This is a genomic window from Curtobacterium sp. P97, from assembly GCF_023712445.1.
In the GTDB taxonomy this organism is placed as follows: Bacteria; Actinomycetota; Actinomycetes; order Actinomycetales; family Microbacteriaceae; genus Curtobacterium.
Genome location: NZ_JAMAYF010000004.1, coordinates 1 through 111,317 on the forward strand (window position 1 = coordinate 1; position 111,317 = coordinate 111,317).

At 72.6% G+C, this 111,317-nt stretch carries 112 protein-coding genes (1 of these 112 running past the window's edge); 45 read left to right on the plus strand and 67 right to left on the minus strand.

What is annotated here, in order from left to right:
- The first annotated feature begins 159 nt into the window (after positions 1-159).
- A complete protein-coding gene (locus M3677_RS04935; protein WP_251159925.1) occupies positions 160-1,119 on the plus strand; it encodes a helix-turn-helix domain-containing protein in 960 nt (319 codons plus the stop codon).
- 24 nt (positions 1,120-1,143) lie between these two features.
- On the opposite strand, the gene M3677_RS04940 is transcribed toward M3677_RS04935, so the two are convergent.
- From M3677_RS04940 to M3677_RS04955, 4 genes are read right to left on the minus strand one after another with little or no spacing between them, the layout of a single operon-like run.
- Positions 1,144-2,568 (minus strand): hypothetical protein, encoded by a 1,425-nt coding sequence (locus M3677_RS04940; protein WP_251159926.1) that lies wholly within the window; start codon positions 2,566-2,568, stop codon positions 1,144-1,146.
- Complete coding sequence (locus M3677_RS04945) at positions 2,568-3,467, minus strand: TIGR03943 family protein (RefSeq protein WP_251159927.1); 900 nt, start codon at positions 3,465-3,467, stop codon at positions 2,568-2,570. Before M3677_RS04945 ends, M3677_RS04940 begins: the two co-directional genes overlap by 1 nt.
- Positions 3,454-4,467, minus strand: a complete 1,014-nt coding sequence (locus tag M3677_RS04950; protein ID WP_251159928.1) for a permease — start codon at positions 4,465-4,467, stop codon at positions 3,454-3,456. Before M3677_RS04950 ends, M3677_RS04945 begins: the two co-directional genes overlap by 14 nt.
- Before the next feature lie 57 nt (positions 4,468-4,524).
- Complete coding sequence (locus tag M3677_RS04955) at positions 4,525-5,103, minus strand: TetR/AcrR family transcriptional regulator (protein ID WP_251159929.1); 579 nt, start codon at positions 5,101-5,103, stop codon at positions 4,525-4,527.
- A gap of 94 nt (positions 5,104-5,197) precedes the next feature.
- On the opposite strand from M3677_RS04955, the gene M3677_RS04960 reads away from it, so the two are divergent.
- Positions 5,198-5,512, plus strand: a complete 315-nt coding sequence (locus tag M3677_RS04960) for a multidrug efflux SMR transporter (protein WP_066651821.1) — start codon at positions 5,198-5,200, stop codon at positions 5,510-5,512.
- Position 5,513: 1 nt separating this feature from the next.
- Positions 5,514-5,894 carry a multidrug efflux SMR transporter gene (locus M3677_RS04965; RefSeq protein WP_066651819.1) on the plus strand — a complete coding sequence of 127 codons (381 nt, stop codon included), beginning with the start codon at positions 5,514-5,516 and terminating at the stop codon, positions 5,892-5,894.
- A gap of 94 nt (positions 5,895-5,988) precedes the next feature.
- Here M3677_RS04965 and M3677_RS04970 read toward each other — a convergent pair whose 3' ends face one another.
- Together M3677_RS04970 and M3677_RS04975 are read right to left on the minus strand one after the other, a co-directional pair.
- Entirely contained in the window at positions 5,989-7,128 is a 1,140-nt protein-coding gene (locus M3677_RS04970; RefSeq protein WP_251159930.1) for a CE1758 family FMN-dependent luciferase-like monooxygenase, read from the minus strand.
- Between the two features lie 243 nt (positions 7,129-7,371).
- Complete coding sequence (locus M3677_RS04975) at positions 7,372-8,169, minus strand: phosphatase PAP2 family protein (protein WP_251159931.1); 798 nt, start codon at positions 8,167-8,169, stop codon at positions 7,372-7,374.
- 337 nt (positions 8,170-8,506) lie between these two features.
- Here M3677_RS04975 and M3677_RS04980 point away from each other — a divergent pair, with 337 nt between their 5' ends.
- A complete protein-coding gene (locus M3677_RS04980) occupies positions 8,507-8,956 on the plus strand; it encodes a DUF4383 domain-containing protein (protein WP_158407721.1) in 450 nt (149 codons plus the stop codon).
- Between the two features lie 305 nt (positions 8,957-9,261).
- Here the strand turns inward: M3677_RS04980 and M3677_RS04985 are convergent, their stop codons facing one another.
- The 12 genes from M3677_RS04985 to M3677_RS05040 form a co-directional block, all read right to left on the minus strand.
- Positions 9,262-10,569, minus strand: coding sequence for an ATP-dependent RecD-like DNA helicase (locus tag M3677_RS04985; protein ID WP_209684228.1), 1,308 nt, complete (start codon positions 10,567-10,569; stop codon positions 9,262-9,264).
- Positions 10,566-12,530, minus strand: coding sequence for a cytochrome c oxidase assembly protein (locus M3677_RS04990; protein WP_251159932.1), 1,965 nt, complete (start codon positions 12,528-12,530; stop codon positions 10,566-10,568). The genes M3677_RS04985 and M3677_RS04990 overlap by 4 nt, the downstream gene beginning before the upstream one ends.
- A 177-nt stretch (positions 12,531-12,707) precedes the next feature.
- Positions 12,708-12,995, minus strand: coding sequence for an HU family DNA-binding protein (locus tag M3677_RS04995; protein ID WP_058727660.1), 288 nt, complete (start codon positions 12,993-12,995; stop codon positions 12,708-12,710).
- 291 nt (positions 12,996-13,286) lie between these two features.
- A complete protein-coding gene (gene rpsN, locus M3677_RS05000; protein ID WP_022903745.1) occupies positions 13,287-13,592 on the minus strand; it encodes a 30S ribosomal protein S14 in 306 nt (101 codons plus the stop codon).
- A gap of 2 nt (positions 13,593-13,594) precedes the next feature.
- Entirely contained in the window at positions 13,595-13,765 is a 171-nt protein-coding gene (gene rpmG, locus M3677_RS05005) for a 50S ribosomal protein L33 (RefSeq protein WP_022908193.1), read from the minus strand.
- The gene (gene rpmB, locus M3677_RS05010; protein ID WP_022903747.1) at positions 13,765-14,001 is read right to left on the minus strand and encodes a 50S ribosomal protein L28; all 237 of its coding nucleotides are present in this window, start codon (positions 13,999-14,001) and stop codon (positions 13,765-13,767) included. Before rpmB ends, rpmG begins: the two co-directional genes overlap by 1 nt.
- Before the next feature lie 477 nt (positions 14,002-14,478).
- Positions 14,479-15,174, minus strand: a complete 696-nt coding sequence (locus M3677_RS05015; protein ID WP_251159933.1) for an alpha/beta fold hydrolase — start codon at positions 15,172-15,174, stop codon at positions 14,479-14,481.
- Positions 15,175-15,184: 10 nt separating this feature from the next.
- A complete protein-coding gene (locus tag M3677_RS05020; protein WP_081984565.1) occupies positions 15,185-15,598 on the minus strand; it encodes a Fur family transcriptional regulator in 414 nt (137 codons plus the stop codon).
- Entirely contained in the window at positions 15,595-16,539 is a 945-nt protein-coding gene (locus M3677_RS05025; protein WP_066651805.1) for a metal ABC transporter permease, read from the minus strand. Before M3677_RS05025 ends, M3677_RS05020 begins: the two co-directional genes overlap by 4 nt.
- Complete coding sequence (locus M3677_RS05030) at positions 16,539-17,369, minus strand: metal ABC transporter ATP-binding protein (RefSeq protein ID WP_251159934.1); 831 nt, start codon at positions 17,367-17,369, stop codon at positions 16,539-16,541. The genes M3677_RS05025 and M3677_RS05030 overlap by 1 nt, the downstream gene beginning before the upstream one ends.
- A gap of 56 nt (positions 17,370-17,425) precedes the next feature.
- A complete protein-coding gene (locus M3677_RS05035) occupies positions 17,426-18,340 on the minus strand; it encodes a metal ABC transporter solute-binding protein, Zn/Mn family (protein ID WP_251159935.1) in 915 nt (304 codons plus the stop codon).
- A 113-nt stretch (positions 18,341-18,453) separates the two neighbouring features.
- The gene (locus M3677_RS05040; protein WP_251159936.1) at positions 18,454-19,719 is read right to left on the minus strand and encodes a PTS transporter subunit EIIC; all 1,266 of its coding nucleotides are present in this window, start codon (positions 19,717-19,719) and stop codon (positions 18,454-18,456) included.
- A 161-nt stretch (positions 19,720-19,880) separates the two neighbouring features.
- Between M3677_RS05040 and M3677_RS05045 the strand changes: the two genes are divergently transcribed.
- Positions 19,881-20,138, plus strand: a complete 258-nt coding sequence (locus tag M3677_RS05045; RefSeq protein WP_268746776.1) for a glucose PTS transporter subunit EIIB — start codon at positions 19,881-19,883, stop codon at positions 20,136-20,138.
- A complete protein-coding gene (locus M3677_RS05050) occupies positions 20,135-20,587 on the plus strand; it encodes a PTS glucose transporter subunit IIA (protein ID WP_209684238.1) in 453 nt (150 codons plus the stop codon). Before M3677_RS05045 ends, M3677_RS05050 begins: the two co-directional genes overlap by 4 nt.
- Positions 20,588-20,708: 121 nt before the next feature.
- On the opposite strand, the gene M3677_RS05055 is transcribed toward M3677_RS05050, so the two are convergent.
- Positions 20,709-21,443: a GntR family transcriptional regulator gene (locus M3677_RS05055; protein ID WP_066651794.1), complete on the minus strand. Its 735-nt coding sequence runs from the start codon at positions 21,441-21,443 to the stop codon at positions 20,709-20,711.
- A gap of 131 nt (positions 21,444-21,574) precedes the next feature.
- On the opposite strand from M3677_RS05055, the gene M3677_RS05060 reads away from it, so the two are divergent.
- The 7 genes from M3677_RS05060 to M3677_RS05090 all read left to right on the plus strand — a co-directional run bounded on the left by M3677_RS05060 (position 21,575) and on the right by M3677_RS05090 (position 30,043).
- Positions 21,575-22,201 carry a response regulator transcription factor gene (locus M3677_RS05060; protein ID WP_200884149.1) on the plus strand — a complete coding sequence of 209 codons (627 nt, stop codon included), beginning with the start codon at positions 21,575-21,577 and terminating at the stop codon, positions 22,199-22,201.
- A complete protein-coding gene (locus M3677_RS05065; RefSeq protein ID WP_066651791.1) occupies positions 22,194-23,399 on the plus strand; it encodes a histidine kinase in 1,206 nt (401 codons plus the stop codon). Before M3677_RS05060 ends, M3677_RS05065 begins: the two co-directional genes overlap by 8 nt.
- Positions 23,400-23,527: 128 nt before the next feature.
- Positions 23,528-25,561 (plus strand): DUF2156 domain-containing protein, encoded by a 2,034-nt coding sequence (locus M3677_RS18335; protein ID WP_251159937.1) that lies wholly within the window; start codon positions 23,528-23,530, stop codon positions 25,559-25,561.
- Positions 25,558-26,850: an esterase family protein gene (locus tag M3677_RS18340; RefSeq protein WP_251159938.1), complete on the plus strand. Its 1,293-nt coding sequence runs from the start codon at positions 25,558-25,560 to the stop codon at positions 26,848-26,850. The genes M3677_RS18335 and M3677_RS18340 overlap by 4 nt, the downstream gene beginning before the upstream one ends.
- Positions 26,851-26,933: 83 nt before the next feature.
- Positions 26,934-27,347, plus strand: coding sequence for a lactococcin 972 family bacteriocin (locus M3677_RS05080; protein ID WP_251159939.1), 414 nt, complete (start codon positions 26,934-26,936; stop codon positions 27,345-27,347).
- Positions 27,348-27,371: 24 nt separating this feature from the next.
- Positions 27,372-29,396: a hypothetical protein gene (locus M3677_RS05085; RefSeq protein WP_251159940.1), complete on the plus strand. Its 2,025-nt coding sequence runs from the start codon at positions 27,372-27,374 to the stop codon at positions 29,394-29,396.
- The gene (locus M3677_RS05090) at positions 29,393-30,043 is read left to right on the plus strand and encodes an ATP-binding cassette domain-containing protein (RefSeq protein ID WP_251159941.1); all 651 of its coding nucleotides are present in this window, start codon (positions 29,393-29,395) and stop codon (positions 30,041-30,043) included. The genes M3677_RS05085 and M3677_RS05090 overlap by 4 nt, the downstream gene beginning before the upstream one ends.
- A 30-nt stretch (positions 30,044-30,073) precedes the next feature.
- Here M3677_RS05090 and M3677_RS05095 read toward each other — a convergent pair whose 3' ends face one another.
- Positions 30,074-30,646, minus strand: coding sequence for a GNAT family N-acetyltransferase (locus M3677_RS05095; RefSeq protein ID WP_251154188.1), 573 nt, complete (start codon positions 30,644-30,646; stop codon positions 30,074-30,076).
- Positions 30,647-30,806: 160 nt separating this feature from the next.
- Here M3677_RS05095 and M3677_RS05100 point away from each other — a divergent pair, with 160 nt between their 5' ends.
- Both M3677_RS05100 and M3677_RS05105 read left to right on the plus strand, forming a co-directional pair.
- A complete protein-coding gene (locus tag M3677_RS05100) occupies positions 30,807-31,859 on the plus strand; it encodes a hypothetical protein (protein ID WP_251159942.1) in 1,053 nt (350 codons plus the stop codon).
- Positions 31,856-32,695, plus strand: coding sequence for a hypothetical protein (locus M3677_RS05105; protein ID WP_251159943.1), 840 nt, complete (start codon positions 31,856-31,858; stop codon positions 32,693-32,695). The genes M3677_RS05100 and M3677_RS05105 overlap by 4 nt, the downstream gene beginning before the upstream one ends.
- A 52-nt stretch (positions 32,696-32,747) precedes the next feature.
- Here M3677_RS05105 and M3677_RS05110 read toward each other — a convergent pair whose 3' ends face one another.
- The 4 genes from M3677_RS05110 to M3677_RS05125 all read right to left on the minus strand — a co-directional run bounded on the left by M3677_RS05110 (position 32,748) and on the right by M3677_RS05125 (position 37,685).
- On the minus strand, positions 32,748-34,367 hold the full coding sequence (locus M3677_RS05110; RefSeq protein WP_251159944.1) for a dihydrolipoamide acetyltransferase family protein: 1,620 nt from the start codon (positions 34,365-34,367) through the stop codon (positions 32,748-32,750).
- Positions 34,368-34,399: 32 nt separating this feature from the next.
- On the minus strand, positions 34,400-35,359 hold the full coding sequence (locus M3677_RS05115) for an alpha-ketoacid dehydrogenase subunit beta (RefSeq protein ID WP_066657646.1): 960 nt from the start codon (positions 35,357-35,359) through the stop codon (positions 34,400-34,402).
- 89 nt (positions 35,360-35,448) lie between these two features.
- Positions 35,449-36,582 carry a thiamine pyrophosphate-dependent enzyme gene (locus tag M3677_RS05120; protein WP_066651770.1) on the minus strand — a complete coding sequence of 378 codons (1,134 nt, stop codon included), beginning with the start codon at positions 36,580-36,582 and terminating at the stop codon, positions 35,449-35,451.
- Between the two features lie 23 nt (positions 36,583-36,605).
- A complete protein-coding gene (locus tag M3677_RS05125) occupies positions 36,606-37,685 on the minus strand; it encodes a histidinol-phosphate transaminase (RefSeq protein WP_066657644.1) in 1,080 nt (359 codons plus the stop codon).
- A gap of 50 nt (positions 37,686-37,735) precedes the next feature.
- On the opposite strand from M3677_RS05125, the gene M3677_RS05130 reads away from it, so the two are divergent.
- The 3 genes from M3677_RS05130 (at position 37,736) to purB (ending at position 40,145) form a co-directional block, all read left to right on the plus strand.
- Entirely contained in the window at positions 37,736-38,134 is a 399-nt protein-coding gene (locus M3677_RS05130) for a phage holin family protein (protein ID WP_066651768.1), read from the plus strand.
- Positions 38,135-38,250: 116 nt separating this feature from the next.
- Positions 38,251-38,763: a low molecular weight protein-tyrosine-phosphatase gene (locus M3677_RS05135; RefSeq protein ID WP_066657642.1), complete on the plus strand. Its 513-nt coding sequence runs from the start codon at positions 38,251-38,253 to the stop codon at positions 38,761-38,763.
- Positions 38,760-40,145, plus strand: coding sequence for an adenylosuccinate lyase (gene purB / locus M3677_RS05140; protein WP_251154191.1), 1,386 nt, complete (start codon positions 38,760-38,762; stop codon positions 40,143-40,145). Before M3677_RS05135 ends, purB begins: the two co-directional genes overlap by 4 nt.
- A gap of 146 nt (positions 40,146-40,291) precedes the next feature.
- Here the strand turns inward: purB and M3677_RS05145 are convergent, their stop codons facing one another.
- Positions 40,292-41,203, minus strand: coding sequence for a LysR family transcriptional regulator (locus tag M3677_RS05145; protein ID WP_251159945.1), 912 nt, complete (start codon positions 41,201-41,203; stop codon positions 40,292-40,294).
- A gap of 71 nt (positions 41,204-41,274) precedes the next feature.
- On the opposite strand from M3677_RS05145, the gene M3677_RS05150 reads away from it, so the two are divergent.
- Positions 41,275-42,210: an EamA family transporter gene (locus M3677_RS05150; protein ID WP_251159946.1), complete on the plus strand. Its 936-nt coding sequence runs from the start codon at positions 41,275-41,277 to the stop codon at positions 42,208-42,210.
- Here M3677_RS05150 and M3677_RS05155 read toward each other — a convergent pair.
- Both M3677_RS05155 and M3677_RS05160 read right to left on the minus strand, forming a co-directional pair.
- Complete coding sequence (locus M3677_RS05155) at positions 42,179-43,171, minus strand: epimerase (protein WP_251159947.1); 993 nt, start codon at positions 43,169-43,171, stop codon at positions 42,179-42,181. The genes M3677_RS05150 and M3677_RS05155 overlap by 32 nt on opposite strands.
- On the minus strand, positions 43,168-43,842 hold the full coding sequence (locus M3677_RS05160; protein ID WP_251159948.1) for a DUF4166 domain-containing protein: 675 nt from the start codon (positions 43,840-43,842) through the stop codon (positions 43,168-43,170). The genes M3677_RS05155 and M3677_RS05160 overlap by 4 nt, the downstream gene beginning before the upstream one ends.
- Positions 43,843-43,889: 47 nt before the next feature.
- On the opposite strand from M3677_RS05160, the gene M3677_RS05165 reads away from it, so the two are divergent.
- On the plus strand, positions 43,890-44,804 hold the full coding sequence (locus M3677_RS05165; RefSeq protein ID WP_251154196.1) for a cation diffusion facilitator family transporter: 915 nt from the start codon (positions 43,890-43,892) through the stop codon (positions 44,802-44,804).
- A gap of 61 nt (positions 44,805-44,865) precedes the next feature.
- On the opposite strand, the gene M3677_RS05170 is transcribed toward M3677_RS05165, so the two are convergent.
- Together M3677_RS05170 and M3677_RS05175 are read right to left on the minus strand one after the other, a co-directional pair.
- Positions 44,866-45,477, minus strand: a complete 612-nt coding sequence (locus tag M3677_RS05170) for a hypothetical protein (protein ID WP_209684257.1) — start codon at positions 45,475-45,477, stop codon at positions 44,866-44,868.
- Positions 45,478-45,543: 66 nt separating this feature from the next.
- Entirely contained in the window at positions 45,544-46,812 is a 1,269-nt protein-coding gene (locus tag M3677_RS05175; protein ID WP_251154197.1) for an MFS transporter, read from the minus strand.
- An 81-nt stretch (positions 46,813-46,893) separates the two neighbouring features.
- Here M3677_RS05175 and M3677_RS05180 point away from each other — a divergent pair, with 81 nt between their 5' ends.
- Positions 46,894-47,772, plus strand: coding sequence for a LysR family transcriptional regulator (locus M3677_RS05180; protein ID WP_251159949.1), 879 nt, complete (start codon positions 46,894-46,896; stop codon positions 47,770-47,772).
- A gap of 78 nt (positions 47,773-47,850) precedes the next feature.
- Here the strand turns inward: M3677_RS05180 and M3677_RS05185 are convergent, their stop codons facing one another.
- The 6 genes from M3677_RS05185 to M3677_RS05210 form a co-directional block, all read right to left on the minus strand.
- Positions 47,851-48,609 (minus strand): hypothetical protein, encoded by a 759-nt coding sequence (locus M3677_RS05185; protein ID WP_251159950.1) that lies wholly within the window; start codon positions 48,607-48,609, stop codon positions 47,851-47,853.
- A gap of 7 nt (positions 48,610-48,616) precedes the next feature.
- A complete protein-coding gene (locus tag M3677_RS05190; protein ID WP_251159951.1) occupies positions 48,617-49,156 on the minus strand; it encodes an RNA polymerase sigma factor in 540 nt (179 codons plus the stop codon).
- A gap of 110 nt (positions 49,157-49,266) precedes the next feature.
- Positions 49,267-49,533 carry a hypothetical protein gene (locus tag M3677_RS05195; RefSeq protein ID WP_251159952.1) on the minus strand — a complete coding sequence of 89 codons (267 nt, stop codon included), beginning with the start codon at positions 49,531-49,533 and terminating at the stop codon, positions 49,267-49,269.
- Complete coding sequence (locus M3677_RS05200; protein WP_251159953.1) at positions 49,530-50,171, minus strand: DUF308 domain-containing protein; 642 nt, start codon at positions 50,169-50,171, stop codon at positions 49,530-49,532. The genes M3677_RS05195 and M3677_RS05200 overlap by 4 nt, the downstream gene beginning before the upstream one ends.
- Before the next feature lie 139 nt (positions 50,172-50,310).
- On the minus strand, positions 50,311-52,293 hold the full coding sequence (locus tag M3677_RS05205; RefSeq protein ID WP_251159954.1) for a hypothetical protein: 1,983 nt from the start codon (positions 52,291-52,293) through the stop codon (positions 50,311-50,313).
- Between the two features lie 118 nt (positions 52,294-52,411).
- Positions 52,412-54,055, minus strand: a complete 1,644-nt coding sequence (locus M3677_RS05210) for a glycoside hydrolase family 13 protein (RefSeq protein WP_251154201.1) — start codon at positions 54,053-54,055, stop codon at positions 52,412-52,414.
- Positions 54,056-54,178: 123 nt separating this feature from the next.
- Here M3677_RS05210 and M3677_RS05215 point away from each other — a divergent pair, with 123 nt between their 5' ends.
- From M3677_RS05215 to M3677_RS05235, 5 genes are all read left to right on the plus strand, one after another.
- The gene (locus M3677_RS05215; protein WP_209684271.1) at positions 54,179-54,736 is read left to right on the plus strand and encodes an NADPH-dependent FMN reductase; all 558 of its coding nucleotides are present in this window, start codon (positions 54,179-54,181) and stop codon (positions 54,734-54,736) included.
- Positions 54,737-54,892: 156 nt separating this feature from the next.
- The gene (locus M3677_RS05220; protein ID WP_066651725.1) at positions 54,893-55,405 is read left to right on the plus strand and encodes a MarR family winged helix-turn-helix transcriptional regulator; all 513 of its coding nucleotides are present in this window, start codon (positions 54,893-54,895) and stop codon (positions 55,403-55,405) included.
- Positions 55,406-55,526: 121 nt separating this feature from the next.
- Positions 55,527-56,033, plus strand: a complete 507-nt coding sequence (locus tag M3677_RS05225) for a Dps family protein (RefSeq protein WP_126891959.1) — start codon at positions 55,527-55,529, stop codon at positions 56,031-56,033.
- A gap of 10 nt (positions 56,034-56,043) precedes the next feature.
- Complete coding sequence (locus tag M3677_RS05230; RefSeq protein ID WP_251154202.1) at positions 56,044-56,844, plus strand: SDR family oxidoreductase; 801 nt, start codon at positions 56,044-56,046, stop codon at positions 56,842-56,844.
- 7 nt (positions 56,845-56,851) lie between these two features.
- Positions 56,852-58,045, plus strand: a complete 1,194-nt coding sequence (locus M3677_RS05235) for an NAD(P)/FAD-dependent oxidoreductase (RefSeq protein WP_251154203.1) — start codon at positions 56,852-56,854, stop codon at positions 58,043-58,045.
- A 95-nt stretch (positions 58,046-58,140) separates the two neighbouring features.
- Here the strand turns inward: M3677_RS05235 and M3677_RS05240 are convergent, their stop codons facing one another.
- The 4 genes from M3677_RS05240 to M3677_RS05255 all read right to left on the minus strand — a co-directional run bounded on the left by M3677_RS05240 (position 58,141) and on the right by M3677_RS05255 (position 62,492).
- The gene (locus M3677_RS05240) at positions 58,141-59,238 is read right to left on the minus strand and encodes an alpha/beta fold hydrolase (protein ID WP_251159955.1); all 1,098 of its coding nucleotides are present in this window, start codon (positions 59,236-59,238) and stop codon (positions 58,141-58,143) included.
- Between the two features lie 41 nt (positions 59,239-59,279).
- Positions 59,280-60,155: an SMP-30/gluconolactonase/LRE family protein gene (locus tag M3677_RS05245; RefSeq protein ID WP_251159956.1), complete on the minus strand. Its 876-nt coding sequence runs from the start codon at positions 60,153-60,155 to the stop codon at positions 59,280-59,282.
- Between the two features lie 221 nt (positions 60,156-60,376).
- Entirely contained in the window at positions 60,377-61,210 is an 834-nt protein-coding gene (locus M3677_RS05250; protein WP_251159957.1) for a DUF1206 domain-containing protein, read from the minus strand.
- A 115-nt stretch (positions 61,211-61,325) separates the two neighbouring features.
- Entirely contained in the window at positions 61,326-62,492 is a 1,167-nt protein-coding gene (locus tag M3677_RS05255) for an RtcB family protein (protein WP_251159958.1), read from the minus strand.
- A gap of 530 nt (positions 62,493-63,022) precedes the next feature.
- Here M3677_RS05255 and M3677_RS05260 point away from each other — a divergent pair.
- Positions 63,023-64,840 (plus strand): glycoside hydrolase family 15 protein, encoded by a 1,818-nt coding sequence (locus M3677_RS05260; RefSeq protein WP_066651704.1) that lies wholly within the window; start codon positions 63,023-63,025, stop codon positions 64,838-64,840.
- Positions 64,841-64,904: 64 nt separating this feature from the next.
- Here M3677_RS05260 and M3677_RS05265 read toward each other — a convergent pair whose 3' ends face one another.
- Complete coding sequence (locus M3677_RS05265) at positions 64,905-65,966, minus strand: sodium:calcium antiporter (RefSeq protein WP_209684493.1); 1,062 nt, start codon at positions 65,964-65,966, stop codon at positions 64,905-64,907.
- A 127-nt stretch (positions 65,967-66,093) separates the two neighbouring features.
- Here M3677_RS05265 and M3677_RS05270 point away from each other — a divergent pair, with 127 nt between their 5' ends.
- Complete coding sequence (locus M3677_RS05270; RefSeq protein ID WP_209684288.1) at positions 66,094-66,696, plus strand: DUF1992 domain-containing protein; 603 nt, start codon at positions 66,094-66,096, stop codon at positions 66,694-66,696.
- Positions 66,697-66,901: 205 nt separating this feature from the next.
- Here M3677_RS05270 and M3677_RS05275 read toward each other — a convergent pair whose 3' ends face one another.
- Complete coding sequence (locus M3677_RS05275) at positions 66,902-67,588, minus strand: hypothetical protein (RefSeq protein ID WP_066651700.1); 687 nt, start codon at positions 67,586-67,588, stop codon at positions 66,902-66,904.
- Between the two features lie 206 nt (positions 67,589-67,794).
- Here M3677_RS05275 and M3677_RS05280 point away from each other — a divergent pair, with 206 nt between their 5' ends.
- From M3677_RS05280 to M3677_RS05295, 4 genes are all read left to right on the plus strand, one after another.
- A complete protein-coding gene (locus M3677_RS05280; RefSeq protein ID WP_251159959.1) occupies positions 67,795-70,266 on the plus strand; it encodes a phosphoketolase in 2,472 nt (823 codons plus the stop codon).
- Positions 70,267-70,642: 376 nt separating this feature from the next.
- Positions 70,643-71,326, plus strand: a complete 684-nt coding sequence (locus M3677_RS05285; protein WP_209684298.1) for a fumarylacetoacetate hydrolase family protein — start codon at positions 70,643-70,645, stop codon at positions 71,324-71,326.
- A gap of 178 nt (positions 71,327-71,504) precedes the next feature.
- Positions 71,505-72,470 carry a sugar phosphate isomerase/epimerase family protein gene (locus M3677_RS05290; RefSeq protein WP_209684300.1) on the plus strand — a complete coding sequence of 322 codons (966 nt, stop codon included), beginning with the start codon at positions 71,505-71,507 and terminating at the stop codon, positions 72,468-72,470.
- 10 nt (positions 72,471-72,480) lie between these two features.
- Positions 72,481-72,654, plus strand: a complete 174-nt coding sequence (locus tag M3677_RS05295; protein ID WP_158407720.1) for a hypothetical protein — start codon at positions 72,481-72,483, stop codon at positions 72,652-72,654.
- A gap of 306 nt (positions 72,655-72,960) precedes the next feature.
- Here the strand turns inward: M3677_RS05295 and M3677_RS05300 are convergent, their stop codons facing one another.
- The 3 genes from M3677_RS05300 to M3677_RS05310 form a co-directional block, all read right to left on the minus strand.
- Entirely contained in the window at positions 72,961-75,483 is a 2,523-nt protein-coding gene (locus M3677_RS05300; protein WP_251159960.1) for an ATP-dependent DNA ligase, read from the minus strand.
- Positions 75,480-76,370: an SDR family oxidoreductase gene (locus M3677_RS05305; protein ID WP_251159961.1), complete on the minus strand. Its 891-nt coding sequence runs from the start codon at positions 76,368-76,370 to the stop codon at positions 75,480-75,482. The genes M3677_RS05300 and M3677_RS05305 overlap by 4 nt, the downstream gene beginning before the upstream one ends.
- A gap of 99 nt (positions 76,371-76,469) precedes the next feature.
- Positions 76,470-77,024 carry a hypothetical protein gene (locus tag M3677_RS05310; RefSeq protein ID WP_251159962.1) on the minus strand — a complete coding sequence of 185 codons (555 nt, stop codon included), beginning with the start codon at positions 77,022-77,024 and terminating at the stop codon, positions 76,470-76,472.
- A gap of 92 nt (positions 77,025-77,116) precedes the next feature.
- On the opposite strand from M3677_RS05310, the gene M3677_RS05315 reads away from it, so the two are divergent.
- Positions 77,117-78,130, plus strand: coding sequence for a Ku protein (locus M3677_RS05315; protein WP_251159963.1), 1,014 nt, complete (start codon positions 77,117-77,119; stop codon positions 78,128-78,130).
- On the opposite strand, the gene M3677_RS05320 is transcribed toward M3677_RS05315, so the two are convergent.
- A complete protein-coding gene (locus tag M3677_RS05320) occupies positions 78,127-78,627 on the minus strand; it encodes a DUF6328 family protein (RefSeq protein ID WP_251159964.1) in 501 nt (166 codons plus the stop codon). The two genes, M3677_RS05315 and M3677_RS05320, sit on opposite strands and share 4 nt — an antisense overlap.
- A gap of 57 nt (positions 78,628-78,684) precedes the next feature.
- On the opposite strand from M3677_RS05320, the gene M3677_RS05325 reads away from it, so the two are divergent.
- Complete coding sequence (locus M3677_RS05325) at positions 78,685-79,299, plus strand: antibiotic biosynthesis monooxygenase (protein WP_251159965.1); 615 nt, start codon at positions 78,685-78,687, stop codon at positions 79,297-79,299.
- A 14-nt stretch (positions 79,300-79,313) separates the two neighbouring features.
- Here the strand turns inward: M3677_RS05325 and M3677_RS05330 are convergent, their stop codons facing one another.
- From M3677_RS05330 to M3677_RS05345, 4 genes are all read right to left on the minus strand, one after another.
- Positions 79,314-80,249: a Ppx/GppA phosphatase family protein gene (locus tag M3677_RS05330; protein WP_251159966.1), complete on the minus strand. Its 936-nt coding sequence runs from the start codon at positions 80,247-80,249 to the stop codon at positions 79,314-79,316.
- Positions 80,250-80,373: 124 nt separating this feature from the next.
- Positions 80,374-81,231 carry a ribokinase gene (locus M3677_RS05335; RefSeq protein WP_251159967.1) on the minus strand — a complete coding sequence of 286 codons (858 nt, stop codon included), beginning with the start codon at positions 81,229-81,231 and terminating at the stop codon, positions 80,374-80,376.
- Positions 81,228-82,646 carry an MFS transporter gene (locus tag M3677_RS05340; RefSeq protein ID WP_251160076.1) on the minus strand — a complete coding sequence of 473 codons (1,419 nt, stop codon included), beginning with the start codon at positions 82,644-82,646 and terminating at the stop codon, positions 81,228-81,230. The genes M3677_RS05335 and M3677_RS05340 overlap by 4 nt, the downstream gene beginning before the upstream one ends.
- Positions 82,643-83,671 carry a nucleoside hydrolase gene (locus tag M3677_RS05345; protein WP_066651673.1) on the minus strand — a complete coding sequence of 343 codons (1,029 nt, stop codon included), beginning with the start codon at positions 83,669-83,671 and terminating at the stop codon, positions 82,643-82,645. Before M3677_RS05345 ends, M3677_RS05340 begins: the two co-directional genes overlap by 4 nt.
- Positions 83,672-83,903: 232 nt before the next feature.
- Here M3677_RS05345 and M3677_RS05350 point away from each other — a divergent pair, with 232 nt between their 5' ends.
- Positions 83,904-84,911, plus strand: coding sequence for a LacI family DNA-binding transcriptional regulator (locus M3677_RS05350; protein WP_251159968.1), 1,008 nt, complete (start codon positions 83,904-83,906; stop codon positions 84,909-84,911).
- A gap of 377 nt (positions 84,912-85,288) precedes the next feature.
- On the opposite strand, the gene M3677_RS05355 is transcribed toward M3677_RS05350, so the two are convergent.
- The 9 genes from M3677_RS05355 to M3677_RS05395 form a co-directional block, all read right to left on the minus strand.
- Positions 85,289-86,998, minus strand: coding sequence for an MDR family MFS transporter (locus M3677_RS05355; protein WP_251159969.1), 1,710 nt, complete (start codon positions 86,996-86,998; stop codon positions 85,289-85,291).
- Positions 86,995-87,618, minus strand: a complete 624-nt coding sequence (locus M3677_RS05360) for a TetR/AcrR family transcriptional regulator (RefSeq protein WP_235426427.1) — start codon at positions 87,616-87,618, stop codon at positions 86,995-86,997. Before M3677_RS05360 ends, M3677_RS05355 begins: the two co-directional genes overlap by 4 nt.
- A gap of 47 nt (positions 87,619-87,665) precedes the next feature.
- Complete coding sequence (locus tag M3677_RS05365; RefSeq protein ID WP_235426426.1) at positions 87,666-88,148, minus strand: GNAT family N-acetyltransferase; 483 nt, start codon at positions 88,146-88,148, stop codon at positions 87,666-87,668.
- 33 nt (positions 88,149-88,181) lie between these two features.
- Positions 88,182-88,862 carry an HAD family hydrolase gene (locus M3677_RS05370; RefSeq protein WP_251159970.1) on the minus strand — a complete coding sequence of 227 codons (681 nt, stop codon included), beginning with the start codon at positions 88,860-88,862 and terminating at the stop codon, positions 88,182-88,184.
- Positions 88,863-88,910: 48 nt separating this feature from the next.
- Entirely contained in the window at positions 88,911-89,552 is a 642-nt protein-coding gene (locus M3677_RS05375) for an MBL fold metallo-hydrolase (protein ID WP_251159971.1), read from the minus strand.
- A gap of 54 nt (positions 89,553-89,606) precedes the next feature.
- Positions 89,607-90,032, minus strand: coding sequence for a MarR family winged helix-turn-helix transcriptional regulator (locus M3677_RS05380; protein WP_209684316.1), 426 nt, complete (start codon positions 90,030-90,032; stop codon positions 89,607-89,609).
- A gap of 79 nt (positions 90,033-90,111) precedes the next feature.
- Positions 90,112-90,684: a DUF3618 domain-containing protein gene (locus M3677_RS05385; RefSeq protein WP_251159972.1), complete on the minus strand. Its 573-nt coding sequence runs from the start codon at positions 90,682-90,684 to the stop codon at positions 90,112-90,114.
- Positions 90,681-91,124 (minus strand): phage holin family protein, encoded by a 444-nt coding sequence (locus tag M3677_RS05390; RefSeq protein WP_066651661.1) that lies wholly within the window; start codon positions 91,122-91,124, stop codon positions 90,681-90,683. Before M3677_RS05390 ends, M3677_RS05385 begins: the two co-directional genes overlap by 4 nt.
- A complete protein-coding gene (locus M3677_RS05395; RefSeq protein WP_251159973.1) occupies positions 91,121-92,008 on the minus strand; it encodes a hypothetical protein in 888 nt (295 codons plus the stop codon). The genes M3677_RS05390 and M3677_RS05395 overlap by 4 nt, the downstream gene beginning before the upstream one ends.
- Before the next feature lie 199 nt (positions 92,009-92,207).
- Between M3677_RS05395 and M3677_RS05400 the strand changes: the two genes are divergently transcribed.
- Together M3677_RS05400 and M3677_RS05405 are read left to right on the plus strand one after the other, a co-directional pair.
- Positions 92,208-92,972, plus strand: a complete 765-nt coding sequence (locus M3677_RS05400) for a glycosyltransferase family 2 protein (RefSeq protein ID WP_251159974.1) — start codon at positions 92,208-92,210, stop codon at positions 92,970-92,972.
- An 83-nt stretch (positions 92,973-93,055) separates the two neighbouring features.
- A complete protein-coding gene (locus M3677_RS05405) occupies positions 93,056-93,739 on the plus strand; it encodes a hypothetical protein (protein WP_251159975.1) in 684 nt (227 codons plus the stop codon).
- 3 nt (positions 93,740-93,742) lie between these two features.
- Here the strand turns inward: M3677_RS05405 and M3677_RS05410 are convergent, their stop codons facing one another.
- Entirely contained in the window at positions 93,743-94,351 is a 609-nt protein-coding gene (locus M3677_RS05410; RefSeq protein WP_066651653.1) for a helix-turn-helix domain-containing protein, read from the minus strand.
- 66 nt (positions 94,352-94,417) lie between these two features.
- Between M3677_RS05410 and M3677_RS05415 the strand changes: the two genes are divergently transcribed.
- On the plus strand, positions 94,418-95,407 hold the full coding sequence (locus tag M3677_RS05415) for an NAD(P)/FAD-dependent oxidoreductase (protein ID WP_251159976.1): 990 nt from the start codon (positions 94,418-94,420) through the stop codon (positions 95,405-95,407).
- Here the strand turns inward: M3677_RS05415 and M3677_RS05420 are convergent.
- The 5 genes from M3677_RS05420 to M3677_RS05440 all read right to left on the minus strand — a co-directional run bounded on the left by M3677_RS05420 (position 95,392) and on the right by M3677_RS05440 (position 99,309).
- Positions 95,392-96,060: a pentapeptide repeat-containing protein gene (locus M3677_RS05420; protein ID WP_066651649.1), complete on the minus strand. Its 669-nt coding sequence runs from the start codon at positions 96,058-96,060 to the stop codon at positions 95,392-95,394. The genes M3677_RS05415 and M3677_RS05420 overlap by 16 nt on opposite strands.
- 4 nt (positions 96,061-96,064) lie before the next feature.
- Entirely contained in the window at positions 96,065-96,499 is a 435-nt protein-coding gene (locus tag M3677_RS05425; protein WP_251159977.1) for a DUF6314 family protein, read from the minus strand.
- Positions 96,500-96,508: 9 nt separating this feature from the next.
- Positions 96,509-96,856: a hypothetical protein gene (locus tag M3677_RS05430; RefSeq protein WP_066651645.1), complete on the minus strand. Its 348-nt coding sequence runs from the start codon at positions 96,854-96,856 to the stop codon at positions 96,509-96,511.
- A gap of 175 nt (positions 96,857-97,031) precedes the next feature.
- Entirely contained in the window at positions 97,032-98,090 is a 1,059-nt protein-coding gene (locus tag M3677_RS05435; RefSeq protein ID WP_209684328.1) for an NAD-dependent epimerase/dehydratase family protein, read from the minus strand.
- A gap of 28 nt (positions 98,091-98,118) precedes the next feature.
- Positions 98,119-99,309: a zinc-dependent alcohol dehydrogenase gene (locus tag M3677_RS05440; protein ID WP_251159978.1), complete on the minus strand. Its 1,191-nt coding sequence runs from the start codon at positions 99,307-99,309 to the stop codon at positions 98,119-98,121.
- 221 nt (positions 99,310-99,530) lie between these two features.
- On the opposite strand from M3677_RS05440, the gene M3677_RS05445 reads away from it, so the two are divergent.
- On the plus strand, positions 99,531-100,349 hold the full coding sequence (locus tag M3677_RS05445) for a polysaccharide deacetylase family protein (protein WP_251159979.1): 819 nt from the start codon (positions 99,531-99,533) through the stop codon (positions 100,347-100,349).
- Between the two features lie 123 nt (positions 100,350-100,472).
- Here the strand turns inward: M3677_RS05445 and M3677_RS05450 are convergent, their stop codons facing one another.
- Positions 100,473-101,096 (minus strand): DNA alkylation repair protein, encoded by a 624-nt coding sequence (locus tag M3677_RS05450; protein WP_251159980.1) that lies wholly within the window; start codon positions 101,094-101,096, stop codon positions 100,473-100,475.
- A 31-nt stretch (positions 101,097-101,127) separates the two neighbouring features.
- Positions 101,128-102,285 (minus strand): peptidoglycan DD-metalloendopeptidase family protein, encoded by a 1,158-nt coding sequence (locus M3677_RS05455; RefSeq protein WP_209684333.1) that lies wholly within the window; start codon positions 102,283-102,285, stop codon positions 101,128-101,130.
- Between the two features lie 354 nt (positions 102,286-102,639).
- Between M3677_RS05455 and M3677_RS05460 the strand changes: the two genes are divergently transcribed.
- From M3677_RS05460 to M3677_RS05485, 6 genes are read left to right on the plus strand one after another with little or no spacing between them, the layout of a single operon-like run.
- Complete coding sequence (locus tag M3677_RS05460) at positions 102,640-104,256, plus strand: ABC transporter substrate-binding protein (protein ID WP_251159981.1); 1,617 nt, start codon at positions 102,640-102,642, stop codon at positions 104,254-104,256.
- Positions 104,253-105,206, plus strand: a complete 954-nt coding sequence (locus M3677_RS05465; RefSeq protein ID WP_066651635.1) for an ABC transporter permease — start codon at positions 104,253-104,255, stop codon at positions 105,204-105,206. Before M3677_RS05460 ends, M3677_RS05465 begins: the two co-directional genes overlap by 4 nt.
- On the plus strand, positions 105,203-106,078 hold the full coding sequence (locus tag M3677_RS05470) for an ABC transporter permease (RefSeq protein ID WP_066651633.1): 876 nt from the start codon (positions 105,203-105,205) through the stop codon (positions 106,076-106,078). The genes M3677_RS05465 and M3677_RS05470 overlap by 4 nt, the downstream gene beginning before the upstream one ends.
- 10 nt (positions 106,079-106,088) lie before the next feature.
- Positions 106,089-107,984, plus strand: coding sequence for a gamma-glutamyltransferase family protein (locus M3677_RS05475; RefSeq protein ID WP_251159982.1), 1,896 nt, complete (start codon positions 106,089-106,091; stop codon positions 107,982-107,984).
- Between the two features lie 10 nt (positions 107,985-107,994).
- A complete protein-coding gene (locus tag M3677_RS05480) occupies positions 107,995-109,644 on the plus strand; it encodes an ABC transporter ATP-binding protein (RefSeq protein ID WP_251159983.1) in 1,650 nt (549 codons plus the stop codon).
- A 46-nt stretch (positions 109,645-109,690) separates the two neighbouring features.
- On the plus strand, positions 109,691-110,392 hold the full coding sequence (locus M3677_RS05485) for a GntR family transcriptional regulator (RefSeq protein WP_251154236.1): 702 nt from the start codon (positions 109,691-109,693) through the stop codon (positions 110,390-110,392).
- 203 nt (positions 110,393-110,595) lie between these two features.
- Here M3677_RS05485 and M3677_RS05490 read toward each other — a convergent pair whose 3' ends face one another.
- Positions 110,596-111,317, minus strand: the 3' portion of a protein-coding gene (locus M3677_RS05490) for an NAD(P)-dependent alcohol dehydrogenase (protein WP_251159984.1). 322 nt of this gene lie beyond the right edge of the window; the window shows 722 of its 1,044 coding nt (coding positions 323-1,044); its start codon lies off the right edge, out of view — the gene reads right to left on this strand; the stop codon is at positions 110,596-110,598.

Genomic DNA, 111,317 nt, shown 5'->3' on the forward strand with positions numbered 1-111,317 from the left:
GGGGTCCCGGGAGGGGTGGGGGGGGGCGGGCGGCCCCCGCGCCTCCCGTCCGTCCGTCCATCCGGAGTGGCACCACCCTCCTTGTCCGCAGAACGCGAGACAGCAGTCCGGGCTGCGCGACGCGCCCGCTGCACCGACACGAGGAGGGAGGCTGGTTCGGTGGACGACACGACGAACGAGGGACTCCGCTCCCTGGTGTCGGTGTCCGGCAGTGACACCGACGGTGCGATCGCCGACCTCGCCGGCATGTACGCCGGCAAGGCCTGGCACTCGGCGCACGTCGACGACGACTACTGGTACCGCTACGTCGCCGTCGGCGACGAGCGCATGAGCATCCGCCGGTCGCAGATGCACGGCTCACTGCGCGGCGACGTCGCCGTCGAGGGCGAGGTCGTCGTCCAGTGGCTCGACTCCGGCACCGCGACCGTCGACACCGGCCGGAACGCCGTCCGCATGCAGCCGGGCGTCCCCGTGCTCTTCCCGATCGAGCAGCGCTTCGAGATGGAGTACCGCGACTGGGACCAACGACTGGTGCACCTCGACCGCGACCTCGTGCTCGACGTGGCCTCGGAGCGCCACCTCGTCGACGGCACGCTCGCCTTCGACCGGTTCACGCCACCCACGACGGCGGCCGTCGAGCGGTGGCGCGCGTCGGTCGCATCGGCGGTGCGGGCGCTGCGCGACGGGGGCGCGGGATCGCTCGTGTGGCACGAGTCCCAGCGCGAGGTCGTCCGCTCCCTGCTCGACCTGTACCGGTTCCACGGGGAGCCCGCTCCCGTCGGCTGGGGTGAGCACCGCAACGCCCGCGTCCGCTCCGCCGTCGAGACCGTCCACGCACGGGCCCACGAGCCGCTGACGGTGTCCGGCATCGCCATCGCTGCCGGTCTGAGCGTGCGCGGACTGCAGGAGTCCTTCCAGCGGACCCTCGACCGCACGCCGATGCAGTACCTGCGCGAGGTGCGGCTGCGTCGGGCGCACGACGACCTGCTCCGTGCCGAGCCCGGCTCCGTCGCCGTCGCCGCGATCGCGGCCCGCTGGGGCTTCACCCACATGGGGCGGTTCTCGGGCGAGTACCTGCGGCGGTTCGGGGAGTACCCGAAGCAGACGCTGCGGCGCTGACCCCGGGCCGCTGCTCGTCGCCGGTCAGCCGACCTCGTCGCCGGACGGCAGCGCGCCGCACCAGTCGACCGAGGACGCCTGCACGCTCGCCTCGAGGGCGCCGGAGGAGGCGTCCACGACGCTCACCAGGTTCCCCGACGCGGACCGCGTGGTGACCGCGAGGAACTGACTGTTCGGGGACGGGCAGACCGCGGCGACGCTCGCGTCCTCCGGCACCGTCACGGGCAGCCGGGAGGCGCGGCCCCCGTCCACGCGCACGATCCGCTGGGCGAGGGTGCCGTCGGCCCGCACCTCGCCCACCACGCGCACGTACGTGTCGTCCGTGAGCGGGGCGATCCGACCGAGGTACGGCGCATCGGTGCTGCCCCGCGGTGCCGGCAGCTCCTGGCGCTGCCCGTCGGTCAGGTCGAGCCGGACGATCCCCGTGCCGGTCTCGACGACCGCCGTGGTGCCGCTGCCGACGTAGCCGTGCAGGTACGTCGCGCTGCCGAGCCGGACCGGGTCGTTCCGCCCGCTCATGTCGACGAGCACCAGGTCGTCGGAGCCGGTCCGTACCAGGGCGCTCTCGGTGCGGGGCACGTACGCCCACTGCCCGACGGTCATCGGTTCGGCACCGGCGGTCGGCTTCCCGTCGGCCGCGATCGCCGTCGGCAGGTGCGTGCCGGTCATGTCGACCACGTACAGCCCGACGTCCCGCGACTGGCCGGTCGACGTGTCGGCGTACTCGAACCCGAAGGACGCCCCGTCGTCGGCGACGTGCAGCGCGGTCACCCGGCCCGCCGCGGTCGGGAGCGTCAGCCGCTCGACGGGGGTGCTGTCGTCCTGCACGCCGCCGGCCAGGGGCACGATCTCGACCGTCGAGCGACCGTCGGCACCGCGGACGACGACGAGCGAGCGGCCGAGGCGCGCGTACTCGGTGATGCCCGTGGACTCGAAGACCGTGGTGGCGCCGCCGGCGTCGAGGGAGCGCCGGACGATCCGGTCCTTCCCGCCGGACGGAGCGGGCACGAGGGCGAGCACGTCGGTGCTGCCCGTCGTGATCGTCGTGCGGAGCTCGGACGCGGCGGGCTGCCCCGGGGCGCGGACGTCGCGCACGGCGATCTCGTACGTGCGGTCGTAGGCGAGCGGCCCGGCGAACTCGACCGCGATGGTGTTGCCGCTCGAGGTGACGGTGTGCGGGGCGGACGGAGTCACGGTGACGGCGTCGGCCGGCACCTGCTGCAGGGCCTGGTTCGCGGTGAGGATGACGCGCTGCGCCGGCCGGGACACGAGACCGGTGGCGTCGTAGGTGACGTCACGGAGCCGGGGGCCCTGCTGCGAGCCGACGACCGCGGCGACGGCGCCGACGAGCACGAAGACCGTGATCGACGCCACCAGTCGGCGACGGAACCGGTCGCGCGGGCGGCGGCGGAGCGGTGCGGTGTCGTCGGTGTCGGTGCTCGTGCGCATCAGTACTCGTAGGGGTCCGTCGGCTGGTCGATGGCGCGGACCTCGGCGGCACGGATGACGATCCGTGCGTCGGCGGACTGGTCCGGGTTCGCCGCGAGCTTGCCCGTGACGCGCACCCACTGGTCGGCGTCGGGCACGGGGCCGTCGACGACCACACCGAGGCCGACCGGTTGGGCGTCGACGGCGCAGCAGCTGATCACGAAGCGCGTCAGCGTGAAGGACCCGTCCGCGCCCGGGACGACGAAGCCGGAGAGCTCGACCGGCTTGCCGACCAGCGCGCTCGTGTCCGTGGTCTGACGGATGAGCGCCGCCCAGTCCTTCACGCCGTACTCCGAGGTGTCGACGCCCTCGCTGCCCAGCAGGGCGACGTCCTGCGTGCCGGTGGCGTTCGACAGGGTCGTGGTGTCGACGCTCCGCTGCTGGGCGGTGCGGGCGGACAGGGTGGTCGGCGGGAGCACGAGCATGGCGACCGTGACCCCGACGGTGGCAGCGGCCGCGATGCCGCCGAGGACACCGCGGGTGACCCGTGCGGCTCCGGGAGCGCGGCGGCGGACCGCCCGGGCGGCGTCGGAGCCGTGCTCGTAGGCGGTCCCGTCGTCGGGAGTGCGCGCGTGGCCGCCACCGTGCGCGTGGCCGCCCCCGTCGGCGTGGGCGGCGTGGGCGGCGTGCGCGTGGTCGTGCTCGTCGTCGTGGGCGTGCCCGTGCCCGCGCGCCACCGCGACGAGCCCCGCCACCGAGGCCGGCACGGCGACCGCGGCGAGGATGATCGTGAACAGGTCGTACCGCGGGTTGATGTACAGGTCGAGGTGTCCGACCAGGGCGAGCCACAGCGTGCACAGCGCCACCGCGAGCACCGACCCGAGCCCGAGGTACGCGGGAGCCTTCTCAGACGAGGACATTCATCACCAACCCGACCGCCGCGGTGAACAGGACGCAGACGACGGCGAGCAGCACCAGGAAGCGCGCGCGGAACGTCGTCCGGAGCAGGGCGATCATCTTGACGTCGATGATCGGCCCGATGAGCAGGAACGCCGTGATCGACCCCGGCAGGAACGTCGAGGCGAACGACAGCGCGAAGAACGCGTCGACGTTCGAGCAGAGCGAGATCGTCATCGCCAGGAGCATCATCGCGGCGACCGACAGCACCGGGTTCGCGCCCACCGCGACGAGCGTCGACCGGGGCACCGCGACCTGGATCGCGGCCGCGAGCCCGGCACCGACGAAGAGCGCGGGCATCATCGTCGCGGTCTCGCCGCCGAACTGCGACGCGCTCTCGCGCCAGCGGTTGCGGGAGCGCGGTGCCCCGACGGCGGCACGGCACCGGGCCTCGAACGCGGGCAGGAGCAGCTCGGCCGGGCGACGGTGCGCGGCGACGATCCACCCGACCAGGTTCGCCAGCACGAACCCCCCGACGATGCGGACGACGAGGATCCACCCGGACCACCCGAACGCCTGCGCGGTGCTGATGATCACGAGCGGGTTGAGGATCGGCGCGGCCACCAGGAACGTGACGGCCTCGGCCGGGGTGAACCCGCGCATCATGAGCCCCCGGGCGAGCGGCACGTTCCCGCACTCGCACACCGGGAAGAGCATCCCGATGAGCGAGATGACCGCCCGTCGGGGCAGCGGCCGCTCGGGCAGGACCCGCTCGAGCACGCCCGCCGGCACCCAGACCTCGACGACGATCGAGAGCACGATGCCGAGCACGACGAACGGCAGCGACTCGACGACGACGCTGATGGCGAGCGTCAGGAAGTCCTGCACGACGTCGGGCAGCCCGGCCGTGCCCACGCTCGGCGACACCACGCGCACGCCGAGCAGCACCACGACGGCGCCGAGCACCAGGCCGGGGCCGGTGAGCGTGCGGGTGGGGGCGGGGCGAGTGGGAGCGCTCGTCACCGGGACAGGATAGGCGAGGAGCGCGCCGGCTCCCTCCGGGCCGCGCGGGGACGGGTGTCAGTCGGAGGGCAGGCCGGCCAGGTGTCGGTCGAGCAGGTCGACCGCCCACTCGGCGGACTCCCCCGGGGCGAGGCGTGTGACGTGCACCGCGAGACCGTCGACGAGCGCGTGGAGTCGGCACGCCTCGTCGGCCCGCTGGTCCTCCGGCACCCCGACGAGTGCGACGATCCGGTCGCACCACGTGCGCATCTCGGCGACCACCCGGTCCAGGGCCGGTCGGAGCGCAGCGTCGGTGAGCGCGGCGTTGCCGAGCGCCAGGTACACGTCGAGCTCGACCACCCGCTCGTCGTCCAGCGGCAGCAGCTCGAGCAGGATCCGGCGTGCGGTCTCGCGGTCGGGCAGCCCCTCGGGGATCGCGTCGATCCGTTCACGGGTCCGGTCGAACACGAGCGTGATGGTGTGCTCGCGCATCGCCGCCTGCGTCGGGAACACGTAGCGCACGGTGCTCGGCGGCAGCCCGGCCTCGGCGGCGACGCCGCGGACGCTCAGGGCGCCCAGTCCGTCACGGGCGAGGACGCGGCACGCGGCGTCGGACACGTCGAGACGGCGCTGTTCGAGGTCCTCGCGGGTGGTCACCAGCACATCGTCGCACGCTCGTACGACTCGTGCTAGCGTCGGTCCGGCAGGAGTCGCACAGTCGTGCGACTCGCGACGAGGAAGGGAGACCGCCATGGCATGGGTCGTGCTCGTCCTGTCCGGTGTGCTCGAAGCGGTGTGGGCCACCGCGCTGAGCGCGTCGAACGGGTTCAAGAAGGTGGTGCCGACGGTCGTGTTCGTGGCCGGCATGGTGCTCAGCATGGTGGGCCTCGCGTTCGCCATGAAGGCGATCCCGGTCGGCACGGCCTACGCCGTGTGGGTCGGCATCGGGGCGTCGCTGACGGTCGTGGTCGCGATCCTCCGCCGCCAGGAGGCCGCTTCCGTCGCCCGTGTCGCCCTCGTCCTCGGCCTGGTCGCCTGCGTGGTCGGCCTCAAGGTGGTGAGCTGACGTGGCATGGCTCGTCCTGTTCGTCAGCGCGGCGCTCGAGACCGTCTGGGCCACGGCCCTCGGCGCCAGCGACGGCTTCACCGTCCCCGGCCCGACCGCCCTCTTCGCGGTCACGATCGTCGTGAGCCTGGTCGCGTTCGGGTACGTGCTGCAGCACATCCCGATCAGCACCGCCTACGCGGTGTGGACGGGCACCGGTGCGGCCCTCACCGTCCTGTGGGGCATGGCGACCGGCGCCGAGCCCGTCACGTTCCTGCGCCTGCTCTTCATCGCCGGCATCGTCGGGTGCGTCGTCGGCCTCAAGCTGGTGCCGGCCCGCCCGGTGGCGCCGGCCCCGGAGCCCGGGGCCAGCACCGCTCCGCAGCAGTCGCCCCGCGCGTAAGAGAGAGTGCGATGGGTCGGAACGCCCGTGGCGACGGACGGGAGGCGCGGTGCCAGCCGGCACCGCGCCTCCCGGCCGTCAGGGGGTCACGCGATCAGACGGACGCACCCGTCCACTCGTCCTCGGCCGCGACGTGGTCGCTCGCCGCGGTCCCCGCGGCGAGCGCTGCGGCCACGCGGTCGGCGTGCGAGGGCGGGTCGGACGGCACGTGCGCCGGATGGTCCGCCTCGTTGATCCTCCGGAGCTCGGGGACGATGTCCTCGGCCAGGATGTCGATCTGCTCGAGCACCGTCTTGAGCGGCAGCCCGGCGTGGTCGATGAGGAACATCTGGCGCTGGTAGTGCCCGACGTGGTCCTTCATCGTGGCGTAGCGGTCGATGACCTGCTGCGGCGAGCCGACGGTGAGCGGGGTCTGGGCGGTGAAGTCCTCCATCGACGGGCCGTGGCCGTACACCGGGGCGTTGTCGAAGTAGGGGCGGAACTCGTCCCAGGCGTCCTGCGAGTTCTTCCGGGCGAAGAACTGCCCGCCGAGGCCGACGATCGCCTGGTCGGCCGTGCCGTGCCCGTAGTGCTCGAAGCGCTGGCGGTAGAGGCCCACCATCTGCTCGGTGTGCTGGATCGGCCAGAAGATGTTGTTGTGCAGGAACCCGTCGCCGTAGTACGCGGCCTGCTCGGCGATCTCCGGCGTGCGGATCGAGCCGTGCCAGACGAAGGGGGCGACGCCGTCGAGGGGACGCGGGGTCGAGGTGAAGCCCTGCAGCGGGGTGCGGAACTTCCCCTGCCAGTTCACGACGTCGTTCTCCCACAGCTGGCGGATGAGCGCGTAGTTCTCGATCGCCAGGTTCACGCCCTGGCGGATGTCCTGCCCGAACCACGGGTAGACCGGACCGGTGTTGCCGCGGCCCATCATGAGGTCCATGCGACCGTCGCTGATCACCTGGAGCATCGCGTACTCCTCGGCGATGCGGACCGGGTCGTTCGTCGTGACCAGGGTCGTGCTCGTCGACAGGGTGATGTGCTCCGTGCGACCGGCCAGGTACCCGAGCATCGTCGTCGGGCTCGACGCCACGAACGGCGGGTTGTGGTGCTCGCCGGTGGCGAAGACGTCGAGGCCGGCCTGGTCCGCGTGCTCGGCGATCGTCAGGATGTCCCGGACGCGCTGGGTGTCGTCCGGCGTGGTGCCGGTCGTGGGGTCCGTCGTGACGTCGCTGACGGTGAAGATCCCGAACTGCATGGTGCCCGCCTCCTGGTGCTGGCTGCTGGTACTACTGGTTCGATGCGTTTGCATCGACTTGCCGGGTACAACGTACCGCAGCCCCGGGCATTCCCGCCAGCGCCGAGTGCGTCCGGAGGCACACAGCGCAAGGTGGACCCGGAGGCGCTCAGCGCCGGGTGTGCCTGGAGGCGTTCAGCGGCGACGCCTCCCGGTCGTCGAGGCGTCCGCTCGTTCGGGGGGGCAGTCCGCCTGGACTGCAGCTCAGCGGCGGGGCGGCAGGGCGCGTTCGTCCGTCTGCGCGGCGTGGTGGAGCCCGTCCGCGAGCCACACGACCGTGACGACCGCCAGCACGCTCACGCTCGACGCCATGCGGCCCGCGACCAGGACCGCATCGTGCAGGTCGGCGACCCCGGCCAGGCCCGCGACCACGGCGACCACCCCGACGAGCAGACCGACGCCCGTCGCGACCAGGAGCAACGCGGTCACCAGGCGACGGGGGCCCCGACGTCCGTCCCGGTCACCGCGCTCCCCGCGGTCGACCCGCGGTCCGACGGCACGGACGAGCCCGAGCCAGAACAGGGCGATCGCGCAGGCCCCGACGATGTCGCTCACCCGGTGCCAGCCGTACACGACCGTCTGGTTCGCCACGAACACGGCGTAGGCAGCCCCCACGATCGTCACCACCGGTCGCCAGCGCCGGGGCGTCACGAGGAGCACGGCGAACAGTGCCGCGAGCGCGATCGTCGCGTGTCCGGAAGGGTACGAGTTGGGCGTCTCCGACTGGGCGATCTCCGGGCGCTCGGCGATACGCTTCACGAGAGTCGAGGTGACTGCCGACGCGAGCACCACGACGCCCGCTCCGAGTCCGACCGCGAGCCGGCGCCGGGCGAACGCGACGGCGGCGGTCACGACCACCAGCAACAGGATGACCGGCACCGAGATGACGTTCAGTGCAGTGTCCGACCCGAACAGGTCGGACTCCCGGACCCCGCCGAGCGCGGCGTCCTCGACCCGCTGCCCGACCGGCGTCAGCACGGCGACGGCGTAGACGAGAGGCACGATCACGAACCCCAGAGCCGCCAGCAGCCCCCACCGCAAGCGCCGCGAGACCAACGGTCCGCGCGACTCGGGCGCGGTGCGTTCGGGCGTGCGGGTCACCGGCGTGGTCCTCCTCGGTGTGGCGATCATCGGTCTCCTCGTCCGGCTGGTGCCGCGCGTGCGATTCGGACGGTCGGGGTCCGACACGATACCGTTGGTCCGCCGGTCCGCGCCTGTGAACCAGGGGTCAGCCACCTCAGGATCCGGCGGCCGCACCACCCGTGCACCGCGGGCAGGTGCTCCGGCTCCCGCCGCCGGTCCGTCCGGTGCGACCACCCTGTACCAGGAGGAGACCGAAGTGGCCATCAAGGAACCCAGCATCACGGCGTCGCCGAACCGGGGTCTCGCCCTGACGGTGGGGTCGCTCCTGGCGCTCTGGGGCTTCCTCGGCTTCTTCTTCGCCGCCGACGGCGACCCGGGCTTCTTCAGCCGCGAGGGCGGGATGCTCTGGAATGCCTTCGGCGTCAACCCGGCGATGTGCCTGCTCTGGATCCTGCTCGCCGTCGTGCTGCTCATCACGAGCCTCGGCACCACCATCGGTGCGCGGAACGGCAACCGTCTGGTCGGCGTCGTGCTCGTCGTCATGGCGGTGTACGGCTTCGCGCTCGGTGGCACCTCGGCGAACGTCTTCGCGCTGACCTTCGCGGACAACCTGTTCCACGCGATCATCGGCGTCGTCCTGCTCCTCACCGCCTTCGGTGCGGACCGCGAGAACGTCCGTGCGATCCGGGCGGCCCAGCGCGCCTGACGCGCCCGTCGCATGTCCTCGACGCCCCGTCCACCGGCTGGTGGGCGGGGCGTCGTCGTCGGGGCTCGGCCGGGCTCGTCGAGCGGGCAGGACCCACCACGGGTGCTCCACCGAGCGGGCAGGACCCACCACGGGTGCTCCACCGAGCGGGCAGGACACGCCAGGGTCGTCCGCCGAGCGGGCAGGACTCGTCGACGACTCCCGCCGACCGTGACGGATCCGGCCCGATCGGCGGGTGACGACCGTGACGGATCTGGCCCGATCGGCGGACGTCCGACACCGGGGGGGGCGGAGGGGCCGGCGCGTCAGTCGCCGTCGGGGTCGGGCGCTGCCTCGAGCTCGGTCGCCACGACCCGCGGCGCCTCCGACATGAAGCGTCGGACGTCGAGGTCCACGATGATGTCCTGCGGCCGCAGCGGACGGGTCAGGTAGAGCCCCTCGAGCGACGTCAGCCGCGACAGCGCCACGTACGTCTGCCCGGCGCTGAAGACCCGGTTGCCGAGGTCGACGACCGCGCGGTCGTACGTCGAGCCCTGGGACTTGTGGATCGTCACGGCCCAGGCCAGGCGCAGGGGGAACTGCTGGAACTCCCCCACGGTGTCCTTCTTCAGTTCCTTCTTGTCCGGGTCGTAGGAGTACTTGAACTTCTCCCACACGGACGGCTGGACCTCGAAGGACTCCCCGTCGACGTCGACCCACACGGTGTCCCGGATGGTGGTCACGACGCCGAGCGTGCCGTTCACCCAGCGCTGGTCGGGGTCGTTGCGGAGGAACATGACGTGCGCGCCGGGCTTCAGCTCGAGCGCCTCGTCCGCCGGGAAGTTCCGCCCGCCGAAGTCGCCGTTGACGTCGGCCCTGGCGGTCTTCACCGTGCCCGGCAGCCGGTCGAGGGCCGCCTTGTTGATCCGCGCGACCGTGTCGTTCCGGGTCGCCAGGGTGATGGCGTCGTCGGGCGCCGGCCGGGCTCCGGCCGTGTTGAGCTGTCCGGCGATGTCGGCCGTGACCCGACCGTGCCGCACCGCGGTGAGCATCGCCGCGAAGGCGTCGTCACGCTGCCGGTGCACGGTCGCGAGCTCGACGATGTGCAGCTCGGCCTCGAGCCAGACCTTCGCGTCGAAGAACCACATCGACCGGTAGTGGTCCGTGAAGTACGCCCGCTCGTCGCCGTCGCCCGGGACCGGCGGCAGCTGGTACGGGTCGCCGAACATGACGACCTGCACGCCGCCGAACGCCTCGAACTGCCGTCCGCGGGCCTTGCGGAGCGACCGGTCCATCGCGTCGAGCAGGTCGGCGTTCACCATCGAGACCTCGTCGATGACGAGGGTGTCGATCGTGTTGAGGAGCTTCCGGGTCTCCGGCCCCTGACGGAGCTCGGCGTCGGCGATGAGCCCGATCGGCAGCCGGAACAGCGAGTGGATCGTCTGCCCGCCGACGTTGAGCGCGGCGACGCCGGTCGGAGCACAGATGACGACCTGCTTCTCGGTGTTCCACGACAGGTGGTTGAGGAGCGTCGACTTGCCCGTGCCCGCGCGTCCGGTGATGAAGACGTGGTCGCGGGTGTGCTCGATGTACTCGAACACCGCCCGCTGTTCGGCGCTGAGCTCGACGCTCACCGCTCGGCCGTCCCGGACGCCGGTGCCGGGTCCGGTGCCGTGCTCGCCGACCCGGTGGCGGGCGCACGGTCGGGCGCGGATCGGTCGCCGCGCAGTCGGAGCACCGTGACGACGACGACCGTCACGAGCAGCGCGATCCCCGCGACGACGAGCACGACTCCGGCCCGGGCCTGGTCGTCGATCGGGGTCGGTCCCCACTCGCGGCCCATCGCGCCGAACCACGACGCCTGGAGCAGGCCGAGGGGCCCCTGCATCGCGATGCCGAGCGAGACGGTGCCCGCCGCCACGACGACCGCGCCCGCGATCCGCACGAGCGCCGCGCCGGTGCTCGCCGCCCGGGCACCAGCGGCCACCGGGGTGAGGAGCGTTGGCACGGCGGACAGCCCGACGAGCAGCAGCCCGACGTCGACCAGGGTGCGGCCGGACGGGTCGCTCACCGACCAGCGCAGGACCTGGGTGGCGTAGAGCCCCCACCAGACCGCGGCCAGGAGCACGAAGGACGGGAACGGCTGCGCCAGGTACCGCACCACGCCGTTGTCGACGAGCAGGCCCGTCCACTCGCGGACGCCCGTCGAGCCGTCGTCGCGCGGGTGCACGGCGGACCGGATGAGCTGCACGGGAGCGGCCGCCCAGAGGAGTGCGGGGACGACCAGGCCGAGCAGCACGTGCGCGCCGACGTTGGCGGACACCAGGAAGCGGTCGTAGGTGTGCAGCGATCCCGACGTCGCCAGGACCAGCGTGACGACCGCGATCGCGGCGGCGACGGAGCGGCGCACCGGCCAGGAGACACCACGACGCCGCAGTCGGACCACGCCGGCGGTGTACGCGGCAGCGGCGAGCACGGCGGCCAGCAGCCAGAACAGGTCGATGTTCCAGGCGGTGAGCCAACCCCACGACCCCGGCGCCGCGGGGAGCGGGTCGTCGGTCAGCAGCTCGGCCGGGGTCGGGTTCGTCGTCTTGCTGAGGGCGACCTCGCCGGCCGGTGTCGCGGTCCGTCCGAGCGCTGCGGCGAACCCGCTCGCGATGCCCATCACGGCGAGTTCGACGAGCACGAGGGTCCAGAACGCACCGCGGCGCTCCGGGGCGTCGGTGAGCGACCGGATCGCACGACGACGTTGCACCGCGCCGAGCACGCCGATGCCGACGAGCGCGGCGGTCTTCACGAGCACGAGCACGCCGTACGGGCTGGCGAGGTTCGCCGGGGAGCCGATCCGGATGATCGCCGACGCCGTCCCCGACACCGCGACGAGCACGAAGCAGCCGAGCGCGATGCTCGAGTACCGCGCGACGACGAGCGGCAACCGGTCACCGGGCAGCACGTTCCGCAGGAGCACGACGAGCAGCAGGCCACCGACCCACAGGGCCGCGCCGACCAGGTGCAGTCCGAGCGCGGTCACCGCCGAGTCGTGGCTCGCGGTGCCCGCGGCGTGCCCCTGCTGCGCGAGCGGCACGAGCCCGACCATCGCGACGCCGGCGGTGAGCGCGACCATGCCCCGCCCGCGGACGGCGAAGCAGAGCACCGTCACGGCGGCGGCGATGAGCACGGAGACCAGCCACGCGGTGCCGAGGTCGGTGCCGGTGAGGAAGACCCCCATCGACTGGCCGAACTGCTCGTCGAGGCTGAGGGCCGACCCGGCGACGGACAGGAACGTGAAGAAGGTCGTGGCGGCGGCGGCGACGGTCCAGACCCCGGCGGCACCGGCGGCGACGTCGATCGCGCGGTTCCACTCGGGGCGGGTGCGGGAGAGTCCGACGACGGTGAGCGCGAGCCCGCCGATGGTCGCTGCCGCGGACAGGTCGACGACGAGCCGGGCGATCGGCAGCCCGAAGCGCACGACCGCGCCCGGGTCGGCGATGAGTGCGCGATCCGCCCCGCCGCCGATCACGAGGGCGACGAGGAGGGAGACGAACCCGACGAGCAGCAGCACGGCGGGGCCGGCGATGCGTGCGATCCGGTCCACCCGACAAGCCTAGGCGGTGCCCGACCGACCACGGCACGCCGGGCGGGCCGACCTGTGGGCGTTGGGCCGCGCCTCCAGGCCGTGCAGGACAGGCCTGGGCGCCGCGGACACGGGAGCCGCCCGGGAACGACGGAAGGGACGGCCGGAGCCGTCCCTTCCCGGTGGTGCTGAGCGGTCCTACTTGACGGCAGCCTTGAGCTTCGAGCCGGCGCTGACCTTGACCGAGTCGCTCGCGGCGATCTCGATGGCGTCACCCGTCTGCGGGTTGCGGCCGGTGCGCGCGGCGCGGTGGGTCTTCTCGAAGGCGATCCAGCCCGGGATCGTGACCTTGGTGCCGTCGGCGACCGACGACGAGACGACGCTGAACAGCGCGTCGACGACGCCGTTGACGGTGGCCTGGCTCTGGCCGGACTCCTGCGCGACGGCAGCGACGAGCTCGGTGCGGTTCAGTGACTTGTCAGCCATGGATGTCCTCCTCGGACTTCTTGCAGTGTCGGTGGGACGTCCGGGACGCCCGCCCGCCCGGAGCGGGGTGCCCTGGACGTGGTGGCCCCGCGGACGAGCACGCCCGGCGGAACCGTCAGCGAACCTACCAGCCGAGCGGGGTCCGGACGACCGACTCGCCCGGATTTCCGGGGTTGTGGAGGGTCTGGAGGGGTCCGAGTGACGGATGTGGCGACCGTGTACCCCGCACAGGCCGGGAACGACGAACGCCCCGTCCCTCTGCAGGGACGGGGCGTTCGGTGGTGCTGGTGCTTACCAGGAGCTCTTCGTGATGCCCGGCAGCTCGCCACGGTGGGCCATGTCGCGGAAGCGGACACGGCTGATGCCGTACTCACCGAGGTGGCCACGGGGGCGACCGTCGATGGCGTCGCGGTTGCGGTAGCGGACCGGCGACGCGTCGCGCGGGAGCTTCTGCAGGCCGACGCGGGCGGCCTCACGCGACTCGTCGGTGCCGTTCGGGTCCACGAGGGCCTTCTTCAGCTCGAGACGACGCTCGGCGTAGCGCGCGATGACCTCGGCGCGCTGGTTGTTCTTCGCGATCTTGCTCTTCTTCGCCATGCTTAGCGCTCCTCACGGAAGTCGACGTGCTTGCGGATCACCGGGTCGTACTTCTTGAGCACGAGGCGGTCCGGGTTGTTGCGACGGTTCTTCTTGGTCACGTAGGTGAACCCGGTCCCCGCGGTGGAGCGGAGCTTGATGATCGGACGGACGTCCTGACCCTTCTTGGCCATCAGATCTTCTCCCCACGGGCGAGGAGATCCTTGACGACGGACTCGATGCCGCGTGCGTCGATCACCTTGATGCCCTTAGCGCTGAGCGTGAGCGTGACGTTACGACGAAGCGAGGGCACGTAGTACGTCTTCTTCTGCACGTTCGGGTCGAAGCGACGCTTCGTCCGGCGGTGCGAGTGCGAGATGTTGTGTCCGAAGCCGGGGGTGGCTCCGGTCACCTGGCACACTGCTGCCATGGTTTCCTCCTGAGGTACCGAGCGACCGGACGGCCGCTCCCAAGGTCACTTGCCTGGCACGCACGCGCTCGTCACCGTGAGGTGACCGCAGCGAGGGGGTTGTGCGCGCCGCCCAGGCCCGCTGACCCTGTCGAAGGACCCGCAGACACCGCGCGACCGCGGCGTACGCGACGGTCGGAGGGCTTGGAACAACTGGGTCTGCCACGCGGACGCGGCGGACCAGGGGTCAACGTTACGGGACGGCCGCGCGTGTCGCAAGCCGGGCCTCCCGTCCGGGTCGCACCGGTACCGGCCTGGAGGCGCGGCTCGGCCCCGTCACGCCGGTTCCGGTCCGGCCTGTCTCGGCACTCCCGGTCGCATGACGTGCCGTCGGGCGGCTCGGCAGACGGCATGTCGTGCGACCAGGACGGATGCGCGCGGCAAGTCGTGCGACGAGGACGGCCAGGAGGCCCGGACGCGCCTGGACGCGCCCGCGGCCTACGGTCCCGCGGTCGGCCGCGGCGCCAGCGCCTGCACCAGCAGCGCGCCGAGCTCCCGCGGAGCCGTGACCATCGGCCAGTGCCCGGTCTCGAGCCCCACGATCGTCAGGTCCTCGACGGCGACGAGCTCCGTCGTCCACGCATGGTGCTCCGCCACCATCGCCGCGAGGTCCGTCGCCGGGACCTCGCACGACACCACCGTCGCCGGTATCGCGTGCCGCGCGGGGTCGGTGTAGAGGAAGGGGTCGGACGCCACGGCCGCGGGCTCCGGGACCGCCCGGCGCTCGAGGTCCTCCCGCACCGCGGGCGTCACGTCACGCACGGTCGTGGGCTCCCAGACGTCCCACGACGGCAGCGGTACGACCCCGTCGACCACGGGCAGTTCGTCGTTGACGACGGCGCCGTCCGGCCCGGGGAACGTGTCGACGTAGAGCAGGTGCGCCACGAGCGACGGTCGTCGATCGGCGGCCATGAGCACCATCGGACCCGCACCCGAGTGCCCGGCGAGCGCGACGGGCTCGTCCGGCGTGGCCACGGCGTCGAGGACCGCCACGATCCCGGCGACCTGCTCGTCGAGCGTGTCGCCCGTCCGCGTGATCGCCTGGACGGAGTGCCCGGCCTCCTGCAGCACGGGCGCCACCTCGTCCCACGCGCTCGCGTCGAGCCAGAACCCGGGCACCAGGATGACGTGCATGCGCGGGAGGTTACTCGCCGGTGCGCGCCGCGGTGCAGACCGCGCACTCGCCGAAGATGTCGACGACGTGGCTGGCGTTCGTGAAGCCGTTCGCCGCCGCGACCTCCTGCGCCCACCGTTCGACCGGGTCCGCCTCGATCTCGACCGTGCGGCCGCAGTTCCGGCAGATCAGGTGGTGGTGGTGCGCGTCGGTCGTGCACGCGCGGTACAGCGACTCGCCGTCCTGCTGCAGCGAGTCGGCGTCGCCCTCGGTCGCCAGGTCGGCGAGCGCCCGGTACACGGTCGCCAGTCCGATCGTGGAACCACCGTCCCGGAGGTGCTGGTGGAGTGCCTGCGCACTGACGAACCCCTCGGTGCCGGAGAGCGCGCTGCGCACGGCCTCCCGCTGCCAGGTGTTCCGCTTCGGCTTCTGCACGGCGTTCACGCGGTGACTCCTTCCCTGCGGGTCGCGTCGGTCGACGCGTCGGTCCCGGTCGGGAGGCGCGGCACGCCTCCGTCGGTCTGCTCACGGTCCGCGATGCGGTCGCGTCCGCGTCTGTCCCTGCGGCTGCCGACGATCCGGCAGACCACCCAGATCACGAACGAGATCGTCGTGACGTAGGGGCTGATCGGCAGTCCGCCGCCGAGTGCGAGCAGGATGCCACCGACGACCGACACGACCGCGAACACCGTCGAGAGCACCGGGACGACCACGGGGTGCGAGGTCAGGCGGAGCGCGGCGGCAGCGGGGGTGACGAGCAGCGAGAGCACCAGCAGCGCGCCGACGATCTGCACCGACACCGCGGTCGCGAGCCCGAGCGCGAGCATGAACACGATCGCGAGGGTCCGCACGGGCACCCCGGCAGCGGCCGCGACGTCGGGATCGACCGACGAGAACATCAGCGGGCGCCAGATCACCAGGAGCGTCACGACGACGATCGCGGAGACGACGACCAGCGAGGTCAGCTGCGGGTTGTCGACCGAGACGATCTGCCCGGTCAGCAGCCCGAACTTGTTCGCCGCCCGGCCCTTGTACAGCGCGAGGCAGAGGATGCCGAGCCCGAGACCGAACGGCATGAGCACGGCGATGATCGAGTTGCGGTCGCGGGCCCGCGAGCCGAGCAGCCCGATGAGCAGCGCCGCGACGACGGAGCCGACGAGCGACCCGGTGACGACGTTGACGCCGAACAGCAGGGCGGCGCTGGCCCCGGCGAAGGACAGTTCCGAGATGCCGTGCACCGCGAAGGGCATGTTCCGCGCGACGACGAACGGGCCGATGAGCCCGCCGACGATGCCGAGCACGGCGCCGGCCCAGATCGAGTTCTGGACGAGGACCAGGAGCTCGCCGTAGTCCTGGAACGAGAAGACGGTCGACAGCACGTCCATCAGATGCGTCCTTCGTCCGGGGTGGTGGTGTGCGGGTCGGCATCGCAGTGGTGGTGCGCCCCGGTCTGGTCGTGGGCCTCGTTCGCGCCGACGATGACGATCCGTCCCATGGTGCGGACGACGTCGACCGGGGTGCCGTAGAGGTCGCTCAGCACGTCGGCACGCAGGACCTCGTCGGGGGCGCCGACGCGGAAGCGCCCGCCGGCGATGTAGAGGACCCGGTCGACGACGTCGAGGATCGGGTTGACGTCGTGGGTGACGAAGAGCACGGCGGCGTCCTGCTGCCGACGCTGCCGGTCGATGAGCTCGGTGACGCCCCGCTGGTGGCGGAGGTCGAGCGAGATGAGCGGCTCGTCGCAGAGGAGCAGTGCGGGGTCCGCGGCGATGGCCTGTCCGACGCGGGTGCGCTGCTGCTCACCGCCGGACAGCTCGGCCACCGGGGCGTCGGCGAACGCGGTCGCACCGACCTCGTCGAGGATGCGGTCGACCCGAGCGCGCTCGGCCCGGCTGGCGGGCAGGACACCCCACCGGGAGCCGGTCACCCCCTGGGCGATCATGTCCCGTGCGCGCAGGGGCGTGCCGGACTCCATGAGGCGCTGCTGCGGGATGTACCCGATCCTCCGGTGCCCGCGACGGACGGGCTGCCCGAGGAACGACATCGTCCCGCCCGTCAGGCGCTGCTGGCCGAGCACGGTGCGCAGGAGCGAGGTCTTGCCGGCGCCGTTCGGCCCGAGCACCGCGACGAACTCGCCCGGCACCAGGTCGAGGTCGAGGTGCGACCAGAGGGCCCGCGATCCGTACGAGAGCGCCGCGTCACGGAGGGCGAGCACGGCGGAACCGCCACGGCCGGGGGCCGCAGCGGTTCGCGAGGGGGTCTGGACCGCGGTCACTTCGCGAGCGCCCCCGTGATCTCGTCGATGTTCGCCTGCTGCCACGAGACGTAATCCTCCCCCTTCGGGAGCGTCTCCGTGACACCGACGACCGGGATGTCCGCCTGCTCGGCGGCCTTCTGGACCTGCTCGGTCTCGGGGCTGGAGGTCTGCTCGTTCACGGCGAGGAGCCGCACCTGCTTGCCGGTGAACAGCTTGAGGGTGTCGTTGAGCGCGGCCGGCGGGACGTCGTCGCCCTCCTCGATGGCCTCGGCGAAGGCTTCGGGCGTCACGTTGTCGAGCCCCATCGCGTCGAAGAGGTACCCGGGGACGGGCTCGGTGTACGACACCTCCTCACCGTCGGCCTTCTCCTTGGCCGCTGCGGTCTGCGACTCGAGGTCGTCGAGCTTCGTGGTGAGGGTCTTCGCGTTGCGCTCGAAGGTGTCGGCGTGCGCGGAGTCGAGCTTCGTCAGACGCTGTTCGAGGTCGGCCACGAGCTTCACCATCGTCGGGTAGTCGTAGAACACGTGCTCGTTGAACTCCGCGTCGCCGCCCTGGTCGAGCCCGGAGAGCTCCACGACGTTGATCGTGTCGGCCGTCGTGTTCGAGGCCTTCGCCAGGGTGGTCATGAAGTCGTCGTACCCGCCGCCGTTCTCGATGAGCAGGTCGGCCTTCGACACGGCGAGCTGCGTCTTCGCGCTCGACTCGAACGAGTGCGGGTCCTGCGACGGGTCGTCGAGGATGCTCGTGACCTCGACGTCGTCGCCGCCGATCTCCTGCGCGATCGAGCCGTAGACGTTCGTCGAGGCGACGATCCGGACGGTGCCGTCACCCGAGGCGTCACCGGAGGCGGAGGACGTGGCGCAGCCGCTCAGCGCGAGGGCTGCGGCGCCGGCGACGAGTGGCAGGGCGAGGAGGCGACGGTTCTGCATGGTGCGAGCGTACGGCTTGCTGATAACGGTTGTCAAAATCAGCCGACCGACGGACGGAAGGCGCGGTGCCAGCCGGTACCGCGCCTCCCGTCCGGAGCAGGATCAGCGAGCGATCAGGGCTTGGTGGCCGCGTCGATCGTGTTCTCGGCGATCGTGTCGTCCTCGCGGCCCGGTGTCCGCAGGTTCCACTTCTTGATCACGAACGAGAACAGGAAGTAGTAGACGACCGCGTACGCCAGACCGATCGGGATGAGCCAGATCGCCCCGTCGGCCTTGCCGAAGTTCAGCACGTAGTCGATCGCGCCGGCCGAGAACGAGAAGCCGTCCCGGATCCCGAGCGCGTTGACCAGCGCCAGCGAGGTCCCGGTGAGGACCGCGTGGATGACGTAGAGCGGGAACGCCACGAACATGAACGAGTACTCGAGCGGCTCGGTGATGCCCGTCACGAACGACGTGAGCGCGGCCGAGATCATGATGCCGCCGACGACCTTGCGGTTCTGCGGCTTGGCGTTCCGCCAGATCGCGAGCGCACCGGCGGGCAGCGCGAACATCATGATCGGGAAGAAGCCGGTCTGGAAGATGCCGGCGGTCGGGTCGCCGTGCAGGAAGCGCGCGATGTCGCCGTGCCAGATCGTGGTGCCGTCGTTGAAGCTGCCGAGCTGGAACCACGGGAAGAAGTTGAGCAGCTGGTGCAGGCCGATCGGGATGAGCATGCGGTTGACGAACCCGAAGACGCCACCACCGATGACCGCGTTGTCCGCGACGGCCTGGCCCGCTGCGGTCAGCGCGATGTCGAAGTAGCGGAAGACGAACGACATGAGCACCGCGATGACGAGGCCGGCGGCGGCGGTGATGATCGGCACGAGCCGTCGACCCGAGAAGAAGCCGAGGAAGTCCGGCATCTTCGTGCGGTGGAACTTCTGCCACAGCACGGCGGCGACCAGACCCATCACGATGCCGCCGAGGACGCCGTAGTCGATCATCTTCTGTCCGCCGTTGGCGTCCTTCACCCCGGCGAGGACGATCGGCGACATGACCTTCCAGACCTCGTACACGACCATGTAGCCGACGACCGCGGCGAGCGCCGTCGTCCCGTCGGACTTCTTCGCCCAGCCGATCGCGATGCCCACCGCGAAGAGCAGGGGCAGCCACGTGAAGATCGCACTGCCGGCCGCGCCGATGACCGACGCACCCTGCTCGAAGCCGGGGATCGCGCCGAGCATGTCGCTCTGGCCGAGGCGGTTGAGGATGCCCGCGGCCGGCATGACCGCGATCGGCAGGAGCAGGCTCCGACCGAGGCGCTGGGCGTTCGCGAACAGCCTGGACTGCTTCTTCGGGGTCTTCTTGTCCGGCACGTCCGTTGCAGCAGCGGTGCTCATCGGCGTTCCTCTCGTCATCGGGTGGAGCTGGGCGCAGGGGTGAGTTGAGTCATGCGAGGACCCCGGGTAGCCTCGGCGGTACCGCCGGGCCCGGTCCTGTCCGGTCATGACCAGTTCCGTAGTCTGAACCGGTGACCAGATGCGTGTCAACCCGGCACGGAATCCGCAACGAGGAGGAAACGATGGCCGACATCAAGGCAGCCGACATCATCGCCGCACTGGGTGGCGCGGACAACATCGACGAGGTCGAGGGCTGCATCACGCGCCTCCGCGTCGAGGTCGAGGACGGCGACCTCGTGGACAAGGCCGCCCTGCAGGCAGCGGGCGCGCAGGCCGTCGTCGGCGGCGGCACCGGGTGGCAGGTCATCGTCGGTCCGATCGCGGACAACCTGGCGCAGGACATCCAGGACGAACTGTGACCGCGGTCCGGACCCCGTTCGCGGGCCCGGTCGTCGCACTCGCCGACGTGCCCGACCCGGTGTTCGCCGGGCAGCTGGTCGGCGCGGGGGTCGCCGTCGACCCGACGGGTGTCGCGGGTCCGGTGACCGCGGTCGCCCCGGTGGACGGCACGATCGTCAAGCTCCACCCGCACGCCTTCGCCCTGCAGGGCTCCGCCGGGACGGACGTCCTGGTGCACGTCGGCATCGACACCGTGCAGCTGCGGGGCGAGGGCTTCGAACTGCTCGCGGCCGAGGGTGACACCGTGCACGCCGGGGACCCGGTCGTGCGGTTCACCCCGAGCGTGATCGAGGCCGCCGGCTACTCCCCGGTCTGCCCGGTCGTGGTGCTCGGCAGTGCGCCGGACTCGGTCGAGCAGCGCTCGGTCGGCACCACGGTGCCCGAGGGTGCCACGCTCTACACGGTCTGACCGCGGGGGAACCCCGCCGAGTCTCGGCCCCGCGGACGTCTTCGCAGGAGCACGACCGCGAACCTGTCCGCGGAGCCGAGACTCGGCTCCGGCCGCGGGGGCGGGGGCGTGGCAGCGCGCGCTACGCCCCCGGCCGTCGGGCGGTGACCTCCATCTGCACCCGGTAGCGGTCGGACCGGTACCAGGACCGGGCGTGCTCGACGGGTCGGTCCCCCGAGTACGACACCCGGTCGAACTCGAGCAGGGGTGCCCCGGTCCTGGTCCCGAGCAGCGTCGCGACGTCGTCGGCCGCGGGCTTCGCCGCCACCGTCTGCTGCGCCCGGTCGATCGGCACGCCGTACGTGTCCGCCGCGAGTGAGTACACCGACCCGGACAGGTCCTGGTCGAGCAGGCCCGGGTACGCCGTCGCCGAGAGCCAGGCGTCGTCGACGGACACCGGTGCGCCGTCCGCCATCCGCAGGCGCTTCAGGTGGTGGGCCGTGTCGCCCTCGTCGAGGCGCAGCGCGGCCGCGGTGTCGGCCGGCGGGACCCGCTCCTCGCGCACCAGCACGACGGTCGTCGGGACGTGGCCGAGCGCGCGCATCTCCTCGGTGAAGGACGCCAGGTGCAGTGTCGACTGCACGGGACGGTGCGCCACGAAGGTGCCCTTGCCGCGCACGCGCTCCAGGTAGCCCTCGTTGACGAGCTGTCCGAGGGCCTCGCGCACCGTGATCCGGGACACCCCGTACTCCGCGATGAGCTGCCGCTCCGAGGGGATCGCCGCGCCGGGCGCGAGTCGGGCGGTCGCGAGGTCGAGCAGGATCCGCCGCAGCTGCTGGTGCTTCGGCTCGGCCCCCTCGGTGATGCGGCTCGTCATGCGGTCCTCGTGCTCCGGTGCTCGTCGACTCCGGGCGGTCCTCGCCCAGCTGGTCCTGTGCGGACATGACCAGTTGTCCTCACAGTAGCGATCAGGATGCGAGAAGCCAACGCCGTGACAAGATGACGCCCGTGACCTCGGTGGTGATCGTGGACGACGAGACGCTCGTCCGGTACGGCTTCGAACTCATCCTCGGCGCAGCGGCGGACATCGACGTCGTCGCCACGAGCGGTGACGTCGACGCGGTCGAGACCGTGCGCCGGCACGCCCCCGACGTGGTCCTGCTCGACGTGCGCATGCCCCGGGTGAACGGGCTCGAGGTGCTCGCTGCACTCCGGCAGCTGCCCGAGCCGCCCGCCGTGGCGATGCTCACCACGTTCGACACCGACACGCAGGTGGTCACCCGGGCGATGGAGTCCGGCGCCGCCGGGTTCCTGCTCAAGGACACCGACCCGGAGTCGCTCGCCGAGTACGTCCGGGCGCTCGCCCGCGGCGGCATCGTCCTGGCACCGGGCGTGGACCGCACCCGCCTGTTCGCGCACCGGCCGTCGACGCCGGCGCCGGAGCTCTCCGACCGCGAGCACGCCGTGGTGCGGCTCGTCGCCGAGGGTGCCAGCAACCCCGAGATCGGTCAGCGCATCGGCGTCAGCACGGGCACCGTGAAGGAGGACGTCCGCGCCCTCCTCGCCGCGTTCGGCGTCACCACGCGCGTCCAGCTCGCGCTGCGCGCGGCTGAGGCCGGGCTGCTCGATGGCTGAGCCCGCTCCGTCCGGTCGCGTCCGACGACTGCTGGCGCGGACGGACGGGAGGCTCGACGCACTCGTCGACGTCGGCCTCCGTCGTGCGCGTGCCCACCCGGCCCCGTGGTGGCTGGTCGACGCGCTCTTCCTCGCGGCCGCCGTCGTCGACGCCGTGCTCGACATCGCGGGCGCCACGACGACCGAGATCACCCTGTCGCTCGTCGCGGCGGGTGCACTCGTCCTCCGTCGGCGGCTCCCCGTCCTGGCCTTCGCGCTCACGATGCCCGGGCTCTTCATCGGCTCCGGTGTCGTCGCGGCGAGCATCGCCCTCTTCACGCTCGGTGAGCGGACGGACCGCCGGTGGCTCATGCTGCTCGCCGCCGTCGTGCAGTTCGTCGGGTTCAGCGGCTTCGTCGTCGGCCCGCCGCAGCAGCTCGACGAGATCGTGGTGTCGATCGTGTACGCGCTCATCTTCGCGCTCGGCCCGCTCTCGATCGGCCTGCTCGTGCGGACCCGCGCGGACCTGGTCGACCGCATCGCCGAGCTCGGGGCCTCCCGTGCCGAGGAACGGCGTCGCGCCGCCGAGGTCGCCCTCTCCCGCGAACGCGCCCTGCTCGCGCGCGAGATGCACGACGTCGTCTCGCACCAGGTGACCCTCATCGCGGTGCAGGCCGGCGGCGTGCAGATGGCCGGGCGCGACGAGCAGGAGCGGGCGTTCGCGCGGACGATCCGGCAGCTGTGCGTCGTGACCCTGCAGGAGCTGCGCGAGATGGTCCAGGTGCTCCGGGCGTCCGGCGGCACCGACCGGGAGATCGCCCCGCAGCCCGTGCTCGCCGACCTGCCCCGGCTCGTCGCCGCGAGCGGGCTCGAGACCGACGCGGCCGTCGACCTGCCCGAGACCCTGCCCCTGCCCGTGCAGCGCGCGGTCTACCGCTTCGTGCAGGAGGGCCTGACGAACGTCCGGAAGCACGCCCCCGGCGCCGTGGTCCGGATCAGCGGTCGGCTGCACGGCGACCAGGTGCTCGTCGACCTCGTGAACGGGCCCGCACGTGCCGACCGGCTCGAACTGCCCGGGTCCGGCCTGGGGCTCATCGGGCTCGGCGAACGCGCGTCGCTCCTCGGCGGCCGCCTCGACTCGGGACCGCAGCCCGGCGACGGGTTCGCGCTGCACCTGCGCCTGCCCGTCGAGCACCGACCGAGCGTCCCCACCCCCTGACGGCCGGGCGAGCGAGCGGCGGACGACGGGTGACCAGCCCTCCGAGGGACGGTCGGTGGCCGATCGGCCACCCGTGTTCACGCCACCGCCCGATGCACCGACCCGGCAGGGTCGGCTGTGATGGCAGCGTGGTCCAGTCAGCGCTCGTCGTCAGCATCCGTCGACACCCCGTCTCCGTGGGCGTCGGCGTCGCCTCCGTCCTGCTCGCCGTCACGGCACGCGTCGCGCACGCCGAGCCGGACTTCCCGCACCACCCGCCGGTCGCCTGGGCAGCCCTCGCGGTCGTCGTGGCCGTCACGGTGCTCGCGGAACGCACGCTCGGGTCGCTGCGCACCGTCCTCGTCGGCGTGGGCGCCCCGCTCGCGGCCGTCGGCGTCACCTTCCTGGCGGTGACGGTCGGGTCGGCGATGGGCGAGGCCCACGCGGAGGCCGCCGCGGGTGAGCCGCTGTTCGCCCCGTCCGCCGTCGCGACCGCCCTGCTCGCCGCGGCCTCCGCCACGATGCCGCCGGCCCGCCGACGTCGTGTCCGGGCCGTCCTGTGGACGGTCGTGCTCACCCTGGTGCTGTTCGCCGGCCACGGCTCCGACACCGCGCGTGCCCTGGCGACCCTGTTCGGGACCGCCGCCGGAGCGCTCGTGGTGCGCCGCGCCTCCCGGCCGGCACCGACCGCGCCGCGCACCGACCGGACCGTCGTCACCCACCCGCGCTCGGTCGTCGTCGCGACGCTCGTCGCCCTCGGCGCGGGCACCCTGGTGACGCTCGTCGTGCCGGAGCCGGACGGCGTCCTGTCGCCGTTCGCCGATGCCATGAGCGACCGGGCGACCGTGCTCGTCGGGGTGCTCCTGGTCGGGGCCGCCTGGCTCGTCCAGCGCGGCCGTCGCACCGGGCTCGTCCTGGCGGCGGGCCTGCTGGTGACGCTGTCCGCCGTGCTCGCCGACGTGTTCCTCATCGAACCACTGCAGGACGGCTTCGTGCAGTGGCAGGGTCTGACGACCGACGAGGTCGAGTGGCAGGTCACGCTGCTCGGGGCCTGGGCCGTCCCCGCCGCCGTGCTCCTGGCGATCGTGGTGCTCCGCGGCCAGCTGGTGCGCGCTCGCTTCCGTGCGACGCCGACCTGCGGCGAGGACTACCTCGGCATGCTCCGCGAGGGGGACGCGGGCACGCTCGGGCACATGGGCACCTGGCGGGGCAACGCGACCTGGACGCACCCGGACGGACTCGGTGCCGTCGCCTACCGCGTGCACGGCGACGTCGCCCTGACCGTGTCGGACCCGGCGTGCGCCGCTGCGGACCGGGCCGAGGTGGTCGCCGCGTTCGCCCGCGCCTGCGAGCGGAACGGCTGGACCCCCGCGTTCACGAGCGTGCACGAGCCGGTGCGGGCGATCCTCGCGGCCGAGGGGTGGGCGTCCTTCCCCGTGGGCGTGGAGTCCGTGCTCGACGTGACGACGTTCGACCTGCGCGGCAAGAAGCGCCAGGACCTGCGCACCGCGTCCAACCGTGCCGACCGCGAAGGGCTCCGCGACGAGTGGACCACGCTCGCCGCCCTCGACGCCGACCAGCGCGCGCAGGTCGAGACGATCTGCACCCGCTGGGCAGCCGACCGTCGGCTGCCGGAGATGGGCTTCACGCTCGGTGGGTTCCGCGAGCTCGAGGACCCGGACGTCCGACTGCTGCTCGCCGTGACCGCCGAGGGTCGGGTGACCGCGGTGACGAGCTGGCTGCCCGTGTACGAGCACGGTGCCCTGACCGGGTACACGCTCGACGTCATGCGACGCGGCGAGGACGGGATGCCCGGGGTGATGGAGTTCCTGATCGCCCGGACCGCCCTGCGCGCCCGCGAGGCCGGCCTCACCACGATCAGCCTCTCCGGCACGCCGCTCGCACCGCACACCGACGCCGGGTCCTGGGTGGCCCGCGGGTCGGCGCTCCTCGCCCGGGCGCTCGAGCCCGTCTACGGCTTCCGGTCGCTGCAGCGCTTCAAGGAGAAGTTCGGCGCGCGCCACGAGCCGCTCTGGCTCGTCGTCCCGAGCGCGCTGCAGGCGCCCCGGGTGGCGCGAGCGCTCACCAGCGCGTACGTGCCCGGGCTCCGTCCCAAGCACCTGTGGGCGCTCCGCCAGGCGCACGTCGCCCCGGCGGCTGAGCAGCCGGCCGCCCGCTCGTGAGCCCCGTCGAGTGGCTGCTCGCGACGCAGCTGCAGGCACCGAACAAGCTCGTGCCGGCCGACCTGGCGTTCGCCGTGCTCGCGACCGCCGTCCTGCTGCCCGCCGTGCGGCAGTGGCGGTCGCGGCAGGCCTGGCGCCGAGCGGCCCTCCGCGCCGGCATCGCTGCCGCTGCCGCGCTCGTCGTGCTCGCCGCCTGCTGGTTCACCACGCAGGTCGTCGACCTGTTCGGCGTCGCGCTGAGCCCGATCACGCAGATGTGGAGCGCCTTCGCCGGCGCGGCACTCGCCCTCGCGGTCACCGGTCTGGTGCAGGGCGGCGGATGGCGTCGCGCGCTCGCGATCGTCCTGGTGCCGGCGGCGCTCGTCGTGCCCGCGCTCGGCATCAACGTCGAGTTCGCCAAGTACCCGACGCTCGGCACCGTCGTGCAGAGCGACCCGTGGCCCGCCTACGACCGTGACGCCGCTCCCCTCGACACGATGCCCACCGCCGGGATCGTCCGGACCGCGACCATCCCCGGCACGCGCTCGCACTTCGACGCGCGGCCGGCCGTCGTCTGGCTGCCGCCGGCGGCCCTGGTGCGGGACCCGCGACCACTGCCCGTCGTCATCGCCTTCTCGGGGCAGCCGGGTGCGCCCGGGGACCTGTTCACCGCCGGTCGTCTGGCGGAGTCCCTGGACGCCTACGCCCGCGCGCACGACGGTCGGGCGCCCATCGTCGTGAGCGTCGACCAGCTCTCCGCGCCGGGGAGGAACACGATGTGCGTCGACTCCCGGCTCGGGAACGTCGCGACCTACGTGACGCAGGACGTGCCGACCTGGATCCACGCGAACCTGCCCGCGACGACCGACCGGAAGGCCTGGGGGCTGACCGGGTTCTCGCAGGGCGGCACGTGCACGATGCAGTTCCTCACCGGGCACCCGTCCGCCTTCGGTGCGGCGCTGGCGGTGTCGAGCGAGCTCCAGCCGATCGACCAGGGCCCGCAGCACAGCGCCGACCAGGCGTTCGGCGGATCCGTGGCGGCCTGGCAGGCGGCGGCACCGATCGCACAGATGCGGGAGCACGGGCTGGACGGCCACGCCCTCTGGCTGACCGCCGGGTCGTCCGACCGGAAGTTCAGCGAGAACGCACGGGAGCTCGGTGCGGCCGCGCGGGAGGCAGGGGCCCGGGTCGAGGTCGGATCAGCGCCGGGCAGCGGTCACGACTGGAACACCGTGCAGTGGTCGTTCCGGACGTACGTCGGGCCGTTCGCGGATGCGTTGTCCGTGGCGGAACTTCGATCACAAAACTGAATATCGTACATCCGATGTTTGACGTCAGTACCGCCCCCGCGCAACGCTGTGGGGACACGTCAGACGAACGGAAGGACGACGAGATGGACCACAGGGCGACACAGAACACGGGGAAGCAGGTCCTGCTCGGGCTCGCCGTGACAATCGGTCTGGTCCTCGGCGGGACGGCGACAGCGGCGGTCGCCAGCCCGACCGAGGTCCTGGGGCACGGTCCCGAGGCGGGTGGGGTCGTCCTCCCGGACTCCGGCATCGGGACGACGGGCGAGCACCGGACCTCGGGCCAGCAGCGGAGTGACGGCGGGGGCGGGAGCTTCTGGCAGTGGGGCGTCAGCGGCGGGGACGTGTGGTCGAACTACTTCCGTGAGAAGCGGTGCCACGGCGCCACGGCGGTCGGCAAGAAGACGAAGCGCGTCACCGGTGTCGCAGGTGGTCGGTACGCCTACGCGGCGACGCCGAAGAAGCCCAGCGGGAACCAGGCGTACTACCACAACTGCTGATCCGGTCAGGCTCGAGAGGACGGCATGCGATCCCGCGTGCTGCGGCTCGCCTACGCGATCCCGCCGGTGCTCGCCTTCGTGCTCGCCTTCGTCGGACTGGCCGTGACGGACGAGTCCGGCGTGGTCGGCTCGACGTCGTCGGTCACCGTCTCCCTGGACGGCGCGGCGCAGTCGAACCGGGTCATCGCCGGAGCGATCGCCCGCGTCGCCCGAGAACACCACGCGACCGTCGTCCGGATGGTCGCCGACCGCGCTGACCCGATCGGACGCAGGACAGCACTCGTGACCGATGCTCCGGGGACGATCGGCGAGCAGTGGCTCCGTGACGGCTACCCGGACTTCTCCCGCACGATGTCGTCCCGGGTCCGGCCGATGTCCGACCTCGATCGCGTGGACCCGGCAGGGACGTACGAACTGTTCGGGGACGAGGCCGCCCGGCGCGACCTGGTCCGCGCCTTCGCCTCGGCCGGGTACGGAGCCCGGACCGAGTCGACCCCGCTCCTGGGCCGGCTCGGGATCGGCGCGACGGTCGACGGCGTCCCGGGCCTGGTCGGCGTCCTGGTGCTCGGAGCGACGACCGCGTGCCTGGTCGCGACGGTCGGCTCCCCACGGCGCTGCGCGGTCCGGCGACTGCACGGACACAGCACGGCGCGGATCCTGCGGCAGGAGCTCGGTGCACTGCGGACGAGCGCGACGGTCGCGCTCGTCGGCGCGCCACTCGCCGGCGTCGGCATCTGGATCATGAACGGCGCAGCGCAGTGGCCGGCACTCGTCGCTGCGACCGCGGTGCTCGGCGCCGCGCTGCTCACGCCGGTGGTGCTCGCGCACGCGACGGGCGTCCTCCTCGCCTGCCGACGGCCCCTGGTCGACGCGCTGCGTGGGGCACGGCCGCCGGGCGGTGTCGTCGGCCTCGCCCACGCCGCCCGTCTCGTGGCGACCCTGCTGCTCGTCTCCGCAGTGAGCGGTCTCGTCGGCGCCGAGATCGTGGCGAGGACGTCCGGCACCGAACGGGACCTCCGAGCGGCGGGGACGGCCGTGCAGCTGTGGATCACGCCGGACCCCCGACCGATCGAGTCGCAGGCGTACTGGGACCGGCTCGGCCGGTTCGCCGGTGGGGCGCTGCAGGACCACGACGCTCTGCTCAGCGCGGTCAAGGAGGTCTCGACCGGTTTGGGCAACGCCGGGGTGCCCGCGCTCTTCGTCGACGCCGAGTACCTCCGGCTCCAGGACGTCCGCGCGGCAGACGGCACCCGCATCCGCGCCGGGTCGAGACCGACCGTCTGGATCCCCGAGCACAGCTGGCTCGATCCGGACGCACTGGTCCGGTCGCTCACCGACTGGGACCTCCGCGATGCGCCCGATGCGGCCCGCAGGGACATCACCGTCGGGCGCCTCGGTACGCCGGAGCTCTGGACCTACCCGGACGGCGGCTCGGTGCGGGGCTGGCTCGACGACGCCGTCCTGGTGGTCGTCCCGACGCCGGCCACGATGTTCTCGGCGGACCAGCTCGGCTCGTGGCTGTCGACCGGCGACGTCGCGTTCCGCGACCGTGCGCGCGCGGAGCGGGCGATCCACGCTGCCGGGGTCGGCTCGGAGATCAGTGCCGTGGTGGACGTCGGACAGGCGGCAGCGGAGACCGCACGCGGTGCCCGACGGACGGTCGTCGCCCAGGCTGCTGCGGTCGTCAGCGCTGCCGTCGTGGCGGTCGTACTCGCCGCGCTCGCCACGTCGGCCCATCGTCGACGGCACGGCCGTGCCCGGTTCGCCAAGACCGTCGCGGGCGTCCACCCCGTCCGTGCCGACGGCGACCTGCTGACCGTCGAGGTCGTGTCGGTCGTCCTCGCAGCACTGGCAGCCGGAGTGGCGTGGTCCCGGCTCCGGCTGGGCGATGCGGGGCAGATCTCGGTGCTGGACCCACTGACGCAGGCCGCGAGCCCGTCGGCCCTGCTCGCGGTCACGGCCGCGGTGGTCGTGTCGATCCTGAGCACCTCCATCGTCCTCGGCACGGCGCGCGAGACCGACCGATCACGAGGAGACGAGGCGCGATGATCGAGGCACGAGGGGTCAGCAAGCAGCGGGGCGGTCACACGCTCTGGGAGGACCTCACCTTCTCGGTCGCCGCCGGCGAGGTCGTGGCGCTCACGGGCCCCAGCGGCTGCGGCAAGTCGACGCTGCTCGACTGCGTCGGCCACATCGACCGGGTCGACTCCGGGACGATCAGCATCGGCGGTGTGGACGCGGGACGGAGTGCACGCCGCGCGCGCCTGCTCCGACGGGACCACATCGGCTACCTGTTCCAGGACTTCGGGCTGGTCCACGATGCAACCGTGGGGGCGAACGTCGACCTCGCCCGACCGACCGGACGCGGCCGTCGTCGGGGCCTCTCGACCGCCGCGGCGCTCGAACAGGTCGGACTCGGCGGCCGCTCGACGGCGCGCGCCCATGAGTTGAGCGGCGGCGAGCAACAGCGCGTCGCGCTCGCGAGGCTCCTCGTCAAGCAGCCGTCCGTCATCCTCGCCGACGAGCCGACCAGCGCGCTGGATGCCGACAACGCTGCGCTGGTGCTCGACCGGCTCGAGTCGTTCGCGGCCGCAGGCGCCGCGGTCCTCATCGCGACGCACGCTCCGTCGGTCACACGGCGCGCGGCACGCGTGATCGCCCTCCGGGATGCACGGGACCATCGAGGCGGCCCCTGAGCAGGCCCGCTCCTCGGCGTCGTCCGCCCCTCAGGCGTTGCGGACGAGCCAGGCGAACTGGTCGTCGGTGAGTTCGCGGTCGGTCCACACCTGACCGAGCACGCCGTCCGGAGCAGCGACCGACGCCGGCCCCTGCCAGACGAGCGACAGCCCCACCTTCCGCAGCACAGCGGCCGACGCCGGGTTGTTGGTCAGCACCCGGCCCGTCACCGGCGCGCAGGGAGCTGCGCGGTGCGCTTCGGCCACGGCTGCGCGCGCGAGCTCGCCGGCGTACCCGTTCCCCCAGGCTGCGGGAGCCAACCGGTAGCCGAGGTTCCAGACCCCCGCCGTCGTCATGTCGACGCCGCCGACCCCGACGAACGCTCCGTCCGTCGTGCGGACCGTCCACGAGCCGAGGCCGTACCGGGCCCGACCGCCGATCTTGCGCTGCACCATGTCGATCGTCGTCGCACGGTCGGCGTGCCGCCCGGAGGGCAGGTGCTCCCAGGTCCGCGCGTCGGAGAACACCGTGTGCACGTCGTCGATGTCGGCGGGCGTGAGCGGTGTCAGCACCAGGCGATCCGTCCGGATCTCCTGCTGTGGGGTCAGGAGCTGGTGGGCCATGGTCCGATCATCACCCCGACCCCCGACAACTGGGTGGACACCACGCGACGTCCGCGCGATCCGGCCCCGGACTGCGGCTTCGCGCAGCCCGGGGCCGCCCAACGAGTACACAATCACCGATTTTTCAGCATGAAGGACGTTTTCACTGTACAGTGAAAACGTGCCGAACACTGAAGAGTTCGCGATCACCGCACTGGCGGAAGCGCTCCCGAACGGCTCGGTCGTCCTCTCACCGAGACGCGACGGGAGCTGGACGGCAACACTGCCCGACGGATCCCGTCGCCGCCTCGTCGTCTCCTGGGCCGGCTACGGCTACCCGAGGGACGTGCAACGAGCACTGATCGACCCGGAAGTGCGCGCAGCACGAGAGCACGGCGACCTCATCGTGATCGCTGCCCACACCGTGTCACCAGGAGCACGACAGCTGCTCCGCTCCGAGGGCGCGTCGTGGGTCGGGCGCGACGGATCCGCGGAGCTCCGTCTCGGTACCGTGTGGATCGACCGAGACCGCGCTTCGCCGTCCCGCCCTGCTGATCGTCCGCTGACATGGAGCCCTGCCCGGGCTGACGTCACGGAAGCACTGCTCGCCGTCCTGACGGAGCGGGACCCCGCAACGGCGGGAGCGAGCGACGTACCGGACGTCGAGATGGTTGCCCGTCTGAGCGGTCGATCCCTCGGGACCGTCGCCGGCACCTACGCGCTCCTCGACGCGCAGCAGTGGACGGCTCCGGGCTTCCGACCCCGGAGCCGAGTCGTCGCGAACGGGCCGGCGATGTTCGACTCGTGGTCACGGTGGGCGGGCGAGCAACGCCGACGCTTCGACGGCTTCCACTCGGTCCACCGGGACCCCGCTCGCATCGTGGAGCAGCTCGGCGAGGCGTTCGGCGACGAGCTCGTCCTGACCGGAGCCGCAGCGAGCGAGCTGTCCCGCCCCACGCTGACGGGCGGATGGGTCGTGACCGCCTACGTCGCGAGTCCGGACGCCTGGCGCGGGATCGACGAAGCGACCCGACGCGCCCGACTGATTCCCGCTTCCGTGCCGCGGATCAGACTCGCACCGACCACGCCCGTCATCGAGAGGACCGCCAGCATCGTCGATGGTCGCCGAGTCGCCGCGCCCGCTCGTGTCTACGCTGACCTCGCCGCGGGCACGGACCGCGAGCGTGAGGCAGCAGAGTCCTTCCGCGCCACGATGCTCCAGGTGCTCTCGTGAGCTCGGACCCATCGACGCGGAGCCGGGGCGCCCGAGCGCTCGCCGAGACGGCGTACGCGTCGTTGCTGCGCGCGGTGGGCGACCGCCGACGCGATCTGCTGCTCATCGGGGGCCTCGTGCCGGAGCACCTCGTGGAGTCGGACGAGCCCCACCAAGGCACGAACGACGTCGACGTCCTGATCGACATCGGCCTCGTGTACGACCGGGACGACCTCGACTTCGCGTGGCTGGAGCACGCACTCCTGGCCGCCGGGTTCGTCACGGCCACCCCGAACACCGGTTGGCGGTGGCTGCTCGACGTCGGGGGCTTCCCCGTCCTGGTCGAGTTCCTGGTGGACGTCCCGGACAACATCGACCAGGAGGTCGCGCTGCCGGGCTGCTCGGTGCTCGGCGCCAAGAACCTCCGGGGACCGGGGCCGGCGCTCCGCGACGTCCACGCGACGCAGATCGACGGGGAACAGGCGCCCATCACCGGACTCGGCGGGTACGTCGCCGCGAAGGGCGCGAGCGCCTACTGGCGTCGCGCGGACAAGGATCTCTACGACTTCGCCTGGGTCCTCGTGGCCGATCTCCGCTCCGGGAGCCCCCGTGCCGCCGACGCCGTGCTCACCGTCCTCGAGCCGGTCTCCGAGCGCGACCGGGCTGACGCGGTCGTCGCCGTCTGTGACCTCTTCACGAGCGCGGATGCGACCGGCGCGCGTGCGTACTCGGAACTCTCCACGGCCGCGGGCAGCGCGGAGCCTCCGGAGAGCCACGCACTCGACGCCGTCGTCGCAGTCTCCGCCTTCCGCGCTGCGGTCGCAGGGCACATCGACGAGCTGCGCTCGCGCGCCTGAGCGGCGCCGGCCCGGCGCTGCGGAACCCCACAGCACCGCCGGGACCCAGGCGTCAGTCGAGCAGCAGCGCCGGCTCCTCGAGCACCGAAGCGATGTCGTGCACGAAGCGCGAGGCCACGTCGCCGTCGACGACCCGGTGGTCGAACGAGGCACCGATCGTGGTCACCATGCGCGAGCGGACCTCGCCGTCGACGACCCACGGCTTCGGCTTGATCGTGCCCATCGCGACGATGGCGACCTCGCCCGGGTTGAGGATCGGGGTCCCGGTGTCCATGCCGAAGACACCGATGTTCGTGATCGTCACGGTGCCGTCCGCCATCTGCTGCGGCGTGGTCTTGCCGTCGCGGGCGGTGAGCGTCAGGTCCTCGAGCGCCTTCGCGAGCTCGAACAGGGACATGTCCTGCGCGTCCTTGATGTTCGGCACGATGAGCCCACGCGGGGTCGCCGCGGCGATGCCGAGGTTCACGAAGTGGTGGACGATGATCTCCTGGTCGGCCCAGGTCGAGTTCACCGACCGGTTCCGACGGACGGCCCAGATGACCGCCTTGGCGAAGACGAGCAGCGGCGAGACCTTGACACCGGCGAACGTCGGCGAGGACTTCAGGCGCTTGACGAACTCCATGGTGCGGGTCGCGTCGACGTCGACGAACAGGGACACGTGCGGCGCCGTGAACTTCGACGTGGTCATCGCCTTCGCGATGGCCTTCCGCACGCCCTTGACCGGGATGGTCTCGCGGCGGACGTCGCCCCACTCGGGCGTCTCGATGTTGCGGAAGACGCCGGCCTGCTTCGCGTGCCGGATGACGTCGTCGCGCGTGACCTCGCCGGCGAGACCCGTCGGCACGACCTCGGTCAGGTCGACGTCCAGGTCCTTCGCGAGCTTCCGGATCGGCGGCTTCGCCAGGACGATGCCCGACACGACGGCCTTGCGCGGTCGGGAGCCCTGCTCGCCGACGGCCTGCGAGATGCTGTCCTCGCCCGGGTCCGAGGCGGCCTCGGCCGCGGCGACGGCGTCCGCACTGGAGGCACGGCTCGCCTCGGCGGCGAGCGCTGCGGCCCGGCGGGCGCCCGGCTTCCGGCGGGACGGGGACGTGGTCGCGGAGCCGTACCCGACCAGGACGGCGCCGGACGACTCGTCGGAGCCGACGACGGTCGCGTGGTCAGCGACCGGCTGCGACGGAGCCGCGTGCCGCGGTTGCTGCGGAGCAGCAGCTGCCGGTGCGGCCGCTGCGGGTGCGGCCGGGGCGGCGGCCGGTGCCGGCGGGGTCTGCTGCGCGGAGGTCTGCTGCACGGGCGCCGGCGGCGTCGGCGCGACGGGAGCCGGAGCGGCCGCTGCGGCAGGCGGGGTGACGGCGACGTCCGGCGAGGCCGGGGCGCTGTCGGCGACGATGGACGGGCCTCCCGGCTGGGCGGACGTCGACGCGACCTGCACGTCCGAGTCGACCCGGATGATCGGCTTGCCGACCTCGACGGTGTCACCCTCGGAGACGAGCAGCCCGGTGACGGTCCCGGCGAACGGCGACGGCAGCTCGACGAGCGACTTCGCGGTCTCGATCTCGACCAGGACCTGGTCGACGGCGACCTCGTCCCCGATCGCGACGCGCCACTGCACGATCTCGGCCTCGGTCAGGCCTTCGCCCACGTCGGGCAGGGGGAATTCGGCGGCGGGCACTGCGGCTCCTTCGAACGTTCTGGTCGGCTCGGTCAGTATGCGAGGGCGCGGTCGACGGCCTCGAGGACACGGTCCGCGTCCGGCAGGTGGAGGTGTTCGAGCTTCGACACCGGGAAGGGGACGTCGAACCCGGAGACCCGGATCGGCGGCGCCTGCATCGTGTAGAAGCACTGCTCCGCGACGGTCGCGGCGATCTCGCTGCCGACGCTGACGAAGCCGGACGCCTCCTGCGCGATGACCACCCGGCCGGTCTTGCGGACCGAGGTCAGCAGCGGCTCCCAGTCGATCGGCGAGATGGAGCGGAGGTCGATGACCTCGCAGCTGGTGCCCTCGGCCTCGGCGATGTCCGCAGCCTGCATGAGGGTCGCCACCATCGCGCCGTGGCCGACGAGGGTGACCTCGGTGCCGGTCCGGGCGACGCGCGTGGTGTGCATCGGGACGTGGCCGTCGACGAGGTCGACCTCGCCCTTCGGCCAGTAGCGGGACTTCGGCTCGAGGAACACGACCGGGTCCTTGGAGGCGATCGCCTCCTGGATCATCCAGTACGCGTCGTTCGGCGTGCTCGGGCTGACCACGCGCAGGCCCGGGGTGTGCGCGAAGTACGCCTCGGGGGACTCCTGGTGGTGCTCCACGGCGCCGATGTGCCCGCCGTAGGGGATGCGGATGACGACCGGCAGCGACATGTGCTGCGGCAGGCGGTTCTGCATCTTGGCGAGCTGCGAGGTGATCTGGTCGAAGCCCGGCCAGACGAAGCCGTCGAACTGGATCTCGACCACCGGACGGTAGCCGCGCAGGGCCAGGCCGATCGCGGTGCCGATGATGCCGGCCTCGGCGAGCGGGGTGTCACGGACGCGCTCGGCGCCGAACCGCTCCTGCAGGCCCTCGGTGATGCGGAAGACGCCGCCCAGCTGGCCGATGTCCTCGCCCATGAGCAGGACCTTGTCGTCCGCGGCCATCGCGGCGGCGAGGCCGGCGTTGAGCGCCTTGGCCATCGGCAGGGTCTGCACGGGCTCGCTGGGGACCTCGCCCGCACCGGGGTGGGCGCGGAGCGTGTAGTCGAAGAGCTGCTCGGTCGTGCTCATCAGTGGGAGCCCCCTTCGTACCCGGCCTCGTACTGCTCGAGCCAGGCCTTCTGCGCGGTGGTGACCGGGTGCGGCTCGCGGTACACGTTGTCGAACATGACGTCCACCGACGGCGGGGTCAGGGCCACGGTCGCCCGTCGGACGTCGGCGGCGATGTCCTCGCCCTCCTCGTCGAAGCGCGCGAGCTGCTCGTCGGTGACCCCGCGGCTGCGCAGGTACGCGGCCGAACGGGCGATCGGGTCGCGCTCCACCCACGAGGTGAGCTCGTCGTCGAGGCGGTAGCGGGTCGGGTCGTCGGAGCTCGTGTGCGCACCGATGCGGTAGGTCTCGGCCTCGACGAACGCCGGCCCCTGCCCGGAGCGGGCGTGGTCGGTCGCGACGAGGGACGCCGTGTACGACGCCAGGACGTCGTTGCCGTCGACGCGGACGCTCGGGATCCCGAAGCCGCGCGGGCGGTCGACGAGCGGGGTCGGCGACTGCACCGACACCGGCACCGAGATCGCCCAGTGGTTGTTCTGCAGGAAGAAGACGACGGGGGCCTTCGTCGACGCGGCGAAGACGTACGCCTCGTTCACGTCGCCCTGGCTGGTCGCGCCGTCGCCGAAGTAGACGATGGTGCAGGCGTCGCGGTCGGGGTCACCGGTGCCCACGTCGCCGTCGAGCTGCTGACCGAGCGCGTAGCCCGTCGCGTGCAGCGTCTGCGACCCGATCACCAGCGTCGAGATGTGCGTGTTGCCGCGCTCGTCCGGGTCCCAGCCGCCGTGCGTCTGGCCGCGGTACATCGCGATGATCTCCATCGGCTCGACACCGCGGTGCATCGTGACGGCGTGCTCGCGGTACGACGGGAAGACGTGGTCCTGTGCGCGGAGGGCGAAGACGGAGCCGACCTGCGCGGCCTCCTGTCCGTGGCTCGGGACCCAGAGGCCGAGCTGACCGGTGCGCTGGAGGTTGTGGCCCGCGTGGTCGAACCGACGCGTGAGCACCATGCGGCGGTGCATCGCCAGCAGGGTCTCGTCCGGGATCGTCCGCGCGACGGCGGCGTACTCGGCGTTCTCGTCGGTCTCCACGAACCGGCCCTCGGGGTCGAGGATCCGGACGGTGGCCGTCGCGGGGGCCGCGGCGTGGAATGACATGTCGGTCAGCGTAACGCCAGGGCCTACCGGGCCGCCTGGAGGTCCCCCACAAGCGACCCCGCCGTTTCGAGGAGCGTTTCCACAGCCTCGTGCTCCCCGATCGACACCCGGATGCCCTCGTTCCCGAAGGCCCGCACGATGATGCCGGCGGCCTCGAAGCGCTCGGCCGCGTGGGCCGTCAGCTCCCCGGTCGGCAGCCACACGAAGTTGCCCTGGGCGTCCGGGACGTCCCAGCCCTGGCCGCGCAGCGCGGCGACGATGCGGTCACGGCTCGCCGCGAGCTCGGCGACGCGGTCGAGCAGCTCCGTCTCGCGCTCCAGGCTCGCGAGCGCCGCCGCCTGGCCCTGTGCCGTCACCGACAACGGGATCGCGCAGGCACGGACGGCGTCGAGCACGTACGCCGGACCGAACGCGTACCCGACGCGCAGGCCCGCGAGTCCGTACGCCTTGGAGAACGTGCGGAGGACGACGAGGTTCGGGTACCGCTCGAGCAGCGGCGTGCCACGGACCGCCGTGGGCTCGGTGACGAACTCGGCGTAGGCCTCGTCGAGCACGACGAGCACGGTCGACGGCACGCGCGCCATGAACGTCTCGAACTCAGCGCCCGTGACGACGGGACCGGTCGGGTTGTTGGGCGAGCAGACGATGACCATGCGGGTGCGGTCGGTCACGGCGTCGGCCATGGCGTCGAGGTCGTGGCCGCCGTCCGGGCGGTTCGGCACCTGCACGCTCGTGGCACCGGCGACCGTCACGACACCCGGGTAGGCCTCGAAGGAGCGCCACGCGTAGACGACCTCGTCGCCGGGGCCGCTCGTCGCCCGGGCCAGCTCGTGCAGGATCGCGACGCTGCCGGGCGCGACGTGGACCTCGTCGACGGTGAGTCCGGCGCGGTTCGCGAGCACGGCGCGGACGGCCAGGGCGGTGGCGTCCGGGTAGCGGTTGTAGGCCGTCTGCGCCTGCACGGCCTCGACGACGCCCGGCAGCGGCGGGAACGGGTTCTCGTTGCTCGACAGTTTGAAGGCGTCGGGCGCTGCCTGACGCCCCTGCTTGTACGCGGGGAGGACGGCCACCTCGGGCCGGATGTGCACGCGCTCGTCAGTCACGCGCTCAGGCTACCGGGGACCGTCCGGGGCGCGACGGGCATCATGAGGGCATGCGATTCCTCGTCCGCCTCGTCGTCAACGCCGTCGCGCTCTGGCTCACCACGCTCATCGTGAGCGGCGTCACCGTCACCCCGTTCGGCGACGGGGACACCACCGCCGTGGTGCTCACGTTCCTGCTCGTGGCGTTCGTGTTCGGGCTCGTGAACGCGGTCATCGGCACGATCATCCGGATCGTCGCGTTCCCGCTCTACGTCCTGACGCTCGGCCTGATCTCACTGATCGTGAACGCCGTGCTGCTGCTCATCGTCGCCGGGATCTCGGACGCGATCGGCTTCGGGCTCGAGGTCGAGTCCTTCGGCTGGGGCATCGTCGGTGCCTTCGTGCTCGCCGTGTTCTCGTGGCTGATCGGGCTGTTCGTGCGGCCGGTGCTGAACCGCCCGCGTCCGTGACCGCGGGCCGCACCGAGCCGGCCGCCCGCGCGACGCGTGCCGACGGCGAGGGCCGCGCCGTGCCTCCCGGTCGGACCGCCGTCGCGGACGTCACGTCCGTGCGCCATGATGTGCACATGAGCCCGGACGCCGACGCCCCGTTCCGCGTCTCGTTCGTCTGCAGCGGCAACATCTGCCGCTCCCCCATGGCCGGCATCGTCTTCGCACAGGTCGCCGCCGACGCCGGCATGGCCGACCGCTTCGTCGTCGAGTCGGCGGGCACCGGTGACTGGCACGTCGGCGAGCCCGCGGACGAGCGCACGATCGCGGCACTCGCAGCGCGCGGATACGATGGCAGCAGGCATCGCGCCCGCCAGTTCGACCCGGACCGGTTCCCGGACCTCGACCTGGTGGTCGCACTCGACCGCTCCCACGAACGCGTCCTGCGCTCGTGGGCACCGACCATGGACGACGCCGCCAAGGTGACGCTCCTGCTGCGGTACGACGACGCCTGGCCCCAGCAGGCCGACGTGCCGGACCCGTACTACGCGGACCGGCACGAGTTCGACCGAGTGCTCTCGACCGTCGAGCGTGCCTGCCGGGCGCTCTTCCGCCAACTCGAACCGGCAGTCCGTCAGGGAGCCCCATGACCCCCCTTCCCCCGCAGCCGATCAGCCCGCTCGACGGGCGGTACTACCCGGTCGTGCACACGGTGGGCGAGCACCTCTCCGAGGCCGGCCTCAACCGCGCACGCATCGTGGTCGAGGTCGAGTGGCTCATCTTCCTGACCGACCACGCGATGTTCACCACCTCGCCGCTGAGCATCGACGACAAGGCAGCGCTGCGCCGGGTCGTCGAGACCTTCGGCCACGACCAGATCGCGGAGCTCGCCGAGATCGAGGCCACGACGCGGCACGACGTCAAGGCCGTCGAGTACTTCGTCCGTCGCCGCCTGTCCGAGCTCGGGCTCGACGCCATCGCCGAGCTGACGCACTTCGCCTGCACCAGCGAGGACGTCAACAACCTGTCGTACGCACTGACGGTGCGGGACACCGTCGACCAGGTGTGGCTGCCCGCCTACCGCTCCGTCCTGGCGACGCTCCGCACGATGGCGGAGCAGCTCCGCGCCGTGCCGATGCTCTCGCACACGCACGGGCAGCCCGCGACGCCGACGACCCTCGGCAAGGAGCTCGCGGTGGTCGTCTACCGCCTCGAGCGCGTCCTGACGCAGATCGAGCACGGCGAGTACCTCGGCAAGTTCTCCGGCGCCACCGGGACCTTCTCGGCGCACCTCGCCGCCGACCCCGAGGCCGACTGGCCCGCGCTGTCGAAGGAGTTCGTCGAGGGCCTCGGCCTGACGTGGAACCCCCTGACGACGCAGATCGAGTCGCACGACTGGCAGGCCGAGCTGTACGACCGGGTGCGCCACGCGAACCGGATCCTGCACAATCTGGCGACCGATGTGTGGACCTACATCTCGATGGGCTACTTCACGCAGATCCCGGTGGCCGGTGCCACGGGGTCGTCGACGATGCCGCACAAGATCAACCCGATCCGGTTCGAGAACGCCGAGGCGAACCTCGAGATCTCGTCGGCGCTGTTCTCGACGCTGTCCGAGACCCTCGTGACGAGCCGCCTGCAGCGCGACCTGACCGACTCGACCACGCAGCGCAACATCGGCGTCGCGTTCGGGCACTCGCTGCTCGCGCTCGACAACCTGCGTCGCGGGCTCGGCGAGATCGCGGTGAACGAGACCCGGCTGGCCGAGGACCTCGACCACAACTGGGAGGTGCTCGGCGAGGCGATCCAGACGGTCATCCGCGCCGAGGTCACCGCCGGGCAGTCGAACATCGAGGACCCCTACGCGATGCTCAAGGAGCTCACGCGGGGCAAGCGCATCGGCCAGGACGAGCTCGTCGCGTTCGTGAACGGCCTCGACATCTCGTCGGGCGCCAAGGCACGACTGACGAACCTCACGCCCGGCACCTACACGGGCCTGGCCGACGAGCTCGTCGACCGCCTGGACGTCTAGTCCGACCCCTTCCGCAACACGCAACGACGGCGGTTCCTCGCAGCGGCACACCCCTGCGAGCAGCCGCCGTCGTTGCGTTCTGCGAGACCGCGAGCATGCGCACCGGACGGGAGGCGCGGGGCGGCCCCGCCGCGCACGTCACCACCTCAGGTGGTGACGGCCCGTGCCTCGGCGACCAACGCCTCCAGGACGGTGCGGACCGCGGGACGGACCGCGCGGTCCGGACGGGTGAGCGCCTCGATCCTCCGGCCCGCCCGCACGTCGGCGAGCGTCGCCAACCGGAACCGTCCCGCCGCACGCGTGCCCGACGTGTACCGGGGCACGAGCGCGATGCCGTGCCCGGCGGCCACCAGGTTCTCGATGACGGGCAGGTGGATCGTGCGGAACGCCACCGACGGCGGGGTGTCGGACGCCGCGGCCATCGCGATCAGCACGCGGTCGATCGGGTAGTCCTCGGGCACGCCGATCCAGGTCTCGTCGACGACGTCCTCGATGCCGACGCGCTCCCGGTCGGCGAGCGGGTGGTCGAGCGGCAGGGCGACGTCGAGCGGTTCCCGGAGCAGCGCGACCGTCTCGACGGCGCCGTCGGGGCGGCGGGCACCGTCCGGGCGGTGCCCGATGACGACGTCGTGGTCGGCGGTGAGCGGCGCGAACTCCCCCTCGCTGACGTCGACGTCCGAAAGCTCGAGGACGATGCCCGGGTGCTCGCGCATGCGGGTGAGGAGCCCCGGCAGCAGCAGCTCGGCCGCCGAGGGGAACACCGCGAGGTCGACCGTCCCGCTCACCCCCGCGAGGTGCTCCGACCACGCCGACTCCACCGTGGCGAGCGCGGTCGCGACACCGGTGGCCATGTCGGCGAGTGCCCGGCCGTCCGCGGTGAGGCGCACGCCGCGTCCGACGCGCTCGACCAGGGGCACGCCGGCCTGGCGCTGCAGCGTGCGGAGCTGTTGCGACACCGCGCTCGGGGTGCGGTGCGTGGCTGCTGCGACCGCGGTGACGCTCCCCCGTTCCGCGAGCTCGCGGAGGACCGGCAGCAGGGCGATGTCGAAGCCGACCATGCAGGGACCCTACAACGATGCTGTCGCACCGTGCGCTGGTGCTACCGCTTCTCGTGCGGGACGATCGATCCGTGCTCTTCCGCGACCGCATCCTGGCCCTCGTCGTCGCCGTGGCGTGGGGTCTGAACTTCCCGGCGACCGCGATCGCCCTCGACCACTGGCCCCCGTTCCTGCTCGCCGCCGTCCGGTTCAGCCTGCTGGCCGTCCCGACGATCGTGTTCGTCCCGCGGCCGAGGGTCCCGTTCCGGTGGATCGTGCTCGTCGGTGCGACGCTCGGCGTCCTGCAGTTCGCGTTCCTGTACCTCGGCATGGCGGCCGGGATGCCGACCGGGCTCGCGTCGCTGGTGATCCAGGCATCCGCGCCGTTCACGGTCGTGCTCGCCGGGGTCCTGCTGCGTGAGAAGCTCACCGCCCGTCAGGTCGTCGGGGTGTCCGTCGCGGTCGCGGCCCTCGGCGTCATCGCGGTGCACCGGGCGCAGACCGCGGCGCTGCTGCCGGTCGTGCTGGTGCTGTGCGGGGCGCTGGGCTGGGCGCTCGGCAACGTCGCGACGCGGCGGACCGGTCCGGTGAACCCGCTGCACCTGACCCTGTGGTGGGCCGTCGTGCCGCCGGTGCCGATGTTCGCACTGTCGCTGCTCGTCGAGGGGCCGGAACGGGTCGGTCGGGCGTTCGGCACGGCGTTCACCGCGTCGGCGTTACCGGCCGACCTCGGCCTGCTCTACATCGTCGTCGCGGGGAGCCTGGTCGGGTACGGGATCTGGTCGCGCCTGATGGGGAAGTACCCGTCGAGCACCGTCGCACCGTTCTCGATGCTCGTCCCCGTGATCGGGGTGCTCGCCTCGTGGGCGGCGTTCGGCGAGGTGCCGGACGTGGTCGAGGTCGTGGCCGGTGCCGTGGTGGTGGTCGCCGTGCTGTGGTCGTCGCGCACCGCGAGGGTGGTGCCGGCCGCGGCGGTGCCGGCGGTGGCGGTGCCGGTCAGCCCCGGTGCTGCCGGCGCTCGGCGATGATGCCGGCGAGCGCGCCGCGCAGGTGCGGGTACCGGAACTCGTAGCCCGCCTCGAGCAGTCGCGTCGGCACGACCCACCGACTCTTCAGCACGAGCTCGGTCTCCGTGCGGATCGCGAACGACCCGATCTCGAGCATCCACCGCCAGGTCGGCAGCCCGAAGCGCCGTCCGACCGCGTCGCGGATGGTGGCCATCACGGTCCGGTTGTCCGACGGCTCCGGGCTCGAGACGTTGACCGGGCCGTCGATGTCCTCGTGGTCGCGCACGAACCGGATCACCCCGAGGACGTCGTCGATGTGCACCCAGCTGAACCGCTGCCGCCCGTGCGTGTGCCGGTCGTGGTGGTACGTGCCCGCTCGGAGCCGGGCACGCGTCGGGAACCACGCCCCGTCGAACTGCGGCCCGCCGAGACCGGCCTGGGCCAGTCGGAGCAGCGGGACGAGGGCGCTCCCGTCGCCGAACACGATCGCCATCCGGAGCGCGACCCGGCGGGTGTACGGCAGGTCCGCGCTGAACAGGGCGTCCTCCCACGCCGTCGCGACCGAGACCGAGAAGCCCTCGCCGAGCTCACCCGTGGCCTCGTCCTGGGGTCGGTCGTCCGCGTGCCGGTAGATCGTCGCGGTGGAGGCGTTCAACCACAGCGGCGGCGGGTGCTCGGCGGTCCGGATCGCCTCGGCCAGCTCGAGCGTCGTGTCCACGCGGGAGCGCATGATCTCCGCTCGGTTCCGACGGCCGTAGCGGCAGTTCACGCTCTTGCCCGCCATGTTCACCACGATCGCGGCACCGTCGACGAGCTCACGGATCCGGAGCGTGTTGCCCCACACCGCGTCGCCCGTGCGACCGACCGTGACGACCTCGTACCCCTCGTCGCGGAAGGCACGCTGCAGGTACCGTCCGACGAAGCCGCCCGCTCCCGCGATCACGGCGCGGCCCCTCGGCGCGCGGGTGGTGTCGTCGCTCATGGTGTCCCCTGTCCGGTGTCGGGCTCGATCCGGTAGCGGAAGGCGCCCTCGTACCGGTACAGCGTGCCGATCAGCGGCGCCGAGAGCCGCAGGGACACGCGCTGCACGTCGGCATCGTCATCGAATCGTTCCACGAGCGTGACACGCGGAGCGGCGACGGCCGGGAGGCTCCGGGCACGTCCCAGCACACGGACCGTCACCCGGGTGGAGACCAGGCGCAGGGCGCCCGCGTCCGGCCCGTCCGCGTCGACCTCCGCTCGGAGCAGGGCGCTGACGCGCCCACGGCGACCGAGGTGGTCGACGAGCCCGTGCGGTTCGGCGGTGATCGCGTCCACCATCGTGCGGGGTCCGGTCCGGAAGCGGAAGGTGCGGTGCGCGCGGACGGCGACCCGTGCCTCCCGACCGTCCACGGCGCCGCGGCCGACGTGAGCCGGACGGTTCTCGACCGTGAAGGGGACGTCCCGCTCCCACACGGGGAACACCACGGCGTCCCGGGCCAGGACGGCCAGGAGCGGCCAGATCCAGCGCCGCGGCGTCCCGACGACCGCGAACACGCCCTCGCCGCGGCCGACGTGACCCACCGGGACCGCACCGAAGTACGTGCGCAGTCGTGGGTGCAACCGTGCGAGCACGGCCGACGGTGTCGTCAGCTCGTAGGGCGACCGGGTCACGACGCCGATCCTGGCACGGTGTCGGCCTCGTTCCCTACGATCGAGGCATGGGACACGACCACGCGCACGGGCACGCCGGCGCCTCGGAGCGCGCGCTGCTCGTCGCGTTCTGCATCTCGGCGGGCATCCTGCTCGCCGAGGTCGTCGGGGCGGTCGTCACCGGCTCCCTCGCACTGCTCGTCGACGCCGGGCACATGGTCGTCGACACCGGTGGCCTCGGCATCGGCCTGGTCGCCACCCGGCTCGCGCGCCGCTCACCGACGGCCCAGCGGACGTGGGGCTACCAGCGCGCGGAGGTGCTGGGCGCCACGGCGCAGGCGGCGATCCTGCTCGCCGTGGGGGTCTTCGTCGTCGTCTCGGCGGTCCAACGACTGTTCGTGCCCGCCGAGATCCACGCCGGCCCGCTGCTCGTGTTCGGCGTGGTCGGGCTCGTCGGCAACCTCGTCGCCTACGCGGTGCTCGCGCGGGCCTCGGGCGGCGGCTTCACCTCACGGGCGGCCCGACTCGAGGTGCTGAACGACACCCTCGGGTCCGTCGCGGTGATCGCCGCCGCCGTCGTCCTCGCGCTCACCGGGTGGGAGCGGGCCGACTCGATCGCCGCGATCCTGATCGGGCTGCTCATCCTGCCGCGGGCCGTCCGGCTGCTCCGCGAGACCGCGAACGTGCTGCTCGAGTCCACACCGCCCGGGCTCGACCTCGACGACGTGCGCGCGCACATCCTCGAGCTCGACCACGTGATCGAGGTGCACGACCTGCACGCGACGCTCGTCGCCACCGGCGTGCCGAACCTGACGGCGCACGTCGTCGTCGACGACCACTGCTTCTCGACCGCGCACGCGCCCCGGATCCTCGACGCGCTGCAGCAGTGCGTCGCGGAGCACTTCGACGTCCCCGTCGAGCACTCGACCTTCCAGCTCGAACCGGTCTCGCACCGGCGGCACGAGCACGAGGTGCACGCGTAGGCACGAGGTGCACGCGTCGGGGCGGGCTGGTCGGCCGGGCCTGCGCACCGGTCCGGTGCGGTCAGCAGCCGCCGTCGTCGGTGGGGAACGCCGTGATCACCCGGTCGGTCGTCTCCGACACGATCACCCGCACGTTCGGCTCCGCCGACGGACGCGAGCCGTCGTCGAAGCGGACCGGCGCGGCGTAGCAGACCTTGCCGTCCCCGGCGTCCTGCGGGTAGCCGGCGGGCGGCGCCTCGAGCACGGACCGGACGGCGGTGAGCATCGCGTCGTCCCAGTCCCGTGAGCCGTGGCCCCGGACGACGTCCTGCCAGTCGGCGGTGTGCCGGACGCGGATGTGCTCGTAGCCCTGGCCGGACGTGCCGCACTGCAGCTCGACCCGTCCGAGCGCGGCAGTCTCGTACCGGGCGACCACGGCCCGGCGGTCGGCGTCGCAGCGGTCGAGCACGTCGCCGCCGGGCAGGTCGGGGCCCGACCGCTCGATGGTGACGGTGCCGTCGCGCGTCGCTCCGTCGGCGGCGGTCGCGCCGGGCGTGACGGTGGACGCTCCGCCGCCGATCACCGGGTCCTCGCCGCTGCGCTGCGCCGTCAGGGCGAAACCGCCGGCGACCAGGCCGGCCGCGATGACCGCGGCGACGACGGTGACGGCCGGACGTCGGCGCTGCTGGGGCATGCGCTCCAGTATGCCGGGAGACGACCTGCCGAACGGCTGGCCGGGTGGTCGGCTGGTCGCGGCGGACTACGCCGCGCGGGCGGCCAGGCGCAGGCCGGCGACCAGTGCGAGTGCGACGACGAAGGCCACGTACGCGAGCAGCACCGGGAGCGTCGGCACGACGAGGAGCGCGGCGCCGACCGCCACGACGGGCACGGTCAGTCCCGCGTACGCGACGAGGAACGTCGCCGCGAGCACCCCGCCGCGCTGCTCCGGCCCGACGAGCGACCCCGCGCGGGCGATCGCGGCCCGGAAGAGCAGCCCGACACCGGCACCCGCCACGACCCCGCCGCCGATGAAGCCCGCGACCTGCAGGAGCACGGCGGCGATCGCGAGCACGACGAGACCACCGACGAGCAGCACCAGGCCGAGCCGGATCTGCCGACGCTGGGACAGCCTTGCGAAGACGATCTGCGACACCGCACTCGCGGCGAAGACCCCGAACGTCGTGGCGCCCGCGGCGAGACGGTCGGTGACGTGGAACGTGGTGCCGAGGAAGGTCGGGGCCACCGAGGTGAAGAGTCCCTGCACGGCCAGGGCGGCGAAGGCCGCGGCACCGGCGGCCCAGAACACGCCGGCCTGCCCCTCGGGAGCGGCCATCCGCTGCGGTCGGTACGGCACCGGCTGCTCGGGACGGTCGACGGTCTCCGGCGCGGCGAGGACGACGACGAACGCGACCGCCAGGGCGACGACGAAGACGACGTACGGCACGACGAGCGGCTGCCCGACGAACTCCGCGAGCGCGCCCCCGACCAGGGCGCCGAGCGACAGACCGCCGAGGTTCACGGCGCCGGCCGCGACGCTCGCACCCTGGGCGGACGCGGACGAGCCGGTCGCCCGGACCCGCAGTTCACCGAGGTGCGCGGTCGCCGTCGCGGTGAGGAGCCCGACGCCGAGCCCGGTGACGAACCGCGCCACGACGAGACCTGCGACGTCGGACCACAGCAGGAACAGCACGGCCGCGACGAGCTCGAGGGCGATCGACACCAGGATCAACGGGCGTCGTCCGTGCACGTCGCTGAGGTGTCCCGCCAGGAAGAGCGAGGCGACGACCCCGACACCGTAGGCGGCGAAGACGACCGTGGTCGTGAACGTCGGGAAGCCGTCGCGCGCCTGGTAGATCACGTAGAGGGGTGCCGGGACGGTCGCGAACGCCATCACCGCCAGGAACGCGAAGGCCACGGCCCAGAAGCCGAAGCCGTGCCGGCGACGGGAGTGCGTGCGCCGCCCTCGCGGAGCGGGGACGGGACGGGAGCCGGTCGTCGGGGCCGGAGCCGCGTCGGTGGTCGAGGTCATGCTCCGATGGTGCCCTGGCGCCGTCATCGAGTTCAACGGGTGTTCTTGATGAGTGTCATCGATCTGGTCGATACTCGGACGATGGAGACCCGCCTGCTCGAACAGTTCGTGGCCGTCGCCGCCGAGGGGACCGTGACACGCGCCGCGGAACGCCTGTGGGCCGCCCAGTCGACCGTCTCCGCCGGGATCGCCTCCCTCGAACGCTCGCTCGGCGTGCGGTTGTTCGACCGCACCGGTCGGCGACTCGTGCTGACCGCGGCCGGCGAGGACCTCCTCCCGCACGCCCGCGCGGTGCTCGGTTCCCTGGAGCGCATGCGGGACCTGGCGACCGTCGACGACGCCGACCTCCGCGGCCGGGTGCGGCTGGGCATCTTCACGAGCATGGACGTCGTCGACCTGACGGGGGTGCTTCGGCGGTTCCGGCGGCGGCACCCGCTCGTGGCCGTCGAGCTGATGACCTCGCCCTCGGGCACCACCGGCCTGGTGCAGGACCTGGTCGCCGGGCGGCTCGACCTGGCGTACACGGGCCTGCCGTCCGTCCCGCCCGGGGTCGTCGTCGAACCGCTGCGCGAGCTGCCCTTCCGCGTCTACACCGCCGCGGACCACCCGCTCGCTGCTCGCAAGTCGGTGTCCCTGGCCGAACTCGCCGGGGAGCCCTTCGTCGACACCGCGCACGGCTTCGGCAACCGCCTGATCCTCGACGCCGCGTTCGAGCGCCTCGGCCTCCGACGCCGGGTCGTGGCGGAGATGAACGACATGCCGGCGGTGATCCGGTTCGCCTCGGCCGGGCTCGGCGTCGGTGTCGTCCCGGACCCGGGCGTCCGGTACGACGGCGCCGTGCTCGAGCTCGAGGACGAGGTCGAGCCGCTCCGCATCGGGCTCGCGATGCGGTCGGACACCGAACCGAACCGCGCCACGCGCACGCTCGCTCGCGACGTCGTGGCCGCACGGGTGGGGTGAGGTCCGGAGGGCCGTGTGGGACGTGTCCCACCGGCGGACGGGAGGCGCGGGACGGTCCCGCACCGCGCCTCCCGGCCGTCAGTCCCCCCAGATCTCCCCGACGACGGCGTCCAGCAGGCCGTCGGTCGGGAAGTCGGCCTGGTCGATCTCGATCCAGGTGTCACCACGGGAGTACCAGGTCCGTGCCTGAGCGGCACCGGTCTCGACGTCCGTCGACGACGCTCGGCAGACGCGGGCGGGGCCCTCGACCGAGCAGACGGTGTCCTGGTCGCCGAAGAAGCTCGACTCCCGGGAAGCGAGCTGCTCGCCGTTCGCGGTCCCGACGGTGAGGGCGAGGCCCGGGCCGGGTCCGTCGCTGCCACCCCAGAGGCAGTACAGCCCGGTGACGACCCCGGATCCGGACACCGACGGAACCACTCCCCCCGGCGACGGGAAGACCTGGATGGCCTCACGCCCGCCGAACAGGCGGTCGTACGCACCCGCCGGAACAGCGCCCCGGCACGACGTGGGGATCGACGCGACAGCCGTCGGATCCGCTCGGTCGGGCGCGGCACCCGTCGTCGGAACCGGCGTCGGCGTCGCCGTGATCGGCGCGGAGGTCGGGGCGGTGACGGACGGCGCCGGCGCTGGCTCCTGCGTCTGCACCGGGGCCGCCACGGGACGGTCCTGCTGCGACAGCGTGAGCGCCACCGCCCCCGACGCGGTGCCCAGCGCGAGCAGGGCGACCACACCGACGACGATGCCGGTGTGCCCGCGACGCCGCTTCGGACGCGGGGTGGCGCGCTCGAGCACGCCCTGCTTCATCGTGACGAGCATGCGCTGCAGCTCGTCGCCCACGGGAGGCTCAGTGTCCATCGTGCATCACCACCTTCTTGAGTCGTCGACGGTTGCGGGAGACCCGTTGGGTCACGGCGCCCACCGTCAGCCCGAGCGCCTCGGCGGCCTCGGTGTAGGAGCGCCCCTCGAGCAGGCAGAGCTCGCAGATGCGCCGGTCGAGTTCGGGCAGGACCGCGATCTCGGCACGGACCCAGCGCAGCGTCTCGGCGGCCTCGGTGTGGTCGACCGGTGCCGTGAGCGTCTCCGGCAGCTCGTCGGCACGGTGCCGCGTGCGCTTCCGGCCGGCGTTGCGCGCCAGGTTCCGGCACACGACGAGCAGCCAGGGCAGCAGGCTCTCCGCCGGCAGCTCCAGCGTCTCCGCCCGCTGCCACAGCACCAGGAACGCGTCCTGCACGACCTCCTCGACGTCGTGTCGATCGTCGACGATCGCCCACACGTACCGGGTCATCGTCGCGGCGTAGCGGTCGAAGACCTGCGCCAACGCGGCCTGGTCACCGGCCGCCAGTGCGCGGACGATCGTCTCGTCCGTCGTCGTGGTCACGTCCATCGCTCACCCCCTTCACCCAGCGGTGTCGGACGGGGTGCCGATCCTGACGACGCGGGCGCGGACCGCTCCGCCCGGGCGTGTCGCCGGGGACGACGGTCGCCGGAGCGGGGTCAGTGGAAGTCGTCGCCCTCGGACCGCTCGCCCGGCGACCTGTGGCCGCCGAGCATGTCGTTGTCGTCCTGGTCGCTCGATGCCGCGAGCTGGAGCATCGCGAGGACCACCACGACGACGATGAACGCGACACCGAGGAACACCAGGGCGAGTTCGAACTCACGCGTCGAGAAGAGCACGACCGCTCCGGTGAACACCGCGACGACCGCCGAGATCACGAGGAGCTCGGCGGGGCGCAGACGGTCGCGACGGCTGGGGGTGCTCATGCGTGTGGTGCTCCGTCCGGGGCTGCGGCAGGCGCCGTGGTGCCCCACTTGTGCGAGAGTCCGGCGATCACGTGGAAGACCGCCGCGATGGCGAGGTAGGCGCCGAGCAGTCCGACCAGGACGACGGCGGCGTCCAGGGTGCCGGTGACCTGCTCCACGCCCCCGAGCTGCTGGGAGTAGTCCGGCGGTGTCAGCAGGAACGCGACGGCGAGCAGCAGGGTGAGTCCACCGACCGTGGTCCAGTCACGGGCGAACGGTGACCGGCCGCGCGCTCGGAGTCCCTGTGCGAGTTCGAGGGCTCCCGTCAGCACGGCCCACCCGACGACCACCGTGATGAACGCGCCGAGCCCGACGCCGTTGGTCACCAGGGCGGCGACACCGGCGACGAGGGAGACGACCGCCTGCACGAACGTGGTCGGACGCGAGCGCTCGTCGGAGGGCATAAGGCGCAGGGCGGCCCACCCGAGCACGAGGGCGTCGACGATCACGAACCCGCCGAAGAGCAGCAGGCCGTAGCCGGCGGCGTGGTTGGACGAGAAGGTGATGACGAGGGCCACGACCGCGGCTGGGACGGCCCGGAGGACGGGGATCGGCCAGTACCGCGCGCGCTGGCCGGCGTCGTCCACGGAGTCGGACACGGGACCTCTTTCGGGCATGCGGATCGTGGTCCGAGTCTACCGCCGGCGCCCCGGGCGTCGGACCGGAGCCCGTGCCGACGGGAGCCACCACCGCCGACCGGGGTCCGAGCGCCCCGACCGGCGGTGGCGCGCTCCCCCGTCAGTCGGGGTCGTCGGCCGCGCGCCGGCGTCGTGCGACCCACCAGCCGCCGGCCCCGAGCCCGACGGCGGCAGCAGCCAGGGCGGCGAGGAGCCCGAGCCCCTCGGCGCCGGTGTACGCGAGGGCCCCGGCGCCGGCCCCTCCGCCGCCCGTCCGCCCGCCGCGCGCAGCCGTCGGAGCGTCCGGCGTCGGCGAAGCGCTCGCGGAGCCGGCCGGCGTCGGGGTGCCCGTGTCGCCGTCGCCCTCGCCGCCGTCGCCGTCGCCGTCACCGCCGCCGTCGCCGTCGCCGTCGCCGTCGCCGTCGCCGTCGCCGGGCACCGTGACGCCGATCGTCACCTCCGGGGACGGGTCGCCCCCGTCCGGATCGGTGGGCGACGTCGCGGTCGCCACGTTGACGACGTCGGACCCGTCGCCGGTGTAGCCGGGGTCGAGCACCGCCCTGATGCGGAAGGAGCGGGTCTCGCCCACCGCCAGGTCCCCCTCGGACCGGCACGTCACGTGCTGCCCCTCGACCGAGCAGTCGTCCTCGGACCCCGTGAAGCGCATCGCCGCCGGCAGGTCGTCGACCACGCCCACGTCGTGCGCGGGGTCCGGACCGCGGTTCTTCGCCGTCACCAGGTACTCGACCTCGTCCCCCGGTGCCACGTCGAGGGACGGGGACACCGACTTGTCGGTCTCGAGCTGCGCCTCGGGCGCCGGCGCCGGCTCGACCGGACTCGTCTCGACGGACCGGTTGTCGGACTCGTCGACGTCGGACAGCGACGCCGGAGGCGCGATGGTGGCGGTGCTCTCGAGCGCCCCCGAGGCGTCGTCCGCGACGGTCCCGGACACGGTGACCGTCGCGGCGCCGCCCGGGACCAGGTCGAGCCCGGCGTCCACGTCGCCGGTCCCGGTGGCCGCTCCGCAGGCGGATCCGTCGGTCGCGGTGCAGGTCCACGTCACGTCCCGCAGACCGTCGGGGACGTCGACGTGCAACGCGCTGGGGTCGGACCGGTTCGGGCCGGCGTCGGACGCGGTCACGGTGTACGAGAACGGCTGCCCGGGCCGACCGGACGCGGGGAGCTCCTGGGTGACGCCGAGGTCGACGGGCTGGGAGACCCGGAGGTCGTCGACCTCGTGGACGTCGGCGAAGCTGCCGGTCGCGGCGGAGAAGCCGAGCCGGAGCGTGTCCGGGAGCGGAGCCTGGGCGTCGCCGTGCAGCGGCACGCGGTCGAGGACGGTGCGGAGCGGCCCCCCGTCCTCGAGGCGCACGGTCATGAAGAGTTCCCCCGACGCCCCCGGCACGAGACTGACGCGGACCTTCCGCTTCGTCGGCCCGTCGGTCAGGGTGCCACCGGGAGCCTGGACCCCGTCGACGTACCGGTAGCCGGTGGTGCCGTCACCCGATCCCCGGACCACGACCGAGTCCGGTCGGCGCCCGAGCCCGGACAGGTTGATCTCCTGCGAGAAGTTGCCGTAGTGGTCGACCGCCACCGCCGCGAAGCCACCCGGCACGCCGGGCAGGTCGCAGGGTCGCCCGCCGCCCTGGGTCTCGCTCGACCGGCAGGCGTACCCGAGCGCTGCGCCGTACGCTCCGACGCCCTGTGGTGCGCTGCCGTCCGCCAGGAAGAGCAGCAGCCCGTCGGCACCCTGGTCGCCCACCGTGTTGTACATGGCGTACGAGAACTCGATGTCGAGTCCGAGGTCAGAGCGGAACGTGTCGTCCGTCGACCACGCTCCGGCCTGGTCCTTCGTCTGGTCCGTGAGCCGCAGCCGCCCGTCGACGACCTGCGCGTCGCCGCTCAGGGTGCCGCCCGCGGCGGAGTCGAAGCCGTTGCGGTAGGGGAACGCGAGGTCGTCCGCCGAGGAGCTGGAGGGCAGGAGCGCCGGCGCCGCCAGGACGGCAAGGGCCACGAGTCCGGCCGTGATCGCACCCCGCGGGCGTCGACACCGTCGGGGGTGTGCGACGCGATGGGTGGTTGTCGGGATCGAGGTGTCTGTCATGCCCCGATCGTCGCGAGCGGGACCACCCCGTCAGCGGCCGTCGAGCCCTTCTGGGGAGAACAGTCCCGAGACCAGCCGCTGTGCAGGGATGTGCTCAGCCACCCCGGCCAGATCGAACTCACCCGAGCCACACCGTGGTCTCGCCCGGGAGCATCCCCTCGCCCGCGTCGAGCGGCCCGGACGCCAGCACCACCGTGCCCGACGGCATCGGCACCGGGGACGTCCCGAGGTTCGTCACGGACCGCCAGCCCTCGTGCCGGGCGAACGCCACGACGTCGTCACCGGCGTCGAGCCACGTCAGTTCCTCGCCCTGCTGCAGCCGTCGTCGGGCCGCAGTCGCCTGCCGGTAGAGCGACAGCGTCGAAGCGGGGTCGCCGTCCTCGGCCTCGACCGACGAGTCGCCGAAGTCCTCCGGCTGCGGCAGGTGCGGTGCGACGTCACCGAAGCCGAACGACGGCCCCGTCCGGGTCCAGGGGATCGGGACCCGGCAACCGTCCCGCCCCTTCACCGTGTGCCCGCTGCGGATCCACTTCGGGTCCTGCAGGCGCTCGTGGGGGATCGCGGGCGCCTCGTGCAGGCCGAGCTCCTCGCCCTGGTACAGGTAGGTGGACCCGGGCAACGCCAGGATCAGCAGCGTCGCCGCACGCGCCCGACGTCCACCGCGCGCACGGTCGAGCTCGGGCTCGGTGCCGTCGGTGAGCAGCCAGGCATCCGTGTCGGTGCCGTCGGGCAGGCCGTAGCGGGTGGCGTGCCGCACGACGTCGTGGTTCGACAGGACCCAGGTCGAGGAAGCGCCGGACTCGGCCGACATGGCGAGGTTCCGCTCGATGATCTCGTGGAAGGCCCGTGCGTCGTACGGTGCCTCGAGCAGGTCGAAGTTGAACGCCTGCCCGAGCTCGGTCGGCCGGGCGTAGAGCACGCGACGCGGGGCCGGCGCCCAGGCCTCGGCGATCGCGGCGCGGGGCGGGTCGTACTCGTCGAGCACGGAGCGCCACGTCGCGAAGATCTCGTGCACCTCGTCGCGGTCGTACAGCGGATCGGAGCCGTCCAGCGGCAGCGCCTTCTCGTTCGAAGGACGGTACGGCGTCGACAGGTCCTTCGCGAGCCCGTGCGCGACGTCGACCCGGAAGCCGTCCACGCCGCGGTCGGACCAGAACCGCAGGGTGTGCTCGAAGTCGGCGCGCACCTCGGGGTTCGACCAGTCGAGGTCGGGCTGTTCGGGCGCGAACAGGTGCAGGTACCACTGGCCGTCCGGCACCCGCGTCCACGCGCTGCCGCCGAAGTTCGACACCCAGTCGCTCGGCGGGAGCTCGCCCGACTCCCCCGCTCCGTCACGGAACACGTAGCGCGCCCGCTCGGGTGACCCCGGCTCTGCGGCGAGCGCCTGGCGGAACCACTCGTGCTGGTCGGAGGTGTGGTTCGGCACGACGTCGACGATGACGCGCACGTCGTGCTCGTGTGCGGCGCGGACGAACGCGTCGAGGTCGTCGAGCGTGCCGAGGCGCGGGTCGACGTCGCGGTAGTCCGCCACGTCGTACCCGCCGTCGGCGAGCGGCGAGGGAGTGAAGGGCGACAGCCACACCGCGTCGACGCCGAGCGACGCCAGGTACGGCACACGGCTCGTGATGCCCGCGATGTCGCCCAGACCGTCCGCGTCGGTGTCGGCGAAGCTCCGCGGGTACACCTGGTAGACGACGGCCTGACGCCACCAGTCCGGGTCGGTGGTGCGCGGGCTGCTGGCGGGCGTCCGGTGGCTGCTCACCCGGCCACCGTACCCATCGGGACCCGAGTGGTGGTCCGATCGGGAATGGCGCACCCTGCGAGCACATTGGTTGTCCCTGACACCATTCCGTGACCGAACGGTCACGGACAGAAGGGATCCACCATGACGAACGTCCTCGCCCTCGTCGGCAGCCTGCGCGCCGGCTCGATCAACCGGAAGCTCGCCGAGGCTGCCGAGCAGCACGCCCCCGAGGGGATCACCCTCACGACGTTCGACGGCATCGTCGACCTGCCCTTCTACAACGAGGACATCGACGGCGACACCCCGCCGGCCGCCGCCGTCGCCTTCCGCGACGCCGTCGCCGCAGCGGACGCGGTCCTGCTCGTCACCCCCGAGTACAACGGCACGATGCCGGCCGTGCTGAAGAACGCGCTCGACTGGGGCTCGCGGCCCTTCGGCTCGTCGCCGCTGTCCGGCAAGCCGCTCGCGGTGATCGGCTCGGCGTTCGGCCAGTACGGCGGTGTGTGGGCACACGACGACGCCCGCAAGTCGGCGGGGATCGCGGGTGCGAAGGTCCTGGAGGACGTCAAGGTCGCCATCCCGCAGTCGGTGGTCCGGTTCGCGGAGACCCACCCGCGCGAGGACGCCGAGGTCGTCGAGCTCGTGCAGGGCGCGCTCCGCGCCCTGGCCGGTGCGGCGGACGAGCGCGTCGCCGCCTGATCCGCCCGGTCGCCGTCGGGCGACCAGGAGACGGTCTGGAGGCGCGGTGCCGGCTGGCACCGCGCCTCCCCTCCGTCCGGGGCAGCGCCGAGGACTCGTCCACAGCACGCGGATCCGCTAGGCAGGCGAGATACCAGACGGGTTACCCTGAACGGCATGTCGACGCAGGAGATCACGGAGGCGTCGGGGTACTGGTTCCCCGACGACGACGCCACACAGCGCGGCGTCGCCGTGCTGAACGCCCTGCGTCGCTACCGCGCCGCCGAGACCGCGATGCGGCGACGGACCCGCGACTCGATGGGCATGGGCGAGACCGACCTGCTCGCCGTCCGCTACCTGCTGCAGGCACAGCGTGCGGGTCGGATGGTCAAGCCGAAGGACCTGGCCGCCTACCTGAAGATCTCGTCGGCCTCGACGACGATCCTGATCGACCGCCTGGTGAAGTCGGACCACGTCCGCCGCGAGCCGCACCCCACCGACCGTCGCGCACTGGTGATCACCCCCACGACCGAGACCGACGACGAGGTCCGTGCCACCCTCGGGACCATGCACCGGCGGATGATGTCGATCGCCGAGGGGCTGTCCGCCTCCGACGCGCGTGTCGTCGCGACGTTCCTCGAGCGGATGCGCGACGCCGTCGACCAGGTGGACCCCGCGCTCGAGCACTGACCCCGGTGCCGTCCGCGCGTCCGACCACCCCGCGGGGGACGCCAGGGTGCACGCGCACTGGGAACGCCGAGCACGCGACCGCGTAGACCAGAAGGGTCACCGACCGCGAAAGGAGCCGATCATGCACGCATCGGACAAGCTCGCCGCCAACCTCCAGGCCGTCCTGGTGGACCTCGTCGACCTGCACCTGCAGGGCAAGCAGGCCCACTGGAACATCCTCGGACACAACTTCCGCGACCTGCACCTGCAGCTCGACGAGATCGTCGACGCCGCGCGTGAGTTCGCCGACGACACCGCGGAGCGCATGCGCGCCCTCTACGCGATCCCGGACGGCCGCTCGGCCACGGTCGCCGCGGGGACGCACCTCGACGCCTTCCCGGACGGGGAGATCGACACGCACGACGCCATCGACGCGATCACGCTCCGGCTCTACCAGGCCACCGGCACCATGCGCGACGTGCACGACGAGGTCGACGACGAGGACCCGACGACCGCGGACCTGCTCCACGGCTTCATCGAGCGCCTCGAGCAGCTCGCCTGGATGGTCTCGGCCGAGAACCGCGAGCCGCGCACGCCGCTCGCCGCCGCCACGACCCCGGCCGTCGCCGAGGCCTCCGAGCACGAGTAGGGGACGCGACGTGGACCTCGGCATCACCGGCAAGGTCGCGCTCGTCTTCGGTGGCGACTCCGGCATCGGCTGGAACACGGCTCGCATCCTCCTGGCGGAGGGTGCGACCGTGGTCGTCACCGACCTCGACCAGGGACGACTCGACACGAGCGCCGACCAGCTCGAGGCGCCGCACGGCAAGCTCTTCGCCTTCGCCGCGGACGTGACGGAGGCCGAGTCCCTCGCCGCGCTGCACGGCAAGGTGCGCGACGCCGTCGGCGAGATCGACATCCTCGTGCAGTCCTCGGGCATCACCGGTGCGCAGGGCATGTTCCACGAGATCGACGAGCAGGGCTGGCTCGACACCATCGACGTCGACCTGATGGGCCCGGTGCGGATCACGCGCGAGTTCATCGGCGACCTGCGCAAGGGCGGCTGGGGTCGCATCGTCTACCTCGTGTCCGAGGACGCCTCGCAGCCCTACGACGACGAGCTCCCCTACTGCGCCGCGAAGGCCGGTGTCCTGTCGTTCGCGAAGGGCCTGTCGCGGTCGTACGCGTCCGAGGGCCTGCTCGTGAACACCGTGAGCCCGGCCTTCATCCACACCCCGATGACCGACGCCATGATGGACAAGCGCGCGAAGGAGCAGGGGACCTCGTTCGACGAGGCGATCTCGAACTTCCTCGACGAGCAGCGTCCGTACATGGAGCTCGGCCGCCGCGGGGAGCCCGAGGAGGTCGCGAACGTCGTCGCCTTCCTCTGCTCCGACCTGGCGAGCTTCGTCAACGGGTCGAACTACCGGGTCGACTCCGGCTCGGTCGCCACCATCTAGGAGGACCATGAGCGACTTCCGCTACCTGATCGTCGGAGGCGGGATGGTCGCCGACGCTGCCGCCCGCGGGATCCGCGAGATCGACGCCGACGGCTCGATCGGCATCGTCAGCGAGGAGACCGACCGTCCGTACGCCCGTCCGGCCCTGTCGAAGAAGCTCTGGACCGACCCGGACTTCAGCTGGGACGAGAAGGTCGACCTGCACACCGAGGAGACCGGGGCGACGTTCGTGCTCGGGACCGTCGTGACGGCGATCGACCGCGAGGCGGGGACCGTCACGACGGACGACGGCCAGACCCACGGCTACGAGCGCCTGCTGCTCGCGACCGGTGGGAAACCGCGCAGCCTGCCCGGCCTGTCGCCCTCGTCGCGGGTCCTCGACTTCCGCAGCGCGGACGACTACCGCCGACTCCGCGCCCTCGCGGACGCCGGAGCGCACGTCGCCGTCGTCGGCGGCAGCTACATCGGCACCGAGATCGCCGCGGGCATCGTGCAGAACGGCGCCAGGGTGACCCTGGTGACGCCCGACGAGGTCCTCGGCGGGCACATGTTCCCGGACGACCTCGCCCGGGCCTTCCAGCAGCGCTTCGTCGACCACGGCGTCGAGCTCCGCACCGGACGACGGGTCGACCAGGGCACGGAGTCGGAGGGCGGCGTCAGCCTCACCCTCGACGACGGGTCGGTCCTCGAGGCCGACGCGGTCGTGGCCGGACTCGGCATCGAACCGCAGACGCAGCTCGCCGCCGACGCGGGTCTGACCGTGCGCGACGGCATCGTGGTGTCGTCGACGCTGGTGACGGACGACGAGTCGGTGTTCGCCGCCGGCGACGTCGCCGAGTACCCGGACCGCATCCTCGGCACGCGCCGGGTCGAGCACGTCGACAACGCGAAGCAGCAGGGCCGGCAGGCAGGCCGGAACCTCGCGGACGCGGACGAGACGTACGACCACACGCCGATGTTCTACTCGAACGTCTTCGACACGGGGTACGAGGCCGTCGGCCAGGTGTCCACCGAGCTGCAGACCGTCGAGGACTGGCAGGAGCCGCTCACCACCGGCGTCGTCTACTACCTGGACGACGACGACACGGTCCGCGGGGTCCTGCTCTGGAACGTCTCCGACAAGACGGACGAGGCCCGCGGGGTGCTCGCCGACGCCAACGGGCTCACCCGGGACATGCTGCCGGGCCGCATCACGCCGTGACCCGCGGATCCTGACGCCGGCGGCCTGGAGGCGCGGCTCGACCTGACGGGGTCGGGTCGCGCCTCCAGGCCGTCGCCGTGTGCGCGGTGCCCGGGTCAGGACCGGTCGCGCACCTCGGGTGCGACGTCGTCGACCACCTCGCGGCGGTCGTCCGGGTCCACGGAGATGTCGTCGCCGTCGGCCATCGCGACCGCGTGCGCGGACTTCGCCCGCTCCAGCTGCTCGTCGTCGCCCTTCGCCATGCCGAAGAGCTCGATGAAGCGCGACTTCACGACCAGCCAGGCATCCTTCGGACCCAGCCGGGCCAGGTCGGACGAGGTCGTGTCGTCGCGCACCCGCTGCAGCGAGCCGACGCCACGGTCGGTGATCCGCCCGTCGACGAGGGCCACCGCGAGGCGGGCCACCGCGTCCGCCTGCGCGTGCATGACCGAGTGGGCGCCGCCGACCACCTCGCGCAGGACCGCGTGCGGGAACACCCGGGCGAGGGACCGCACCCAGTCACGGGGCACCATCGCGTCGTGCTCACCGCGGACGATCAGGGTGCGCGCCCGCACCTCGGCGGCGCGGTCCTCGATCGGGAACGCGATCATCTCCGGCAGCACCTTCCGGAACCAGTGCCAGCCGCAGAGCGCGTAGGCGGTGACCCCGTGCCAGCGGACGGCCGCGGGCTCGTGCAGCGCCGACCGCAGGAAGCGGAGCGCCGAGATCGGGATGCTCCGGGCTCGGCTGTCGACGACCGGACTGATGAGCACGAGGTCGCGGATGTGCGGGTTGCGCGCGGCGACCTCGGTGACGACCTGGGTGCCCATCGAGTGCCCGACGAGCACCGGGTCCTCGAGCCGCAGCTCGCGGATGACCTGCTCGACCGCGTCGGCGTAGCGCTCGATCGACACGGCGCCACGGAAGCGCGGGACCCCGGCGAAGCCCGGCAGGTCGAGGGCGTGCACCGGGCCGTTCTCGTTGAGGTGCGGCGCGAGCCGCTCGTAGTAGGTGGCGGCGATGCCCAGACCGGCGACGAGGACGAACGCACGGTCACCCGGCTGCCCGATCGAGCTCACCCGGACGTAGGTGCCGTCGACGGCGATCCGGTCGACCTCGACCTGCACGTCGGCGTCCTCGGCACGCGCGAGCGCACCGGCCGGGTCGGGTGCGGGCGACGGGGTCCGGTCGTCCTGGTCGTCCTGTTCGGTCACGGGGCCTCCTGGGATCGGCGACCTCCCACGGTACCCGCCGTTCAGCCGCCGAACGCGGAAGCGGGCGCGCCGTGCACCCGGGTGGGGACCGCGAACACCGCCCCGGAGTGCGGGTACTGCTCGAGCTGTTCCTCGGTGCTGTTCTCGCGCGCCGTGGCGACGAAGAGCGTCGACGCGTCCGGTCCGCCGAAGCCCACGGAGGTCACGTTCGGCGCGGGCACCTCGACGGTCTCGAGGTGTCGGCCCTCGGCGTCCCAGCGCTCCACCCGGCCGGCGCCGTAGACCGCCGTCCAGAAGCAGCCCTCGTCGTCGCGGACCAGCCCGTCGTGTGCGGCGCCGCTGACGAAGGGCTCGAGTTCGCCGAGCACGCCGTCGGGGCCGTACGAGCCGCGGTAGATCGTCGAGGTGCTCGTGTCCGTGACGTACATCACGCTGCCGTCCGCCGACCACTCGATGCCGTTGGTCACGCCGAAGCCCCCGCGGAGCACGCGCGTCGTACCGTCGGGCTCGACCGAGTACAGCGCTCCCGCCGGGTCCTGGTCGGAGAGGTCCATGCTGCCGACGAGGAACCGACCGAAGGGGTCGCACTTGCCCTCGTTGAACCGCATCTCGGTGGTCGCGTGCTGCACCCGCACCAGCTCGCGCTCGACGACGCCGCGCTCGTCGGTGAGCACGACCGTGTCGCCCAACGCCGCGACGAACCCGCCGGCGGCGCGTGGCTGGAAGCTCGCCAGGGGCGGCGGCAGTGCGACGCTCGACTCGACCGTGCCGTCCGCGCGGGCGGTGGTGAGCAGGCCCAGGGTGATGTCGGTCCAGCGGAGCCGTTCGGCGGTCGGGTCCCAGACGATGCTCTCGGCGAGGACCGCCTGCTCGTCGCAGAAGACGGTCACGGGCCCGGTCACGGCGTCGGTGTGCATGCGTCCCGTCTACCGGGGCCGGCGTGCACGACCTGCCAGCGAGACGCGGCGGACTCGGTCGGACCGCGGGCGCCGGAGACCGCCCGAGACACCGGCGTCGGACGGAGACGCCTTCATCCCGGCGAGACGCCGTCGGATCCGGCGGCGTCTCGACGACTCGGGTGCGTCCGGTACCGACGCCGGCGTCTCGCGCGAACCGCACCGACCGACGTGCGCTCGGGTCAGAGGCGCGCGAACCGGGCGCGGAAGAAGCTGTAGACGCCGTACGCCAGGAACCCGATGCCGACCGCGACGAGCACCACCGATCCGGCGGGCAGGTCGCGCAGCGCGTCGAACGCCCCGTCGAGCCCCGTCGCCTGGTCCGGGTCGCTCCGGACGCCGGCGACGACGATCAGCACCCCGACGACCGCGACGGCGATCCCCTTGCCGACGTACCCGACGGTCCCGAGCACGGTCACGGCACGGTCGAGCGGCTTGCGCGGCCGGACGAGCTGCTTCCAGAAGGAGCGACGGCACCCCTGCACGACCAGGGCCGCACCGATCGCGATCGCCACGGCACCGACGGCGATCAGCAGGAACACCCCGCCGGGCGTCGCGAGGGCCTGACCCGCCGCGCTCCGGGTCGACCCGCTGGAGCTCGTGCCGGCCCCGAGCGCGAACGACCCGGCCGAGTACGAGACGACGCCGTAGACGACCGCCTTGCCGAGGTCCTTCGCCCGTGCCGCCCACCCGCGGGCGCTGTCGGACCGGCCGCCGACGACCGCCTCGAGCAGGAGCCGCAGGGCCAGCGCTGCGGTGCCGACGGCGACGACCCAGAGCAGGGCCACGCCTCCGGGGACCTCGGCGAGCTGCCGCAGCGCTCCGGACTGGTCCGTCTCGCTGCCCCCGGACGCGTTCCCGATCCCGAGGAGCACGACGAGGTACCCGATCAGCAGGTGGACCACACCGCTGCCGACGTACCCGGCCCGCGCCGTCAGCTCGAACCACCTGCTGTCGGCGACACGCTTCGCCTGTCGTCCGGTCTCGCGTGCTGCTCGTTCCGCCTGGTCGCTCATCCCTTCGAGCGTGCCCGACGCACGGACCGCTGTCCGCAGCGGGGCGCACCGCGTGTCGGGACGAGCGCCGGACGGGAGGCGCGTGGCGGACGGCCACGCGCCTCCCCGTCCGGTGTCAGTCACCCTTCACGTTGACGACCTGCCGCAGCGTGTGCCGGACCGTCACCAGGTCGACGGCATCCGCCATGACCTGGTCGATGGGCTTGTAGGCCGCGGGGATCTCGTCGAGGAACGCGTCCGTGTCGCGGTACTCGATCCCCGCCATCGCCTCGCGCAGCTGCTCGTGGGTGAAGGTCCGCCGGGCAGCGGACCGCGAGAACAGCCGACCGGCGCCGTGCGGCGAGGACTCGAGCGACGGCTTGTCACCGAGCCCCTCGACGACGTAGGAAGCGGTCCCCATCGATCCCGGGATGAGACCGGGCTGCCCCGCCTTCGCCTGGATGGCACCCTTCCGGGACACCCACACGCTCTTGCCCCAGTGCGTCTCACGCTGGGTGAAGTTGTGGTGGCAGTTGATCCGCTCCTGCTCGTCCGCCGGCTGACCGAGCACCTCGGACAGCTGCCGGACGACACGGTCCATCATCTCCTCGCGGTTGAGGAGCGCGAAGTGCTGCGCCCACCGGAGCTCGGCGATGTAGCGGTCGAACTCCGGGGTGCCCTCGACGAGGTAGGCCAGGTCGGGGTCCGGCAGCTCGATCCACCAGCGCTGCATCATCCGCTTGGCGACGGCGATGTGCCGCTGGGCGATCTTGTTGCCGACGCCGCGCGACCCGGAGTGCAGGAAGAGCCAGACCCGGTCCTGCTCGTCGAGCGAGACCTCGATGAAGTGGTTGCCCGAACCGAGCGTGCCGAGCTGGTTCCGCCAGCCGCCGTGTGCTCCGGCCGGGTCGAACCCGGCGGCCGCGGCCATCGCCTCGAGCTCGGCGATCCGCGGCTCGGCGGTGGCGACGACCTTCCGGTTCGACGCCCCGGCGGACAGCGGGACCGCGCGCTCGATCTGCTCACGGAGGGGCTGCAGGTCGGCGGGCAGGTCCGCGGCAGCGAACTGCGTGCGCACCGCGATCATGCCGCAGCCGATGTCGACACCGACGGCCGCCGGCATGACGGCGCCGAGGGTCGGGATCACGGAGCCGACGGTGGCGCCGAGACCGAGGTGCGCGTCGGGCATCAGCGCGAGGTGCGGGAACACGAACGGCATCCGGGCCGTCGTGCGGGCCTGCTGCTCGGTGTTCTCCTCGAGCATCGAGGCCCAGCTGAGCAATCGGTCGTTGATCTTCTCCACGGTGTTCGTCCTTCGTCGTGACGGTCATCGACGGCCGGGCGGCCGTCGTGGTGACGGCCGGGCGGCCGTCGTGGTGACGGCCGGGCGGCCGTCGTGGTGACGGTCCGGGGCGGACGGATCCTGCGCCTCCGGCTCGGTGCAGTGCACCTGTGGAGGAACGACGGGAGGGACGCCCCGGGCCGGGTGGGCACGGGACGTCGGGGGACGGCGCGTGCCTACGTGGGTTCGCGGAGGGACGGGTTCGCGTACTGCACCGCGGGCAGCACGACGAGCGCATCGAGCTGGCGCTCGAGGCGGCTGCTGTGCTGCTGGGCGTGCATCGCGGTCCCTCCGTGGGTGCCCGGGGCGGGCGATCCTGCCCGACGGGCAGGAGGACCGACAGTAGTGCGACACGCCCGGGCCGCACAACTCACCGGGGGTGGCCCCGGTTCTCTCAGCCGTTCCTGCACGGTCGGGAGGCACACCACGACCGTCCACAGCGGGGTACGCCCGGCTGATGGTCGCCCCGCCGGGCCGGGCAGGCTGGTGGTATGACCGAACGGACCCGCGACACCCCCGACGCGAACGACAACGAGGAGCGCACCGACGGCTACGTGCCGCTCCGCTCCTACGGAGCCATCGGTGACGGCCGCACGGTCGCGCTCGTCGCACGCGACGGCCGGATCGACTGGCTACCGATCCCCTCGATGGACTCCCCACCGGTCTTCGCGAGCATCCTCGACGCCGAGCACGGGGGGCACATCGCACTCCGTCCCACCGGCGACGCCAGCGTCGAGCGCGAGTACCTGCCGGGCACGAACGTGCTCGTCACGACGTGGACGACCGACAGCGGGTCCTGCACGGTCACGGACGCGATGGTCACCGGCGTCGCCGGTCGGCTGCCGTGGGCCGAGATCGGCCGCTGCGTACAGGGTGTCTCCGGCACCGTCGAGATGGAGTGGGCGGTCGTGCCCGGCACCCTGCTGAACACGGCGGAGCCGCGACGCATCGACACGGCCAACGGCACGGTGATCGGTATCGACGGCGTGACCATCGGCATCGTGCAGCACGGCTTCGAGCCCGTGCACGACGACGGGCCTCGGTTCTCCGGACGCTTCACCACGAACGAGGGGTCGAAGTCGATCCTGACGATCGTCGGTACCGAGAACGAGCCGATCTTCATGCCCGAGCCGGAGCGCACGCTCGACGCGGTCGACCGGACGATCGAGAACTGGTCGACCTGGTCGGAGACCTTCTCGTACGACGGCCCGTGGGCCGACGCCGTGCAGCGCAGTGCGCTCGCGCTGAAGCTGCTCATCTACTCGCCCACGGGTGCGATCGCGGCGGCGCCGACGACGAGCCTGCCCGAGGACCGCACGGGCGGCAAGAACTGGGACTACCGGTTCGCCTGGGTCCGCGACCTGTCGTACACCGTGCACGCCCTCACCCGCTTCGGGCTCCGCGAGGAGACGCACGCGGCGGTGTCCTGGGTGATGCGGACCATCGCCGAGCACGACGAGACCATGCCGATCTTCTACGACCTGAACGGCGAGAAGACCGACGGCGTCGAGGAGCGCGACGTCCCCGGGTGGAACGGCATCGGTCCGGTGACGATCGGCAACCGTGCGGGCGACCAGCTGCAGCTCGGTGTCTGGGGTGACGTCTTCGAGATCCTCCGTCAGTACGTCAAGGCGGGCAACGTGCTCGACCGCCAGACCGCGAGCGTGCTCGAGCGGCTCGCGGACGACGCCTGCCACCGATGGCCCGAGCAGGACTCCGGTATGTGGGAGCTCCAGGAGGCGCAGCACTACGTGTCGAGCAAGGTCGGGTGCTGGCAGGCGCTCGACGCTGCGGTGGAGCTCCACGACGCCGGCATGATCGACGGACCGCGCGAGAAGTGGATCGAGAACCGCGAGCTCATCGAGCAGTGGGTCGCCGAACACGGGTGGGACGAGGAGCGCGGGTACTACGTGATGTACCCGGGGTCCGACGCGATCGACACCTCGATCCTGCTGCACGCGATGTCGTCGTTCGACCGCGGCCCGCGCATGGCGTCGACCATCCGCGCGATCGAGGAACAGCTGCAGCACGGCCCCCTGGTCTACCGGTACTCCGGCATGGACCAGGAGGAGTCGCCCTTCGTCGCGTGCTCGTTCTGGCTCGCGGCCGCCATGGCGTGCACCGGTCGGGTGGACGATGCCCGTTCCCTGATGGACGACATGGTGGCGCAGGCGAACGACGTCGGCCTGTTCAGCGAGATGCTCAGCGCCGAGGACGGGGCGTTCATGGGCAACATCCCGCAGGGGCTGTCCCACCTCGCGCTCATCCAGGCGGCGCTGACGATCGAGGAGGTCGCCGCCGAGTCGTGAACCGGGCGCGGACCCGGTCGGGCGGGTCGGTGGTGCCCGCCCGACCGCGACGGTCGTACGCTGCTCAGCCCAGGGTGATCGCCACGAGGCCGGCGACCCCGACCAGGTAGAGCACGACCACGACGAACGAGTCGACGCCCATGCCGATGATCCGCCGCCCCGGCCGGAACACCAGGCCGACCGCGTAGACCAGCGTCAGCAGCGCGGCGAGGGCCGTCAGGTACACGTCACTCGCGTTCGCCTGCGGCAGCACCGCCTTGCCGGACAGCACCGTGGCGACCAGGAACAGCACCGGCAGGAACGCGTTGCCGCCGAAGATGTCCGACATCGCGAGGTTGTCGTCGCCTTGCCGGACGGCCTGGATGCCGGTGGAGATCTCCGGCAGGCTCGTGGCGAGGGCCAGCACCGTGGCGCCGAAGAGCACCCCGGACAACCCGATCTGCTCCGACGCCGCATCACCCGCACGTTCGAGGACGACACCGGCGACCAGCGTCGCGAGGGCCGACACCGTGAAGACGACCGCCGCCTTCCGTGTGCTCATCCGCGGTGGGTCCTGCTTCCGTGTCCGGTGTCCCGACGCGTGCGGTGACGCGTCGGGCGCCCGGCCGTCCTGGTGCCACGGCAACCCCTTGCCGGCGCGCTGCACGAGCAGGAGCCCGACGACCCAGATGGCTGCGATGAGCACCACGTCCGGTGTGAGTCGTGCGACCACGAGGTCGGGCGGGAGCTGACTGCCGGCCACGACGACGGCGAGCACCGCGACGACGACGACCGCCTCGAGCACGAGGGTCAGCGACGCAGCACGGTGGGTGAGCGGCCGCACCCCCTTGCCCCGTCGGCCGAAGGCGTCGAGGATCGCGATCACGACGGTCTGCAGGGCGATGCCACCGAGGATGTTGCCGGCAGCGACCTCGATGTTGCCGGACAGGCCCGCGCTGACCGTGATGGCGATCTCGGGCAGGTTCGTCGCGACGGCCAGGACTATGAGCCCGCCGAGCGCGCTCCCGAGGTGCAGTCGGTCGTCGAGGACGTCGGTGGTCTTCGAGAGCTGGATGCCTGCGACCCAGATCACCGCGGCACCGGCCACGAAGATCACGACGAGCATCCAGAGCGGCAGGGATCCCATGCCCTCACCGTGGCCCCCGACGGCCGCGACCGCTCCGAGGTGTGCGCCGAACGGCTCGACGGCGACCGGCCGGACCCGGACGGCCGCTGAGCACACCGTCGGCGGTGCGGCGCATGATGGACGGGCGATGAACGACGTCGATGCACGGATGGACCGGCTGCGGCGAGCCGCCCGGTACCGGTACCAGCAGCTCGTGGACAGCGAGATCGAACGCGGCTCCCTCGACCCGGACGAGGTCCGCGAGGAACGACGCCTGCTCCGGCTGCAGGACGTCGAACGGCACGCTCGTGCCCGCATCGAGGAGGCCGAGCGCCGCGGGGTCTTCGAGGGGAACCCGTACCACGGCAAACCGCTGCCGGGGAACGACGGACGGCACGACCCCGACTGGTGGATCAAGGCGAAGATCGAGCGTGAGGACATCCGCGGCATCGCCCCGCCGGCGCTGGCGCTGCGGACCGAGGACGCCGAGCTCGACGACCACCTCGACGCGCTCACGACCGAGGACGACGTCCGCGCGGTCCTCGTCGACTTCAACGCCCGCGTCAAGGAGGCCCGACGGCAGCTGCTCGGCGGACCGCCGGTCGTCACGCCGATGCGCGACGTCGACGTCGAGGTGGAGCGGTGGCGCGAGCGGCGGGACGCCCGCCGCGCCGCGGACGAGCGGGCGGCCGCCGACCGTGCGGCTGCGGAGCAGGCGGCACGGCCGCGTCGGTGGTGGCGTCGGGCGTGACCTGGGTAGCACGAGGCGCGCACCGTGTCCTCGTCCGCCGTGCCGGACCGCGGCCGGTGTCGCGGCGCTGGGCCGTGCCTCCAGGCCGACCCGATCGACCGCACCCGCCTGCGCTGCCGGCCCGGACGTGCAGAAGGCGCCGCTCCCGTGGTGGGGAGCGGCGCCTTCTCGTGGTGGTGCCGGTGCGGTGGTGTGCCGCGGGGTGTTACTTGATCTGCGCGGTGATGGTCGCGGTGCCGACGAGCAGCCCGCCCTTGACGGCGTCGGTCTTGAAGGTGCTGTTGAGCAGCTTCGCGGCGTCGTCGGAGACGTGGACGGTGGTGCCGGTCAGGATGGCGTTGTCACCCTCGAGCTGCAGCGGCTTGAGCGTGCCACCGTGCAGCGAGAACAGGTAGGCGTTCGAAGCGGCGACCTCGCCGTTGACGAGGACGTCACCGTAGAGCTTCGACGAGCCCGGGTTCACGACGAAGTTCTCGAGCGTGACCGTGGTGTCGCCGGCCTTGAGGGTCAGACCGGAACCGTTGTGGTCCAGCAGGCCCTGCACGTAGGGGCGGTAGTTGCCGTCCGGGCTCCAGTAGGTGACCGAGCCAGCGGTGATCGGGAACGACACGGAGCCGTCCTCGAGCTTCGCGTCGCCGGAGACGCCCGGGGTCAGCCCGAGGGAGGTGAGGGCGTCGGTGAAGCCCTTGTCGAGTGCGACGGCGGTGTTGCCACCCTTGACCTCGGGGACCGATGCGACCGGGGCCGGGATCTTCGAGGCCTCGGACGAGGACGAGACCGTCTGCACGTTCGGGGTCGCGGCGTTCGCCGTGCTGATGCCGAACGCGGCACCACCGAGGACGAGGGCGCCGGTGGTGGCGAGGGTGATCGAGGTCTTCATGGACTTGCGCATGAGTGGGTTCCTTCCGTTGTCGCGCTCGGCGCGATTCCCTGTGTGCGCGCCGAACACACCCCGAAGAGGGGTGGAGAACCAGCTACTTGCGGCTGGTGAGCGCTCCGGGTGTTTCCCGGCTGATGCAAGGGATTCGGGGCCCTCGCCCGATCGGATTGGACGAAGTTCCTGGGGAACTCCGGCCCTCTGCTCCGTAGCGTGGAGACATGGCCCCCGTACACATCCCGAGCACCGACCGGATCCGGGCGATCGACGCCTGGTGGCGCGCCGCGAACTACCTCACCGTCGGGCAGATCTACCTCCTCGACAACCCACTGCTCACCCGTCCCATCGACCCGGACGACGTGAAGCCGCGCCTGCTCGGGCACTGGGGCACCTCCCCCGCGCTGAACCTCGTCTACGCGCACTGCAACGCGCTCATCGCCGAGACCGACCGCGACCTCCTCTACGTGTGCGGGCCCGGGCACGGTGGCCCCGCGATGAACGCGAACGCCTGGCTCGAGGGGACCTGGGGCGAGCTGTACCCGGACATCACGCCGGACCCCGAGGGGCTCCGGAAGTTCTTCAAGCAGTTCTCGTTCCCGGGCGGCATCCCGTCCCACGCCGCCCCGGAGACGCCCGGATCCATCCACGAGGGCGGCGAGCTCGGCTACTCGCTCGCGCACGCGTACGGCGCGGCGCTCGACAACCCGGACCTCGTCGTGGCGTGCGTCGTCGGTGACGGCGAGGCCGAGACCGGTCCCCTGTCCGGCTCCTGGCAGGCGCACACCTTCCTCGACCCGGTGTCCGACGGAGCCGTGCTGCCGATCCTCAACCTCAACGGCTGGAAGATCGCGAACCCGACCGTCCTCGCGCGCATCCCCGACGAGGACCTCACCGCGTACTTCCGTGGCCTCGGGTACGAGCCGATCGTCGTCGACTCCGCACGCGTGGACCACGACCCGTTCGCGGTGCACGCGCTGTTCGACGGTGCCCTCCGCCGCGCGCTCGCGAGCATCGACGACATCCAGGCCGCCGCTCGGGCCCAGGCCGAACGGGCCGCAGCCGGACAGCCGGCAGGCGCAGCCGACCTGCGTCCACGCTGGCCGATGATCGTGCTCCGTACCCCGAAGGGCTGGACCGGCCCGCAGGAGGTCGACGGCGAGCGCGTCGAGGGCACCTTCCGCGCCCACCAGGTCCCGCTGCCGGCCGTGCGCGAGGACGCCGGACACCGCGAGCAGCTCGAGGAGTGGATGCGGAGCTACCGCCCGGACGAGCTGTTCGACGCCGACGGCCAGCCGACCGGGATCCTCACGACCATCCGGCCGCAGGGCGACCTCCGCATGAGCGCCACGCCGCACGCCAACGGCGGGCGCATCCGCACCGCGCTCGACCGTCCGCCGCTCGAGCCGTACGCGGTCCCCGTCGGCGAGGACGCCAGCTCGACCGCGACCCTCGGGCCGTGGCTCGCTGAGCTGACCTCGCGGAACGGGTCGTCCTTCCGCCTGTTCGGTCCCGACGAGACGGTGTCGAACAAGCTCGACGCCGTGTTCGACGTGACCTCCCGGGTGTGGCGTGCCCGTCGCGCGGCCGGTGACGAGCACCTCGGCGCTCGTGGCCGGGTCATCGAGGTCCTGTCGGAGCACCTGCTCGAGGGGATGCTCGAGGGCTACGTGCTCACCGGCCGCCACGGACTGCTCAACACCTACGAGGCGTTCGCGCACATCATCGACTCGATGGTCGGGCAGTACGCGAAGTGGCTCGAGTCGTCGACCGACATCGACTGGCGCGCGCCCGTGTCGAACCTGTCGATCCTGCTGTCGTCGCACGTGTGGCGGCAGGACCACAACGGCTTCTCGCACCAGGACCCGGGCTTCCTCGACGTCGTCGCCTCGAAGCAGCAGGACCTCGTGCGCATCAAGCTCCCGGCGGACGCGAACACCCTGCTCGCCGTGGCATCGCACGCGTTCGAGACCACGGACCGCATCGAGGTGATCGTCGCCGGGAAGCACCCCGAGCCGGTCTTCCTGTCCCTCGAGGACGCCGTCGCGCACGCGGCTGCCGGGCTCGGCGTCTGGGACTGGGCCGGCACCGAGCAGACGGTCGGACGCGCCGACGTGCTCCTCGCGAGCGCCGGTGACGTGCCGACGGTCGAGGCCGTCGCCGCAGCGGACATCATCCGGAAGCACGCGCCCGAGGTCGGGGTCCGCTTCGTGAACGTCGTGGACCTGCTGTCCCTCGGCGACCCGCGGAAGCACGAGCACCCGGTCAGCGACGAGCGCTACGACGAGGTCTTCCTGCCCGGCACGCCGACGGTGTTCGCCTTCCACGGCTACCCGTCGCTCGTGCACCAGCTGACGTACCGCCGGAACGGCCACGACGACCTGCACGTGCACGGCTTCCTCGAGCAGGGCACCACCACGTCGCCGTTCGACATGCTCATGCTGAACGAGATGGACCGCTTCTCGCTGGCCTACGACGCCCTGTCGCGGGTCGACGCCGACGCGCACGCTGACCTGCTCGCGAAGCTCACCGAGGCGCGGGACGCCGCGCGGACCTTCGCCTACTCGAAGGGCGAGGACCACCCGTCGCTGTCGGGCTGGGAGTTCCGAGGGTGGCCGCAGGACGAGCCGACCGACGGCGGGACCGGGGGCGACCCGGGCGCTGGCGAGACGGAGGGCGCCGCGCCCGGCAACTGACGTCCCGCGTCTCCTGCACGCTCCTCCTGCACAGCCTGGAGGCGCTGCGAACCGTCCACAGGACCGGTCACGCCCGTCGCGTGGCCGGTCCTGTGCCGTGAGGCTCGGGGCACGGACGTCGGATGGGTCAGCGCGGTGTCACCGATGAGCCCGACGACCTGTTCAAGTGACGGCTCGCCAGGGTCGAGCGCGCTGTCGAGATCCTGCTCGCGGACCCGCACTACGGCCCCCTCGTGGAGCCGGAGGGGCGGCTGGAGTTGCTCGAGGACCTCCGGCAGGAGTCGCGGGAGCGCCAGGAGCGGGCACGCGCGCGGGAGCGGCACGATCTCCACGAGGACGCCTCGCTCGCCGAGAGTCGACGTGCCAGGCTGGGCACGTGCAGGACCTCGTCATCCCCGCTCCGGACCAGCCCACGCTGCCGACCACGGCCGGCGGTCGGTTCCCCGTCCGTCGGGTGTACTGCGTCGGTCGCAACTACGCAGCCCACGCCCGGGAGATGGGCCATGACCCTGACCGCGAGCCGCCGTTCTTCTTCACGAAGCCGGCCAGCGCCCTGGTCACCGACGGCGCCGACACCCCCTACCCGCCGGGTACGGACCGTCTCGAGCACGAGGTCGAACTCGTCGTCGCGCTCGGTCGTGGCGGGTCGGACGTCGCCGTGACGGACGCCCTCGACCTGGTGTGGGGCTACGGAGTGGGCATCGACCTGACGCGTCGCGACGTGCAGGCCGAGGCCAAGCGGCTCGGTCGGCCGTGGGACCTGGCGAAGGGCTTCGACGCCTCGGCCCCGGTCGGGACGCTCGTCCCGGCCGCCGGGGTCGACCCGACCACCGGTGCGATCAGCCTCCGCGTGGACGACGCACTGCGACAGTCGGGCGACCTGGCCGACCAGGTCTGGTCGGTCGCCGAGACGATCGCCGAGCTCTCGCGGTGGGTGACCCTCGCCCCGGGTGACCTGCTGTTCACCGGGACCCCGGACGGCGTCGGGCCGCTGCAGCGCGGCCAGGTCGTCACCGGCTTCGTCGCCGAGGTCGGGACGGTGACGACCCGCATCGTCTGACCTCCGGGCGCGGTCGGACGGTGCGCGACCACGCACCGCTGGGAACGTCCGCAGCCCCGGGGCGTACACCGGTCGGTGACGCCGGGGGACCATCGGCGCCAGACCACGGGACACCGCGAGCGTGCTCGACGCCGAGCGCGCCGGGCACGGGTGCGTGTCCCGACCGAGGAGGTGCGCCGTGCAGGAACACGACCTGCTCGCGACGTCCTGGACCTGGGCGGGCGACGAGCCGATCGCCGACCGGGTCCGAGCCGTCGGGGATGCCGGGTTCTCCGGCCTGTCACTGTCGCTCGACGACCTCCACGAGGTGCGGGCGACGACCGGGTTCACGGCACTGCGACGTGCCCTCGACCGAGCCGGGATCGTCTGGGTGCAGCTCGGCCCCCTCGACCGCTGGTGGAGCCACGGCGGACGCTCGACGGACGACGAGGCCGACCGTGGGGTCGTGCTCGAAGCGGCAGCGACCCTCGGCGCCTGGCAGGTCGTCGTGCGTGCCGACACCGGTGTCCACCCGGTCACGCCAGCGGCGATGACCGCGGACTTCGTCGACCTCGCCGCGCAGGCCGAGAAGGTCGGTGCCCGCCTGGTCCTCGAACCGGAGCCCTGGTCGAACCTGCCCACCGTCGAGCGGGCATCGCGCTTCGTTGCCGCGGCCGGCCACCCGAACGCCGGGCTGCTCCTGGACGCCATGCACACGCTGCGCGGCGGCTCCACACTCGCCTCGATCGCCCAGGGCGTCGCGCCGGAGGTGCTCGCCGCGGTGGAGCTCAGCGACGGCCTGCTGCACACCCCGTCCGGACTCACCCTCGCCGAGGAGTCCCGCAGTGCCCGACACCTGCCGGGATCGGGCGCATGGGACCTGCCCGGGCTCGTCCGCGTGCTCCGGGGGCTCGGACACGAGGAGCCCTGGGGTGTCGAGGTCCGGACGGCCGCGCACCGGGCGATGCCCCTGGCCGACGCGCTCCGGACCGCAGTGGCCGCGACCCGGGCCGTGCTCGACGCCGCGGACGCCGCGGACGAGCCCGCTGCCCCGGCGATGCCGACCACGCCTGCCCCGACCTCCGCCGTCGACTTCGACGCCGCCCCACCTCCGCTCGATCGACCGGTGCCCCGGACCGACGCGGGTACAGGCGCACCCGCGTAGCGTCGGGCGCATGACGGATCACGCAGCAGACGACGACCTCCTCCGGCGCTCGCAGGAGTCCATCGACGAGGCCAAGGCGGCAGCCGCCGAGGTCGACCTGCCCGAGCAGGAGGACCTGATCGACGAGGACCTGCCCGCCGCGGACACCGCGAAGCCCGCCGACGGTCCCGCGCCGGCCGCCTGAACGGGCCGACCGAGGAACACCGGAGACCGTCCGGGAGCCGAGCTCCCGGACGGTCTCCTCGTGTCCGCAGCGGCTCTGCAGGAAGAAATCCGACGAACAGCGTGACGAACCCCGGAGTCGACCCGTCACACCAGTGGGCCCCGGAACCGTGGGGGTTCCGGACGCCCGGGTTCTGGTGATCCCGGGCCGCGGACGCGCCGTGGTCGGCCACCCCTGATCGCCGACCGCGGTGCACCGGCGGCGGTCCGTGCGTCCCCTGATCCGGCGCACGGACCGCCTTCGCCCGCGATCGCCGAGGCCGACCGGTCAGGACTCGCGGACGACGTCCGCGGGCCCCTTGTCCGGCCGCCACCCGCGCCAGGACGGCTGTCGGAGCCGACCGTCCGCCGTCCACTCGGCGAACTCGACCTCACCGACCCGACGAGGTGTGACCCAGTGGGCGTCGCGGGCATCCGGGCGAGGGACCTCGACGAACGGCGAGGTCTTCCGCTCCGTCTTCCCGAGGGCCTCCCCGATCTCGTCCAGGTCGCGGTCGCTGAACCCCGTCCCGACCCTGCCGACGTACTCGAGTCCGTCCGGGCCGGGTACGCCCAACAGCAGCGATCCGACGCCACCGTCCCGGCGCCCCCTGCCGGGCCGCCACCCACCGACGACGACCTCCTGCGTGGCGTGGTGCTTGATCTTCACCCAGGCCTCGGAGCGGCGGCCCTCGGCGTACCGCGACGACCGTTTCTTCGCGACGACGCCCTCGAGCCCCCGCTCACGCGACGCCGCCACGGCATGGTCCAGGTCACCGTCGACCGCCTGGGGCACGTCGATCACCCCACCCGGCTCGACGACGGTCAGGAGCGCCTCGCGCCGGGCGTCGTAGCCGAGCCGGGTCAGGTCGTGTCCGTCGGCCTCGAGCACGTCGAAGAGCAGCAGGCGCACGGGTGTCCGGCGCCGAGCAGCCTCGACGTCACGAGCCCCGGTCAGTCCCATGCGGTCCTGCAGCAGGCCGAACGACGGACGCCCGCGCTCGTCCAGCGCCACGACCTCGCCGTCGAAGACCCCGTCGACCCCGGCCCGCTCACCCAGCTCCTGCAGCTCCGGGTACTGCGCGGTCAGGTCGTTGTCGTTGCGGCTGCGCAGGGTGACCCGTCCGTCGCGCACGGTCGCCAGGGCACGGACGCCGTCCCACTTCATCTCGAACGCCCAGGCCGCCGGGTCGAGACGCGGCTCCCCCTGCACGGGGCTCGCGAGCATGGCCCGACGCTCGGCGGGCGACGTCCTCGCGGGCGCGGCACGTCCGATCCGCTGCCGCTCCGCAGCGCTCGGCGTCGGTGTCCGGGAGGCTCGACCCGCATCCGCCTCGCCACCCCCGTCGGCGAGACGGTCCGGTTGGTCCTTCGTGCGGTGGATGAGCCAGTTCTGCTCGTCGCCGTCCTTCCCGCGGCCCCGCCCTCGGGTGTGCAGGAGCGCCAGCCGACGGACGCCGTTCGTGCGGCCGTGCAGCGTGACGATCACCTCTTCGCCGTCGCGCCACTTCTCGAGCTCGTAGGTGCCGTCGTCCCAGATCGTGACGGTCCCCCCGCCGTACTCGGCCTGCGGGATCGTCCCCTCGAACGAGCCGTACTCGAGCGGGTGGTCCTCGGTCTGCACCGCCAGGTGGTTCTTCCCGGGGTCGGTCGGCTCGCCCTTCGGCAGCGCCCAGCTCACGAGCACACCCTCGTGCTCGAGCCGGAAGTCGTAGTGGTCCCGGGTCGCGTGGTGCTCCTGGATGACGAACGTCGGCGTGCCGTCCTTCCGCACGGTCGGTGCGCCCTCGGGCACCGGCTCCGGCGTCCGCGACGCATCGCGCTTCGCGCGGTAGGCCGCGAGGCGGTCGCGAGCCGGTTGCTCTGCCTCGTTCGCACGCTGGGTCCGGTCGCCGTCCCAGTGGCCGTGGTCGGTCCTGCCCACCGCCAGCGAGGCGGAGGCGACCGGGTGCAGGAGGTCGCCGTGGGCCTCCAGGCGGTCGAGGACCTCCTCGAACTCCAGCTGGGCGAACCCGCGCTCCTCGAGCTCCCGCCAGGTCCGCGGCGCGGCGACGGTCGGCCGGTCACGGCCGCGCAGGGAATACGGCGCGATCGTCGTCTTGTTGCCGTTGTTCTGCGACCAGTCGACGAAGACCTTGCCCCGTCGCTCGGCGCGGCTCATCGAGGACAGCACCAGGTCGGGCAGGTCCTGCTCCAACGCCCGGGCGAGCTCGTGCGCGACGTCGGACACCTGTGCGGTCGTGGCGCGCCCGTCGAGCGCCGCGTACAGGTGGATGCCCTTCGAGCCGCTCGTCACCGGGTACGGGTCGAGCCCCATGCCGTGCAGGATCTCGCGTGCGGCGAGCGCCACCTCGACGCACTCCGGCAGCCCGACACCCTCGCCGGGGTCGAGGTCGAGCACGAGCCGGTCCGGACGTTGCTGCGCGCCGCGGGGACCGAACCGCCACTGCGGGACGTGCAGTTCGAGCGCCGCCTGCTGCGCCGTCCAGACGAGCGTCGGCAGGTCGTCGACGATCGGGTACTCGGTGTCGTGCTCCTTGTGCGCGATCGTGTGGTGACGGACCCAGTCGGGCGCCGAGTCGGGCAGGTTCTTCTCGAAGAAGACCCCGCCGTCCACGCCGTTCGCCCAGCGCTTCCGCGTCACGGGGCGGTCCTTGACGTGCGGGATCATCCACGGGGCCACCCGCTCGTAGTACGCGATGACCTGGCCCTTGGTCGTCCCGGTCGTCGGGTAGAGCACCTTGTCGGTGTTCGTCAGGGCGATCCGACGGTCGCCGACCGTGACGGTGGTCTTCCGGGCGACCGGGCTCACAGCGCGACCCCGGTCGCTCCCGCCACGGTCAGGGTGCTGCCGGACGTGTACGAGGACTCCGGGCCGGCGAGGTGGACGTAGGCGCTGCCGAGCTCGACGGGCTGCGCCGGACGGCCGAAGGGGGTGTCCTGACCGTAGTCGGCGATCTCGTCACCGGGGTAGCTGATCGGCTGCAGCGGCGTCCACACCGGCCCCGGCACGACGCAGTTCGCCCGGATGCCCCTCGCCGCGAGCTGGCGGGCGAGACCGTTCGTGTAGGTGATGATGGCGGACTTCGTGGCGGCGTAGTCGATCATCCGGTCCTGCGGTTGGTACGCCGAGACGGAGCTCGTGGTGACGATCGCGCTGCCAGGAGCCATGTGCGGGACGGCCGCTCGCACCAGCCAGAACATCGAGTAGAGGTTCACCTTCATGGTGCGGTCGAAGTCCTCGGTCGACTGCTCGGTCACGTCCTCGTGCACCTGCTGGTGTCCGGCGACGAGCACGAGCGCGTCGAGGCCGCCGAGCTCGCTGACGGCGTCGCGTACGAGGGTGTCGCAGAACGCCTCGTCGGTCAGGTCGCCCGGCAGCAGCACGGCCCTGCGCCCGAGGTCGCCGACGACGTCGCGCACCTGTTCCAGGTCCTCGCGTTCCTCGGGCAGGGCGTTCAACGCGACGTCGGCCCCTTCCTTCGCCATCGCGATCGCGGCAGCTCGCCCGATGCCGGAGTCCGCCCCGGTCACGAGCACCCGGTACCGGGGCATCCGCCCCGTCCCGAGGTAGGTCGTCTCGCCGTGGTCGGGCGCCGGGTCCATCGCGCTGGCCAGCCCGGACCCCTGCTGGGTCTGCGGCGGGAACGGCGGCCGGGCGTACTGCGAACGCGGGTCCTGCTTGTCGAGCTGGCTCATGGGCCCATGGTGCTCGCCGTGGCGGCACGACGGTTCAGGACCGGGCTGTTCCGTGGACGGGTCGTCCTGACACAGGAGCTGTGCAGGGACCGGCGGCCGTCAGGCCGTCGTCCGCACCGGGGCGGCGAGCAGCTGCTCCGCGCCGACCCGGTCGCCGCGTCCCTGCACGAGGGTGCCGACCCCGAGTACGGCCCAGACGACCGCGACACCCCAGTCGCCCGCGGTCCCGGACGCCGCGAGGATCGCCCACAGCGCGGCCAGCCCGACGAACACGCACCCGCTGGTGCGTCGCTGCCGGGCCTCCGCCAGCCACCGTTGCACCCGCGGACGCCAGACCGCGTCCGGGACCTCGGCGGGGACGCGTCCGTCGTCCACCCACCGTCGCGTCGCGACGACGGCGGCACGACCGCCCCGTCGCGCCCAGGACCAGACCTGCAGCGCGGGGAGCACGACCGCCAGCGCGAGGCCGAGCACGACGACCGCGACCCAGGGGACCGGTCGCGGTTGCAGCGCGAAGAACACCGCCGGTGCGACCGCCCCGCCGACCGTCAGGGCGACGAGCTGCCACCACCCCGACGCGCCGATCCGATCGTCGTCCGTCGTCGCCGTCGCCGCCGCCTCGCTGGCCGTCGTCGTCTCGTGGTCCCCCGTCATGTGCGGCACCATACGCCCTCCGGTGTCGTGCGCGGCTGGCGATCCGCCCGGAACTGAGGGCCCGTCGCCGCACTCGCGGGCATCATGTGCCCATGAGGTCGATCTGGAAGGGCTCCATCGCGTTCGGGCTCGTCAACGTGCCCATCAAGGTGTACGCGGCGACCGAGACCCACGACGTCTCCCTGCACCAGGTGCACGACGAGGACAAGGGCCGCATCCGGTACAAGCGCGTGTGCGAGTTCGGCCACGAGGTCGAGTACGCAGACATCCAGCGCGCCTACGACGACGGCGACAAGACCGTCGTGCTGACGTCCGACGACTTCAAGCAGCTCCCCGAGGAGCAGTCGCACGAGATCGAGGTGCTCGAGTTCGTGCCCGTCGACCAGGTCGACCCGATGATGTTCGAGAAGTCGTACTACCTCGAGCCGGACTCCCGCTCGCCGAAGGCCTACGTGCTGCTCCGCGAGACGCTGTCGAAGACCGACCGGCTCGCGATCGTGCAGTTCACCCTGCGGCAGAAGACCCGGCTCGGGGTGCTCCGCGTCAACGACGACGTCATCCTGCTGCAGGGGCTGCTGTGGGGCGACGAGGTCCGGGCCGCCGACTTCAAGAGCCTCGACACGTCGGTGAAGGTCAGTGCGAACGAGCTGAAGATGTCGTCGTCGCTCGTGGAGAGCATGTCCGCCGACTTCGACCCGGACCGCTACACCGACTCCTACCAGGAGGAGCTCCAGCAGCTCATCGACGCGAAACTCGAGGCCGGTGACGACGTCGACACCGCCGAGACGTTCGGCGAGCGCTCCGACGACGAGGACGACGGCGAGGGCGGCGACGTCATCGACCTGATGGCAGCACTCCGGGCGTCCGTCGACAAGAAGCGCTCGGGGGTGTCGGGATCGTCCCGGTCGGGAGGCTCGGGGTCGCGTTCGTCGTCCGGCTCACGGTCGTCCTCCGCTTCCGCTGGTGCGGACGACACCGGTGACGCCGAGGCGGAGACGGAGCAGGCTCCGGCGAAGAAGACCGCAGCGAAGAAGACGCCCGCGAAGAAGGCCCCCGCGAAGAAGACGCCCGCGAAGAAGACGCCCGCGAAGAAGCAGGCGAGCTAGCCGTCCCGTCGGGTCCGGCGGAGCGCCAGCGGGATCGACACCCAGAGCACCGCGGTCGCCACGAAGACGACCACGCCGCCGACGATCCCGCCGACGTCCCCGATCACCACGTCGAACACGAACAGCACCGTGCCCGAGAACAGCAGCGCACTCGCCGCGAGCGCCGCGATGAGCAGCGCGTTGCCGGCCCGCACCAGGTCGTGCTTCTGGCGCTGCCGGAACACCAGCCGGTGGGCGGAGACGGCCGACAGCGCGACGACCGTGATCACGACCGCGAGGACCACCAGCACGAGGTAGACGACCTCCTCGCCCGGGGTGAGCATCGTGAAGCGCTGCTGGAACGGGAGCGTCAGCAGGAACCCGGCCAGGATCTGCGTCCCGGTCTGCACGATCCGGAGCTCCTGCTGGATGTCCGACCAGTTCCGGTCCCACCGCTCGGTCGGGGTCTCGTGCCGACCACGCTCGGTGTCCTGTGCTGCACCGCTGACGTCGCTCATGTGCTGAACCTACTGCGCCGTCACGAGCCGGAAACACGACTCCGCGAGACTGTCCGCATGACTCCACAAGAGCCAGGGAGTCTGCAGTCGTCATCCGTGACCGCAGGCCCGCCCGTCACCGTGTCCATCACCCGCCTGGTCGAACCCGACCGCATCCCCGACGCCACCGCCTGGGTGCAGTCCGGCGTCAACCTGGCGAACCGCTACCCGGGGTTCCTCGGCTCCGGGTGGGTCCGGTCGCACGCCACCAGCCGCGAGTGGCACATGCTGTACCGCTTCGCCGACCACGAGCAGCTCGCCACGTGGGAGAACTCCGACGACCGGCTCCGCTGGCTCGACCAGGGCCGCGACCTCGTGGTGGAGTCCCGCGTCGAGAAGCGCACCGGCATCGAGGGGTGGTTCGACGCCCCGCAGGACGCCCCCGCGTCGAGTGCCCCGCCCCGCTGGAAGCAGGCGGTGAGCATCTGGCTCGGGTTCTTCCCGGTCAACCTGGCGTTCACGTACTTGGTCGGCTGGCTCGTCCCCGCGTTCGGGCACCTGGCCGTGCTGCCGCGCGTGCTGATCACGACGCTCGTGCTGACGCCGATCATGACCTTCTGGGTGCTGCCGTTCGTCACGACACTGATCCGACCGTGGCTCCTCGCACCTCCGCGAGCAGCCCGGCAACGCTAGGCCTCGGCCGGGTCTCAGCCGAGCACCGAGAGCTGGTCGAGCCGCTCGAGGATCACACCCTCGCGGAGCGCCCACGGGCAGATCTCGAGCGCCGGCAGGTCGAAGATGTCCAGGCACGCCTCGGCGACGAGCGCGCCGGGCACCACCTGATGGGCGCGGCTCGGTGAGACGCCGGGCAGCGCGGCCAGCTCGTCGACGGACTTCGTCAGCAGCGAGGGCAGCAGGCGGCGCAGCTCGGCGCCGTCGAGCGACCGCGGCACGAGCGGTCCGGCGGCCGACGGTGCTGCTCCGCAGATGCGGGCGATCGACCGGAAGGTCTTCGAGGTCGCCACGGCACGGTCGGGCCTGCCCGCACGGAGCAGCAGTCCGGCGTCGCGGGCGATCGCGACGCGGATCTCGTGGCGGATGCGGCGGACGTCGTCCTCGGAGGGCGTGCCCGCGGCGAAGTACGTCCGTGCGAGCCGTGCGGCACCGATCGGCATCGACCAGGCGACGTCCGGTGCCTCGTCCGCCCCGCCCGCGATCTCGAGCGAGCCGCCGCCGATGTCGAACACGGCGAGGCGTCCGGCGGACCACCCGGACCACCGCCGCACGGCCAGGAACGTCAGGCGTGCCTCGTCCTCGCCGGACAGCACCGCGAGCTCGACACCCGTGCGCTCCTCGACGTGGGCGAGCACCGCGTCGGAGTTCACCGCATCGCGGACGGCCGAGGTCGCGAAGCCGAGCATGTCCTCGCACCCGCGGTCCTCGGCGACACGGACGGCGTCGGCCACGAAGGTCGTCAGCGCGTCGACGCCCGCGGGCGTGACGGCCCCGGCATCGTCGAGGTGCTCCGCGAGCCGCAACGGCTGCTTGAAGGACGACGCCGGCAGCGGCGCGGCTCCGCCGTGGGCGTCCACCACGAGCAGGTGGCCGGTGTTGGACCCGATGTCGAGGACTCCGACGCGCATGCCACAACGCTAGCGGCCGACCACCCCCGCAACACGCAACGTCGGCGGCTGCTCGCCGCGGGACATCGCTGCGAGCACCCGCCACGGTTGCGTTCTGCGGGACGGGGCGGCCGGGAGGCGGGCGTCAGGTCCGCAGGAACGACGCCAGTTCCGACGGGGTCGGGTAGGACGCCTGGGCGCCCGGCTTCGTCGCGGCGTACGCACCGACCCCGACGGCGAAGCGCGCGGCCTCGAGCAGGGAGTCGCCGGCGTCGAGCCGGACCGCCACCGCACCCATGAACGCGTCACCGCAACCCGTGGTGTCGACGGGCTCGACCCGGACGGCGTCGACGTCGACCGGCGCGGCGTCCCCGTCGTGCACCGTGCAGCCCGCGCCGCCCCGGGTCACGATCGAGCGTGGGACCCCGTGGTCACCGAGCTCGGCCGCCTCGTGCTCGTTCACCAGCAGCACGTCGGTCAGGTCGAGGAGCTCCTGCGGCACGGCGCCGAACGGCGACAGGTTCGTCAGCACCGTCGCACCCGCGGCACGCCCGGCCCGCGCGGCGGCGAGCACGACGTCGATCGAGACCTCGAGGCAGAGCCCGAGCACGCCTGCGCCGTCGAACGCCGAGGCGGGCAGGTCCTCGGGCGTGAGCGTCGCGTTCGCGCCGCCGGAGATCACGATGGTGTTCTCGCCCGCGGCGTCGACCGTGATGACGGCGGTCCCGGTGGCGACGCCCTGCCGGACCGCGACGTGGGTCGTGTCGACGTGGGCCGATGCGACGGACTCGCGCAGCAGCGTACCGTTCCCGTCGTCGCCGACCGCACCGATCATGCGGACGGTGCCCCCGAGCCTCCCGGCTGCCACCGCCTGGTTGGCGGACTTGCCGCCGGGCAGGATCGCGAGGTCCGACCCCTGCAGGGTCTCCCCGGGCTTCGGGAAGCGCTCCGTGCGGACCACCAGGTCCGCGTTGAGGCTGCCCACGACGACGATGCCGCTCATGCGGTGGCTCCTGTCTCGGCCGAGGCCGGGCGCGGGATGAGGAAGGACGTGGCGAGGGCCGCGCAGGTGATCACGGCACCGAGCAGCATCCCACCGGAGTAGCCGGCGGTGCCCGCGGACCCGCCGGTGCCGAGCGCCGTCTGCAGTGCCGGCAGCACCGCGAAGCTGATGCCCGCACCGAGGTTGAACGCGCCGGCGTTGAGGCCCGGCAGGAAGCCGGGGTTGGACTCCGGCGAGAGCACGATGCCGAGCCCGTTCAGGACGATGTTCGCGATGCCGGCGTAGGTGATGCCGATCAGGACCGTCGCGGCGACGAGCACCGGCAGCGAGTGGACGCCGACGATCGCCATGACGAGCGTCGCGACGATGCTGCCGACCAGGCCCACGCGCAGCACCGCACGGTACCCGAGGGTGGGCGCGAGGCGACCGGCGAACGGTCCGACGACCCAGCCGACCAGCGCGTACGGCACGAGGAACGCGAGCGAGGCGAGGTCCGGCTCCATCCCGAAGCCGACCTCGGGGTTCTGGGCGAGACTCGTCACGAGGCCGTTCACGACCGCGAACACCCCGGTCATCGTCAGGAGCGTGGTGACGAGGAGCGCCCACGTGCCGCGCCTCCTGAGGTACGTCGTCTCGACGAGCGGCTCGCGGACCCGGGACTCGACCGCCCAGAAGACCGCGAACGCCACGAGGGCGACGACGATCCCGCCGACCACGACCGCCCAGTCCGCGGCGGCGAGCTTGCCGGCCTCGTTGAACGCCGTGAGCAGCGCGCCGACGCTGACGACCAGCGGCAGCACGCCCCACCAGTCCATCCGGGTGCCGGCGGACGGCTTCGACTCGACGCCCCACACCGCCACCATGAGCGCGGCGAGGACCGTGACGACCGCGATGACCCAGAAGATGCCGCGGAAGCCGAAGTGGGTGGCGATCCAGCCGCCGGCCAGCGCGTCGACACCGGCGATGCCACCGTTCACGGCGGTGAGCAGGCCGAGGGCTGCGCCGTAGCGCTTGGGGTCGGCGATCTCGTTGCGCAGGATGAGCAGGCCGATCGGGACGACCGGCCCGGTGACGCCCTGGATCATGCGGCCGGCGAAGAGCATCGGCACGTTCACGGCGAGGGCGGCGACCACGCTGCCGACGAGCATCACGAGGAGCATGCCGAGCAGGACCCGCTTGCGGCCGACGATGTCGGACAGCCGGGGCAGGAACAGTGAGAACAGGGCGGCGATCGTGAAGAACAGCGTCTGCGAGAGCCCGATGGTCGCGTCGTCGGTGCGGAGTTCGTCCGCCATCGTCGCGAGCGCCGGGCTGAGCATGCTCGCGTTGAGCTGGAACGCGACGCACGCGGCGAGCAGGGCGGCGGTGAGGGCGCCGATCGACTTCTTCGTCGAGGTGGTGGTCACGGTGCTCAGGCCTCCGGGGTGACGGTGGTGTCGGCGGACTCGACGGCCCGGGCTGCGGCGCGCGGGGACCACCCGGTGTCGGGCGTCTCGCCGATCCGCTCGAGGGCGTCGACCACCAGGTCCCAGAAGCGCCCGTGGTCGAGCTCCATCGCCGCGGACGTGCGGCAGTCCTCGGGCGCGGGACCGCGGAGGTCGGCGACGGTCATGCCGAGCGTGTGGGTGCCCGTCGTCTCGATCGCGATCGGCATCCGCACCGCGCGGACGATCGTCGGGTCGATGACGTACGCGACGGCGCAGGGGTCGTGCACGGGCGGGGCGTCGAACCCCTGGGCGTCCTCGTAGGCCTTGCCGAAGAACTCGAGCAGCTCGCCGACGAACGCTGCGGGCCCGGTGCCGACGGCGGCGATGCGCGCGGCCACCTCGGGGGTGGCGAGTGCCTGGTGGGTCAGGTCGAGCCCGACCATGACGACGTCCCACCCGGCGCGGAACACGATGTCCGCTGCCTCGGGGTCGATGACGATGTTGAACTCGGCGACCGGGCTCCAGTTGCCGACGTGCACGCCGCCGCCCATCAGGACGACCTGCTTGACGCGCTCGACGATGCGCGGTTCCTTGCGGACGGCGAGGGCGATGTTCGTCAGGCCGGCGGTCGGGACGATCGTCACGGTGCCGGGCTCGTGCGCCATCACGGTGTCGATGATGAGGTCGACCGCGTGCCGCTCGTCCAGGCCGAACGACGGCTCGGGGAGCATCGGCCCGTCCAGGCCGCTCTCGCCGTGGATCTCCGGGGCGACCTCGATCTCGCGCAGCAGCGGCCGGTCGGCGCCCGCAGCGAACGGCACGCCCGTGATGCCGGCGATGCGCGCCACGGCGAGGGCGTTGCGGGTGACCTTCGGCAGGGTCTGGTTGCCGACGACGGTGGTGACGGCGAGGAGCTCGATCGTCGGGTTGCCGTGTGCCAGCAGGATGGCGACGGCGTCGTCGTGGCCGGGGTCGCAGTCGAGGATGATCTTCTGCGTCGTTGCATCGGGCACCTTGGGCGCTCCACTTCGTCGGGGATCGGCGTCGGCGGGCCGCTCGCAGCCCGTCGTGTCCGGCAGCGCCGGACGGAGGTATGTGCTCGACGCGGTGGGGTCCGCACTGTGGAGGAACCAACTCCAGCGCGGCGCGTCAAGCGTTTGACATTCGAACACGTCAAACGCTTGACGTCAACTCCGAGCGATCCTCGTCCGACCGCCTGCCCTCGCCGGTCGGTAGGCTCGTCGGGTGCCCTCCCCCGCCGCTCACGGCCGTCGCGTGACCGCGGCGATGGTGGCCGAACGCGCGGGGACGAGCATCGCGACGGTCTCCCTGGTCGTCAACGGCAAGGAGCGCGGGCGGGTGTCCCCGCCGATGGCGGAGCGGGTGCGCGACGCGGTGGAGGCCCTCGGGTACGTCGTCGACCACGCGGCGAGCACCCTCGCCCGCGGCACCGGCGACCTGGTCGTGCTCATCGCACCCGACCTGTCGAACCCGTTCTTCGCCGAGGTGATCCGCGGCGTGCGCGACACCCTGGGCGACCGGTACCAGCTCGTGCTCTCGGTCACCGAGCGCGGCGCGCAGCCCACCGCCGCCGACCTCCGCCGCTTCGAGCGGCTGCGGCCTGCGGGGATCCTGGTCGACGCCCCGGCAGCCGGCGAGTCGATGGACGCGAGCGTGCCCGTCGTGCTGCTCGACGCCCCCGACGCCGCCGAGGGCACCACCGCCGTCGACTACGACCTCGCTCCGGGCATCGACGCGCTCGTCGCTCACCTGCGGGACCGCGGACACGACCACGTGGCGTACCTCGACGGCACCGCTCGGGTCGCCACGTTCGGCATCCGCCACCGGATGTTCGACGAGGCCTGCGCCGCCGCCGGGATCACGGTCTCGGAGATCGGTGCCCGCGCGGACCTGACGGTGGACGCCGCCGCACTGGCGACCGAGCACGTGGTCGAGGCGTGGCACGAGGACGGCGTCACCGCGGTCGTGGCGGCCGCGGACACCCTGGCGTACGGCGTGCTCCGGGTCGCGGGCGCGATGGGGCTCCGGGTCCCCGAGGACCTGGCGGTCGCGGGCTTCGACGACCTGCCCTCGTCGTCGGTCACGGCGCCGGCCCTGACGAGCGTCGCCCTCCCGGGAGCCGACCTCGGCCGCACCGCCGCCCTGCGCCTGCTCGCGACGATCGACGGCACCGCGGTGGAGCCCGTCGACCTGCCGGCCCGCCTGGTCCCCCGCGCCAGCACCGGCGCCTGACGGCGCCTCCGCACGATCCACCGGACGGGAGGCGCGGGGACCGGCCGGCACCGCGCCTCCCGTCCGACACAGCGCACGTCCGGCGACGCGGCCCCGTTCCGGCGACACGGCCCCGTTCCGGCGGCGAGACGCGGTGTCGGACCGCGAGACGCCGGCGTCTGTCCGGGACGCACCGGAACACGCGAGACGCCCCCGGTTCCGGAGGCGTCTCGCACGCGCGGGGGCGTCTCAGACCGACGCCGGCGTCTCGGCGCGGGGAGCGCCAGCGGCAGGCGGAGGTGTCCCGCCCCGACGCCGCCGTCTCGGCGCACGGAGCCCCCGTGACGGACGGGGCGTCTCGCGCCGACGCCGGCGTCTCAGCGCACGGAGCGCCCGCGTCAAGCGGAGGCGTCCCGCCCCGACACCGGCGTCTCGCCGCGCTCCGACGCCTGGCCGGGCGACGGGGCCGCGGCCGACCCGGCCGTCCCGGCCCGCTGCGCACGCTCGAGCTCGTCCGCCTCGGCGCCGCCGACCGCCTCGCCACGGGCGACCATGCCGGCCGTGTCCGACAGGCGGATCTGCGGCAGGAACAGTGCGAGCAGGAACGCGATCGCGATGAACGGCAGCAGGTACCAGAACACCGGCGCGAGGGAGTCGGCGTACGCGTTCACGATGCCGTCCTGCACCGCCTCGGGCAGCTTCGCGACGGTGGCCGGGTCGATGCTGCCCGCCGAGGACGCCGCGTCGGTGGCGGACCCGCCGGCCGAGGTGAAGACGTCGGTCAGCGCGCTCGTCAGCCGTGCCGTGAACAGCGCGCCGAAGACGGCGGTGCCCAGTGATGCGCCGACCTCGCGGAAGTAGTTGTTCGTCGACGTGGCGGTGCCCACCTGCTCCGCGGGCACGGCGTTCTGCGCGACGAGGACGACCACCTGCATGATGAGCCCGAGCCCCGCGCCGAACACGAACAGGTAGGCGCAGATGAGCCAGATCGGGGTGTCCGCGGCGAGCTGCGTCATGGCGAGCATGGCCAGCGCCACGAGCACCGTGCCGACGATCGGGAACGCCCGGTAGCGGCCGGTCTTGGTGATGAGGTTGCCGGACGCGATCGACGTACCGATGAGGCCGACCATCATCGGCAGCATGAGCAGGCCGGACACCGCGGCCGAGGTACCCGACGCCATCTGCAGGAACGTCGGGACGAACCCGATCGCGGCGAACATGCCGATGCCGAGCACGAGGCCGATGCCCGTCGCGAGCAGGAACGTGCGGTTGCGGAAGAAGGACATCGGCAGCACCGGGTCCTCGACGCGCGACTCGACGAGCACGAGCAGCGCGGCCGAGACGACGAGTCCGGCGAACCAGGCCCACGTCTCGGGGGCGTCCCAGCCGTGGTCCCTGCTGCCGCCGAACTCGGAGAAGAACACGAGGCAGGTGGTCGCGGCGGACATGAGCACGACGCCGAGCACGTCGATCCGCTTCTCGGCCTTCTTCGTCGGCAGGGTCAGCGCGAACCAGGCGACGAAGAACGCCGCGATGCCGACCGGGATGTTGATGTAGAACGCCCAGTTCCAGGTGAGGTGGTCGACGAAGAACCCGCCGAGCAGCGGGCCGCCGATCGCCGACAGGCCGAAGATCGCGCCGAGCGGGCCGAGGTACTTGCCGCGCTCCGAGGCGGGGACGATGTCGGCGATGATCGCCTGCGACAGGATCATCAGGCCACCGCCGCCCAGGCCCTGCATCGCGCGGAAGACGACGAGCTGCGTGAAGTCGCCGGCGAAGGCGCAGCCGGCGGACGCGATCGTGAACAGGGCGATCGCGACGAGGAACAGGTTGCGGCGCCCGAGGACGTCGCCGAACTTGCCGTAGATCGGCATCACGATGGTCGATGCGAGCAGGTACCCGGTCGTGAGCCAGGCCTGGTGCGCGACGCCGCCGAGTTCGCCCACGATGGTGGGCATCGCCGTCGACACGATCGTCTGGTCGAGGCTCGACAGGAGCATCCCGGCGATGAGGGCGGAGAAGATGATCCAGATGCGTCGCTGCGTCAGCAGCAGCGGTCCGTCGGATCCGGGTCGGGCACGCTTCGTGCCCTGCGCGGTGGCGCTCATGCGGTGTGGTCCTGTCCGGTGGTGGTGATGGCCGCCCTGAGCTGGCGGAGGTTGTCGGTGAGCAGCGCGTCGAACGACGGCCCGGTCGACTCGTCGAAGGCGTCGTCGAAGTAGGTGCCGGCGGTGACCTTGAGCAGGCCCGCGGCCGCCTCGGCGACCAGCTGGGCCCGTCGATCGTCCGGGTCGGTCCACCCGAAGCGCTCCCGCACGGCCTGTCCGACCGCGGCGAGCTGGACGTCCGCGGCCGCCAGGAACTTCGCGACCATCAGCGGCTCGGCGTCGAACACCCGACGGACCAGGGCCTCGTCGGCGCGGTCGAGCCCGACGACGTGCATCTGCTCGATCGCGAGCGCGACGATCGACCCGAGCGGGTCGAGGTCCGTCGGCACGAGCGAGCCGTCGGCGTACGCCGCGAGCAGTTCCGACATGGCGCCCTGCTCGATGCCGAGCACGGCGTCGTCCTTCGACGCGAAGTGGTTGAAGAACGTGCGCCGGGAGACGCCGACCGTCTCGCAGAGCTGCTCGATGGTGAAGCCGTGCAGACCGTGCTCGATCGTGGCCCGGCGTGCCTCGACGACCATGCGTCGGCGCAGCGTGCGGGTGCGTTCGGTGGGGCTCACCGAGCAAGAATTGCACTCTGATGCTGAGAGTGCAACAGGAGGACGAGTTACAGCGCCTTCGCGAAGCAGAACGACCAGGGCATGGTCGCGGCGTACGGCTCGTAGACGTCGATCTGCTGCCACCCCGTCTTGCGGTACAGCGCGACGGCCTCGGGCTGCTTGTCGCCGGTCTGCAGGATCACGCGGGACACGCCCTGCTCGCGTGCGACCTGCTCGCCCTCGGTGAGCAGCGCGGTGGCGGCGCCCTTGCCGCGGGCGGCGGCGAGGACGATCAGGCGCTTCAGCTCGACCTCGTCGCCGAGGTGCCGGACGGCGATGTGCCCGAGGGCGGAACCGTCCTCGTCGATCGCGAGCAACGAGGTGATCACGGTCGCCGGGTCGACGGCCAGCACACGGTTCCGCTCGGCGGTGACGGCCGGGTCCTCGTCCGCGTGCCCGTCACCGTAGCGCTCGTGCATCTCGTCGTCCATGGTGGCGCGGAGGGCAACTCCACGAGGGTCGTCCCAGGCAACGCGCTCGATCGTGATCACGATCGTCCATCCTCGCACGCACCGGGGCGGGACTCAGGCCAGCGCGGCGATCGGCCCCTCGCCCGCCCGGAACGCGGCGAGCACGGCGGCTGCGTCGTCGTACACGGCCGCGGCACCGGCCCCGCGGAGTTCGTCGCCGCCGATCCCGCCGGTCATCACACCGACGCAGGGCAGCCCGACCTTCCCCGACGACTCGACGTCCCACATGGCGTCACCGACCATCACCGCGCGATCCGCAGCGACGCCGACCTTGTCGAGCGCGACCTGGATGATCCCGGGGTCCGGCTTCGCCTGCTCCACGTCCTCCGAGCTCGTCTCGGCCGTCACCCACGCGGACGCGTCGAGCAGCTCGCGCAGCACCGACAGCTCCGACTCGGGCGCACTCGTCGCCAGCACGACCGCGTGGCCGGCGTCGGCGACCGCCTCGAGCAGTTCACGCGCCCCGGGCAGCAGCCGCAGCTGCGGCATGTGCTCCGAGTAGTAGGCGGTGTGGAACTGCTTGGCGGTGTCGCGGACCTCGTCGGAGGCGTCGGGCAGCAGCTCCTCGAGCAGGCGCCGGGAGTCCATGCCGATCGCCCGGTGGATCCGCCACGCGTCGACGGACTCGCCGGCGGCTCGGAACGCTCGCCACCATGCGTCGACGTGCGCGTAGTTCGAGTCGGCGAGGGTGCCGTCGATGTCGAAGAGGACGGCGGTCGAGGGAGCATCAGGCATCCGCCCAGCCTGCTCCCACGACCACCGGTTCGACCCAGGGTCGCGCGATCAGACCTCGATCGACGAACCGACGGGCAGGATCGACGCCGGGACGCCACCGAGGCCCTCGGTGCCGAACATCCGGACGTTCATCTCCTGACCGCCCTCGCTGAGGAGCAGCTCGTGGATCTGCACCACGCGCTCCGGTGCGACCGCGCGGACGTAGTCGACACCCTCGCCGGTCTTCGCCCACGGCCCGCTCGTCGGGACGAGCAGGGTCCGGACCGGGACGTCCGGCACGAGGTAGGCGTCGCCCGGGTGGAAGACGGCGTCGTTCACCAGGTAGCCCACGTTCGCGATGGTGGGGATGTCGCGGTGGATGACCGCGTGCTCCTCCCCGAAGACCCGGGCACGGAAGGGCCCGACCTCGACCGTGTCGCCCGCGGCGACCGCGCGGACGCGGCCGTCGTGGTCGCCGAGCTGCTCGACGACCGACGCCGGACCGTGGACGACGACGTCGGCGCTGCGCTCCAGACCCGCACGGATCGCGTCGACGGCGAAGTGGTCGGCGTGCTCGTGCGTGACGAGGACGACCGTGGCCCCGGCGACGAGGTCGGCGGACTCGGGCGTGAACGAGCCCGGGTCGATGACGAGCGAGGCGCCGTCCTGCTCGAGGACGACGGTGGCGTGGTTGTACTTCGTCAGCTGCATGTCGCTAACTGTACAACACTGTTGTACAAATGGGACCGGTTGTCGGAGGGACCCTCAGTCAGCCCGGCGCGCCAGACGCTCGAGGATGTCGGGCAACCGGGCGAGGAGCGCGCGCTCGTCGTCGTCGAGCTCCGCACGCACGGCCGTCGCGAGCCAGTCCGCGCGCCCGTCCATGTCCCGCTGCAGCGCGGCGCGGCCGGCATCGGTGATGCGGATCACCGACGCCCGTCGGTCCGTCTCGGACACGGTCCGCTCGACGTACTCCTGGCTCGTCAGCTCCGCAACGGTCCGGGACTGTCCCTGGTGCTTCACGCCGCGTCGCCGGGCGAGCTCCGCGATCGTCATCGGCCCCTCGCGTCCGAGGAACCCCAGCGTCGTCGAGTGCGCCGGCGGCAGGCTGTCGCCCTCGCGCCGGGCCGCCCGCACGACGCGGCCGATCGACTGGCGCAACTCGGCGGCGAGTTCGTCGATCGGGTCCATGGGCCCCGACGCTACCGCGGAACGGACGGGAGGCCCGTGGCGGCGTCGCCACGGGCCTCCCGTCCGTCACGGGGTGACGTCAGCTGCTGCGCACGTCGTCCGCAGCACCCTTCGCGTGCTCCTGGACGTCGGACGCGGCGCCCTGCGCCTCGTCCTTGACGGTCTGCGCGGCATCCTGCGCGGTCCCCTTGAGGTCCTGCGCGTGCTCCTTCGCCACGTCGCCCAGCTGCGAACCGACGTCCTTCGCCTGGGACTTGACGTCCTCGACGAGGGGCGCCGCCTTGTCCTTGAGCTCACCGGCGAGCTGCTCCTCCTTGTCGGACGTCGGGATGAGCGACGAGGCGAGCCACCCGGCGCCGAACGCGATGAGCCCGACCGCGAGCGGGTTGCCCTTGGCCTTCTCGACACCCTTGTGCGCAACGTCCTTCGCCTGGTCGGCCGTCCCGGACGCCGACCCCGAGACGCTCGAGCCGGCGGAGTGCGCCGAGCCCATCACCGAGTCGCGGACGCCCTGGAAACGGTTCTTCACCCGGTCGGTCTGGCGGTGCGCGATCGACGACGGGTTGACCTTGTCGGCCATGGCGTCGACGTCGGACCCGAGGGCACCGCGGGTGCGCTCGATGTCGGCACGGATCTCTTCTGGGGTGCTCATGGCTTCCTCCCGGTGTTCGGCTTCAGTGCTTCGGGGACTTCCTTGACGGTCTCGACCGTCTGCGGGGCGCCCTGGATCTCCTTGATCTCCTTGCGCCCCCGGACGGCGAGGATCGCGGCGACGATCGCGTAGACCACGGCGATCACGACGGCGGACCACGCGTTGCCGATGAGGTACCCGAGACCCCACCACGCGGCGATCGACAGGAACAACAGGGCGAACAGGGCGGTGAGCCCGGCGCCGCCGAACATGCCGCCGGCCTTGCCCGCCTTCTTGGCGGACTCGGTGAGCTCCGCCTTGGCGAGGGCGACCTCCTGGCGGAACAGCGACGACAGGTCCTTGGACACGTCGGTCAGCAGTTCGCCCAGGGGCGTCGTGGCGGCGCGTTCCTCGGGCGTCGGCTCACCGAGCGGGGTCGCGCCCGGGACCGTGTGGCTCATACGCCGCTCCCCGTGCCGGTCGAGGTCTCGCCGGCCTCCTTCTCGTGCTTGACCTCGGTGGCGAGGGCCTTCGTCAGGCGTCCGGCGAGGATGCCGGCGCCCGCGGCGAGCGCGATGAACGTGCCGGGACGCTTCGCGGCGAAGGACTTCACCTCGTCGAGGAGCGAGCCGGGGTCGCGGTTCTCGAGGTACCCGGCTGCGGAGCCCGCGCGGTTCGACAGGTCGCGGACGACCTTCGCGGCGATGCCCTGCTCGTCGTCCTTGTCGGCCATGCGGCCGAGCTGCTCGCCGAGGCTGCGGAGCCCTCCGGCGGCGCGCTCCTGCTGCCCGGCCGCCTGCTCCTTGAGCGTGTCGGAGGCCTGGGAGTAGAGCTGCTTGGCGTGGTCGGTCGCCTCGGAGGCGACGTTCGACGCCTGCTCCTTCGCGGTGCCGGCCACGTCCGCGGCCTTGTCCTTCGCGTCACCGGCGACGTCCTGCGCGGCACCCTTGGCTGCGTCGGCCTTGCCGCCGTCGCTGCTGCTGCCGCCGCCGGCGCCGGCACCGGTGCTCGTGGCGGTGGCCCCGCCGACGGGCGGGACGGAGCCGGTGGAGGTGCCGGTGCCCGTGCTCGTCGTCGTGGAGTCGTGCAGCGGTGCCGACGCGCCGGCGGCGGACGGCGTCGCCGGGAGCTGCTCGTCGGCGGGCAGCGCGTCGAGCGGCTCGACGTCGTCGAAGCCGTCGGGCCGGAGGACGTCGTCGAAGTCGCGGTCGGTGTCGCGCGGCGCGGGGACGCCGGTGCCGAAGGAGGGCACCGTCACGCCCGGGTGCACCTCGTGTCCCTCGGCAGCCGCGGTGCGGTCGTGGATGGGCGTCCCGGAGTCGTTCCCGGGTGGGTTCGTGGTCATGGTCGGCCTTCCGGTTCGGTCGCGGCGGGTACGGCACCCGTCGCGCTGGCCCCGACCGTGCGCGACCGGCGCTGCGTTGCAGCACAGGAACGTCGATCTGCGCGGTCGGTCCGTCCACGGAACGCGGAGGGGCTGCCGTGGTCGACCGCGGCAGCGGGGCCGACGGTCCGCCCAGCGCGCCTCCGGCAGGATCGGCAGGGTGCCGCAGGTCTCCGTCGTCGTCCCCGTGCTCGACGATGCCGAGCACCTCGCACGCTGCCTGGACGCACTGGCCGCGCAGACGCACCCCGTGCACGAGGTCCTCGTCGTCGACAACGGCAGCACCGACGACAGCGTCGAGGTCGCCCGGGCCGCGGGCGCGACCGTGTTGCACGAACCCGTACGAGGCATCGCCTCGGCCTCGGCCCGTGGGTACGACCGCGCCTCGGGGGACGTCATCGCGCGGCTCGACGCCGACTCGGTGCCGCCGCCGGGATGGATTGCCGAGTCGGTGCGCCTGCTCGAACGGCCGGGCGTCGTGGCGGTCACCGGCCCCGGTCGACCGCGCGAGGGCGGCCGGGTCCTGCGCCGCCTGTGGGACGGGCTCTACATGGGTCCGTACTTCGTGCTGATGTGGTCGGCGCTCGGACGTCCTCCGCTGTTCGGCTCGGCGATGGCGATGCATCGTGCCACGTGGCTCGCGGCTCGTTGCCGGGCACACCGTGACGACCCGGAGGTGCACGACGACGTCGACCTCTCGATGCAGCTCGACCCCGCGTGGCACGTGGTGGCCGCCCGGTCGCTCACCGTCGAGGTGTCGGCGCGGCCGTTGTCCGGTGCGGCCTCCGTCGCGCGGCGGACCCGGCGCGCGTTCCACACCTTCCGGGTCAACGGCCGGCGGGCGAACCCGGTGCGGCGGTGGGCGCGACGGGGCCGCGTGGCGCTCCGGGCACGCGTCCCCGCTCGCTGGACCCTCCGGCGCTGACCGGCGCACCGAGCGGCGTCGACGACTACCGTCGGCAGCACGAGGTCGGGTGGACACCTGACGACGCACCCGGGGGCGGAACGATGCGGCACACACGCACCACGACGCTGCTCGCCACGATCGGACTCGGGGTGGGCCTCGCGCTCACCCTGTCAGGGTGCACCGGCGCCGGCGGTGACGGCGCCACCCCGACCGCGAGCACGTCCTCGTCGTCGACGACGTCGGGTGCGCCGACCCCGACCGACGGCGCCACCCCGGCACGGACGCCCGGCTCCGGGGCGACGCACACGTCGTCACCGCCGTCGAGCACCGCACCGGCCTCCGCGACGGGCACGGTGCCGGAGACGTGCGACGACCTCGTGACACCGGGCGCGTTCGAGTACACCGACGAGGCAGCCCTGAACGACCCCGCCGTCGTCGGTGACCTCGAGGTCCCCCGCACCGCACTGACCCCGGCACGGCAGTCGAGCGGGCAACGGTTGTACTGCGTCTGGCGTGACCCCGAGGCCGACCTCACGAACCTCACCATCCAGGTCGAGAACGTCGTCCCGTCGCGTGCCACGGAGGCGCTCCGCGGACTGTCCGGCTTCGACTGCGCGTCCGTCGACGACGGGCTCCGGTGCCAGAAGGTCACGCAGAACCCGCAGTACCCCGTGACCGACGGCGACACCTACTTCACCCGCGGCGACATCGGCATCCGCATCGCCCAGTCGAACGTGCCGACGGACGGGCTCCTCGAGGACGTCGTCGGGCACGTGTTCGGCTGAGCCTCAGCCCGCCGGCCGTGACCGCACGTGGGCCCGCTCCCCCTGCGGCCCGTACAGGCAGAGCACCTCGGTGACCTCGTCCGTGGTGTTGCCGACCCAGTGCGGGGTGTGCGTGTCGAACTCGACGACCTCGCCCGGCCCGAGGTCGAAGTCGCGGTCGCCGAGCAGCAGGCGCAGACGTCCCGACAGCACGTAGAGCCACTCGTAGCCCTCGTGCGTCTTCAGGCTCCGGTCGCCGTTCGCCGGCATCGGCGGGATGAGCTGCTTGAACGACCGCACGCCCCCGGTGCGCTTCGTCAGCGGGATCACCACGCGACCGCCGTGCCGCTCGGGCTGCAGGTGGACGCGTGGGTCGCCGGTCTGCGGTGCGCCGACGAGGTCGTCGAGCGGCACCTGGTACGCCCGGGCGAGGGGCAGCAGCAGCTCGAGGGTCGGTCGACGCTGCCCCGACTCGAGCCGCGAGAGCGTCGACACCGAGATGCCGGTCTCCGCGGCGAGCGCCGCGAGCGTGACCTGTCGTCGCTCCCGCAGCGACCGCAGCCGCGGGCCGACCGCGTCGACGACCTGCGCCGTCGTCGGTGGGGTGATCCGTTCCTCCCGGCCGTGCACCATGCCGCCATGTTGCCACACCGGCAAGATTCGTTGCCGTTGTCGCCGACCACTGTCCATGATGCGGTCATGCGTGATCACTACGACGTCATCGTCATCGGCGGCTCGGCCGCCGGCCTGTCCGCCGCACTCATCACGGGGCGGTCGCGCCGTTCCGTCCTCGTCGTCGACGCGGGTGAGCCCCGGAACGCGCCCGCCGAGGGCGCCCACAACTACCTCGGGCGCGAGGGCGTCGCACCCGCGGAGCTGACCCGGATCGGCCGTGAGGAGGTCGCCGCGTACGGCGTCGAGGTCGCGGCCGGGAGGGTCGTGGCCACGTCCGCCACCGAGGGCACCGGTGTCGACCCCGTCGGCTTCTCGGTCACCCTCGACTCCGGAGCGGTCGTCACGTCGCGCCGGTTGGTCGTCGCCTCCGGCGCCGTCGACGTGCTGCCGGACGTCCCCGGCCTCGCCGAGCAGTGGGGACGCGGCGTCGTGCACTGCCCGTTCTGCCACGGGTGGGAGGTCCGCGACGGCCGCATCGGTGTCCTCGTCACCACACCGAACGGTGCGCACCACGCCCAGATGTTCCGCGCGCTGAGCGACCGGGTCACGGCGTTCGTCACGGACCCCGCACTGGTCGACGACACCGCGCTCGCCGGTCTCCGGGCCCGCGGCGTCGAGGTGGTCGAGGCGTCGGTCACGCGGGTCCGCTCCTCGGACGGCGTCCTGACCGGTGTCGAGCTCGACTCCGGGGAGGTCGTCGCGCTCGACGCGCTCGCGGCGTCGAGCACGGCGGAGCCACGCGTCGGGTTCCTCGAGGGGCTCGGGCTGCACGCGGAGGACGTCGTCGTGAACGGCTTCCGGTTCGGCGGTGGGCTCACCGTCGACGCGGTCGGCCAGACGGGCGTCCGCGGGGTGTACGCCGCGGGCAACGTCACGTCACCGATGGCCACCGTCATCGCGTCGGCGGCTGCGGGGACCCAGGCCGGTGCCGCGGTGCACGGCGACCTCGTCCAGGCCGACATCGCGGCGGCGCTGGCCGCCGACGCGGAGCCCGCCGGTCACTCCACGCGGTAGCCGGCCTGCGCTGCCAGGAGCGGCGCGAGGGCGAACAGCTGGTCGGTGCCGATCGTCGCCCCGCGGAGGCCCTCGAGCCGCTCCACCCGGTCGAGGTCGGCGTCGCGCAGGTCCACGTGCTCGATGCGGGTGCCCGAGCCCTCCACGGAGCGGATCCGGGTGCCGGGGAAGGCCACGCGCAGCAGCCGGGCGTCGGCGACGTCGAGCTCGTCGACCACGCAGTCGCGGAACACGACGTCGGTGAGCGTCGAGCCGCGCAGGTTGACGAACCCGAGCTTCATGCCGACGAACTCGACCCCGTTCAGCGTCGCGTCGTACAGCTCGGCGGAGCCGACCCGGCCACCGGCGACCCGGACCTCGCGCCAGGCGCTGCTCGAGGCGCGGAACACCGGCGCGTCGAGCGTCTCGACCACCGAGTCGCGGATGCGCAGTCCGCGCAGGTCGGTGCCGTCCGCCCGGAGCGTGTCGACCACGCACTCCTCGAGCTCGAGGTCGGGCAGGCGCTCGCCCGCGAGGTCGAGCACGTCGATGCGCCTGCCGTCGATCCGGTCCCCGGTCAGGACGTCACCGGGCGCCGGTGCCCAGTCGTCGAGATCCCGCGGGTCGATCGGGGTGATCCGTGGGGCGGCGGTACCGGTGGAGGAGCGTGCCATGCGCTCAGTCTGCCGTGGTGGACCGACGCTGCAGGACGCTGTCGAGCCGGTGGTCCTTCGCCGGGCCGCGTGCCCGCCACCGGACGGTCCAGCACTCGGCGTCCCCGTCGAGCACGCCCGTGTAGTCGTCGGGCGCGCACGCGTGCTCGACCGTGGTGCCCCACACCCATTCGTGGAAGACCCGGCCGTCGGCGAAGTGCACCGTCCACCGGCCGTCAGGGCCCCGGCGCACGACGAGGGTCCGGGAGACCGGCACCACGCGGCCGTCGAAGGTCATCGTGCCGGACTCGTCCCAGCGCACCTCGTCCGGGGTCGTCAGCGTCAGGGTCGTCGACCCGGTGACGGTGCCGGTCACACCCGCGAGGCGGTCGTCGACCGTCCGGCGGAGCGTCCAGTCGCCCAGCAGGTCCGTCGGCAGCAGCGGGCTCCTCGGCAGCACCCGGCCAGGTTACGCGCGGAGCGCCTCGGCCCGGGCGTCCCGGCGCTCGTCGTCGGTGATGAGGCCGCGGCGGTGCAGGTCGTCGAGCTCGGCGAGCCGGTGCTCTCGGGAGACCGCCGGAGCGAACGCTGCGCTCTGCGCCGCGCGGTACGCCAGGTCCTCCTGCAGGGTCAGGGGGTCCTGTCCACGAGCGGCCATCCGTCGGGACCGGTGCACGACGAGGACGATCACCGCGACGACGCCGAGGAGCGTGACGATGCCGCCGACGGCCACGAGGGTCCAGACCAGGTCGTACACGGGCGGGATCAGCGGGTTGTGGGTCTCCCCGCCCGGGGCCCCGAAGTCGTCGATCGCCATGTCAGCTCCTCCCCCGCCGGGCACGGTCGCGCCCTGGGCTGGAGCGTAGCGCGCCCGGTGCTCCCCGGAACAGGTGCCATGGCAGGGGCTTCCGGGCGTACCTGGTGGAACCGTCCCACCAGGTACGCCCGATTCCACCAGGGACGCCCGGTCCCACCAGGGACGCCCGCGTCCCTCAGCCGCGCAGGGGCCCGGACGCCTCGACGTTCGCCCCGTCCGCGAACCCGCCGACGAGCTCGCGCAGCGCGTCCTCCGCCGTGTGCTGCGGCACCCACCCGAGCTCGCGCCGAGCCCGGTCGGTCCGCATGATCGGCACGCCGGCGGCGATGTCGAGCCACCCGGCGTCCGTCGGTTGGAGCCGGAGCCGCCAGGTCAGCGTGACGATCCCGCGCAGCAGCCGGAGCGGTACCCGCACCGCCCCGAGCATCCCCGCTGCCCGGGCCATGCGTGGCGGGGTGAGCACCGGCGTCGCCGCGATGTTGAACGCCCCGGCCGCACGTCGGTCGATCGTCCGCCAGAACGCGTCCGCCAGGTCGTCGGCGTGCACGGCCTGGAACACGAACGGCAGCGGCAGCGGCAGCACCGCGAACCGAGCCGCCCGGACGATCGACATCGGCACGAGGTGCCCGAGGAACAGCCCCCGGAGCTCGGCCGCGACCCCGCGCTGGAACACCAGTCCGGGTCGGAGCCGCGTGACGACGACCCCGGGGTGCTGCGACGCGAACACGTCGAGAGCGGCTTCGTTCTCGGCCTTGTGGATCGAGTAGGTGGCGGTCTGGATGCCGGTGGCGGGGAACGACTCGTCCACCGGGGTCCGCTTGCCCTCGACGTCGACGCCGCGGTAAGCGCCGACCGACGAGGACACGACGACCTGCCCGACGCCGGCCCGGGCGACCGCCGCGAGCACGTTCGCCGTCCCGGTGACGTTCGTCCGGTGCTGCGCCGGGATGTCGTGCGTCGGCTGGAGTGCCCACGCCAGGTGCACCACGGCGTCGGCGCCCTGGAACACCGCCGTCAGCTCGTCCACGGCGCGCGGACCACCGACGTCGACCGCGTGCCACACGGCGACGTCGTACGGCGCGACCCGGGCGTCCGGCACCCGGCGGGCGACGCCGACGACCTGCAGGCCGTCCTCGTCGCCCGCGCGGCCGTCACCGGTGAGCCGCGCAGCCGCGAGCCGTCGGAGCACCGCGGTCCCGACGTTGCCGGTCGCCCCGACCACGACGACGCGCATCAGCGCACCCGCAGCGGACGGGCGGTCATCAGGCCGCGGCCATCGACGGGTCGAGCACGACCTTGATGCAGCCGTCCTCCTTCTTCTGGAAGACCGAGTACATCTGAGGGGCGTCCTCGAGCGAGACCCGGTGCGTGGTGAGGTCGAGCGTGCCGAGCGGGTCCGAGGGGTCGGACACGAGCGGCATGAGGTCGTCGACCCAGCGGCGGACGTTGCACTGCCCCTCGCGGATCGTGATCTGCTTGTCGAAGAGGGTCATCATCGGCATCGGGTCGGCCATGCCGCCGTAGACACCGGACAGCGACACCGTGCCGCCGCGGCGCACGAGGTCGATCGCCGCCTGCACGGCTGCGAGCCGGTCGACGCCGGCGGTCTCGATCGCCTTCTGCGCGAGCTTGTCGGGCAGCAACCCGGCCGCGCGCTGCGCGAACCCGGCGACGGGGTTGCCGTGCGCCTCCATGCCGACCGCGTCGACGACACCGTCCGGGCCGCGCCCGTCGGTGAGGTCGATCAGCTTCGACACCATGTCGTCGTCGAGGTCGAACACCTCGATGCCGTGCTTCGCACCGAGGTCGCGGCGGACCTGCTCGGGGTCGACGGCGAGGACCCGGTACCCGAGGTGCTTGCCGATGCGTGCGGCGAACTGGCCGACCGGACCGAGACCGAGCACCGCGAGCGTGCCGCCCTCGGGGACCTCGGCGTACTGCACGGCCTGCCACGCGGTCGGGATGATGTCGCTCATGAAGAGCCACTGGTCGTCGGCGCCGGTGTCCGGCACCTTGATGGGCCCGTAGTCGGCGTGCGGCACGCGGAGGTACTCGGCCTGGCCGCCGGGGACCTGGCCGTACATCTTCGTGTACCCGAAGAGCGAGGCGCCGGTGCCGTACTCCTTGACCTGGGTGGTCTCGCACTGCGACTGGAAGCCGTGCTGGCACATCCAGCAGTGGCCGCAGGAGATGTTGAACGGCACGACGACGCGGTCGCCGACCTTGAGGTTCGTGACGGCGGAGCCGACCTCCTCGACGATGCCCATGGGCTCGTGGCCGAGGACGTCGCCCTTGTCGATGTACGGGCCGAGGACCCGGTACAGGTGCAGGTCGGAGCCGCAGATCGCCGTCGAGGTGATCCGCACGATCGCGTCGGTCGGCTCCTGGATCGTCGGGTCGGGGACGGTCTCGACGGACACCTTCTCGGTGCCCTGCCAGGTGAGTGCGCGCACGTCGCGTTCCTCTCGTCGTTGCTTCGGGCCGGCCGGGAGGCACGGCTCACGTGACCTCCTCGGTACGCGCCCGCCCCGTGGTGCCCTCCCAGCCCCGTCCTCCACGCGCGCTGCGGGCGGCGGTGGGCGGGCCTGTCGTCCGCACCGGTGGCCGGTCGGCCACCGCGACTCCTCCGGCGTGCGGATGCGCCGGCGCCCGCCCGGTCGGCAGGCTGGAGCCGATGGACCACAGCACCACCCGCCGGACGATCCTCGCCGGGGCGACCGGCACCCTGGCGGCCGCGGTCCTCGCTGCCTGTTCCGGTGGTGACCGGCCCGCGGCGCCGACGCTCTCCGCCCCCACGCGCTCGACGGCAACGCCGACACCCACGCCGACCCCGATCCCGACCCCGACCCCGACGAGGCCGGCACTGACGCGGGTCCCCCTGCCCGGCGGCACGGTCACGGGCCTGCCGGAGGGCACGCCGGGGATCGCGTGGACCGTGGACGACGGGGCATCACCCGAGGTCGTCGAGGCCTACGCCCGCTTCGCCGCCGAGACCGGGACGCGCCTGACGTTCTTCGTGAACGGGGACCGACCGTCGTGGACCGAGCACGCCGACCTGCTGCGGCCGCTCGTCGACTCCGGGCAGGTGCAGCTCGGCAACCACACGTGGAGCCACCCCGCGCTGACGAAGCTCGGCGACCAGGCGATCCAGGACGAACTGATGCGGAACCACGCGTTCCTCGAGCGGACGTTCGGGGTCGACGCCCGCCCGTACTTCCGACCGCCCTTCGGCTACCACGACGCCCGGGTGGACCGTGCCGCGGCGGCCGTCGGCTACTCGACCCCGCTGCTCTGGTACGGGACGCTCGCGGACTCGGGCGACATCACGGCGGAGCAGATCGTCGGCTTCGCGGAGCAGTGGTTCCAGCCGGCACACATCGTCATCGGACACGCGAACTTCCCCGGCACGATCGGGGCGCTCCCGAGGCTGCACGCCCTGCTCGAGGAGCGCGGTCTGGCGACCTGGACGCTGGACGACGTCTTCTCGCACTGACGCCCGGCGACCCGGCCGTCCGGCCGGGTTCCGCCGGTTCCGCAAGACGCAACGTCGGCGGCTGCTCGCAACGGTACAGCGCTGCGAGCAGTCGCCGTCGTTGCGTCTCGCGAGGGTGCGTCGTCAGCCGCGCAGGCGGTCCCGTTCGGCCGGCGGCAGGTGCTCGGTCGCGGTCGCCCGGGCCGCCGTCGACAGGAAGCGGCCGTTCCGCTCGAGGAAGGCCACGAGCGCCGACTCCGAGGCGCGCTTCCCCGTCTCGCGGAGGACCCACCCGAGCGCGGACTGCACGGTGTCGCTGCGCTCCCGGACCAGCCGACCGGCGATCGCGAGCGGCACCTCGGCGTCCCCCTGCTTGACGAAGGCGAGCGTCGCGACGACGGCGATCCGGCGGACCGTCGCCACGTCGGACTTCGCGAGCGCGAACAGCGGGCCGGTCGAGGTGCCGACGAGCGGGACACCGACGAGCTCCTCGGCCGCGACGTCCACCAGGACCGTGTCCTCGAACCGCTCGGCCTTCGCCGCGGCGAGGTACTCGTCGGTCAGCTCGGGGTCGGGGCGCGCGCGCATCGCCTGCACCAGCAGCAGCACGGCGACCAGCCGCGCTCCCGCGTCCTCGCTCCACAGCAGCGCCGAGCGCTCCCCGGCGTCGACGTCGGCGAACCGTCGGGCGACGCGCCGGGCACCCGCGACGTCGCCCGGGGTCCTGGCGAGGGCGGCGAGGACCGACTCGGCGTCGTGGCGCTGCATCCGCCCAGCCTAGGTCCGCGCAGAGCGGGGATCAGCGGAACGACAGCAACGACAGCGGGTCCTTCAGCGTGCCGTTCACGCGGGTCTCGACGTGCACGTGCGGGCCGGTCGACTGGCCGGTGTTGCCGGACTTCCCGATCTGCTTGCCGTTCCCGACCACCTGCCCCTTGGTGACCGAGATCTCGCTGAGGTGCGCCGTCAGGACGGTGGTCAGCCCGTAGGTGACCACGACGTAGTTGCCGTAGCTGGCGTTGTCCCGCACGACCGTCGTCACCGTTCCCGGGCCGGACGAGTACACGGGGGTCCCCACCTTCACCGGTGCGTCGGTGCCCTGGTGGTAGCGCGGGACGTGCCCGGCCCCGCGGTCGTCGCCGTACCGTCCGGAGATGGTCGTGCCGGTCACGGGCCAGAGCAGCCCGGTCACCGGTCGTGACGACCAGGTGCGGGTGCCGGAGCTGCCGTAGAGCACGACGTTCTGGTCCACCTGCACGAGCAGCTGACCGGCGCCGCGGCCGAACGTCCCGGACGACCACAGTGCGCGGCCGCCGTCGGGGCTGTAGACCACGAGGTTGCCGTCCGTCTGCACCGCTGCGGTCGCCCCGGGGTTGCCGAAGGTCTGCGACGACCAGACGGGCTTGCTGCTGACGTACTGGACGAGGTTGCCGTCCGCCTGCATGGTGAAGGTCGTGGTCGAGCCCGCGCCCGCGCGCAGGACCGTCCCCGGCAGGAGGACGTTGCCCGAGACGACCCGCGACTGTGCGACCTTGGTGCGCCAGAGCGGACCGTTCGTCGGCGTCCGCATCCGCAGCTCGCCGTCCAGCCGGACACCGAAGTCCTTCGCCGTCCCGGCGGTGCCCCACCGGGCGACGAGCCGACCGCTCCGGACGAGTGCGAGGTACCCGTCCTTCTGCACGACGGCGGCGGCTCCGGGCTGGTTCGCCGTGTTCGACGCCCAGAGCACGACGTTCCCGATGCCGTACTCGACGAGGTTGCCGTCGCCCTGCATGACGAGCCGGAACTGCCCGTTCGTGGACGTGACGGTGTCGCCCGGCTGCAGCGTGGTGCCGGCCTTGACCGTCCCCTTGTAGGTGGTCGCGGCCTGCGCCGGCGACGCGGTGGCGACGAGTCCCGCGGCCGCGATGACGACGGCGGTGACGGCCGCAGCGAACTTCGCCCGTGCCCTGATCATGTGGTGGAACCCCTGCTCGTGGTGCCGCGGGCGTCGGACGCCGGCGCGGTGCGTGTCTCGGAACGGCGGGCCCCTGAAACCCACCGAGGGTCGATGTTCGCAGGAGGCCCTCGGTCGGGACAGCCCCCGGACCGGGGGCATGACACCGGGCGGGAATCGTGCAGACGAGCGCCGGCGGTCGGCGGAACTGTTACACACCGGAAACACACTGTGTACAAACGAGCGCTGTCAGTCGTGATTGTATGCAATCACCGCACTCCTGAGCGTGACCCCACAAGGGTCACCACGCACGCCAGCAGCTCCAGGAACACGATGTCCCAGACTCCCGCTCGACGCCGCCGGACACTCCTCGCCGTGCCCGCAGTCGCCCTGGCCGCCTCGCTCGCGCTCACCGCGTGCGTGCCGGTCCAACGCTCGAAGGCCGGTGGCGCCACCGCCGGTACCGTCACGACCGTCGCGATCGGCGACCAGCAGGTCCGCGAAGGCGGTGACCTCGTCATGGCGCTCTCCGCCGAACCGGACCGGCTCGACCCGACCACCTCGTCGTCGCTGTACACCCGGTACGTCATGGAGACGATGTGCCAGAAGCTCTTCGACATCGACGCCGAGGGTGCGATCATCCCGATGCTCGCGACCGAGCTGCCGACGGTGTCGGACGGCGGGAAGACCGTCACGTTCCCGGTGCACACCGGCTACCGCTTCGCCGACGGCACCCCGTTCGACGCGGACGCCGTCGTGACGACGCTCGAGCGGAACCTGACGAAGGACGACTCGAGCCGGAAGAGCGAGATGGGTCCGGTCTCGAGCATCGACGCGGTGGACGACCACACCGTCCGCATCCGCTACTCGACCCCGTTCGCCCCGATCACCGCGGCGCTCGCCGACCGTGCGGGCATGGTCATGTCGCCGACGGCACTGGAGCAGGAGGGCGACGGGTTCGGGGACGCCCCGGTCTGCATCGGCCCCTACAAGTTCGTCGAGCGCGTGCCGCAGACCTCGATCACCGTCGAGCGCGACCCGATGTACCACGACCCGGCGAGCGCCCACTTCGACCGGATCACCTACCGGATCATCACCGACGCCAGCATCCGCGCACAGAACCTGAAGTCCGGGGACGTCCAGGTCGCCGACACGATCTCCACGCAGGACGTCGACGACCTGATGGAGCGGAAGGACCTGGAGGTCCTCCGCACCGGCTCCCTCGGCTACCAGGGCATCACGATCAACCTCGCCAACCAGGACGGCGTCGGCACCGACCCGGAGCCGCTCGACACCCCGCTCGCCACCGAGCGGAAGGTCCGGCAGGCCCTGTCCATGTCGATCAACCGCGGCGAGCTCGTGCAGAGCGTGTTCCGCGGGTGGGCGGACGTCGCGTGCTCCCCGATCCCGGACACGAGCGCCTTCGCGACCGACGCGAGCAAGGCGTGCCCCGAGTACGACCCCGACCGCGCGAAGGAGCTCCTCGAGGAAGCGGGGGTCGAGCAACCGTTCCCGATCGAGATGGAGGTGACGAACACCCCCGACACCGTCCGGTTCGCCCAGGCGCTCCAGGCCCAGGCCCGCGCCGGCGGCTTCGCGATCACGATCACCCCGGTCGAGTACACGACGCTGCTCGACGACCAGACCCGCGGCGACTTCCAGGCGCTGCAGCTGGGCTGGTCGGGCCGTGTCGACCCGCACGGCAACATCGGCTCGTTCCTCGGCACCGGCGGCGGCAACAACTACCCGGGCTACAGCGACCCCGAGGTCGACGACCTCATCGCCCGGGCGGCGCAGGCCACCGACCAGCAGGAACGCGCCGACCTGTACGGCCAGCTGGTCACGAAGGTGCAGCAGGACGACCCGATCATCTACCTCTACCGGACCCGCAGCATCACCGGCGTCAGCTCCGACGTCGCCGGGGTGTCCACCTACGCCGACGGCGTGGTCCGGCTCAGCCAGGCGGCGTTCGTGGAAGGCAGCGACAAGTGACCCGGTACGTCCTGACACGGCTCTGGCAGGCGGCGCTCACGCTCGTCCTCGCCTCGATCGTGGTCTTCTTCGGGGTCCGGCAGCTGCCGGGCGACCCGGCCCTGGCCCTGGCCGGCGAGGAGGCGAGCCCCGAGCGGCTCGCCGCCGTCCGCGCCGACCTCGGCCTCGACGACTCCCTGCTCGTGCAGTACTGGCGCTTCGTCGTCAACGCACTGCAGGGCGACCTCGGACAGTCCACCCGCACCGGCACCCCGGTCACGGACCTGCTCGGCTCGACGCTCCCCGTCACGCTGTGGCTCGCGCTCTACGCGATCGTGGTCGCGGTCGTCGTGGGGGTCGCCCTCGGCACCCTCGCCGAGCGCTACCGCGGCCGGTGGCCCGAGTGGATGGCGAACGCCGCCGCGCTCGTCGGCCTGAGCGTGCCGAACTTCTGGCTCGGCATCCTCGCGATCGTCTGGCTCGCGGCGGGCCTCGGCTGGTTCCCCGCCTCGGGCTACGTCCCGGTGACGCGGGACCCGCTCGGCGCGCTGCACCACCTGACGCTCCCGGCGCTCATCCTCGGCACGTCGCTCGCGGCCGTCATCATGCGCCAGACCCGCGCGTCGATGATCGAGACGATGAAGACCGACTTCGTCCGGACCGCCCGCGCCAAGGGGCTCAGCCGCCCGCGGGTGCTCTTCCGCTACGGCCTGCGCAACTCGATGATCGTCGTCGTCACGATCGTCGGCCTGCAGCTCGGTGGCCTCATCTCGGGCGCGGTCGTCACGGAGCGCATCTTCGCCCTGCCCGGGTTCGGCAAGCTCACGCTCGACGCCGTGTTCACCCGCGACTACCCGGTCATCCAGGCCGTCGTGCTCGTGATCACCCTGGGCTACGTCCTCATCAACTTCGCCGTGGACGTCCTGTACTCCGTCATCAACCCGAAGATCCGCGTCGGAGGCACCGCATGACCACCATCACCGCTCCCTTCGACCTGGGCTCGAGCCGCGGTCGCATCTGGAAGCAGGTCCGGACGAACCGGCTCGGCATGACGGGCGGCATCATGCTCGCCGTCGTCGTGCTCGCCGGGATCACCGCACCGCTCGTCGCACCGCACGACCCGACCGCGACGCACTTCGACCTGCCGTTCCAGGTGCCCTTCACCGTCGGCTTCGGGTTCGGCACCGACGACCTCGGCCGAGACATCCTGTCCCGCACGCTGTACGGGATCCAGGTCTCGCTCGTCGTCGGCGTGCTGTCGGTGCTGCTCGCCGTCGTGGTCGGCACCCCACTCGGCCTGCTCGCCGGGTACTGGCGCTGGCTCGACGCGATCATCTCCCGCCTGACCGACGTCGCGCTCGCGTTCCCGTTCCTCATCATCGCGGTCGGGCTCGCGGCGATCAGCGGGCCGAGCCTGTCGAACGCCGTGATCGCGATCGGCATCTCGCACGTGCCGGCGATGATCCGGATCGTGCGCGGTGAGACCCTGCGGATCACGAGCGCCGACTTCGTCACGAGCGCGAGGACGCTGGACGCCGGCGGCGCGCGCATCATCGCGCAGCACGTCCTGCCGAACTGCGTCTCGGCGATCATCGTGCAGGCCACCGTGATCATGCCGGTCGCAGTGATCGGCGAGGCGCTGCTGTCCTTCCTCGGGCTCGGCATCCAGCCGCCCACGCCGAGCCTCGGCATCATGCTCTCGGACGCGCAGCAGTACCTCGGCCAGGCGCCGTGGGCCGCCGTCGTGCCGGGGGTCGCGATCGCCGTCATCTGCCTCGGCTTCAACCTGTTCGGGGACGCCCTGCGCGACGCCCTCGACCCCACCGCCTCGGACCGGAAGTAGCACCAGCACCATGAGCACCAACCCCGCCTTCACCACCCCGCCGACGGAGACCACCCGTCCGGACCTGCAGGGCACCTTCGGGATGGCCGCGTCGACGCACTGGATCGCGACCGCGACGGCGCAGTCGGTCCTCGAGCGCGGCGGCAACGCCTTCGACGCCGCCGTCGCCGGCGCCTTCGTCCTGCACGTCGTCGAACCGCACCTGAACGGACCCGGTGGCGACGTGACCGCGATCTTCGCGACGGCGTCCGACAGGGCACCGACCGTCCTCGTGGGCCAGGGACCGGCCCCGGCCGGCGCGACGCCGGAGCACTTCCGGTCCGAGGGCCTGGACCTGGTCCCGGGGGCGGGCGCGCTGGCGGCCGCCGTCCCCGGTGCCGTCGACGCGTGGCTGCTGCTCCTCGCCGAGCACGGCACGTGGGAGCTCGCCGACGTCCTCGCCCCCGCGATCGGGTACGCCCGTGACGGCCACCCGGTCGCGCCCCGCGTGGTCGCAACCATCGCGACCGTGCAGGACCTGTTCCGCGACCACTGGCCGTCCTCCGCCGAGCGGTGGCTGCCGGGAGGCTCGGTGCCGGCCGCCGGGTCGATGGTGCGCAACGAGACCTGGGCCTCGGTCCTGGAACGGCTCGTGCAGGCAGGGTCCGGCACCGTGGAGGGCGAGGGCGCGCGCGTCGCGCGCATCGAGGCCGCCCGCACCGAGTGGGCCGAGGGCTTCGTCGCGCAGGCAGTCGACGCCTTCGTCCGCGCCCCGCACCGCCACGCGTCCGGCACCGACCACGCCGGGGTGGTCCGCGCGAGCGACCTCGCGGCGTTCCGCGCGTCGACCGAGCCCGCGACGACCGCGGAGTTCCGGGGCCACACGATCGCGAAGACCGGGCCGTGGGGCCAGGGTCCGGCGCTCCTGCAGACCCTCCGCCTGCTCGACCCACTGGACGACGAGCGGCTCGACCCGTCGACCGTCCTCGGCGCGCACACGATCGCCGAGGCGCAGAAGCTCGCCCTCGCCGACCGCGAGGCGTACTACGGCGACGGCGACGTCCCGATGGCCGAGCTGCTCTCCGACGCGTACTCCGACGCGCGTCGCGCCCTGATCGGTGACCGTGCGTCGCACGAGCTGCGACCGGGGTCGGTCTCGGTGCCCGCGGGTGCGATGCCCCCGCTGCGTGAGACGTACACCCCGCGCGGCGAGTCGATCGCCGGTGTCGGCGAGCCCACCGTCCCCGGCGCCCGCGGTGACGCGGTGGCCGCACCGGCAGAGGACGCCCCCGTGCACGAGGACCGCGGTGAGCCGATCGTGATGGAGACGGGCGAGACCCGCGGCGACACGTGCCACATCGACGTCGTCGACCGCTGGGGCAACATCGTCAGCGCGACGCCCTCCGGCGGGTGGCTGCAGTCGTCGCCGACGATCCCGGAACTCGGGTTCTGCCTCGGCACCCGCATGCAGATGACCTGGCTCGAGGAGGGCACCGCGTCCACGCTCACCCCGGGCGCCCGACCCCGCACGACGCTCACCCCGACGCTCGTGCTCCGGGACGGCGAGCCGGTGGTCGCGATGGGCAGCCCGGGCGGCGACCAGCAGGACCAGTGGCAGCTGCTCTTCCTGCTCCGCACGATCGTCGGCGGGTGGTCCCCGCAGCAGGCGATCGACGCACCCGCACTGCACACGACGTCGTTCCCGGGGTCGTTCTGGCCCCGCACCTGGACCCCGGGCGGCCTCGTCGTCGAGGACCGCCTCGGTGACGACGTCATCGCCGGGCTCGAGGAGCTCGGACACGTCGTCACCCGCGCCGGCGACTGGTCGCTCGGCCGTCTGTCGTGCGTGACGCGCGACCCCGACACCGGCGTCATGGGCGCCGCCGCCAACCCGCGAGGAGCACAGGGCTATGCCGCAGGACGCTGAGGACCGGACCATGCACGACGGCGACACGACCACCGGGGCCGCACCGCGCCTCCAGACCGACCAGACCGACACCCTGCTGTCCGTCCGCGACCTGCGGGTCGCCTTCGGTGACCGCGAGGTCCTGCACGGCGTCGACCTCGACGTCCGCCGCGGCGAGCGCGTCGCGATCGTCGGCCAGTCCGGCTCGGGCAAGTCGACGCTCATCGCGGCCCTGCTCCGGCTCCTGCCGGGGGCCGGGCGCATCACCGGTGGTGGGATCCGCCTCGGCGACGACGACATCGCCCACGCCGACGAGGCGCTCATGCGACGCGTGCGTGGCGCACGGATCGGGCTCGTGCCGCAGGACCCGTCGACGAACCTCAACCCGTCGATGCGGGTCGGCGCGCAGATCGCCGACGCACTGCGGGCCGGTGGGCTGCGGGGACGCGCGGCGATCCGGCAGCGGGTGGTGGCGCTGATGACCGAGGCCGGGATCCCCGAGGCCTCCCGACGGGCGGACCAGTTCCCGCACGAGTTCTCCGGCGGGATGCGGCAGCGCATCCTCATCGCCGTCGCACTCGCCCGCCAGCCCGAGCTGCTCATCGCCGACGAGCCGACCAGCGCGCTCGACGTGACCGTGCAGCGGCAGATCCTCGACCACCTGCAGACCCTCGTCGACCAGCACGGCACGACGCTGCTGTTCGTGACGCACGACCTCGGGGTCGCGGCGGACCGGACCGACCGCGTCGTCGTGATGCTCGACGGCGAGATCGTCGAGCAGGGTGCGCCCGAGGCGATCCTCCGCGACCCGCAGCACGAGTACACGAAGCGGCTCATCGCGGCGGCGCCCGCGCTGTCCGGGGTCGCGCCGGAGCCCGTGGCCGCGGGCGAGCCGATCCTCGTCGTGTCCGACCTGGTGAAGGAGTACCGGCTCCGCGGTCGTGGTGCCGGAACGCTGAAGGCTGCCGACGGGGTGTCGTTCGCGGTGCGTCGCGGCACGACCACCGCGGTCGTCGGTGAGTCCGGCTCGGGCAAGACGACGGTCGCGCGGATCGTGCTCGGACTCGAGACGCCGACGTCGGGCACCGCCCTGGTCGACGGGAAGTCCATCGGGACCGCCCGTGGCGCCGAGCGGCGGGAGATCCGACGCCGGGTGCAACCGGTGTTCCAGGACCCGTACGGGTCGCTCGACCCGACCTCGACGATCGAGCGGATCATCGACGAGCCCCTGCGCGTCTTCGGCATCGGTGACCGGGCGTCGCGCACCGAGCGGGTCGCGACGCTCCTCGACCAGGTGGCGCTCCCCCGCGAGGTCGCGCAGCTCCGGCCGAACGAGCTGTCCGGCGGGCAGCGGCAGCGCGTCGCGATCGCCCGGGCGCTGGCGCTCGAACCCGAGCTGATCATCCTCGACGAGGCGGTCTCGGCGCTCGACGTCCTGGTGCAGGAGCAGATCCTGGCGCTGCTCGAGGAGCTCCAGGACCGGCTCGGGCTGAGCTACCTCTTCATCACGCACGACCTCGGGGTGGTCCGGCGGATCGCCGACGACGTCGTGGTGATGCGCCGGGGCGAGGTCGTCGAGCGGGGCAGCGTCGCAGCGGTGTTCGACGACCCGCAGGAGCAGTACACGAAGGACCTGCTCGACGCCATCCCGGGGAGAGCCCTCGCCGAGGCGGCTGCGTGACGGCGTCCCGGGTGAGCGACCGGCACGGTGTGGCACGATCGGCACCGTGCTGAACGGGACGAGCGTCATCGACGCCATCCGCCACGACATCGTGACCGGCGCCCTGCAACCGGGCACCCGGGTGACCGAGGCGTTCCTCGCGGAGCGGCACGGGGTCTCCCGGGTGCCGGTCCGCGAGGCACTCCGCGGGCTCGAGGGCGAGGGCTTCGTGGTGTCGCGCCCGAACGTGGGCTCGCGCATCGCCGACATCCCGTTCGACGAGGCCGACGACCTGTTCGCGGTCCGCGAGTCGCTCGAGACCGCCACCGCCCGCCGCGCCGCGACCCGGGCGCGCACGCTCTTCGACGCGGAGGCCCCGCCGGAGGACTGGTGGCGCGTGCGCCGCGAACTCGGGGCCGTCCTCGACGAGGGTGACGCGGCCGTCGAGCGGGGCGAGCTCGACCTGCTCGTCGACCTCAACGAGCGCTTCCACCTGCTGGTCGCCGAGCTCTCGGGCAGCACGACGCTCGCGACCCTGCTCCGGCAGCTCTCGCGGAAGATCGAGTGGCTCTACGCGCTCGACACCTCGTCGCGCGGCAAGCGGCTGTGGCCCGACCACCGGCGCATCCTGGCCGCGATCGACGCGGGGGACGTCGAGCAGGCCGCCGAGCGGATGGCCTGGCACGTCCGCGAGAGCCGCATCGGGTACGCGGCGCGCTCCTCCCCGGAGCAGGCCGACGCCCTGCGGACCGCGGGCCCCGCGGTCTGACCGCCCGCGCCGGCCCGGCCCGGCCCGGCCCGCACGGGCCGCACGGGCCGCGCGGCCGAGGCTCGCGCATGCGGACACGTTCGCGGCCCAGTGGCCGCGGAACCGTCCGCCCAGCCGAGCCTCGGGCAGCCGCGGCCGCCGCCGCGGCGGCCGCAGCCGCCGCCGCGGCCGCCGCGGCGGCCGCGGCCGCGCCGCGGCCGCCGCTACAGCGTCGGGACGACCACCGCGCGGCCGGACAGCTCGCCGGCCTCGAGCTTGCGGTAGGCCTCGAGCGCGTCGGACAACGCGAACCGCTCGACGTCGGGCTCGATCTGCCCCGCTCGGTACATCGCGACGACCTCGTGCAGGTCCTCGATCGTGCCCCAGTAGGTGTTCGTGATCGTCGACTCGTACGGCGTCGTGAAGAAGTTCCACTCGACGGTCCCGCCGGCGATCCCGACGACGGTCAGCCGTCCGCCGATCGCCATCGAGGCCTTCGCGGTCGCGATCGTCGGCGTCGCACCGACGAAGTCGAACGCCGCATCGACGCCCTTGCCGCCGGTGAGCTCGCGGATCGCGGTGGCCTGGTCCGGCCCGGCGGGAACGGTGACCGCACCGCGGGCCGCGGCACGGTCCATCGCGTCCTGCTTCGTGTCGGTCGCGATGACCGTGGCGCCGGTGAGTGCCGTGAGGATCTGCACGGCGATCTGCCCGAGACCGCCGAGCCCCACCACGAGCGCGTACCTGCCGCCGCCCGCCAGGTTCGGCATCGCTGCCTTGATCGCGTGGTACGGCGTGAGTGCGGCGTCGCTGAGCGGTGCCGCCGCGATCGGGTCGGCGTCACCGAGCGAGACGAGGTTGCGCGCCGGGACGGTCACGTACTCCGCCATGCCGCCGTCCCGACCGAGACCGATGGCCGCGTACGGGTTCGTGGCGGCGTTCTCGC

What these genes read in the sequence shown, in the direction of transcription:
- M3677_RS04940 (WP_251159926.1), bottom strand. Translation starts at nt 2,568, where the DNA reads ATGCGCACGAGCACCGACACCGACGACACCGCACCGCTCCGCCGCCGC.
- M3677_RS04945 (WP_251159927.1), bottom strand. Translation starts at nt 3,467, where the DNA reads ATGTCCTCGTCTGAGAAGGCTCCCGCGTACCTCGGGCTCGGGTCGGTG.
- M3677_RS04960 (WP_066651821.1), top strand. Translation starts at nt 5,198, where the DNA reads ATGGCATGGGTCGTGCTCGTCCTGTCCGGTGTGCTCGAAGCGGTGTGG.
- M3677_RS04970 (WP_251159930.1), bottom strand. Translation starts at nt 7,128, where the DNA reads ATGCAGTTCGGGATCTTCACCGTCAGCGACGTCACGACGGACCCCACG.
- M3677_RS04995 (WP_058727660.1), bottom strand. Translation starts at nt 12,995, where the DNA reads ATGGCTGACAAGTCACTGAACCGCACCGAGCTCGTCGCTGCCGTCGCG.
- rpsN (WP_022903745.1), bottom strand. Translation starts at nt 13,592, where the DNA reads ATGGCGAAGAAGAGCAAGATCGCGAAGAACAACCAGCGCGCCGAGGTC.
- rpmG (WP_022908193.1), bottom strand. Translation starts at nt 13,765, where the DNA reads ATGGCCAAGAAGGGTCAGGACGTCCGTCCGATCATCAAGCTCCGCTCC.
- rpmB (WP_022903747.1), bottom strand. Translation starts at nt 14,001, where the DNA reads ATGGCAGCAGTGTGCCAGGTGACCGGAGCCACCCCCGGCTTCGGACAC.
- M3677_RS05015 (WP_251159933.1), bottom strand. Translation starts at nt 15,174, where the DNA reads ATGCACGTCATCCTGGTGCCCGGGTTCTGGCTCGACGCGAGCGCGTGG.
- M3677_RS05025 (WP_066651805.1), bottom strand. Translation starts at nt 16,539, where the DNA reads ATGGACGTGCTGTCGACCGTCTTCTCGTTCCAGGACTACGGCGAGCTC.
- M3677_RS05035 (WP_251159935.1), bottom strand. Translation starts at nt 18,340, where the DNA reads ATGCAGAACCGTCGCCTCCTCGCCCTGCCACTCGTCGCCGGCGCCGCA.
- M3677_RS05040 (WP_251159936.1), bottom strand. Translation starts at nt 19,719, where the DNA reads ATGAGCACCGCTGCTGCAACGGACGTGCCGGACAAGAAGACCCCGAAG.
- M3677_RS05055 (WP_066651794.1), bottom strand. Translation starts at nt 21,443, where the DNA reads ATGACGAGCCGCATCACCGAGGGGGCCGAGCCGAAGCACCAGCAGCTG.
- M3677_RS05065 (WP_066651791.1), top strand. Translation starts at nt 22,194, where the DNA reads ATGGCTGAGCCCGCTCCGTCCGGTCGCGTCCGACGACTGCTGGCGCGG.
- M3677_RS05080 (WP_251159939.1), top strand. Translation starts at nt 26,934, where the DNA reads ATGGACCACAGGGCGACACAGAACACGGGGAAGCAGGTCCTGCTCGGG.
- M3677_RS05085 (WP_251159940.1), top strand. Translation starts at nt 27,372, where the DNA reads ATGCGATCCCGCGTGCTGCGGCTCGCCTACGCGATCCCGCCGGTGCTC.
- M3677_RS05090 (WP_251159941.1), top strand. Translation starts at nt 29,393, where the DNA reads ATGATCGAGGCACGAGGGGTCAGCAAGCAGCGGGGCGGTCACACGCTC.
- M3677_RS05095 (WP_251154188.1), bottom strand. Translation starts at nt 30,646, where the DNA reads ATGGCCCACCAGCTCCTGACCCCACAGCAGGAGATCCGGACGGATCGC.
- M3677_RS05115 (WP_066657646.1), bottom strand. Translation starts at nt 35,359, where the DNA reads ATGGCCAAGGCGCTCAACGCCGGCCTCGCCGCCGCGATGGCCGCGGAC.
- M3677_RS05120 (WP_066651770.1), bottom strand. Translation starts at nt 36,582, where the DNA reads ATGTCATTCCACGCCGCGGCCCCCGCGACGGCCACCGTCCGGATCCTC.
- M3677_RS05130 (WP_066651768.1), top strand. Translation starts at nt 37,736, where the DNA reads ATGCGATTCCTCGTCCGCCTCGTCGTCAACGCCGTCGCGCTCTGGCTC.
- M3677_RS05135 (WP_066657642.1), top strand. Translation starts at nt 38,251, where the DNA reads ATGAGCCCGGACGCCGACGCCCCGTTCCGCGTCTCGTTCGTCTGCAGC.
- purB (WP_251154191.1), top strand. Translation starts at nt 38,760, where the DNA reads ATGACCCCCCTTCCCCCGCAGCCGATCAGCCCGCTCGACGGGCGGTAC.
- M3677_RS05145 (WP_251159945.1), bottom strand. Translation starts at nt 41,203, where the DNA reads ATGGTCGGCTTCGACATCGCCCTGCTGCCGGTCCTCCGCGAGCTCGCG.
- M3677_RS05155 (WP_251159947.1), bottom strand. Translation starts at nt 43,171, where the DNA reads ATGAGCGACGACACCACCCGCGCGCCGAGGGGCCGCGCCGTGATCGCG.
- M3677_RS05165 (WP_251154196.1), top strand. Translation starts at nt 43,890, where the DNA reads ATGGGACACGACCACGCGCACGGGCACGCCGGCGCCTCGGAGCGCGCG.
- M3677_RS05170 (WP_209684257.1), bottom strand. Translation starts at nt 45,477, where the DNA reads ATGCCCCAGCAGCGCCGACGTCCGGCCGTCACCGTCGTCGCCGCGGTC.
- M3677_RS05175 (WP_251154197.1), bottom strand. Translation starts at nt 46,812, where the DNA reads ATGACCTCGACCACCGACGCGGCTCCGGCCCCGACGACCGGCTCCCGT.
- M3677_RS05180 (WP_251159949.1), top strand. Translation starts at nt 46,894, where the DNA reads ATGGAGACCCGCCTGCTCGAACAGTTCGTGGCCGTCGCCGCCGAGGGG.
- M3677_RS05190 (WP_251159951.1), bottom strand. Translation starts at nt 49,156, where the DNA reads ATGGACGTGACCACGACGACGGACGAGACGATCGTCCGCGCACTGGCG.
- M3677_RS05195 (WP_251159952.1), bottom strand. Translation starts at nt 49,533, where the DNA reads ATGAGCACCCCCAGCCGTCGCGACCGTCTGCGCCCCGCCGAGCTCCTC.
- M3677_RS05205 (WP_251159954.1), bottom strand. Translation starts at nt 52,293, where the DNA reads ATGACAGACACCTCGATCCCGACAACCACCCATCGCGTCGCACACCCC.
- M3677_RS05215 (WP_209684271.1), top strand. Translation starts at nt 54,179, where the DNA reads ATGACGAACGTCCTCGCCCTCGTCGGCAGCCTGCGCGCCGGCTCGATC.
- M3677_RS05220 (WP_066651725.1), top strand. Translation starts at nt 54,893, where the DNA reads ATGTCGACGCAGGAGATCACGGAGGCGTCGGGGTACTGGTTCCCCGAC.
- M3677_RS05225 (WP_126891959.1), top strand. Translation starts at nt 55,527, where the DNA reads ATGCACGCATCGGACAAGCTCGCCGCCAACCTCCAGGCCGTCCTGGTG.
- M3677_RS05235 (WP_251154203.1), top strand. Translation starts at nt 56,852, where the DNA reads ATGAGCGACTTCCGCTACCTGATCGTCGGAGGCGGGATGGTCGCCGAC.
- M3677_RS05245 (WP_251159956.1), bottom strand. Translation starts at nt 60,155, where the DNA reads ATGCACACCGACGCCGTGACCGGGCCCGTGACCGTCTTCTGCGACGAG.
- M3677_RS05250 (WP_251159957.1), bottom strand. Translation starts at nt 61,210, where the DNA reads ATGAGCGACCAGGCGGAACGAGCAGCACGCGAGACCGGACGACAGGCG.
- M3677_RS05260 (WP_066651704.1), top strand. Translation starts at nt 63,023, where the DNA reads ATGACCGAACGGACCCGCGACACCCCCGACGCGAACGACAACGAGGAG.
- M3677_RS05265 (WP_209684493.1), bottom strand. Translation starts at nt 65,966, where the DNA reads ATGGGATCCCTGCCGCTCTGGATGCTCGTCGTGATCTTCGTGGCCGGT.
- M3677_RS05270 (WP_209684288.1), top strand. Translation starts at nt 66,094, where the DNA reads ATGAACGACGTCGATGCACGGATGGACCGGCTGCGGCGAGCCGCCCGG.
- M3677_RS05275 (WP_066651700.1), bottom strand. Translation starts at nt 67,588, where the DNA reads ATGCGCAAGTCCATGAAGACCTCGATCACCCTCGCCACCACCGGCGCC.
- M3677_RS05280 (WP_251159959.1), top strand. Translation starts at nt 67,795, where the DNA reads ATGGCCCCCGTACACATCCCGAGCACCGACCGGATCCGGGCGATCGAC.
- M3677_RS05295 (WP_158407720.1), top strand. Translation starts at nt 72,481, where the DNA reads ATGACGGATCACGCAGCAGACGACGACCTCCTCCGGCGCTCGCAGGAG.
- M3677_RS05305 (WP_251159961.1), bottom strand. Translation starts at nt 76,370, where the DNA reads ATGAGCCAGCTCGACAAGCAGGACCCGCGTTCGCAGTACGCCCGGCCG.
- M3677_RS05310 (WP_251159962.1), bottom strand. Translation starts at nt 77,024, where the DNA reads ATGACGGGGGACCACGAGACGACGACGGCCAGCGAGGCGGCGGCGACG.
- M3677_RS05315 (WP_251159963.1), top strand. Translation starts at nt 77,117, where the DNA reads ATGAGGTCGATCTGGAAGGGCTCCATCGCGTTCGGGCTCGTCAACGTG.
- M3677_RS05320 (WP_251159964.1), bottom strand. Translation starts at nt 78,627, where the DNA reads ATGAGCGACGTCAGCGGTGCAGCACAGGACACCGAGCGTGGTCGGCAC.
- M3677_RS05325 (WP_251159965.1), top strand. Translation starts at nt 78,685, where the DNA reads ATGACTCCACAAGAGCCAGGGAGTCTGCAGTCGTCATCCGTGACCGCA.
- M3677_RS05330 (WP_251159966.1), bottom strand. Translation starts at nt 80,249, where the DNA reads ATGCGCGTCGGAGTCCTCGACATCGGGTCCAACACCGGCCACCTGCTC.
- M3677_RS05335 (WP_251159967.1), bottom strand. Translation starts at nt 81,231, where the DNA reads ATGAGCGGCATCGTCGTCGTGGGCAGCCTCAACGCGGACCTGGTGGTC.
- M3677_RS05355 (WP_251159969.1), bottom strand. Translation starts at nt 86,998, where the DNA reads ATGAGCGCCACCGCGCAGGGCACGAAGCGTGCCCGACCCGGATCCGAC.
- M3677_RS05370 (WP_251159970.1), bottom strand. Translation starts at nt 88,862, where the DNA reads ATGCCTGATGCTCCCTCGACCGCCGTCCTCTTCGACATCGACGGCACC.
- M3677_RS05375 (WP_251159971.1), bottom strand. Translation starts at nt 89,552, where the DNA reads ATGCAGCTGACGAAGTACAACCACGCCACCGTCGTCCTCGAGCAGGAC.
- M3677_RS05380 (WP_209684316.1), bottom strand. Translation starts at nt 90,032, where the DNA reads ATGGACCCGATCGACGAACTCGCCGCCGAGTTGCGCCAGTCGATCGGC.
- M3677_RS05385 (WP_251159972.1), bottom strand. Translation starts at nt 90,684, where the DNA reads ATGAGCACCCCAGAAGAGATCCGTGCCGACATCGAGCGCACCCGCGGT.
- M3677_RS05390 (WP_066651661.1), bottom strand. Translation starts at nt 91,124, where the DNA reads ATGAGCCACACGGTCCCGGGCGCGACCCCGCTCGGTGAGCCGACGCCC.
- M3677_RS05395 (WP_251159973.1), bottom strand. Translation starts at nt 92,008, where the DNA reads ATGACCACGAACCCACCCGGGAACGACTCCGGGACGCCCATCCACGAC.
- M3677_RS05405 (WP_251159975.1), top strand. Translation starts at nt 93,056, where the DNA reads ATGCGGCACACACGCACCACGACGCTGCTCGCCACGATCGGACTCGGG.
- M3677_RS05410 (WP_066651653.1), bottom strand. Translation starts at nt 94,351, where the DNA reads ATGGTGCACGGCCGGGAGGAACGGATCACCCCACCGACGACGGCGCAG.
- M3677_RS05415 (WP_251159976.1), top strand. Translation starts at nt 94,418, where the DNA reads ATGCGTGATCACTACGACGTCATCGTCATCGGCGGCTCGGCCGCCGGC.
- M3677_RS05420 (WP_066651649.1), bottom strand. Translation starts at nt 96,060, where the DNA reads ATGGCACGCTCCTCCACCGGTACCGCCGCCCCACGGATCACCCCGATC.
- M3677_RS05430 (WP_066651645.1), bottom strand. Translation starts at nt 96,856, where the DNA reads ATGGCGATCGACGACTTCGGGGCCCCGGGCGGGGAGACCCACAACCCG.
- M3677_RS05435 (WP_209684328.1), bottom strand. Translation starts at nt 98,090, where the DNA reads ATGCGCGTCGTCGTGGTCGGGGCGACCGGCAACGTCGGGACCGCGGTG.
- M3677_RS05445 (WP_251159979.1), top strand. Translation starts at nt 99,531, where the DNA reads ATGGACCACAGCACCACCCGCCGGACGATCCTCGCCGGGGCGACCGGC.
- M3677_RS05450 (WP_251159980.1), bottom strand. Translation starts at nt 101,096, where the DNA reads ATGCAGCGCCACGACGCCGAGTCGGTCCTCGCCGCCCTCGCCAGGACC.
- M3677_RS05455 (WP_209684333.1), bottom strand. Translation starts at nt 102,285, where the DNA reads ATGATCAGGGCACGGGCGAAGTTCGCTGCGGCCGTCACCGCCGTCGTC.
- M3677_RS05470 (WP_066651633.1), top strand. Translation starts at nt 105,203, where the DNA reads ATGACCACCATCACCGCTCCCTTCGACCTGGGCTCGAGCCGCGGTCGC.
- M3677_RS05475 (WP_251159982.1), top strand. Translation starts at nt 106,089, where the DNA reads ATGAGCACCAACCCCGCCTTCACCACCCCGCCGACGGAGACCACCCGT.
- M3677_RS05480 (WP_251159983.1), top strand. Translation starts at nt 107,995, where the DNA reads ATGCACGACGGCGACACGACCACCGGGGCCGCACCGCGCCTCCAGACC.